The 113,731-nt window shown below is 72.8% G+C and carries 103 protein-coding genes (1 of these 103 cut by a window edge); 65 read left to right on the top strand and 38 right to left on the bottom strand.

Annotated features, from left to right (window positions below; translation table 11 throughout):
* Positions 1-152 precede the first annotated feature (152 nt).
* Positions 153-1,154 (top strand): TerC family protein, encoded by a 1,002-nt coding sequence (locus AB0L74_RS17335; RefSeq protein ID WP_365652100.1) that lies wholly within the window; start codon positions 153-155, stop codon positions 1,152-1,154.
* A 151-nt stretch (positions 1,155-1,305) separates the two neighbouring features.
* Positions 1,306-2,406, top strand: coding sequence for an ionic transporter y4hA (locus AB0L74_RS17330; RefSeq protein ID WP_365652097.1), 1,101 nt, complete (start codon positions 1,306-1,308; stop codon positions 2,404-2,406).
* A 37-nt stretch (positions 2,407-2,443) separates the two neighbouring features.
* Here the strand turns inward: AB0L74_RS17330 and AB0L74_RS17325 are convergent, their stop codons facing one another.
* On the bottom strand, positions 2,444-3,715 hold the full coding sequence (locus AB0L74_RS17325) for an MFS transporter (protein WP_365652194.1): 1,272 nt from the start codon (positions 3,713-3,715) through the stop codon (positions 2,444-2,446).
* A 102-nt stretch (positions 3,716-3,817) separates the two neighbouring features.
* A complete protein-coding gene (locus tag AB0L74_RS17320) occupies positions 3,818-4,864 on the bottom strand; it encodes a S66 peptidase family protein (RefSeq protein WP_365652094.1) in 1,047 nt (348 codons plus the stop codon).
* A 104-nt stretch (positions 4,865-4,968) separates the two neighbouring features.
* On the opposite strand from AB0L74_RS17320, the gene aroQ reads away from it, so the two are divergent.
* The gene (aroQ, locus tag AB0L74_RS17315) at positions 4,969-5,442 is read left to right on the top strand and encodes a type II 3-dehydroquinate dehydratase (RefSeq protein WP_365652091.1); all 474 of its coding nucleotides are present in this window, start codon (positions 4,969-4,971) and stop codon (positions 5,440-5,442) included.
* A gap of 226 nt (positions 5,443-5,668) precedes the next feature.
* Here the strand turns inward: aroQ and AB0L74_RS17310 are convergent, their stop codons facing one another.
* Both AB0L74_RS17310 and AB0L74_RS17305 read right to left on the bottom strand, forming a co-directional pair.
* Positions 5,669-6,325 carry an MBL fold metallo-hydrolase gene (locus tag AB0L74_RS17310; protein ID WP_365652089.1) on the bottom strand — a complete coding sequence of 219 codons (657 nt, stop codon included), beginning with the start codon at positions 6,323-6,325 and terminating at the stop codon, positions 5,669-5,671.
* Positions 6,326-6,372: 47 nt separating this feature from the next.
* Positions 6,373-7,059 carry a maleylpyruvate isomerase family mycothiol-dependent enzyme gene (locus tag AB0L74_RS17305; protein WP_365652086.1) on the bottom strand — a complete coding sequence of 229 codons (687 nt, stop codon included), beginning with the start codon at positions 7,057-7,059 and terminating at the stop codon, positions 6,373-6,375.
* 224 nt (positions 7,060-7,283) lie between these two features.
* Here AB0L74_RS17305 and uvrA point away from each other — a divergent pair, with 224 nt between their 5' ends.
* Entirely contained in the window at positions 7,284-10,343 is a 3,060-nt protein-coding gene (gene uvrA, locus AB0L74_RS17300; protein ID WP_365652083.1) for an excinuclease ABC subunit UvrA, read from the top strand.
* 177 nt (positions 10,344-10,520) lie between these two features.
* Here uvrA and AB0L74_RS17295 read toward each other — a convergent pair whose 3' ends face one another.
* Entirely contained in the window at positions 10,521-11,429 is a 909-nt protein-coding gene (locus AB0L74_RS17295; protein WP_365652081.1) for a carbohydrate kinase, read from the bottom strand.
* Between the two features lie 403 nt (positions 11,430-11,832).
* Between AB0L74_RS17295 and AB0L74_RS17290 the strand changes: the two genes are divergently transcribed.
* The 12 genes from AB0L74_RS17290 to pgi all read left to right on the top strand — a co-directional run bounded on the left by AB0L74_RS17290 (position 11,833) and on the right by pgi (position 27,104).
* Complete coding sequence (locus tag AB0L74_RS17290; protein ID WP_365652078.1) at positions 11,833-12,255, top strand: Rieske (2Fe-2S) protein; 423 nt, start codon at positions 11,833-11,835, stop codon at positions 12,253-12,255.
* 162 nt (positions 12,256-12,417) lie between these two features.
* Positions 12,418-14,541, top strand: a complete 2,124-nt coding sequence (gene uvrC / locus AB0L74_RS17285) for an excinuclease ABC subunit UvrC (protein WP_365652075.1) — start codon at positions 12,418-12,420, stop codon at positions 14,539-14,541.
* The gene (rapZ, locus tag AB0L74_RS17280) at positions 14,538-15,554 is read left to right on the top strand and encodes an RNase adapter RapZ (protein WP_365652072.1); all 1,017 of its coding nucleotides are present in this window, start codon (positions 14,538-14,540) and stop codon (positions 15,552-15,554) included. Before uvrC ends, rapZ begins: the two co-directional genes overlap by 4 nt.
* Positions 15,551-16,627 carry a uridine diphosphate-N-acetylglucosamine-binding protein YvcK gene (gene yvcK, locus AB0L74_RS17275; protein WP_365652070.1) on the top strand — a complete coding sequence of 359 codons (1,077 nt, stop codon included), beginning with the start codon at positions 15,551-15,553 and terminating at the stop codon, positions 16,625-16,627. Before rapZ ends, yvcK begins: the two co-directional genes overlap by 4 nt.
* Complete coding sequence (gene whiA / locus AB0L74_RS17270) at positions 16,618-17,607, top strand: DNA-binding protein WhiA (protein ID WP_365652067.1); 990 nt, start codon at positions 16,618-16,620, stop codon at positions 17,605-17,607. Before yvcK ends, whiA begins: the two co-directional genes overlap by 10 nt.
* Positions 17,608-17,751: 144 nt before the next feature.
* Positions 17,752-20,706 (top strand): M14 family zinc carboxypeptidase, encoded by a 2,955-nt coding sequence (locus tag AB0L74_RS17265; protein ID WP_365652064.1) that lies wholly within the window; start codon positions 17,752-17,754, stop codon positions 20,704-20,706.
* A 223-nt stretch (positions 20,707-20,929) separates the two neighbouring features.
* Entirely contained in the window at positions 20,930-21,937 is a 1,008-nt protein-coding gene (gene gap, locus AB0L74_RS17260) for a type I glyceraldehyde-3-phosphate dehydrogenase (protein WP_365652061.1), read from the top strand.
* Between the two features lie 179 nt (positions 21,938-22,116).
* Positions 22,117-23,328 carry a phosphoglycerate kinase gene (locus AB0L74_RS17255; protein ID WP_365652057.1) on the top strand — a complete coding sequence of 404 codons (1,212 nt, stop codon included), beginning with the start codon at positions 22,117-22,119 and terminating at the stop codon, positions 23,326-23,328.
* Positions 23,329-23,334: 6 nt separating this feature from the next.
* Entirely contained in the window at positions 23,335-24,111 is a 777-nt protein-coding gene (gene tpiA / locus AB0L74_RS17250; RefSeq protein ID WP_365652054.1) for a triose-phosphate isomerase, read from the top strand.
* Between the two features lie 98 nt (positions 24,112-24,209).
* Positions 24,210-24,446 (top strand): preprotein translocase subunit SecG, encoded by a 237-nt coding sequence (gene secG, locus AB0L74_RS17245; RefSeq protein WP_365652051.1) that lies wholly within the window; start codon positions 24,210-24,212, stop codon positions 24,444-24,446.
* A gap of 213 nt (positions 24,447-24,659) precedes the next feature.
* On the top strand, positions 24,660-24,995 hold the full coding sequence (locus AB0L74_RS17240) for an RNA polymerase-binding protein RbpA (protein WP_119105043.1): 336 nt from the start codon (positions 24,660-24,662) through the stop codon (positions 24,993-24,995).
* A gap of 456 nt (positions 24,996-25,451) precedes the next feature.
* Positions 25,452-27,104 carry a glucose-6-phosphate isomerase gene (gene pgi / locus AB0L74_RS17235; protein ID WP_365652048.1) on the top strand — a complete coding sequence of 551 codons (1,653 nt, stop codon included), beginning with the start codon at positions 25,452-25,454 and terminating at the stop codon, positions 27,102-27,104.
* 74 nt (positions 27,105-27,178) lie between these two features.
* Here the strand turns inward: pgi and AB0L74_RS17230 are convergent, their stop codons facing one another.
* Together AB0L74_RS17230 and AB0L74_RS17225 are read right to left on the bottom strand one after the other, a co-directional pair.
* Complete coding sequence (locus tag AB0L74_RS17230) at positions 27,179-28,045, bottom strand: NAD(P)H-binding protein (RefSeq protein ID WP_365652046.1); 867 nt, start codon at positions 28,043-28,045, stop codon at positions 27,179-27,181.
* Entirely contained in the window at positions 28,042-28,470 is a 429-nt protein-coding gene (locus AB0L74_RS17225; RefSeq protein ID WP_365652043.1) for a nuclear transport factor 2 family protein, read from the bottom strand. The genes AB0L74_RS17230 and AB0L74_RS17225 overlap by 4 nt, the downstream gene beginning before the upstream one ends.
* 181 nt (positions 28,471-28,651) lie before the next feature.
* On the opposite strand from AB0L74_RS17225, the gene AB0L74_RS17220 reads away from it, so the two are divergent.
* The gene (locus AB0L74_RS17220) at positions 28,652-29,245 is read left to right on the top strand and encodes a TetR/AcrR family transcriptional regulator (RefSeq protein WP_365652040.1); all 594 of its coding nucleotides are present in this window, start codon (positions 28,652-28,654) and stop codon (positions 29,243-29,245) included.
* 89 nt (positions 29,246-29,334) lie between these two features.
* Here AB0L74_RS17220 and pgl read toward each other — a convergent pair whose 3' ends face one another.
* The 5 genes from pgl to tkt are packed head-to-tail and all read right to left on the bottom strand — an operon-like array spanning position 29,335 to position 35,940.
* Positions 29,335-30,117 (bottom strand): 6-phosphogluconolactonase, encoded by a 783-nt coding sequence (gene pgl, locus AB0L74_RS17215; RefSeq protein ID WP_365652037.1) that lies wholly within the window; start codon positions 30,115-30,117, stop codon positions 29,335-29,337.
* Positions 30,114-31,175, bottom strand: coding sequence for a glucose-6-phosphate dehydrogenase assembly protein OpcA (gene opcA / locus AB0L74_RS17210; protein ID WP_365652034.1), 1,062 nt, complete (start codon positions 31,173-31,175; stop codon positions 30,114-30,116). The genes pgl and opcA overlap by 4 nt, the downstream gene beginning before the upstream one ends.
* Positions 31,172-32,695, bottom strand: a complete 1,524-nt coding sequence (gene zwf / locus AB0L74_RS17205; protein WP_365652031.1) for a glucose-6-phosphate dehydrogenase — start codon at positions 32,693-32,695, stop codon at positions 31,172-31,174. Before zwf ends, opcA begins: the two co-directional genes overlap by 4 nt.
* Before the next feature lie 4 nt (positions 32,696-32,699).
* Complete coding sequence (tal, locus tag AB0L74_RS17200) at positions 32,700-33,818, bottom strand: transaldolase (RefSeq protein WP_365652028.1); 1,119 nt, start codon at positions 33,816-33,818, stop codon at positions 32,700-32,702.
* 34 nt (positions 33,819-33,852) lie between these two features.
* Positions 33,853-35,940 (bottom strand): transketolase, encoded by a 2,088-nt coding sequence (tkt, locus tag AB0L74_RS17195; protein ID WP_365652025.1) that lies wholly within the window; start codon positions 35,938-35,940, stop codon positions 33,853-33,855.
* 903 nt (positions 35,941-36,843) lie between these two features.
* Between tkt and AB0L74_RS17190 the strand changes: the two genes are divergently transcribed.
* The 3 genes from AB0L74_RS17190 to AB0L74_RS17180 all read left to right on the top strand — a co-directional run bounded on the left by AB0L74_RS17190 (position 36,844) and on the right by AB0L74_RS17180 (position 39,468).
* Positions 36,844-37,767 carry a heme o synthase gene (locus AB0L74_RS17190; protein ID WP_365652022.1) on the top strand — a complete coding sequence of 308 codons (924 nt, stop codon included), beginning with the start codon at positions 36,844-36,846 and terminating at the stop codon, positions 37,765-37,767.
* Between the two features lie 134 nt (positions 37,768-37,901).
* Entirely contained in the window at positions 37,902-38,234 is a 333-nt protein-coding gene (locus tag AB0L74_RS17185; protein ID WP_365652019.1) for a hypothetical protein, read from the top strand.
* Between the two features lie 127 nt (positions 38,235-38,361).
* On the top strand, positions 38,362-39,468 hold the full coding sequence (locus AB0L74_RS17180; RefSeq protein WP_365652016.1) for an amidohydrolase family protein: 1,107 nt from the start codon (positions 38,362-38,364) through the stop codon (positions 39,466-39,468).
* Between the two features lie 133 nt (positions 39,469-39,601).
* Here the strand turns inward: AB0L74_RS17180 and AB0L74_RS17175 are convergent, their stop codons facing one another.
* From AB0L74_RS17175 to AB0L74_RS17165, 3 genes are all read right to left on the bottom strand, one after another.
* Entirely contained in the window at positions 39,602-40,630 is a 1,029-nt protein-coding gene (locus AB0L74_RS17175; protein WP_365652013.1) for a COX15/CtaA family protein, read from the bottom strand.
* A 56-nt stretch (positions 40,631-40,686) separates the two neighbouring features.
* Positions 40,687-41,403 (bottom strand): ABC transporter permease, encoded by a 717-nt coding sequence (locus AB0L74_RS17170; RefSeq protein WP_365652192.1) that lies wholly within the window; start codon positions 41,401-41,403, stop codon positions 40,687-40,689.
* Positions 41,404-41,474: 71 nt separating this feature from the next.
* The gene (locus tag AB0L74_RS17165) at positions 41,475-42,398 is read right to left on the bottom strand and encodes an ABC transporter ATP-binding protein (protein WP_365652010.1); all 924 of its coding nucleotides are present in this window, start codon (positions 42,396-42,398) and stop codon (positions 41,475-41,477) included.
* A gap of 382 nt (positions 42,399-42,780) precedes the next feature.
* Here AB0L74_RS17165 and AB0L74_RS17160 point away from each other — a divergent pair, with 382 nt between their 5' ends.
* From AB0L74_RS17160 to dapD, 11 genes are all read left to right on the top strand, one after another.
* Positions 42,781-43,578: an ArsR family transcriptional regulator gene (locus tag AB0L74_RS17160; protein ID WP_365652007.1), complete on the top strand. Its 798-nt coding sequence runs from the start codon at positions 42,781-42,783 to the stop codon at positions 43,576-43,578.
* The gene (sufB, locus tag AB0L74_RS17155) at positions 43,575-44,996 is read left to right on the top strand and encodes a Fe-S cluster assembly protein SufB (protein ID WP_365652004.1); all 1,422 of its coding nucleotides are present in this window, start codon (positions 43,575-43,577) and stop codon (positions 44,994-44,996) included. The genes AB0L74_RS17160 and sufB overlap by 4 nt, the downstream gene beginning before the upstream one ends.
* An 83-nt stretch (positions 44,997-45,079) precedes the next feature.
* A complete protein-coding gene (sufD, locus tag AB0L74_RS17150) occupies positions 45,080-46,270 on the top strand; it encodes a Fe-S cluster assembly protein SufD (RefSeq protein ID WP_365652001.1) in 1,191 nt (396 codons plus the stop codon).
* Complete coding sequence (locus AB0L74_RS17145; RefSeq protein ID WP_365651998.1) at positions 46,267-46,584, top strand: non-heme iron oxygenase ferredoxin subunit; 318 nt, start codon at positions 46,267-46,269, stop codon at positions 46,582-46,584. Before sufD ends, AB0L74_RS17145 begins: the two co-directional genes overlap by 4 nt.
* A gap of 7 nt (positions 46,585-46,591) precedes the next feature.
* A complete protein-coding gene (gene sufC, locus AB0L74_RS17140; protein ID WP_029386121.1) occupies positions 46,592-47,356 on the top strand; it encodes a Fe-S cluster assembly ATPase SufC in 765 nt (254 codons plus the stop codon).
* Positions 47,353-48,609, top strand: a complete 1,257-nt coding sequence (locus AB0L74_RS17135; protein WP_365651994.1) for a cysteine desulfurase — start codon at positions 47,353-47,355, stop codon at positions 48,607-48,609. Before sufC ends, AB0L74_RS17135 begins: the two co-directional genes overlap by 4 nt.
* A 16-nt stretch (positions 48,610-48,625) precedes the next feature.
* On the top strand, positions 48,626-49,093 hold the full coding sequence (gene sufU, locus AB0L74_RS17130) for a Fe-S cluster assembly sulfur transfer protein SufU (RefSeq protein ID WP_164389667.1): 468 nt from the start codon (positions 48,626-48,628) through the stop codon (positions 49,091-49,093).
* On the top strand, positions 49,090-49,422 hold the full coding sequence (locus tag AB0L74_RS17125; RefSeq protein ID WP_031117370.1) for a metal-sulfur cluster assembly factor: 333 nt from the start codon (positions 49,090-49,092) through the stop codon (positions 49,420-49,422). Before sufU ends, AB0L74_RS17125 begins: the two co-directional genes overlap by 4 nt.
* A gap of 96 nt (positions 49,423-49,518) precedes the next feature.
* On the top strand, positions 49,519-49,839 hold the full coding sequence (locus tag AB0L74_RS17120) for a multidrug efflux SMR transporter (protein ID WP_365651991.1): 321 nt from the start codon (positions 49,519-49,521) through the stop codon (positions 49,837-49,839).
* Complete coding sequence (locus tag AB0L74_RS17115; RefSeq protein WP_365651988.1) at positions 49,839-50,384, top strand: TetR family transcriptional regulator; 546 nt, start codon at positions 49,839-49,841, stop codon at positions 50,382-50,384. The genes AB0L74_RS17120 and AB0L74_RS17115 overlap by 1 nt, the downstream gene beginning before the upstream one ends.
* A gap of 86 nt (positions 50,385-50,470) precedes the next feature.
* Complete coding sequence (dapD, locus tag AB0L74_RS17110; protein WP_365651984.1) at positions 50,471-51,460, top strand: 2,3,4,5-tetrahydropyridine-2,6-dicarboxylate N-succinyltransferase; 990 nt, start codon at positions 50,471-50,473, stop codon at positions 51,458-51,460.
* A gap of 102 nt (positions 51,461-51,562) precedes the next feature.
* Here the strand turns inward: dapD and AB0L74_RS17105 are convergent, their stop codons facing one another.
* Positions 51,563-52,720: a hypothetical protein gene (locus AB0L74_RS17105; protein WP_365651981.1), complete on the bottom strand. Its 1,158-nt coding sequence runs from the start codon at positions 52,718-52,720 to the stop codon at positions 51,563-51,565.
* A gap of 524 nt (positions 52,721-53,244) precedes the next feature.
* On the opposite strand from AB0L74_RS17105, the gene AB0L74_RS17100 reads away from it, so the two are divergent.
* A complete protein-coding gene (locus tag AB0L74_RS17100; protein WP_365651978.1) occupies positions 53,245-53,715 on the top strand; it encodes a hypothetical protein in 471 nt (156 codons plus the stop codon).
* Between the two features lie 143 nt (positions 53,716-53,858).
* On the top strand, positions 53,859-54,083 hold the full coding sequence (locus AB0L74_RS17095) for a hypothetical protein (protein ID WP_365651976.1): 225 nt from the start codon (positions 53,859-53,861) through the stop codon (positions 54,081-54,083).
* 32 nt (positions 54,084-54,115) lie between these two features.
* Here the strand turns inward: AB0L74_RS17095 and dapA are convergent, their stop codons facing one another.
* Positions 54,116-55,018, bottom strand: a complete 903-nt coding sequence (dapA, locus tag AB0L74_RS17090; protein WP_365651973.1) for a 4-hydroxy-tetrahydrodipicolinate synthase — start codon at positions 55,016-55,018, stop codon at positions 54,116-54,118.
* Between the two features lie 199 nt (positions 55,019-55,217).
* Here dapA and AB0L74_RS17085 point away from each other — a divergent pair, with 199 nt between their 5' ends.
* The 5 genes from AB0L74_RS17085 to AB0L74_RS17065 all read left to right on the top strand — a co-directional run bounded on the left by AB0L74_RS17085 (position 55,218) and on the right by AB0L74_RS17065 (position 57,799).
* Positions 55,218-55,352 (top strand): hypothetical protein, encoded by a 135-nt coding sequence (locus AB0L74_RS17085; RefSeq protein WP_365651970.1) that lies wholly within the window; start codon positions 55,218-55,220, stop codon positions 55,350-55,352.
* On the top strand, positions 55,349-56,047 hold the full coding sequence (locus AB0L74_RS17080) for a hypothetical protein (protein ID WP_365651968.1): 699 nt from the start codon (positions 55,349-55,351) through the stop codon (positions 56,045-56,047). Before AB0L74_RS17085 ends, AB0L74_RS17080 begins: the two co-directional genes overlap by 4 nt.
* Positions 56,048-56,101: 54 nt before the next feature.
* The gene (locus tag AB0L74_RS17075; protein ID WP_365651965.1) at positions 56,102-56,521 is read left to right on the top strand and encodes a phage holin family protein; all 420 of its coding nucleotides are present in this window, start codon (positions 56,102-56,104) and stop codon (positions 56,519-56,521) included.
* A complete protein-coding gene (locus tag AB0L74_RS17070) occupies positions 56,518-56,970 on the top strand; it encodes a DUF3618 domain-containing protein (protein ID WP_365651962.1) in 453 nt (150 codons plus the stop codon). The genes AB0L74_RS17075 and AB0L74_RS17070 overlap by 4 nt, the downstream gene beginning before the upstream one ends.
* Before the next feature lie 133 nt (positions 56,971-57,103).
* A complete protein-coding gene (locus AB0L74_RS17065) occupies positions 57,104-57,799 on the top strand; it encodes a hypothetical protein (protein WP_365651959.1) in 696 nt (231 codons plus the stop codon).
* Between the two features lie 19 nt (positions 57,800-57,818).
* Here AB0L74_RS17065 and AB0L74_RS17060 read toward each other — a convergent pair whose 3' ends face one another.
* Positions 57,819-59,645, bottom strand: coding sequence for an endonuclease/exonuclease/phosphatase family protein (locus AB0L74_RS17060; RefSeq protein WP_365651956.1), 1,827 nt, complete (start codon positions 59,643-59,645; stop codon positions 57,819-57,821).
* Between the two features lie 380 nt (positions 59,646-60,025).
* Here AB0L74_RS17060 and AB0L74_RS17055 point away from each other — a divergent pair, with 380 nt between their 5' ends.
* The 3 genes from AB0L74_RS17055 to AB0L74_RS17045 all read left to right on the top strand — a co-directional run bounded on the left by AB0L74_RS17055 (position 60,026) and on the right by AB0L74_RS17045 (position 63,822).
* Positions 60,026-61,462, top strand: a complete 1,437-nt coding sequence (locus tag AB0L74_RS17055) for a hypothetical protein (RefSeq protein ID WP_365651952.1) — start codon at positions 60,026-60,028, stop codon at positions 61,460-61,462.
* A gap of 211 nt (positions 61,463-61,673) precedes the next feature.
* Positions 61,674-63,131: an alkaline phosphatase PhoX gene (locus AB0L74_RS17050; RefSeq protein ID WP_365651949.1), complete on the top strand. Its 1,458-nt coding sequence runs from the start codon at positions 61,674-61,676 to the stop codon at positions 63,129-63,131.
* Positions 63,132-63,243: 112 nt separating this feature from the next.
* Positions 63,244-63,822 carry a helix-turn-helix domain-containing protein gene (locus AB0L74_RS17045; protein WP_365651946.1) on the top strand — a complete coding sequence of 193 codons (579 nt, stop codon included), beginning with the start codon at positions 63,244-63,246 and terminating at the stop codon, positions 63,820-63,822.
* Between the two features lie 102 nt (positions 63,823-63,924).
* Here AB0L74_RS17045 and AB0L74_RS17040 read toward each other — a convergent pair whose 3' ends face one another.
* Together AB0L74_RS17040 and AB0L74_RS17035 are read right to left on the bottom strand one after the other, a co-directional pair.
* Positions 63,925-65,109, bottom strand: a complete 1,185-nt coding sequence (locus tag AB0L74_RS17040) for a TerD family protein (RefSeq protein ID WP_365652189.1) — start codon at positions 65,107-65,109, stop codon at positions 63,925-63,927.
* A 125-nt stretch (positions 65,110-65,234) separates the two neighbouring features.
* The gene (locus AB0L74_RS17035) at positions 65,235-66,044 is read right to left on the bottom strand and encodes an NAD(P)-dependent oxidoreductase (RefSeq protein ID WP_365651943.1); all 810 of its coding nucleotides are present in this window, start codon (positions 66,042-66,044) and stop codon (positions 65,235-65,237) included.
* Between the two features lie 237 nt (positions 66,045-66,281).
* Between AB0L74_RS17035 and AB0L74_RS17030 the strand changes: the two genes are divergently transcribed.
* A complete protein-coding gene (locus tag AB0L74_RS17030) occupies positions 66,282-67,223 on the top strand; it encodes a 5-dehydro-4-deoxyglucarate dehydratase (protein WP_365651940.1) in 942 nt (313 codons plus the stop codon).
* A complete protein-coding gene (locus AB0L74_RS17025) occupies positions 67,220-68,383 on the top strand; it encodes a hypothetical protein (RefSeq protein WP_365651937.1) in 1,164 nt (387 codons plus the stop codon). Before AB0L74_RS17030 ends, AB0L74_RS17025 begins: the two co-directional genes overlap by 4 nt.
* A gap of 127 nt (positions 68,384-68,510) precedes the next feature.
* Here the strand turns inward: AB0L74_RS17025 and AB0L74_RS17020 are convergent, their stop codons facing one another.
* On the bottom strand, positions 68,511-69,041 hold the full coding sequence (locus AB0L74_RS17020; protein ID WP_365651934.1) for a winged helix-turn-helix domain-containing protein: 531 nt from the start codon (positions 69,039-69,041) through the stop codon (positions 68,511-68,513).
* 108 nt (positions 69,042-69,149) lie between these two features.
* Between AB0L74_RS17020 and AB0L74_RS17015 the strand changes: the two genes are divergently transcribed.
* The 16 genes from AB0L74_RS17015 to AB0L74_RS16940 all read left to right on the top strand — a co-directional run bounded on the left by AB0L74_RS17015 (position 69,150) and on the right by AB0L74_RS16940 (position 89,427).
* On the top strand, positions 69,150-70,406 hold the full coding sequence (locus AB0L74_RS17015) for an MFS transporter (RefSeq protein ID WP_365651931.1): 1,257 nt from the start codon (positions 69,150-69,152) through the stop codon (positions 70,404-70,406).
* Between the two features lie 918 nt (positions 70,407-71,324).
* Positions 71,325-71,993, top strand: a complete 669-nt coding sequence (locus AB0L74_RS17010; RefSeq protein ID WP_365651928.1) for a GntR family transcriptional regulator — start codon at positions 71,325-71,327, stop codon at positions 71,991-71,993.
* Entirely contained in the window at positions 71,990-72,898 is a 909-nt protein-coding gene (locus AB0L74_RS17005) for a dihydrodipicolinate synthase family protein (protein WP_365651925.1), read from the top strand. Before AB0L74_RS17010 ends, AB0L74_RS17005 begins: the two co-directional genes overlap by 4 nt.
* Entirely contained in the window at positions 72,895-74,637 is a 1,743-nt protein-coding gene (gene araD, locus AB0L74_RS17000) for an L-arabinonate dehydratase (RefSeq protein WP_365651922.1), read from the top strand. Before AB0L74_RS17005 ends, araD begins: the two co-directional genes overlap by 4 nt.
* Positions 74,638-74,773: 136 nt before the next feature.
* Positions 74,774-75,709: a sugar ABC transporter permease gene (locus tag AB0L74_RS16995; RefSeq protein WP_365651919.1), complete on the top strand. Its 936-nt coding sequence runs from the start codon at positions 74,774-74,776 to the stop codon at positions 75,707-75,709.
* Complete coding sequence (locus AB0L74_RS16990) at positions 75,706-76,602, top strand: carbohydrate ABC transporter permease (RefSeq protein ID WP_365651916.1); 897 nt, start codon at positions 75,706-75,708, stop codon at positions 76,600-76,602. Before AB0L74_RS16995 ends, AB0L74_RS16990 begins: the two co-directional genes overlap by 4 nt.
* A complete protein-coding gene (locus AB0L74_RS16985; protein ID WP_365651913.1) occupies positions 76,599-77,906 on the top strand; it encodes a pectate lyase in 1,308 nt (435 codons plus the stop codon). Before AB0L74_RS16990 ends, AB0L74_RS16985 begins: the two co-directional genes overlap by 4 nt.
* Positions 77,903-79,081, top strand: coding sequence for a Gfo/Idh/MocA family oxidoreductase (locus tag AB0L74_RS16980; protein WP_365651910.1), 1,179 nt, complete (start codon positions 77,903-77,905; stop codon positions 79,079-79,081). The genes AB0L74_RS16985 and AB0L74_RS16980 overlap by 4 nt, the downstream gene beginning before the upstream one ends.
* Positions 79,078-79,923 carry a PmoA family protein gene (locus tag AB0L74_RS16975; RefSeq protein ID WP_365651907.1) on the top strand — a complete coding sequence of 282 codons (846 nt, stop codon included), beginning with the start codon at positions 79,078-79,080 and terminating at the stop codon, positions 79,921-79,923. Before AB0L74_RS16980 ends, AB0L74_RS16975 begins: the two co-directional genes overlap by 4 nt.
* On the top strand, positions 79,920-81,428 hold the full coding sequence (locus tag AB0L74_RS16970) for a family 43 glycosylhydrolase (protein ID WP_365651904.1): 1,509 nt from the start codon (positions 79,920-79,922) through the stop codon (positions 81,426-81,428). The genes AB0L74_RS16975 and AB0L74_RS16970 overlap by 4 nt, the downstream gene beginning before the upstream one ends.
* Positions 81,429-81,463: 35 nt before the next feature.
* Positions 81,464-83,491 (top strand): pectinesterase family protein, encoded by a 2,028-nt coding sequence (locus AB0L74_RS16965; protein ID WP_365651901.1) that lies wholly within the window; start codon positions 81,464-81,466, stop codon positions 83,489-83,491.
* Between the two features lie 54 nt (positions 83,492-83,545).
* On the top strand, positions 83,546-84,907 hold the full coding sequence (locus AB0L74_RS16960; protein ID WP_365651897.1) for a sugar ABC transporter substrate-binding protein: 1,362 nt from the start codon (positions 83,546-83,548) through the stop codon (positions 84,905-84,907).
* Between the two features lie 134 nt (positions 84,908-85,041).
* Positions 85,042-85,842: a rhamnogalacturonan acetylesterase gene (locus AB0L74_RS16955; protein ID WP_365651894.1), complete on the top strand. Its 801-nt coding sequence runs from the start codon at positions 85,042-85,044 to the stop codon at positions 85,840-85,842.
* Between the two features lie 28 nt (positions 85,843-85,870).
* On the top strand, positions 85,871-87,196 hold the full coding sequence (locus tag AB0L74_RS16950) for a polysaccharide lyase family 1 protein (RefSeq protein ID WP_365651892.1): 1,326 nt from the start codon (positions 85,871-85,873) through the stop codon (positions 87,194-87,196).
* A 73-nt stretch (positions 87,197-87,269) separates the two neighbouring features.
* Positions 87,270-88,379 carry a pectinesterase family protein gene (locus tag AB0L74_RS16945; RefSeq protein ID WP_365651890.1) on the top strand — a complete coding sequence of 370 codons (1,110 nt, stop codon included), beginning with the start codon at positions 87,270-87,272 and terminating at the stop codon, positions 88,377-88,379.
* Entirely contained in the window at positions 88,366-89,427 is a 1,062-nt protein-coding gene (locus tag AB0L74_RS16940; RefSeq protein WP_365651887.1) for a dienelactone hydrolase family protein, read from the top strand. Before AB0L74_RS16945 ends, AB0L74_RS16940 begins: the two co-directional genes overlap by 14 nt.
* A gap of 34 nt (positions 89,428-89,461) precedes the next feature.
* On the opposite strand, the gene AB0L74_RS16935 is transcribed toward AB0L74_RS16940, so the two are convergent.
* The 5 genes from AB0L74_RS16935 to AB0L74_RS16915 form a co-directional block, all read right to left on the bottom strand.
* Positions 89,462-90,346 carry a hypothetical protein gene (locus AB0L74_RS16935; protein ID WP_365651884.1) on the bottom strand — a complete coding sequence of 295 codons (885 nt, stop codon included), beginning with the start codon at positions 90,344-90,346 and terminating at the stop codon, positions 89,462-89,464.
* A complete protein-coding gene (locus tag AB0L74_RS16930) occupies positions 90,343-90,909 on the bottom strand; it encodes a SigE family RNA polymerase sigma factor (RefSeq protein ID WP_365651881.1) in 567 nt (188 codons plus the stop codon). The genes AB0L74_RS16935 and AB0L74_RS16930 overlap by 4 nt, the downstream gene beginning before the upstream one ends.
* Before the next feature lie 336 nt (positions 90,910-91,245).
* Positions 91,246-92,703 (bottom strand): penicillin-binding transpeptidase domain-containing protein, encoded by a 1,458-nt coding sequence (locus AB0L74_RS16925; RefSeq protein ID WP_365651879.1) that lies wholly within the window; start codon positions 92,701-92,703, stop codon positions 91,246-91,248.
* Positions 92,704-92,874: 171 nt separating this feature from the next.
* Positions 92,875-93,345, bottom strand: coding sequence for a GNAT family N-acetyltransferase (locus AB0L74_RS16920; protein ID WP_365651876.1), 471 nt, complete (start codon positions 93,343-93,345; stop codon positions 92,875-92,877).
* A gap of 3 nt (positions 93,346-93,348) precedes the next feature.
* Positions 93,349-94,122, bottom strand: coding sequence for an IclR family transcriptional regulator (locus AB0L74_RS16915; RefSeq protein WP_029381853.1), 774 nt, complete (start codon positions 94,120-94,122; stop codon positions 93,349-93,351).
* 161 nt (positions 94,123-94,283) lie between these two features.
* Between AB0L74_RS16915 and AB0L74_RS16910 the strand changes: the two genes are divergently transcribed.
* Positions 94,284-95,813, top strand: coding sequence for an aldehyde dehydrogenase (NADP(+)) (locus tag AB0L74_RS16910; protein ID WP_365651872.1), 1,530 nt, complete (start codon positions 94,284-94,286; stop codon positions 95,811-95,813).
* Between the two features lie 216 nt (positions 95,814-96,029).
* Here the strand turns inward: AB0L74_RS16910 and AB0L74_RS16905 are convergent, their stop codons facing one another.
* On the bottom strand, positions 96,030-97,433 hold the full coding sequence (locus tag AB0L74_RS16905; protein ID WP_365651869.1) for an MFS transporter: 1,404 nt from the start codon (positions 97,431-97,433) through the stop codon (positions 96,030-96,032).
* A 49-nt stretch (positions 97,434-97,482) separates the two neighbouring features.
* Between AB0L74_RS16905 and AB0L74_RS16900 the strand changes: the two genes are divergently transcribed.
* From AB0L74_RS16900 to AB0L74_RS16890, 3 genes are all read left to right on the top strand, one after another.
* On the top strand, positions 97,483-98,478 hold the full coding sequence (locus AB0L74_RS16900) for a helix-turn-helix domain-containing protein (RefSeq protein ID WP_365651865.1): 996 nt from the start codon (positions 97,483-97,485) through the stop codon (positions 98,476-98,478).
* Between the two features lie 76 nt (positions 98,479-98,554).
* A complete protein-coding gene (locus tag AB0L74_RS16895; protein ID WP_365651863.1) occupies positions 98,555-99,268 on the top strand; it encodes a DsbA family oxidoreductase in 714 nt (237 codons plus the stop codon).
* A gap of 59 nt (positions 99,269-99,327) precedes the next feature.
* Positions 99,328-100,416 carry an aminotransferase class V-fold PLP-dependent enzyme gene (locus AB0L74_RS16890; protein WP_365651861.1) on the top strand — a complete coding sequence of 363 codons (1,089 nt, stop codon included), beginning with the start codon at positions 99,328-99,330 and terminating at the stop codon, positions 100,414-100,416.
* 104 nt (positions 100,417-100,520) lie between these two features.
* On the opposite strand, the gene thpD is transcribed toward AB0L74_RS16890, so the two are convergent.
* From thpD to AB0L74_RS16865, 5 genes are all read right to left on the bottom strand, one after another.
* Positions 100,521-101,417 (bottom strand): ectoine hydroxylase, encoded by an 897-nt coding sequence (gene thpD / locus AB0L74_RS16885; protein WP_365651858.1) that lies wholly within the window; start codon positions 101,415-101,417, stop codon positions 100,521-100,523.
* A 6-nt stretch (positions 101,418-101,423) separates the two neighbouring features.
* Positions 101,424-101,822 (bottom strand): ectoine synthase, encoded by a 399-nt coding sequence (locus AB0L74_RS16880; protein ID WP_365651855.1) that lies wholly within the window; start codon positions 101,820-101,822, stop codon positions 101,424-101,426.
* 56 nt (positions 101,823-101,878) lie between these two features.
* Positions 101,879-103,150, bottom strand: coding sequence for a diaminobutyrate--2-oxoglutarate transaminase (gene ectB, locus AB0L74_RS16875; RefSeq protein WP_365651852.1), 1,272 nt, complete (start codon positions 103,148-103,150; stop codon positions 101,879-101,881).
* A gap of 94 nt (positions 103,151-103,244) precedes the next feature.
* Positions 103,245-103,760: a diaminobutyrate acetyltransferase gene (ectA, locus tag AB0L74_RS16870; RefSeq protein ID WP_365651849.1), complete on the bottom strand. Its 516-nt coding sequence runs from the start codon at positions 103,758-103,760 to the stop codon at positions 103,245-103,247.
* A gap of 342 nt (positions 103,761-104,102) precedes the next feature.
* Complete coding sequence (locus AB0L74_RS16865; protein WP_365652186.1) at positions 104,103-105,203, bottom strand: aminotransferase class V-fold PLP-dependent enzyme; 1,101 nt, start codon at positions 105,201-105,203, stop codon at positions 104,103-104,105.
* Positions 105,204-105,460: 257 nt separating this feature from the next.
* On the opposite strand from AB0L74_RS16865, the gene AB0L74_RS16860 reads away from it, so the two are divergent.
* Together AB0L74_RS16860 and AB0L74_RS16855 are read left to right on the top strand one after the other, a co-directional pair.
* Entirely contained in the window at positions 105,461-106,552 is a 1,092-nt protein-coding gene (locus tag AB0L74_RS16860) for an amidohydrolase family protein (RefSeq protein ID WP_365651846.1), read from the top strand.
* 185 nt (positions 106,553-106,737) lie between these two features.
* Positions 106,738-107,691: an SCO1860 family LAETG-anchored protein gene (locus AB0L74_RS16855; RefSeq protein ID WP_365651843.1), complete on the top strand. Its 954-nt coding sequence runs from the start codon at positions 106,738-106,740 to the stop codon at positions 107,689-107,691.
* Positions 107,692-107,712: 21 nt separating this feature from the next.
* Here AB0L74_RS16855 and cobC read toward each other — a convergent pair whose 3' ends face one another.
* The 6 genes in view from cobC to cobM are tightly spaced (each overlapping or abutting the next) and all read right to left on the bottom strand, a layout consistent with a single transcriptional unit that may run on beyond the window.
* Complete coding sequence (gene cobC, locus AB0L74_RS16850; RefSeq protein ID WP_365651840.1) at positions 107,713-108,774, bottom strand: Rv2231c family pyridoxal phosphate-dependent protein CobC; 1,062 nt, start codon at positions 108,772-108,774, stop codon at positions 107,713-107,715.
* Positions 108,764-109,684 (bottom strand): sirohydrochlorin chelatase, encoded by a 921-nt coding sequence (locus AB0L74_RS16845; RefSeq protein WP_365651838.1) that lies wholly within the window; start codon positions 109,682-109,684, stop codon positions 108,764-108,766. The genes cobC and AB0L74_RS16845 overlap by 11 nt, the downstream gene beginning before the upstream one ends.
* Positions 109,681-110,271: a precorrin-8X methylmutase gene (locus AB0L74_RS16840; protein WP_365651835.1), complete on the bottom strand. Its 591-nt coding sequence runs from the start codon at positions 110,269-110,271 to the stop codon at positions 109,681-109,683. The genes AB0L74_RS16845 and AB0L74_RS16840 overlap by 4 nt, the downstream gene beginning before the upstream one ends.
* Positions 110,268-111,959, bottom strand: coding sequence for a precorrin-3B C(17)-methyltransferase (gene cobJ, locus AB0L74_RS16835; RefSeq protein ID WP_365651832.1), 1,692 nt, complete (start codon positions 111,957-111,959; stop codon positions 110,268-110,270). Before cobJ ends, AB0L74_RS16840 begins: the two co-directional genes overlap by 4 nt.
* Positions 111,956-113,203 (bottom strand): precorrin-6y C5,15-methyltransferase (decarboxylating) subunit CbiE, encoded by a 1,248-nt coding sequence (cbiE, locus tag AB0L74_RS16830; protein WP_365651830.1) that lies wholly within the window; start codon positions 113,201-113,203, stop codon positions 111,956-111,958. The genes cobJ and cbiE overlap by 4 nt, the downstream gene beginning before the upstream one ends.
* Positions 113,200-113,731, bottom strand: partial view of a precorrin-4 C(11)-methyltransferase gene (gene cobM / locus AB0L74_RS16825; RefSeq protein ID WP_365651827.1) — the 3' portion only. It continues 287 nt past the right edge of the window; 532 of the gene's 819 nt are visible here — the last part of the coding sequence; the start codon falls outside the window, past its right edge; it ends in the stop codon at positions 113,200-113,202. The genes cbiE and cobM overlap by 4 nt, the downstream gene beginning before the upstream one ends.

Below are 113,731 nucleotides of genomic sequence, written 5' to 3'. Positions count from 1 at the left end.
TGCGGCGTACCCGTCAATACGGATCAGGCCAGATCCCGGGGCGTCGGCCGTGGGTTCCGGAGCGCGTGACGCGCGCCGGATGCCCGGGGTGGAAGAGACCTCCGGCAGCGACGACGCTGACATCTGCCGTGTTACGTACTGCCGGAGGCGCAGTGGAAGTTTCCATGACCCTGTGGGTCCTGACCATCGTGGGCCTCGCCGCCCTGATCGCGGTCGATTTCTTCATCGGGCGCAAGCCGCACGATGTATCGATCAAGGAAGCGGGCATCTGGACGGGTGTCTGGATCGCCCTGGCCTGTGTCTTCGGGCTCGGCCTGCTCGTCTTCGGAGGCGGCCAGCCCGCCGGCGAGTTCTTCGCCGGCTTCATCACCGAGAAGTCGCTGAGCGTCGACAACCTCTTCGTCTTCGTCCTGATCATGGCCAAGTTCGCCGTGCCCTCGCAGTACCAGCAGCGGGTACTGCTCGTCGGCGTGCTCATAGCCCTGGTCCTGCGGGCGATCTTCATCGCGGCCGGTGCCGCCATCATCGCCAGCTTCTCCTGGGTCTTCTACCTCTTCGGCGCCTTCCTGATCTGGACCGCCTGGAAGCTGATCCAGGAGGCGCGGGCCGACGAGCAGGACGAGGAGTACGAGGAGAACAAGCTGCTCAAGGCGGCCGAGCGCCGCTTCGGCGTCGCCGACCGCTACCACGGCACCAAGCTGTGGATCCAGCAGAACGGCAAGCGGGTCATGACCCCGATGCTGGTCGTGATGCTCGCGATCGGCACCACGGACGTGCTCTTCGCGCTGGACTCGATCCCCGCGATCTTCGGCCTGACCCAGGACCCGTACATCGTCTTCACGGCCAACGCGTTCGCCCTGATGGGTCTGCGCCAGCTGTACTTCCTCATCGGCGGTCTGCTGAAGAAGCTGGTCCACCTCTCCTACGGCCTGTCGATCATCCTCGGCTTCATCGGCGTCAAGCTGGTCCTGCACGCCCTGCACGAGTCGGGGGTCCACGTGCCGGAGATCAGCATCCCGGTCTCGCTCGGCGTGATCTGCGCGGTCCTGATCGTCACCACCCTCACCAGCCTGAGGGCGACCCGGAAGCAGGCGGCCGCCGAAGCGGAGGGTCCGCGGGGCGACGACGCGGCGAAGGACAGCGTCGGGGCCTGACGGCCGTAGGCATCTGACCCCTGGCACCGGGAGGGGCGAGCGGCGTATCGCCGGCCGCCCCTCCCGGCGCCCGCGCGTCGGCGGCCGGCCACTCCGGGCCCTCCCGGGTGGCCGGAATGCGAAACCCGTCCACCTTTGCGACGATCGCCGCATGACCACTCGGCCCAGGGCGCTCATGGCCCAGTGGACGACCGCCGTGCCCGTCGCCGCGGCCGTCCTGCTGGTCCTCACCTGGGGACGCGACCTGCCCGGCGCCGTCGTCGCGCTGGTGACGCTCGTCCTCGCCGGAGCGGTCCTGGCCGCCGTCCACCACGCCGAGGTGGTGGCGCACCGGGTCGGCGAGCCCTTCGGCTCCCTCGTCCTCGCCGTCGCCGTCACGATCATCGAGGTGGCTCTGATCGTCACCTTGATGGCGGACGGCGGGGACAAGAGTTCCACCCTGGCCCGGGACACCGTCTTCGCGGCCGTGATGATCACATGTAACGGCGTCGTCGGGCTCAGCCTGCTGGTCGCCTCCCTGCGGCACCGCACGGCCGTCTTCAACCCCGAAGGCACCGGTGCCGCCCTCGCGACGGTCGCGACCCTCGCCACCCTCAGCCTGGTACTGCCGACGTTCACCACCAGCAAACCGGGCCCGGAGTTCTCCACGGTGCAGCTCACCTTCGCGGCGCTCTCCTCGCTCATCCTGTACGGCCTGTTCATCGCCACCCTGACCATCCGGCACCGCGACTACTTCCTGCCCGTCACCCGGCAGGGCCGCGCCATCACGGCGGAGGACCACGCCGACGCGCCGTCCACCCGCACCGCCCTGGTCAGTCTCGGACTGCTGGGGCTCGCCCTGATCGGTGTGGTCGGCCTGGCCAAGGGAGTGTCGCCCACCATCGAGGACGTGGTGGACGCCGCTGGGCTGCACCACGCCGTCGTCGGAGTGATCATCGCGCTGCTGGTGCTGCTGCCCGAGACCATCGCCGCGTTGCGCTCCGCGCGCCGCGACCGGGTGCAGACCAGCCTGAACCTCGCGCTCGGGTCCGCGATGGCCAGCATCGGCCTGACCATCCCCGCGGTCGCCCTGGCGACGGTGTGGCTCCCCGGGCCGCTCGTCCTCGGCCTGGGATCCATCCACATGGTGCTGCTCGCCCTGACCGTGGTGGTCGCCTCCCTGACGGTCGTACCGGGCCGCGCCACGCCGTTGCAGGGAGGTGTCCACCTGGTGTTGTTCGCCGCCTACCTGGAACTCGCGATCAATCCCTAGCCGGCCCCGGTGCCCGGCCCCCGGCGGGCGGGCCCGGTCAGCCGGTGGCGGGCCGCTCCGCCACCACCGGCACCGGACGTGTCTCGGGCAGCAGCGCGAAGCACCCGAGGCTCAGCAGGGCGAGCGCGGTCAGATACGCCGCCACCCCCCAGGGCACCCGCCCGCCCTGCTCGGCGAGGGCCGTCGCCGCGATCGGGGTGAGCGCGCCCCCGAGGACACCGCCGAGGTTGTAGCCGACCGCGGCGCCCGTGCAGCGCACCCGGGGCTCGTACAGCTCCGGAAGATAGGCGGCGATCACCGCGAACATGGTGATGAACGCGAGCATCGCGCCCAGGAAACCGAGGAACATCGGCAGCGGCGCGCCGGTCGCCAGCAGCGCGACCATCGGGAACATCCACAGGGCAGCGGCCGTGCACCCGGCCAGGCACAGCGGACGCCGGCCGTACCGGTCCCCGAGCAGCGCCGCCAGCGGGGTGACGGCGCCCTTGACCAGCACCGCGGCCATGATGCAGGTCAGCATGACGCTGCGGCTCGCCCCCAGCCGCTCGGTCGCGTACGCCAGGGACCAGGTGGTCACGGCGTAGAAGATCGCGTAACCGGCGGCGAGCGCCCCGGCCGTCAGCAGGACGAGGCGCCAGTGATCGCGCACCACCTCCGCGAGCGGCACGCGCGCGTGGTCGTCGATCTCCAGGAAGCGAGGGCTCTCGGTGAGCGACGACCGCAGCCACAGCCCGGCCAGGGCCAGCCCGCCCGCCATCCAGAACGGCACCCGCCACCCCCACTGGGCGAACTGCGCGTCGGACAGCGTCGCCGACAGCGCCAGCATCACCCCGTTGGCGAGCAGGAAGCCGGCCGCGGGCCCGATCTGAGGGAAGCTCGCCCACAGCGCGCGCCGCTCGGCGGGAGCGTGCTCCGCGGTCAGCAGCACGGCTCCACCCCACTCCCCGCCGAGCCCGAGTCCCTGGAGGAACCGCAGGAGCATCAGGAGCAGGGGAGCGGCCAGACCGATCGTCCCGTACGTCGGCACGCAGCCGACCGCGACCGTCGAGGCACCGGTCAGCAGCAGCGAGGCGACGAGCACCGGCCGCCGCCCGCGCCGGTCCCCGATGTGCCCGAACAGCACCGACCCCAGCGGCCGGGCCACGAAGCCCACCCCGAACGTCGCGAAGGCGGCCAGCGTCCCCGCCATCGGCGAGAACGTCGGGAAGAACAGCGGCCCCAGCACCAGCGCCGCCGCGGTCCCGTACACGAAGAAGTCGTAGAACTCGATCGCCGTCCCGGCGAGCGACGCGGCGGCGAGCCGCGGCATGGAGGGTGTCCTCACGGCACGTACATCGTTCACGCCGCCACAACTACCCACCGTGATCACCGGTTACGGGGGCGCACGGGGGCGGCCCGAGGGTCACGCGGGTCAGTACGTGACGGTGATGCGCCGGGCGGGACCGTCCACGCGGATGAGGCCCCCGTAGGGGAGGACGAGCTGCGGATCGGTGTGCCCGAAGTCCACGTCGAACACGATCGTTGTGCCGGGAGCGTAGGCGCGCATGGCGGCGAGCACGGCCTCGCGCTGCTCCGCCGCGTAGCGGGCACCCTCCTCGGGGGTGCGGGGACGCTCGAAGGACCACGTCTTGGGCCGGGCCATCAGCAGGGCCGAGAAAGGCTGGAGCAGGCCGCGCTCGCCCATGCTCCGCAAGGTGCGGAAGACCTCGGCGGCGCCCGGCATCTCCTCCGACGTCTCCAGGAACAGCACGCCGCCGTCGAACACCGCCGGGTCTCGCGGGATCTCCCGGTCGGCCATGAGCAGCTGGCCGAGGATCTCCAGGCAGCCGCCCCAGCCGCGGCCCTCCACCACCCGGTCGGCGCCGACCCAGGTCCACCCGGTCCCGGGCCGGGTGGCCGGCTCCTCGTCGAACGTCGCCGGGTCGGCCCAGTCGCGGTCCACATCGCGCCAGCGCGCGGCCGGGCGCAGCTCGTACGGTCCCGAGGTGAACAGCGCCGCCCGCAGGGACTCCTCGGTCTGCGGGTGCAGGGCGCCGGGGCGGCCCAGCTCGCACATCACGGACCCGCCGTGGTAGCCGACGATTCCCATGCGGTGCAGACAGGCCAGCAGATTGGTGTTGTCGCTCCAGCCGAAGAAGGGCTTCGGGTGGGCGCGTATCAGCTCCCGGTCCAGCAGCGGCAGCACCGTGATCTGGTCGTCGCCGCCGATCGAGGCGATCACGGCCTTGACGTCCGGGTCCGCGAAGGCGGCGTGGATGTCCGCCGCCCGCTCCCATGGTGCCGACCCCATCGTCCGGGTGGCCGGGTACTCGACCGGCTCCAGCCCGAAGTCCTTCCGCAGCCGCTCCAGGCCCAGTTCGAACGGGAGCGGGAAGAGACCCGGCAGGCCGGAGGAGGGCGAGATCACCGCGATGCGGTCACCGGGCGAGGGCTTGGGAGGGTACACGGGCGTCATCATGACGGGAGGGTACGGCCGGCCGGCCCGCCGGGGCACCGTGATAAACCGGGTCGAGCAGCGGTCGTCGAACGCGCCGCCCGCCCCTCGAACGGACCGGAGGAACCGTGCCCCGCACCCTGGCCAACGCCCCGATCATGATTCTCAACGGCCCCAACCTGAACCTGCTCGGCCAGCGTCAGCCGGAGATCTACGGGCCCGACACCCTCGCCGACGTCGAGGCGATGTGCGCCAAGGCGGCGGCCGCGCACGGCGGCACGGTGGACTTCCGCCAGTCCAACCACGAGGGGGAGCTGGTCGACTGGATCCACGAGGCGCGGCTGAACCACTGCGGGATCGTGATCAACCCGGCCGCCTACTCGCACACCTCGGTCGCGATCCTGGACGCGCTCAACACCTGTGACGGTCTGCCGGTGGTGGAGGTCCACATCTCCAACATCCACCAGCGGGAGTCGTTCCGGCACCACTCCTACGTCTCGCTGCGCGCCGACGGAGTCATCGCCGGGTGCGGGGTACAGGGCTATGTCTTCGGTGTGGAGCGCGTCGCGGCGCTGGCGGGGGCGGCGCGGGCCGAGGCGTGAGCCGTGGGCCCGGCCCGGCGCCCGCCCGCCGTCGCGGCCCGGGCCGCGACACGAGACGGCCTCCGGGCCGCGACACGAGGCGGCCTCCGGGCCGCACGCCCGCGCGTGCGCGCCTCCGCGAGGCCGGCCGGCGCCCACGCGTGTGCCGCCCGGGGCCGTCCGGGCCCAGGCGTGTCCGCGGCCTCCGGGCGGGCCGCACGCGCGCGTGCGCCGCGTCGGCGTCTGATCACCAGCCGCGCGCGTGCCACTCCGGCAGATGGGGCCGTTCCGCGCCCAGCGTGGTGTCGTTGCCGTGCCCCGGGTAGATCCACGACTCGTCCGGGAGGACGTCGAAGATCTTCGTCTCCACGTCGTGGATCAGGCTGGCGAACGCCTTGGGGTCCTTGTGGGTGTTGCCCACGCCGCCGGGGAAGAGGCAGTCCCCCGTGAAGACGTGGGGATGCCCGTGCGGGTCGTCGTAGACCAGGACGATGGAGCCCGGCGTGTGCCCGACCAGATGGCGCGCGGTCAGCTCCACCTGCCCCACGCGGATGGTGTCGCCGTCGTCGACCAGGACATCGGTCGGCACGGGGATGCCCTCGGCGTCGTGGCGGCCCGCGTACGTGCGGGCACCGGTGGCCGCGACCACCTCGGCGAGCGCCTGCCAGTGGTCGCCGTGACGGTGGGTGGTGACGACCGACGCGATGCCGTCGCCGCCGATCATGCCGAGCAGGGTGCCGGCCTCGTTGGCGGCGTCGATCAGCAGTTGCTCGTCCGTGGCCCGGCAGCGCAGCAGATAGGCGTTGTTGTCCATCGGACCGACCGCGATCTTGGTGATCATCAGGTCCTTGAGCTCGTGCACGTCGGCGGGCCCGCCGGCCCTCACCTCTCCGCTGTACGTCATGCCGGTCAGCCTAGTGCCCCGGCCGGGACCGCCGCCGGGCATCGCGTCTACAGCGGGGGAAGCGCCGGGAGCGGACCGCCCGCCACCGACAGCGCCGACCCGTCGCGGCGTCCGGCCAGCCACCCGAGCAGGTCCGCCTCGCTCCCCGTGACGGTGACCGCGGGCGCGTCCGCCTCCCGGCCCGTGCCCCACACGCGCGTACCGTCGGTCAGGCGGGTGGGCGGCACGTCCGGGTGGCCGGTGAACCGCTCGGCGAGGAAGCCGATCTCCCGCTCCGTGAACTGGGCCGGGAGGTCCTCCAGCTCGTATCCCGCCGCCAGGTCCACGTGGTGCAGCTCCACCTCCACCCACCGCCGGAAGGGCACCCGCCGGGCGGAGTCGGTGACCCCGTTGCGCAGCTCCACCGTGCGGGACCAGTCCCCGGGGGCGGCCCCGGCCGCCTCGAAGCGGGCCGCGCTCTCGCGCAGGTCGGCGAGGTGTGCGTCGAGGGGGCGCGGGGCGTCCCGCTCGATGTCGGCGTCCCGGGCCTCTCCGGAGACGTACATGGGGCGTCCTTCGAGGACGTTCACCAGAGCGTCCGCGTTGCGGGCGAGGTGGGCGAGGACATGGCCGCGCGTCCAGCCCGGCAGCCGTGACGGCTCCGTCACAGCCGAGTCGTCCAGTTCGCCGACCGCGGCGAGCAGCCGTTCGGTAGCGTCACGTACAGACGCCAGGTCACGCGCGTGATCCATCATGGTGCTGACCCTAGACCGCGCCACACGTTCGGGTGAAGGTGGCGGACCATCCCCGTAAATCGAATGCGCGTGCTATATGGTCGGACGTGGCGTCGGGCATGCTGGAGAGCCGGGGTTTGTTGACAACCCGTGAATCCGACCGGCGTTGTCAGTGGCTCCCCCTAGTGTGAGAAAGCACGGGGGCCCCGCCCCTGTCACTTCTCCCAAGAAAGGTGCGGACCGGCGTGGCCGACCGTCTCATCGTCCGTGGCGCGCGCGAGCACAACCTGAAGAACGTCTCGCTCGACCTGCCTCGTGACGCGCTCATCGTCTTCACGGGCCTGTCCGGGTCGGGCAAGTCCTCCCTGGCCTTCGACACGATCTTCGCCGAGGGCCAGCGGCGCTACGTGGAGTCGCTCTCCTCCTACGCCCGGCAGTTCCTGGGCCAGATGGACAAGCCGGACGTCGACTTCATCGAGGGCCTCTCCCCGGCGGTCTCCATCGACCAGAAGTCGACCTCGCGCAACCCGCGCTCCACGGTCGGCACCATCACCGAGGTCTACGACTACCTCCGCCTGCTCTTCGCGCGCATCGGCAAGCCGCACTGTCCCGAGTGCGGCCGCCCGATCTCGCGCCAGTCGCCGCAGGCCATCGTCGACAAGGTCCTGGAACTGCCCGAGGGCAGCCGCTTCCAGGTGCTGTCCCCCCTGGTGCGCGAGCGCAAGGGCGAGTTCGTCGACCTCTTCGCCGACCTCCAGACCAAGGGCTACTCCCGCGCGCGGGTCGACGGCGAGACCGTCCAGCTCTCCAACCCGCCCACCCTGAAGAAGCAGGAGAAGCACACCATCGAGGTGGTCGTCGACCGCCTCACGGTCAAGGACTCCGCCAAGCGCCGCCTCACCGACTCCGTCGAGACCGCTCTCGGCCTGTCGGGCGGCATGGTCGTGCTCGACTTCGTCGACCTCCCCGAGGACGACCCGGAGCGCGAGCGCATGTACTCGGAGCACCTGTACTGCCCGTACGACGACCTCTCCTTCGAGGAGCTGGAGCCCCGCTCGTTCTCCTTCAACTCGCCCTTCGGCGCCTGCCCCGACTGCACGGGCATCGGCACGCGCATGGAGGTCGACCCGGAGCTGATCGTCCCGGACCCGGAGAAGTCCCTGGACGAGGGCGCCATCCACCCCTGGTCGCACGGCCACACCAAGGACTACTTCGGCCGTCTGATCGGCGCGCTCGCCGAGGCTCTCGGCTTCCGGACGGACATCCCCTTCGCGGGCCTGCCGCAGCGCGCCAAGAAGGCCCTGCTCCACGGCCACAAGACGCAGGTGGAGGTCCGCTACCGCAACCGGTACGGCCGCGAGCGCCGCTACACCACGGCCTTCGAGGGCGCGGTGCCGTTCGTCAAGCGCCGGCACAGCGAGGCCGAGTCCGACGCCAGCCGGGAGCGCTTCGAGGGCTACATGCGCGAGGTGCCCTGCCCCACCTGTGAGGGCACCCGCCTCAAGCCCGTCGTCCTCGCGGTCACCATCGAGGGCAGGTCGATCGCCGAGGTCTCCGCGATGTCGATCAGCGACTGCGCGGAGTTCCTGGGCGAGCTGAAGCTCACCGCCCGCGACAAGAAGATCGCCGAGCGCGTGCTGAAGGAGGTCAACGAGCGGCTGCGGTTCCTGGTCGACGTCGGCCTGGACTACCTCTCGCTGAACCGCGCGGCCGGCACGCTCTCCGGCGGCGAGGCCCAGCGCATCCGCCTGGCCACCCAGATCGGCTCCGGCCTCGTCGGCGTCCTGTACGTCCTCGACGAGCCGTCCATCGGCCTGCACCAGCGCGACAACCACCGGCTGATCGAGACCCTGGTCCGGCTGCGCGACATGGGCAACACGCTCATCGTCGTCGAGCACGACGAGGACACCATCAAGACCGCCGACTGGATCGTCGACATCGGCCCCGGTGCCGGCGAGCACGGCGGCAAGGTCGTGCACAGCGGTTCCCTGAAGGAGCTGCTCGCCAACGCCGAGTCGCAGACCGGCCAGTACCTGTCGGGCAGGAAGTCCATTCCGCTGCCCGAGGCCCGGCGCCCGCTCGACCCGTCCCGCCGGCTCACCGTGCACGGCGCCCGCGAGAACAACCTGAAGGACATCGACGTCTCCTTCCCGCTGGGCGTGTTCACCGCGGTCACCGGTGTGTCCGGCTCCGGCAAGTCGACGCTGGTCAACGACATCCTGTACACGCACCTCGCCCGTGAGCTGAACGGCGCGAGGAACGTACCGGGGCGGCACACGCGCGTGGACGGCGACGACCTCGTCGACAAGGTCGTCCACGTCGACCAGTCGCCGATCGGCCGCACCCCGCGGTCGAACCCGGCGACGTACACCGGCGTCTTCGACCACATCCGCAAGCTGTTCGCCGAGACGACCGAGGCCAAGGTCCGGGGCTACATGCCCGGCCGGTTCTCCTTCAACGTCAAGGGCGGCCGCTGCGAGAACTGCGCGGGCGACGGCACGATCAAGATCGAGATGAACTTCCTCCCGGACGTGTACGTGCCGTGCGAGGTCTGCCACGGAGCCCGGTACAACCGGGAGACCCTGGAGGTCCACTACAAGGGCAAGTCCATCGCCGACGTCCTGAACATGCCGATCGAGGAGGCCATGGACTTCTTCGAGGCCGTCCCCGCGATCTCCCGCCACCTCAGGACGCTGAACGACGTCGGTCTCGGCTACGTCCGCCTCGGCCAGTCCGCGACCACGCTGTCCGGCGGCGAGGCGCAGCGCGTGAAGCTCGCCAGCGAGCTCCAGCGCCGCTCCACCGGACGCACGGTCTACGTCCTGGACGAGCCGACCACCGGTCTGCACTTCGAGGACATCAGCAAGCTGCTGAAGGTCCTGTCCGGGCTGGTTGACAAGGGCAACACGGTCATCGTCATCGAGCACAACCTCGACGTGATCAAGACCGCCGACTGGGTCGTCGACATGGGACCCGAGGGCGGCGCCGGCGGTGGCCTGGTGGTCGCCGAGGGCACCCCCGAGCAGGTCGCCGCGGTCCCGGCCAGCCACACCGGCAAGTTCCTGCGGGACATCCTGGGAGCCGACCGGATCAGCGACGCGGAGCCGGTGAAGGCCCCGCGCAAGGCCGCCAGGACGGTGGCCGCCAAGGCCGCCACCGCCAGGAAGACCGCCACCGGGACGGTCGACGGCACCGCCGCCAAGAGGACGGCCGCCAAGAAGTCGGCCACGAAGAAGGCGGCCGCCGAGAAGACGGCCACCGGACGGACCGCCGCGAAGAAGTCCACTCGGGCGGGCAAGGCCTGACAGGCCGGACAGGGCCGGCCGGCCGCGTAAGGACGCGCCGTGTCGCTCGGGCAGAGCCCGAGGGACACGGCGCGTCCGCGTGTCTCAGGCACCCTCGGCGCCGCGAACCGCAGGTCGAGCCGGATCGGTGACGCCATCGCCAGCCGCGCCCGGACCGGCCGGACCGCCGCGGGGCCCTCAGGGCCGCAGCTCGTGCGCGTACGGCGGTTCCGCGCCCGGGCGCGAGCAGGTGACGGCCGCCGCGCGCGCCGCGAAGTCCAGCAGCCCCGCCCAGTCCCGCGGGCCCAGCTCGGCCACGGCCCGCGCGCCGAGCGCGTCCCGCTCCGCCAGCCCGTGCAGCAGCGCCGCGTTCACCGTGTCGCCCGCGCCGATGGTGTCGGCCACCTCGACCCGCTCGCCCGGCACCTCGTACACGCCGCCGTCACGGGTGTAGGCGGTCAGCCCGTCCCCGCCCCGGGTGACGACGACCGCCGCCGGCCCGGCCGCCAGCCACTCCCGCGGCGTGCCGCCGAGCCACTCGGCGTCCTCCGCGGACAGCTTCAGCAGCGTCACCGACGGCAGCCAGCTCTCGAACCGCGCCCGGTAGGCGTCCGGGTCCGGGATCAGCCCCGCCCGGATGTTCGGATCCAGCGCGGTGAACAGGCCCCGCGCCGCCGCGTCGCGCAGCAGCCCCTCGTAGGCGCTCGCCCCCGGCTCCAGCACCAGCGAACAGGTGCCGAAAGAGATCGCCCGGGTGCCGGACGGCAGCGCGGCGGGCGCCGTGAACAGCCGGTCCGCCGTCCCCTCGACGTAGAAGGAGTACGCGGCCGAGCCGTCCGCGCCCACCGTGGCGACGGCGAGCGTCGTCGGCTCGGGCCCGCGCTGCACCGGTGACAGGTCCACGCCGGACGCGCGCAGCCGCTCCAGCAGCGCCTCGCCGAACGCGTCGAGGGAGACCCGGGAGCAGAAGGCGGTGGGGGAGCCGAGGCGTGCCAGCGCCACGGCCGTGTTGTACGGGCCGCCGCCGAGCGCCGGTGTCAGCGCGGCGAGCGCCCCCGTGCCCTGCGGTACCAGGTCGATCAGTGCCTCACCGGCGACGACGATCACGGACGGTCCCTTTCCGGGGCGATGCGCGGAACTGCCGGGCGGGCCGGGCAGCCGCGTGCGGTGCGATGGACGATGGCGTACGGGAGCCGCGGGATCCGGCCCGGCGGACCGGGTGCGGCACCGACGTCACCGGGCGGGAACGTATCCGGTCCGCCGCCCGGACGTAAACGCCGCCATCGGGGCCGCGCCGCGCGCCCGGTCACGGCCGGGGCACGCCCCCGCCCTGTTCCGGCCGTCATCAGGCCCCGGGCCCGCGGCCCGCACCCCCGTCGCGCACCCTGTCCCCCGGCCAGGCCCCGCCGCCCGCGCCGCATCGCCGCCCGCCCCCTTGACCCGCCCCCACCGGCCCCGAACGCCGCCGGTATCGTCGGCGTGCACCGCCGTCCGACCAGTGGAGACCCTGATGCCCGGCCGACCCTCCGCGAGCCGCCGTACCGTCCTGCGAGGAGTCGCCCTCACCCCCGTCGCCGGACTCGGCGCCGCCGCCTGCTCCCCCGGCGGGGACGCGGGGCCCGCCGGGCCCACCGCGCCCGTCGAGCTCGGGGACGAGAAGGAGGTCGCCCGGGGGAGTGCCACGCTGTACCGGGAGCACAACGTGGTCGTCAGCCGGGGCGAGGACGGTTCCCTGAGGGCCTACAGCTCGATCTGCACGCACGCGGGGTGCCCCATCAACAAGCTGAAGGGGACGACCCTGGTCTGCCCCTGCCACGGCAGCGAGTTCGACGCGCGGACCGGCGAGGTGCTCCAGGCCCCGGCCACCGTGCCGCTGGAGAAGCTGTCCGTACGGACGGAGAAAGGCAGGATCGTGGCGGGTCCGGACGCCTGAGCGGGCGCGCCGCCCGCCGCGGGACGGGCACCCGGCTCCGCCGCAGGGCAGGCACCCGGCTGCGCCGGAGGACGGCGGCCGGACGGCCCTGATCCACGAGCCTGGCCGGGCGTCGTCCACAGCGCCGCCGGAGTGTCGGTCCCCGCCAGTAGGGTGTGAGTCATGGCCGACCCCTCCAGCTACCGCCCCAGGCCGGGTGACATCCCGGACTCCCCGGGGGTGTACAGGTTCCGTGACGAGCACCGCCGGGTGATCTACGTCGGAAAGGCGAAGAGCCTGCGCCAGCGCCTGGCGAACTACTTCCAGGACCTGGCGAACCTCCACCCGCGCACCCGGTCCATGGTCACCACGGCCGCGTCCGTGGAGTGGACGGTGGTGTCCACGGAGGTCGAGGCCCTCCAGCTGGAGTACTCCTGGATCAAGGAGTACGACCCCCGGTTCAACGTCAAGTACCGCGACGACAAGAGCTACCCCTACCTCGCGGTGACGATGAACGAGGACTTCCCGCGCGTGCAGGTGATGCGCGGGCACAAGAAGAAGGGCGTGCGCTACTTCGGGCCCTACGCGCACGCGTGGGCGATCCGCGACACGGTCGACCTGCTGCTGCGCGTCTTCCCGGTGCGCACCTGCTCGGCCGGTGTCTTCAAGAACGCCACCCGCACCGGCCGCCCCTGCCTGCTCGGCTACATCGGCAAGTGCTCCGCGCCCTGTGTGGAGCGGGTGAGCGCCGAGGAGCACCGGGAGCTCGCCGAGGAGTTCTGCGACTTCATGACCGGCCGTACCGGGACGTACATCCGGCGCCTGGAGAAGCGGATGACCGAGGCCGCCGAGGAGATGGAGTACGAGCGGGCGGCCCGGCTGCGCGACGACATCGAGGCCCTGAAGAAGGCCATGGAGAAGAACGCGGTCGTGCTCGCCGACGCGACCGACGCGGATCTGATCGCCGTCGCGGAGGACGAGCTGGAGGCGGCCGTCCAGATCTTCCACGTGCGCGGCGGGCGCGTGCGCGGTCAGCGCGGCTGGGTGACCGACAAGGTCGAGGAGATCACCACCGGCGCCCTGGTCGAGCACGCGTTGCAGCAGCTGTACGGGGAGGAGAGCGGCGACGCCGTTCCCAAGGAGGTGCTGGTCCCGGCCCTGCCCGACCCCGTGGAGCCGGTGCAGGAGTGGCTCGCCGGGCGCCGCGGGGCCCAGGTCTCCCTGCGCATCCCGCAGCGCGGCGACAAGAAGGCGCTCATGGAGACCGTGCAGCGCAACGCCCAGCAGTCGCTCGTCCTGCACAAGACCAGGCGCGCCTCCGACCTGACCACGCGCTCGCGCGCCCTGGAGGAGATCGCCGAAGCCCTCTGCCTGGACAGCGCGCCCCTGAGGATCGAGTGCTACGACATCTCGCACCTCCAGGGGGACGACGTGGTGGCGTCCATGGTGGTCTTCGAGGACGGACTGGCCCGCAAGAGCGAGTACCGCCGCTTCCAGATCAAGGGCTTCCGGGGGCAGGACGACGTCCGGTCCATGCACGAGGTGATCACCCGCCGCTTCCGCCGCTACCTCGCCGAGAAGGAGAAGACGGGGGAGTGGACGGACGGGGACCAGCTCGGCGACGGACTCAAGGAGAGGCTCGGCGACCCGCCCGCGGAGGCGCTCGGCAACGGGCCCGCGGCCGCGCTCGGCAACGGCCTCAAGGACGAGGAGGGCCGCCCCAAGCGCTTCGCCTACCCCCCGCAGCTCATCGTCGTCGACGGCGGCCGGCCCCAGGTGGCCGCGGCCCAGCGGGCCCTGGACGAGCTGGGCATCGACGACATCGCCGTCTGCGGTCTGGCCAAGCGGCTGGAGGAGGTCTGGCTGCCCGCCGAGGAGGACCCGGTGGTCCTGCCGCGCACCAGCGAGGGCCTGTACCTCCTCCAGCGCGTCCGCGACGAGGCGCACCGCTTCGCCATCACCTACCAGCGCAGCAAGCGGGCCAAGCGCCTGCGCTCCAGTCCCCTGGACGACGTGCCCGGCCTGGGCGAGACCCGCAAACAGGCGCTGATCAAGCACTTCGGTTCGGTGAAGAAGCTGCGGGCCGCGACGATCGACCAGATCCGCGAGGTACCCGGCATAGGCAGGAAGACCGCCGAGACGGTCGCCGCGGCCCTCGCCCAGGCGGTCCCGGCCGCGCCCGCCGTGAACACGGCGACCGGAGAGATCATGGAAGACGAGGACGGGGCGCCCGAGACGGCGGCGGGTGCTCCGGGGGAACCCGTGACCGCGGGTGCCCCGGACCGACGACGGGGGCAGGACAGATGACCGAGCACGACACCCGGTCCGCAGCGGAGCGGAACCGGGCCCAGCAGCGGACCGGCGAGGAGCCCGCCGAGCGGGCGGCCTCCCCCGACCAGCGCCATGACGACGGAGCACAGGTGAGTACGGGCAAGGAAACAGCCGGGGCCCCCGAGGCGGCCATCCCCGAGCTGGTGATCATCTCCGGCATGTCCGGGGCCGGCCGCTCCACGGCCGCCAAGTGTCTGGAGGACCTGGGCTGGTTCGTCGTCGACAACCTCCCGCCCGCGCTGATCCCCACCATGGTGGAGCTCGGCGCCCGCTCCCAGGGCAACGTGGCCCGGATCGCGGTCGTCGTCGACGTCCGCGGCCGCCGCTTCTTCGACAATCTGCGCGAGTCCCTCGCCGACCTCGACGCCCGCGGCGTCACCCGGCGGATCGTCTTCCTGGAGTCCTCCGACGAGGCCCTGGTGCGCCGCTTCGAGTCGGTGCGCCGCCCGCACCCCCTCCAGGGCGACGGCCGCATCGTCGACGGCATCGCCGCCGAGCGGGAGCTGCTGCGCGAGCTGCGCGGCGACGCCGACCTGGTGATCGACACCTCCGGCCTCAACGTGCACGAGCTGCGCGCCAAGATGGACGCCCAGTTCGCCGGCGAGGAGGAGCCCGAGCTGCGGGCGACGGTGATGTCCTTCGGCTACAAGTACGGCCTGCCCGTCGACGCCGACCTGGTCGTCGACTGCCGCTTCCTGCCCAACCCCCACTGGGTCCCGGAGCTGCGCCCGTACACCGGCCTCAACGAGGAGGTGTCGGGCTATGTCTTCAACCAGCCCGGCGCCAAGGAGTTCCTCGACCGGTACTCGGAGCTGCTCCAGCTCGTTGCCACGGGCTACCGTCGGGAGGGCAAGCGCTATGTGACCATCGCCGTCGGCTGCACCGGCGGCAAGCACCGCTCCGTCGCCATGTCGGAGAAGCTCGCCGGGCGGCTCGCCGCCGAGGGTGTGGAGACGGTGGTCGTGCACCGGGACATGGGACGGGAATGACAGGACGTACTCCGCGGCTGAGCAGGCTGCGCAGGGTGGTGCCCGAGGGGCGCGGGGGACGCGGGAGCCGCCCCGTGGAGTCCCGGGGCGGCCGGCCGCGCCGCCGGGGCACCCAGCCCAAGGTCGTCGCCCTCGGCGGCGGCATGGGCCTGTCCGCCTCGCTCGCCGCGCTGCGCCGGATCACCGGCGACCTCACCGCCGTCGTCACCGTGGCCGACGACGGCGGCTCCAGCGGGCGCCTCCGTGACGAGCTGGGCGTCCTGCCGCCCGGCGACCTGCGCAAGGCGCTGGCCGCGCTGTGCGGCGACGACGACTGGGGCCAGACCTGGGCGCGGGTCATCCAGCACCGCTTCCAGTCCCACGGGGAGATGCACGGCCACGCGGTCGGCAACCTGCTGATCGTCGCCCTGTGGGAGCAGCTCGGCGACCACGTCCAGGCCCTGGACCTGGTGGGCAAGCTGCTCGGCGCGCAGGGCCGCGTGCTGCCCATGTCCGCCGTGCCGCTGGAGCTCCAGGCCCTGGTCAGGGGCCATGACCCGGACCGGCCGGAGGAGGTGGACACCGTACGGGGGCAGGCGACCGTCGCCCTGACCCCGGGCGAGGTGCAGTCCGTGCACCTCGTGCCCCACGACCCGCCCGCCGTCCCCGAGGCGGTCGACGCCGTCCTCGACGCGGACTGGGTCGTCCTCGGCCCCGGCTCCTGGTTCTCCTCCGTCATCCCGCACCTGCTGGTGCCCGAGCTGCTGGACGCGCTCACCCAGACCAAGGCGCGCCGGGTGCTCTCCTTGAACCTCGCCCCGCAGCCCGGAGAAACCGAGGGCTTCTCCCCGCAGCGTCATTTGGAGGTTTTGGGACGACACGCCCCTAAACTCGCCCTGGACGTGGTGCTGGCCGACGAGGCCGCCGTGCCCGACCGCGACCTGCTGACCGACGCCGCCAAGCGCTTCGGCGCCGCGGTGGAGCTGGCGCCGGTGGCCCGGACCGACGGGACCCCGCGGCACGACCCGGAGCTGCTGGCCGCCGCGTACGACCGTATTTTTCGGATGCATGGAAGGATCGGCCCATGGCGATGACGGCAGCGGTGAAGGACGAGATCTCCCGGCTCCCCGTCACCCGGACCTGCTGCAGAAAGGCGGAGGTCTCCGCCGTTCTGCGGTTCGCCGGCGGCCTTCACCTGGTGAGCGGGCGCATCGTGATCGAGGCGGAGCTGGACACCGCGATGGCGGCCCGCCGCCTGAAGCGGGACATCCTGGAGATCTTCGGCCACGGTTCCGAGCTGATCGTGATGGCGCCGGGCGGGCTGCGGCGCGGCTCGCGCTACGTGGTGCGGGTCGTCGCGGGCGGCGACCAGCTGGCCCGCCAGACCGGACTGGTGGATGGCCGGGGCCGCCCCATCCGCGGGCTGCCCCCGCAGGTGGTCTCGGGGGCCACCTGCGACGCCGAGGCGGCCTGGCGGGGCGCGTTCCTGGCGCACGGCTCGCTCACCGAGCCGGGCCGCTCCTCCTCCCTGGAGGTGACCTGCCCCGGTCCGGAGGCCGCGCTCGCCCTGGTCGGCGCCGCCCGCCGGCTGTCGATCGCCGCGAAGGCCCGCGAGGTGCGCGGCGTGGACCGGGTCGTCGTCCGCGACGGCGACGCGATCGGCGCCCTGCTCACCCGGCTCGGTGCCCATGAGTCGGTGCTGGCCTGGGAAGAGCGCCGGATGCGCCGCGAGGTCCGCGCCACGGCCAACCGCCTCGCCAACTTCGACGACGCCAACCTGCGCCGCTCCGCCCGCGCGGCGGTCGCCGCCGGTGCCCGGGTGGCCCGCGCCCTGGAGATCCTCGGCGACGACGTCCCCGAGCACCTCGCCGCCGCCGGGCGGCTGCGGATGGAGCACAAGCAGGCGTCCCTGGAGGAGCTGGGCGCGCTCGCCGACCCGCCGCTGACCAAGGACGCGGTCGCCGGGCGGATCCGCCGCCTGCTGGCCATGGCCGACAAGCGCGCCGCCGACCTCGGCATCCCGGGCACGGACGCCAACCTCAGCGAGGAACTGGCCGACAACCTGACCGGCTGACCCGCGCGGCCCCCGGTGCCGACCGCCATCCGGGTGGTCGGCACCGGCGTTCCCGTGTCGTCGAGGCGCTCTTGACTCGATCATCGACTGTCATGAGCCTGGCAACCTGTTCGCTGCCGTGGCGAACCACCGCTAGGGGGGTTCATGAGACACAGAGCGAAATCGATCCTCGCCGTCGCCGCGCTCCTGATCGGCGGAGCGGGCCTCGCACCCGCCGCCCAGGCCCAGCCCGCGCGCTCCGCGGGTCCGGACGCGGAGGAAGTCAAGGTCTTCCGCGCCGACGTCACCAAGGAGCAGGTACCCCTGCTGCTGGCGGCCGGCCAGGACGGCCACGAGCTCGGTGAGCAGGTCCCCGACAAGGGCACCGCCACCGTCGAGGTGTACCTCACCGACCGGCAGGCGCGAAAGCTCGAACGGCAGGGCGTCGGCCTCACCGAGCACAGTCTGACCGGCCGCGCCGAGGCGCGGGTCGAGGACGCCGCCGAGGGCGTGTTCCGGCCGTACAGCGGCGAGGGCGGCCTGAGCCAGGAGATCCTCCGGACCGCCCGGCAGCACCCCGGCCTCACCAAGGTCGTGTCCATCGGCACGACGATCCGGGGCCAGGACATCCTCGCCCTGAAGCTCACCAAGGGCGCGCGGCGGTCCGCGGACGGCTCCAAGCCCGCCGTGCTGTACCTGTCCAACCAGCACGCGCGCGAGTGGATCACGCCGGAGATGACCCGGCGGCTGATGCACCATTACCTGGACAACTACCGGACCGACCGGCGCGTCAAGAAGATCGTCGACACCACCGAACTGTGGTTCGTGCTGTCCGCCAACCCCGACGGGTACGACTACACCTTCCAGAGCGACGACACCCGGCTGTGGCGCAAGAACCTGCGCGACGTCAACGGCGACGGCGCCATCACCACCGGCGACGGCGTCGACCTCAACCGGAACTTCGCCTACAAGTGGGGCTACGACAACGAGGGCTCGTCCCCCAGCCCCACCAGCCAGACCTACCGCGGCGCGGGGCCGAACTCCGAGCCCGAGACCCGGGCGCTGGACGCCTTCCAGAAGCGGATCGGCTTCCGGTTCGGCATCAACTACCACTCCGCCGCCGAACTCCTCCTCTACGGCGTGGGCTGGCAGGTCGCCACCCGCACCCCCGACGACGTGCTCTACGAGGCCCTCGCCGGCACCCCGGAGAACTCCGCCGTCCCGGGCTACCGCCCGCAGCTCTCCTCCGAGCTGTACACCACCAACGGCGAGGCGGACGGCCACGCGGCCAACGTCAACGGCATGGCGATGTTCACCCCGGAGATGTCGACCTGCCAGTCCGTCTCCGACGCCGATCCGAACGACGAGTGGAACGCGGCCGACTGCCGCTCCATCTTCACCTTCCCGGACGACGAACGACTGATCCAGCGGGAGTTCGAGAAGAACGTCCCCTTCGCGCTCTCCGTCGCCGAGTCCGCCGCCCGCCCCGACCGGCCCGTCTCCGCCGTCGGCCTGGAGGCCGCCGACTTCACCCCCGCGGCCTTCTCCGCCTCGTACGCGCGCGGCGGCGACCAGGAGGTCTCCGTCGTCGCCCGCAAGTCGCTGCGGGACAAGGAACTCCGGTACCGCGTCAACGGCGGCCGTACCCACGACATGGCGCTCAGGCCCTGGAAGGGCGGCGAGCGCTACGGCGGCGAGGACAACCTCCACTTCGACGAGTACCGCGCGAAGGTCCTAGACGGCGAACCGGGCGACAAGGTCGAGGTGTGGTTCACCGGCGAGACGCGGGGCGGCAGGAAGGTCTCCGGCGGGCACTTCACCTACACGGTCGCCCAGCGGCCGCGCGCGGACGTGCTCGTCGTCGCCGAGGAGGGCACGGCCGCCGCGCACGCCGGGACCTACGCCGACGCGCTGAAGGCCAGCGGCCGCCGGGCCGCCGTCTGGGACGTCGCCACCCAGGGCGTGCCCGACGCGCTCGGCGTGCTCGGCCACTTCCACGCCGTCGTCCACCACACCGGCGCGGCGGTGCCCGGCGCCGCCACCCAGCTCCAGCTGCGGGCCTACCTCAACGAGGGCGGCAAGCTGATCGAGGCGGGCGAACAGGCCGGCGGCGGCGTCGACCTCGGCGACGGCACCCTGTCCGACGACTTCAGCCAGTACTACCTGGGCGCCTACACCCGTACGCCGACGCCCGGGGCGAGCGGGTTCACCGGCTCCGGCCGGCTCGACGGCTTCGCCGGCCCGCTGGCCGACGCGCCCGGCAACCCGCTGGACCGGGCCGGTACCTACGGCGTCACCTCGGAGGAACTGCCCGTCGCCACCCACCCGCAGTTCGCCAGCGAGGGCGCGGGACAGTTCGCCGGGACGGTCAGCCCGTACGGGCCGTACGCGGGCGCCCACATGGCCGCCGCCGTCCACACCGACGACGCCTACAAGCGGCTCACCCGCACCCTCGACCTCACCGGCGTGAGCGCGGCCGACGCACCGGCCCTGCGCACCCGGCTGCTGTGGGACACCGAGCCCGGCTACGACCACGTACTGGTCGAGGCCCGCACCGCCGGGGCCGACGACTGGACCACGCTCCCCGAGGCGGGGGGCGCCACCACCACGGCCGTACCGGCGGAGTGCGCGGCCGGGTACTACGTCGGCGAGCACCCCTGGCTGAAGCGGTACCTGACCGTGGGCGACGACGGCTGCGCCGCGCGGGGCACCAGCGGGGCGTGGCACAGCCTCACCGGCTCCTCCGGGGGCTGGCGGCAGGTCGCCTACGACCTGAGCGCGTACGCCGGGCGGCAGGTGGAGGTCTCCCTGAGCTATGTCAGCGACCCCGGCACCGGCGGCCGCGGCGTCCTGGCCGACGAGGCCGCGCTGGTCGTCGGCGGCGGCGCGGCCGAGACGGAGGGCTTCGAGACGTCCCTGGGCGCCTGGCGGGCCGCCGGACCGCCTCCGGGCAGCCCCGCCGTCCTGAAGGACTGGGCGCGCACCGGCACGCTGTTCCGGACCTACGGAGCGGTCACCACGGACGACACGGTGCTGCTGGGATTCGGTCTGGAACATCTGTCCACGGCGGCCGACCGGGCGGCCCTGATGCGCAAGGCCCTCGCGGCACTGGAAGGGTGACCTGCCAGGTCACACCGGGCGTCACGGAACGTAGCCGTCCGACGTGATCATTGTTCCGCTCCGGGCGGTCCGTGCCCTACTGGCGGGTACGGACCGCCGTGCCGTGTATGAGCCGTCTCGATGTCACTCCCGGGGTCCAGGAGAGGTAGGGTCGGAGGTGGTCGGGGACATCCCATACAGCTCGCCGGCATCGAGAGCCGGCTACCAACGAGGAGATCGGTTCGTGACGATCCGCGTAGGCATCAACGGCTTTGGCCGCATCGGTCGTAACTACTTCCGCGCGCTGCTGGAGCAGGGTGCAGACATCGAGATCGTGGCTGTCAACGACCTGGGTGACACCGCGACCACCGCTCACCTGCTGAAGTACGACACCATCCTCGGCCGCCTCAAGCAGGAGGTGTCGCACACCGAGGACACCATCACCGTCGGCGACAAGACCATCAAGGTCCTCTCCGAGCGCAACCCCGCCGACATCCCCTGGGGCGAGCTGGGTGTCGACATCGTCATCGAGTCCACCGGCATCTTCACCAAGAAGGAAGACGCCGAGAAGCACCTCGCCGGCGGCGCCAAGAAGGTCATCATCTCCGCTCCGGCGAAGAACGAAGACGTCACCGTCGTGATGGGCGTCAACCAGGACCAGTACGACCCGGCGAACCACCACGTCATCTCCAACGCCTCCTGCACCACCAACTGCGTGGCGCCGATGGCGAAGGTGCTCGACGAGAACTTCGGCATCGTCAAGGGCCTGATGACGACGGTCCACGCGTACACCAACGACCAGCGCATCCTGGACTTCCCGCACAAGGACCTGCGCCGCGCCCGCGCCGCCGCCGAGAACATCATCCCGACCACCACGGGCGCCGCCAAGGCCACCGCCCTGGTCCTGCCGCAGCTCAAGGGCAAGCTGGACGGCATGGCCATGCGCGTCCCGGTCCCGACCGGCTCGGTCACCGACCTGGTCGTCGAACTCTCCCGCGAGGTCACCAAGGAAGAGGTCAACGCCGCCTTCCAGAAGGCCGCCGAGGGCGAGCTGAAGGGCGTCCTCGAGTACACCGAGGACGCGATCGTCTCCTCCGACATCGTCAACGCCCCGGCGTCCTGCACCTTCGACTCCTCCCTGACCATGGTCCAGGAGGGCAAGAACGTGAAGGTCATCGGCTGGTACGACAACGAGTGGGGCTACTCCAACCGCCTCGTCGACCTGACGGTCTTCGTCGGCAACCAGCTCTGACCGGCAGAGCAGGCAGCTTGAGGTGAGAACCAGGGCCCGGGCGGCGCGTCGCGCGCCGTCCGGGCCCTGACTCACGTACAGATCAGCCCCCTCCTCCGCGTGCCGGGCGACCACTGCGAGATCATGGAGCGGTCGCCGAGCGCACCGAGCGATCACCAGCCCTTCCCAGGAGCCCTTGCATGAAGACGATCGACGAACTCCTCTCCGAAGGCGTCGCGGGCAAGCGGGTCTTCGTCCGCGCCGACCTCAACGTGCCGCTGGACGGCACCACCATCACCGACGACGGCCGCATCCGCGCCGTGCTGCCCACCGTCAAGGCCCTGGCCGGGGCGGGCGCACGCGTCGTCGTCGCCTCCCACCTGGGCCGCCCCAAGGGCGCCCCCGACCCGGCCTTCTCCCTGGCCGCGGCCGCCAAGCGCCTGGGCGAACTCCTCGGCGCCGAGGTCCGTTTCGCCGAGGACACGGTGGGCCCCGCCGCCGAGTCCGCGGTGGCCGCCCTCGCCGACGGCCAGGTCGCCGTCCTGGAGAACCTGCGCTTCAACGCCGGGGAGACCAGCAAGGACGACGCCGAGCGCGCCGCCTTCGCCGACAAGCTCGCCGGCCTCGCGGACGTCTACGTCGGCGACGGCTTCGGCGCGGTGCACCGGGGGCACGCCTCGGTCTTCGACCTGCCGAAGCGCCTTCCGCACTACGCCGGGTACCTCATCGCCACCGAGGTCGGCGTCCTGAAGAAGCTCACCGAGGACGTCGAGCGGCCCTACGTCGTCGCCCTCGGCGGCGCCAAGGTCTCCGACAAGCTCGCCGTCATCGACCGGCTGCTCGGCAAGGCCGACCGGCTGCTCATCGGCGGCGGCATGGCCTACACCTTCCTCAAGGCCAAGGGCTACGAGGTCGGCATCTCCCTCCTGCAAGAGGACCAGATCCCGGCCGTCACCGAGTACATGGAGCGGGCCGAGAAGAACGGCGTCGAACTGGTCCTGCCCGTCGACGTCCTCGTCTCCGCGGAGTTCCCGGACCTGAAGACCAAGGCCCCGGCGAACCCCACCACCGTCGCCGCGGACGCCATCCCGGCCGACCAGGAGGGTCTGGACATCGGTCCCGAGACCCGCAAGCTGTACGCCTCGAAGCTCGCCGACGCGGCCACCGTCTTCTGGAACGGCCCCATGGGCGTCTTCGAGCACCCCGACTATGCCGAGGGCACCAAGGCGGTCGCCCAGGCCCTCGTCGACTCCCAGGGCTTCACCGTGGTCGGCGGCGGCGACTCCGCCGCGGCCGTCCGCACCCTGGGCTTCGACGAGAAGGCATTCGGCCACATCTCGACCGGCGGTGGCGCCTCCCTCGAATACCTCGAGGGCAAGACGCTCCCCGGCCTCGCCGCACTGGAGGACTGACCCTCGATGAGCACCCGTACGCCGCTGATGGCGGGCAACTGGAAGATGAACCTCAACCACCTGGAGGCCATCGCCCACGTCCAGAAGCTCGCCTTCGCCCTGTCGGACAAGGACTACGACGCCGTCGAGGTCGCCGTCCTTCCCCCCTTCACCGACCTGCGCTCCGTGCAGACCCTGGTCGACGGGGACAAGCTGAGGATCAAGTACGGCGCCCAGGACATCTCCGCGCACGACGGCGGTGCCTACACCGGCGAGATCTCCGGCCCGATGCTGGCCAAGCTGAAGTGCGCCTACGTCGCGATCGGCCACTCCGAGCGCCGCCAGTACCACGGGGAGACCGACGAGCTGGTCAACGCCAAGGTGAAGGCGGCCTACAAGCACGGCCTGACCCCGATCCTGTGCGTCGGCGAGGAGCTGGAGGTGCGTGAGGCGGGCAACCACGTCGCGCACACCCTCGCCCAGGTCGAGGGCGGCCTGAAGGAGCTCCCGGCCGAGCAGGCCGAGACCGTCGTCATCGCCTACGAGCCCGTGTGGGCCATCGGCACCGGCAAGGTCTGCGGTGCGGAGGACGCCCAGGAGGTCTGCGCGGCGATCCGCGGCAAGATCGCCGAGCTGTACACCCAGGAGCTGGCCGACAAGGTCCGCATCCAGTACGGCGGCTCGGTCAAGTCCGGCAACGTCGCCGAGATCATGGCGCAGGCCGACATCGACGGCGCCCTGGTCGGCGGTGCCTCGCTGGACGCCGACGAGTTCGTCAAGATCGTGCGCTTCCGCGACCAGTGAGTGGGCGCTAGCGGGGATCCGTCGTACCCTTGCGGGGACATGGTGGCCTGCCACCATGTCCCCGTCGTCCGTCAGAATCCGAGGAAGTTGGTCCAGCCGTGGTTTTGGGGTTCTCGATCGCCCTGATCGTCTTCAGCCTGCTGCTGATGCTGCTGGTGCTGATGCACAAGGGGAAGGGCGGCGGCCTCTCCGACATGTTCGGTGGCGGCATGCAGTCGTCCGTCGGCGGCTCCTCGGTCGCCGAGCGCAACCTCGACCGGATCACCGTGGTGGTCGGTCTGCTGTGGTTCGCGTGCATCATCGTCCTCGCCCTGGTGATGAAGGCGAACAGCTGAACGGCGCCGCACCCGCGGCACATACGTTCCCCACGTAAGGCCCCATGTACGGTACGCGCCCCCGGGCGCGGCCTATCATGGGGCTTGCGTCTGTGGGCGGGGGGCCTGTAACTCCTATCACTGGACGCGCGTTGAGCCTTACGTAGACTGAGGCGCTCGCGGCGAAGCGGAGCCGACTCGCTTCGCGGCACCATCACGCAGGGAGTTACGACCGTGGCAAGTGGCAACGCGATCCGAGGAAGCCGGGTCGGGGCGGGGCCGATGGGCGAGGCCGAGCGCGGCGAGTCCGCGCCGCGCCTGCGCGTCTCCTTCTGGTGCTCCAACGGGCATGAGACGCAGCCGAGCTTCGCCAGCGACGCACAGGTCCCCGAAACCTGGGACTGCCCCCGCTGCGGCTTCCCGGCCGGGCAGGACCGGGACAATCCGCCGGACCCGCCGCGCACCGAGCCCTACAAGACGCACCTGGCGTATGTGCGCGAGCGGCGCAGCGACGCGGACGGCGAGGCGATCCTCGCCGAGGCGCTCGCCAAACTGCGGGGCGAGATCTAGGAGTTGGACTACGGCCGGGTATCCGAAAGGTGCCCGGCCGAGTCGTCTGGCCGGATCCGTCCGGCCGGGTGTCCGTCGCCGGTGGTCCGCTCGACGGGCCCGCCGCGGCGCCGCTGTCGGCCGTGGGCACCACCACGCCGCTCGCGGTCCCACGCTCTCACCTCGACCCGGCGCGGGCTGCGGACCCCCACCGTGCTGTGCGACATCGGCCATGGGGCCCCGCCCCCTGGCGCTCGCGGTGCTCTTGGCGCTTCTGTTGCTCCTGGTGGTCGAAACCCGGGCCCTGCTCGCCGCCGCCTTCTTCACCCTGTCCCGTCGCCGTGCTGACATCCGCGTGAGCGGAACACCGGTGTCGGTGTGACGACAGGCCGGGTCCGCCACTGATCAATTAGGTTGGAACCGGCAGCGGGCAGGTACGCGGCAGCACAGACAGGCAAGGAAGAAGGCGGAGGTTCCATGAACGCAGAGAGCCGTACCAGGCTCAACCAGACCCCCGAATGGACCGCGCTGGCCAAGCACCACGAGGAGCTCGGCGAGGTCGGTCTGCGCGAGCTGTTCGCCGCCGACCCCGGGCGCGGTACCGGCTACACGCTCCGGGTGGGTGATCTGTACATCGACTACTCCAAGCACCTCGTCACCGACGAGACGCTGCGGCTGCTGCGTGAGCTGGCCGCCGCCACCGACGTCTTCGGGCTGCGGGACGCCATGTTCCGCGGCGAGAAGATCAACACCACCGAGCACCGGGCCGTCCTGCACACCGCGCTGCGGGCGCCGCGGGACGCGGTGATCGAGGTCGACGGCGAGAACGTGGTGCCCGCCGTGCACGCCGTGCTGGACAAGATGGCCGACTTCGCCGAGCGGGTCCGCTCCGGCGCCTGGACCGGCCACACCGGCAAGCGCATCAGGAACGTGGTCAACATCGGCATCGGCGGCTCCGACCTCGGCCCGGCGATGGCGTACGAGGTGCTGCGCGCCTACACCGACCGTGATCTGACGGTCCGTTTCGTCTCCAACGTGGACGGGGCCGACCTGCACGAGGCCACCCGGGACCTCGACCCGGCGGAGACGCTGTTCATCGTCGCCTCCAAGACCTTCACCACCATCGAGACGGTCACCAACGCCACCTCCGCCCGCACCTGGCTGCTGGACGCGCTCGGTGACGAGGCGGCCGTCGCCAAGCACTTCGTGGCGCTGTCGACCAACGCGGAGAAGGTCGCCGAGTTCGGTATCGACACGGCCAACATGTTCGAGTTCTGGGACTGGGTCGGCGGCCGGTACTCCTACGACTCGGCGATCGGCCTGTCGCTGATGATCGCGATCGGCCCGGACCGGTTCCGGGAGATGCTCGACGGCTTCCGGCTCGTCGACGAGCACTTCCGCACCGCCCCCGCCGAGTCGAACGCACCGCTGCTGCTGGGCCTGCTGGGCGTCTGGTACGGCAACTTCCTGGGCGCCCAGTCGCACGCGGTGCTGCCCTACTCCCACTACCTGTCCAAGTTCACCGCCTACCTCCAGCAGCTGGACATGGAGTCCAACGGCAAGTACGTCGGCCGGGACGGGCGCGAGGTGGACTGGGAGACCGGGCCCGTCGTGTGGGGCACGCCGGGCACCAACGGGCAGCACGCCTACTACCAGCTGATCCACCAGGGCACCAAGCTCATCCCGGCGGACTTCATCGGCTTCGCCCGCCCGGTGGCCGAGCTGAGCGACGAGCTCACGGCGCAGCACGACCTGCTGATGGCCAACTTCTTCGCCCAGACCCAGGCGCTCGCCTTCGGCAAGACGCCGGACGAGGTGCGCGCGGAGGGCGTGCCGGAGGAGCTGGTGCCGCACAAGACCTTCAAGGGCAACCACCCGACGACCACCATTCTCGCGCGGGAGCTCACCCCTTCGGTCCTCGGGCAGCTCGTCGCGCTGTACGAGCACAAGGTGTTCGTCCAGGGCGCGATCTGGAACATCGACTCCTTCGACCAGTGGGGCGTCGAGCTGGGCAAGGTCCTCGCCAAGCGGGTCGAGCCCGCCCTGACCGAAGGTGCCGAGGTGCCCGGCCTGGACGCCTCCACCCAGGCCCTCGTCCGGACCTACCGGGAGCTGCGCGGCCGGCAGTGACGGCAGTGGGGGCGGGAACGGCCGGGGGAGCGGGCGGACGGCCCGTCCGCCTCCCCGTGCCACGGCGTGTCCCCTCACCGCGGCCTGCCGCTCCCGCCGCCCCGCGCCACGGCCAGCTCCACATGGGTGCGGAAATCGCGCGGCGGACGCCCGGTGAGGCGCTGGACGGTATCGGTGACGCGGTCCTCGGCGCCCTCGGCGATCGCCCGGTCCAGGCCGGCGAGCACAGTGGCGAACTCACGGGGCATGCTCTGCGCCAGGTGGTCGCGGAGCTGTTCGTACGTGATCTTCCGGTGGGTGACGTGCCGTCCGGTCACCTCGGTGAGCACGGCCGCGATGTCGTCGTAGCCCAGTGCCTGCGGGCCGGTGACGACCAGATCGGTGTCCGGGGCCCGGTCGGCCGTCAGGGCGTGCACGGCCACGGCCGCGATGTCGTCGGCGTCGACGAAGGCCACGCGGCCCTCGCCCGTCGCGGTCCGGATCGCGCCGTGCTCGCGGATGCCGCGGGCGTGCATGTGGTCGCCGGTGAAGTTCTGCATGAACCACGACGGCCGCAGCACCGCCCACTCGTCGAACAGGGCGGGCAGCGCCTGGTGCACCCGCCCCACGGCGGGTCCCCCGGCCGGGATCGCCGAGGAGCTCAGCAGGACGGCCCGGCGGACCCCCGCGGCGCGGGCCTGCTCCAGGAACGGCAGCATCACGGCGGCCGGGTCGGCGGCGGTCAGAGGCGGGACGAGGTAGACGCGGTCCGCGCCGCGCAGCGCCTCCTCGTGGGTGGCGGGGTCGTACCAGTCGAAGCGGACGGCCCCGGCGCCGCCGGCCGGGGCGGCGCGGCGGCTCGCGGCCCTGACCAGGTGCCCGCGCGCGGTGAGCCGGGCGGTGACGCGGCTGCCGGTCGTGCCGGTGGTGCCGATGACCAAAGTGGCGGCTGCGGAGCTCATCGGCCGCTCCCGGCGAATTCGGCCGCGCCGTCCTGCGGGAGGGCGAGCGGGTTCCAGTAGTCGCGGTAGCGGGTGATGCGGCCGCCGGAGACCGTCACCACGGCGATGTACGTCATCTCGTAGGGGTCGCCACTGCGCACCAGGCGTCCCACCGCGCGCATCTCGGCCACGATGGTCTCCGGGTCGCCGGTCTCGTGGATCGTCAGCTCGGGGAAGTCGTGCAGGTCGATGTGGTCGGGATAGACGCGCATGTAGCCGGCGACGGCGGCCTTGCCCGCCAGCCGCTTCGGCCACCCCTCGGGCGCGAAGGGGAACTCCAAGACGCCGTCGTCGTGCCAGAGCTCCACCCAGGCGGGGATGTCCTTGTCGAGCAGCAGGCGCAAGCCGTGGCGGTACACGTCGGCCGGCCGGGTGTCCGTGGGCATGGGGATTCCTCCAGCTCACTCCGATAGGATGCGGACCACTGGTCCGCTTCAACCGCAATGCGGATCGCTGGTCCGCTTCTCGTTAATCGGACCGCTGGTCCGCTTGGCCAATGATACGGACCACCGGTCCGCTTGCGCAAGAGGCGGACCCCTGGTCCGCTTATTTGCCGGAGGAGATCCCGTGCCGGAACGCAAGCCGCGCGCTGATGCCCTGCGCAACCGTGAGGCCGTGCTGGCCGCCGCCGACCGCCTCTTCGCCGCCTGCGACCGGCCGGAGGACGTCACCATGGCCGACATCGCGGCGGCCGCCGGCGTCGGCAAGGGCACCCTCTTCCGGGGCTTCGGGGACCGTACCGGCCTGATCCAGGCGCTCTACGCGGCCCGGCTCGACCCGGTCCGCCGGGCGATTACCGACGGCCCCCGCCCGCTGGGCCCCGGCACGCCCCCGGCCGAGCGGGTGCACGCCCTGCTGGACGCCGTCCTGTGCTTCAAACTCGACCACCGCCACCTGTCGCTCGCCCTGGAGGCCACGGGCTCCGACAGCCCGTACCAGGCGGAGCACTACGACTGGTGGCACACCACCCTCCGGGAGGTGCTGGAACAGCTCCCCGGCTTCCCCGACGGCGACTTCGCCGCGCACGCGCTGCTCGCGGCCGTCCGCGCCGACCTCGTCGACCATCTGGCCGGCCGGCGGCGGATGTCCCGCGAGAGCCTCCGGGCCGGTCTGGCCGCCTTCGTCACCCGGGTCCTGGGCGGCCCGGACGCGGCGCCCTGACCGGCGGAACGCCGAGGCGGCCGGAGCCCCCGTGCGGGGACTCCGGCCGCCTCCCGTGGCGCGCCCGCTCCGTCAGCCGGGCGCGGCCGTCACGCCGACGCCGGCGGATACATCGACCGCGGCAGCCGCGAGGCCGCCGCCGCGTCCAGCAGCCACAGCGTGCGGGCGCGGCCCCGCGCCCCCGCCGCCGGCGCCTGGATCTCGCCCGCGCCGGACAGGGCGATGGCCACGGCCTGCGCCTTGTCCTCGCCCGCGGCCAGCAGCCACACCTCGCGCGCCGCGCGGATCGCGGGGAGCGTGAGGGTGACGCGGGTGGGCGGGGGCTTGGGGGCGCCGTGCACGCCGACCACCGTGCGCTCGGTCTCACGGACCGCCGGCAGCTCGGGGAAGAGCGAGGCGACGTGCGTGTCCGGGCCGACGCCCAGCATCAGGACGTCGAAGGTCGGGACCGGCCCGTGGTTCTCCGGGCCGGCCGCCCCGGCCAGCTCCTCGGCGTACGCCTCGGCCGCGGCCTCCACGTCCGAGCCGTACGGACCGTCCGAGGCGGGCATGGCGTGCACCCGCTTCGGGTCCAGCGGCACGGCGTCCAGCAGGGCCTCGCGGGCCTGCGTGACGTTCCGGTCCGGGTCGCCCTCCGGCAGGAACCGCTCGTCGCCCCACCACAGGTCCAGGCGGCTCCAGTCGATCGCGTCCCGGGCGGGTGCCGCGGCCAGCGCGGCCAGCAGGCCGTTGCCGTTGCGTCCGCCGGTCAGCACCACGGACGCCGAGCCCCGGGAGGCCTGCGCGTCCACGATCCTGGTGATCAGCCGGGCCGCCGCGGCCTGCGCCATCAGCTCCTTGTCCCGGTGCACCACCAGCTGGGGAGTGCTCACTTGGCCGCCGCCTTCCTGGCCGGTGCCTTCTTGGCGGCCTTGGCCGTCGCCCGCTGCGCGGGCGCCTTCGCCGCCTCCTCCACGGGCTCCGGCACGGCGAGCGGCTCCTCGCTCGCCACCGGGTCCGGACCCGGGGCGTGCAGCCGCTCCACGCCGTAGCGCAGCGCCGCCGCGTAGGTGTCGTCCGGATCCAGCCGCCGCAGCTCCTCGGCGATCAGCTCGGCCGTCTCCCGGCGCTTGAGCGCCACCGCACGGTCGGGCTGGCCCTGGATGGACAGGTTGGCCAGCGAGCCGTCGGCCCGGTCCAGGACGATCGGGCCGCAGGTGGTCTCCATGCGGACCGCGGTCAGACCCGGCCCGTTGGACAGCGACCGCCGGACGGGGACGCCCAGCCGGTCCGCGAGCCACATCGCCAGCAGCTCGCAGCTCGGGTTGAACTCCTCGCCCTCCACCTCGACGGCCTTCACCTCGCAGGTGACCTGGTCCAGGGCCGCCGCCAGCATCGAGCGCCACGGCGTGATCCGGGTCCAGGCCAGGTCGGTGTCGCCCGGCGTGTAGGCACCGGCCCGGGAGGTCAGCTCCCGGATCGGGTCCTCGGCGGCGTAACTGTCGGTGACGCGGCGCTGGGCCAGCGACCCCAGCGGGTCGTTGGCCGGGTCGAGCGGCGCGTTGACCGGCCACCACACCACCACCGGCGCGTCCGGCAGCAGCAGCGGCAGGACCACCGACTGGGCGTGGTCGACGATCTCGCCGTACAGCCGCAGCACCACCGTCTCGCCGGTGCCCGCGTCCGCGCCCACCCGCACCTCGGCGTCCAGCCGGGACGTCGTACGGTCGCGGGGCGAGCGCGAGACGCGCTTGACGACCACCAGCGTGCGCGAGGGGTGCTCGCGCGAGGCGTCGTTGGCGGCCTTCAGCGCGTCGTAGGCGTTCTCCTCGTCGGTGACGATGACCAGCGTGAGGACCATGCCGACGGCGGGTGTGCCGATGGCCCGGCGGCCTTGCACCAGCGCCTTGTTGATCTTGCTGGCCGTGGTGTCCGTGAGGTCTATCTTCATGGCCGGCGCCAGCTCCGTCCGTCTCGCTGAAGCATCTGGTCCGCCTCGACGGGTCCCCACGTGCCGGCCGGGTACCGGGCGGGCGTGCCGTGGGCGTCCCAGTACTCCTCGATCGGGTCGAGGATCTTCCAGGACAGCTCGACCTCCTCCGTGCGCGGGAAGAGGTTGGCGTCACCGAGCAGCACGTCCAGGATCAGCCGCTCGTACGCCTCCGGGCTGGACTCGGTGAACGACTCGCCGTAGGCGAAGTCCATCGACACGTCCCGGATCTCCATCGACGTGCCCGGCACCTTGGAGCCGAACCGGACCGTGACGCCCTCGTCGGGCTGGACGCGGATGACGATCGCGTTGGAGCCCAGCTCCTCCGTGGCCGTCGTGTCGAAGGGGGAGTGCGGGGCGCGCTGGAAGACGACCGCGATCTCCGTCACCCGGCGGCCCAGCCGCTTGCCGGTGCGCAGGTAGAAGGGGACGCCCGCCCAGCGGCGGTTGTCGATGCCCAGCTTGATCGCGGCGTAGGTGTCGGTCTTCGACTTCGGGTCGATGCCCTCCTCGTCGAGGTAGCCGATGACCTTCGCGCCGCCCTGCCAGCCGGCCGTGTACTGGGCGCGCACGGTGTCGCGGCCCAGGTCCTTCGGCAGCTTCACCGCGCCCAGCACCTTGGTCTTCTCCGCGGCCAGCGCGTCGGCGTCGAAGGAGGCGGGCTCCTCCATCGCGGTGAGCGCGAGCAGCTGGAGCAGGTGGTTCTGGATGACGTCGCGGGCGGCGCCGATGCCGTCGTAGTAGCCGGCCCGGCCGCCGATGCCGATGTCCTCGGCCATCGTGATCTGCACGTGGTCGACGAAGGACCGGTTCCAGATCGGTTCGAACATCTGGTTGGCGAAGCGCAGCGCCAGAATGTTCTGGACGGTCTCCTTGCCCAGGTAGTGGTCGATGCGGAAGACCTGGTCCGGGGCGAAGACCTCGTGGACGATCGCGTTGAGCTCCTCGGCCGACCTCAGGTCGTGGCCGAACGGCTTCTCGATCACCGCGCGCCGCCAGGAGCCGCCGGTCTGGTCGGCCAGACCGTGCTTCTTCAGCTGCTGGATGACCACCGGGAAGGAGCTCGGCGGCACGGAGAGGTAGAAGGCGAAGTTGCCGCCCGTGCCCTGCGCCGCGTCCAGCTCCTGGATGGTGGCGCGCAGCCGCTCGAACGCCTCGTCGTCGTCGAAGGTGCCCTGGACGAAGCGCATCCCCTGGATGAGCTGCTGCCAGACCTCCTCCCGGAACGGCGTGCGCGAATGCTCCTTGACCGCGTCGTGCACGACCTGGGCGAAGTCCTCGTGCTCCCAGTCGCGGCGGGCGAAGCCGACCAGGGAGAAGCCCGGCGGCAGCAGACCCCGGTTGGCGAGGTCGTACACGGCGGGCATGAGCTTCTTCCGTGACAGATCGCCCGTGACCCCGAAAATGACCAGGCCCGACGGCCCCGCGATACGCGGGAGCCGTCGGTCGGCGGGGTCACGCAGCGGGTTGCCGCTTGACAACGTGTCAGCCCTCCGAGGGGGCGAGGCGCTTCAGCTCCGCCTCGGTCGACTTCAGCAGGTCGTTCCAGGACGCCTCGAACTTGTCGACGCCCTCGTCCTCCAGCAGCCGGACCACCTCGTTGTAGGAGATCCCGAGCTTCTCGACCGCGTCGAGGTCGGCGCGGGCCTGCTCGTAGGTGCCGGAGACGGTGTCCCCGGTGATCTCACCGTGGTCCTCGGTGGCCACCAGGGTGGCCTCGGGCATGGTGTTCACCGTGTTGGGCGCGACCAGCTCGGTGACGTACATGGTGTCGTCGTACGCCTTGTCCTTCACGCCCGTGGAGGCCCACAGCGGACGCTGCTTGTTGGCGCCGGCCTTCTCCAGGGCGTTCCAGCGGTCGGAGGAGAAGACCTCCTCGTACGCCTGGTAGGCCAGACGCGCGTTGGCGATGGCGGCCTTGCCGCGCAGCGCCTTGGCCTCGTCGGTGCCCAGCGCGTCGATCCGCTTGTCGATCTCGGTGTCCACGCGGGACACGAAGAAGGACGCCACGGAGTGGATCTGCGACAGGTCCAGGCCGCGCTCCTTGGCCTTCTCCAGGCCGGTCAGGAAGGCGTCCATGACCTTGCGGTAGCGCTCCAGCGAGAAGATCAGCGTGACGTTGACGCTGATGCCCAGGCCGATGACCTCGGCGATCGCCGGGATGCCCGCCTCGGTGGCGGGGATCTTGATGAGCGTGTTGGGCCGGTCCACCAGCCAGGCCAGCTGCTTGGCCTCGGCGACCGTGGCCTTGGTGTTGTGGGCCAGGCGCGGGTCGACCTCGATGGAGACCCGGCCGTCCTTGCCGCCGGTGGCGTCGAAGACCGGGCGCAGGATGTCGGCGGCGTCGCGGACGTCCGCCGTGGTGATCATGCGGATGGCCTCTTCGACGGTGACCTTGCGGGCGGCCAGGTCCGACAGCTGCCGGTCGTAGCCGTGGCCCTCGCTGATCGCCTTCTGGAAGATCGTCGGGTTGGTGGTGACGCCCACGACGTGCTGCTGGTCGATCAGCTCGGCCAGGTTGCCGGACGTGATCCGCTTGCGGGACAGGTCGTCCAGCCAGATCGCGACGCCTTCCTCGGAGAGGCGCTTGAGTGCGTCTGTCATGGAAAATGCATCTCCTACGTGTCGTATACGAGCGTCAGCGCTGGGCTGCGGCGATCGATTCCTTCGCCTTGGCGGCGACGTTCTCGGCGGTGAAGCCGTACTCCTGGAAGAGGACCTTGCCGTCGGCGGAGGCACCGAAGTGCTCCAGGGAAACGATGCGCCCGGCGTCCCCGACGTAACGGTGCCAGGTCAGCCCGATCCCCGCCTCCACGGCGACACGCGCCTTCACGGACGGGGGCAGGACGCTGTCCCGGTACCCCTGGTCCTGCTGCTCGAACCACTCCACGCACGGCATCGACACCACGCGCGTGGGCACGCCGTCGGCCTGGAGCCGCTCGCGGGCCTCCACGGCCACGTGCACCTCGGAACCGGTGGCGATCAGGACGACCTCCGGCTTGCCGCCCTCGGCCTCGAACAGCACGTAGCCGCCGCGGGCCGCGTCCTCGTTGGACTCGTACGTCGGCACGCCCTGGCGGGTGAGGGCCAGACCGTGCGGCTGGCCCTTGCCGAACTCCTTCGTCCAGCGCCTGAGCACCTCGCGCCAGGCGATGGCGGTCTCGTTGGCGTCGGCCGGGCGGACCACGTTCAGACCCGGGATGGCGCGCAGCGAGGCCAGGTGCTCGACCGGCTGGTGGGTGGGGCCGTCCTCGCCCAGGCCGATGGAGTCGTGCGTCCACACGTACGTCACCGGCAGGTGCATCAGCGCCGACAGGCGCACCGCGTTGCGCATGTAGTCGGAGAAGACCAGGAAGGTGCCGCCGTAGATGCGCGTGTTGCCGTGCAGCGCGATGCCGTTCATCTCCGCGGCCATCGCGTGCTCGCGGATGCCGAAGTGGACGGTGCGGCCGTAGGGGTCCGCCTCGGGCAGCGGGTTGCCCGCGGGCAGGAACGACGACGTCTTGTCGATCGTGGTGTTGTTCGAGCCGGCCAGGTCGGCGGAGCCGCCCCACAGCTCGGGGACGACCGCGCCGAGCGCCTGGAGGACCTTGCCGGAGGCGGCACGGGTGGCGACGGACTTGCCCGCCTCGAAGACCGGGATCTTCTCCTCCCAGCCGGTGGGCAGCTCGCCCTTGGCGACGCGGTCGTACTCGGCGGCGCGCTCGGGGTTGTTGTCCCGCCACTGCTGGAAGGACTTCTCCCACACGGCGCGGGCGGCCTCGCCCCGGTCCAGGGCCTTGCGGGTGTGCGCGATGACGTCGTCGGCGACCTCGAAGGTCTTCTCCGGGTCGAAGCCGAGGACCCGCTTGGTGGCCGCGACCTCGTCCTCGCCCAGTGCCGAGCCGTGCGCGGCCTCGGTGTTCTGGGCGTTGGGGGCGGGCCAGGCGATGATGGAGCGCATGGCGATGAAGGACGGCTTGTCCGTGACCTTCTTCGCCTCCTGGATCGCGTCGTAGATCGCGTGCGGGTCCAGGTCGCCGTCCGGCTTGGGCGAGACGCGCTGCACGTGCCAGCCGTAGGCCTCGTACCGCTTGACCGTGTCCTCGGAGACGGCCGTCTCGGTGTCGCCCTCGATCGAGATGTGGTTGTCGTCCCACAGCAGGATCAGGTTGCCCAGCTTCTGGTGGCCGGCGAGGGAGGACGCCTCGGCGGAGATGCCCTCCTGGAGGCAGCCGTCACCGGCGATGCAGTACACGAAGTGGTCGAACGGCGACTCGCCCTGCGGGGCGTCCGGGTCGAACAGGCCCCGCTCGTAGCGGGCGGCCATCGCCATGCCGACGGCGTTGGCGACACCCTGGCCCAGCGGGCCGGTGGTGGTCTCCACGCCCGTGGTGTGGCCGTACTCGGGGTGACCCGGCGTCTTCGAACCGTGGGTGCGGAACGCCTTCAGGTCATCCAGCTCCAGGCCGAAACCGGCCAGGTACAGCTGGGTGTACAGGGTCAGGGACGAGTGGCCGGCGGACAGCACGAAACGGTCCCGCCCGACCCAGTCCGCGTCCGCCGGGTCATGCCGCATCACCTTCTGGAAGAGGGTGTAGGCGGCGGGCGCCAGGCTCATCGCCGTACCGGGATGGCCGTTGCCGACCTTCTGTACGGCATCGGCGGCCAGGACGCGGGCGGTGTCCACGGCCCGCTGGTCCAGCTCGGTCCACTCGAGGTCTGTGGTGGTCGGCTTGGTGCTCACCCTGAGTCAGGGCTCCTCTCCACATGTCGGATGCCGGTGGACGTACGCGTCCCCCGGCTGCCGGCGTTCCGGACGTCGGCCGGCCGGTGTCGAGCCTACCCCCGTAAGAACGTGCGTTTTTCCGGGTGTTTCCAGACTGCCGGGACTCGGAGAACTCCGCCTCCCGACCGGGCTGAACCGTATTCGGCAAGTGAATGCGGAGCTGCTCATATGACCGCTCAATCGAGCCTTGCCGCGCCCGTCGGAAGGGTGCTCGTCCGAGCTTTCCCGCGCCCGTCCGGCGAGCGCGCGGCCCCGTCCTGCCGCGCGGTCCGGTGCGCGCTCCCGCGAGCCCTCCCGCGCTCGTCCGCCGGGCGCCCTCCCGGGCCTTCGCGTGCGCGTCCGCCGCTCGTCCGGTACTCGCCCGGGTATTCCCGCGCCCGTCCGCCGGATGCCCGCCCGAGCTTTCCGGCGCCCGTCCGACCGATGCCCGTCCGGGCTTTCCCACGCCCGTTCGGCGGGTGCCGGCCGATTTTCTTATCGTGCCGGTCCGGTGCGCGCTCGTCCGAGCATTTCCGTGCCCATCCGCCATCTTCCGGAACGAGTAATTCCGACCACCTGCCCGGCAGCGCCCGGGCGGGTGGCCGCCGGTCACGCCGGGCCGCGCCCGGCGGTCACTCCGCCGGCGGAGGGCCCGGCGTGTCCCGGGACGGAGGGGGGGCGCCGGCCCGGGAGCATGCCGCCCAACACGACCCACCCCCGCGAAGACCGGGGTATGGGCAACGTCTACAGTGGCGTGGTACGCGCGAGCCTTCACCGCCGCTTCACTCGGCAAGGCTCGCTGGGATGTCTCTGTCAGGGGTGTGCGTGACGGCCGTCGAATCCCGTCCAGTGGGTGGGGGCTCCTCCCATGCCATTGGGGCAATGGGGGAGCTCGGGGTCAGCCAGAAGCCGAGCCACCGGCCGTTCGGGGCCCGTGTCAAGGCGTTCGTGGCGCTGACCAAGCCGCGGATCATCGAGCTGCTGCTGATCACCACCGTTCCGGTGATGTTCCTCGCCGAGCAGGGCGTGCCGGATCTGAAGCTGGTGCTGCTCACCTGTATCGGCGGTTACCTCTCCGCGGGCGGCGCGAACGCGCTGAACATGTACATCGACCGTGACATCGACGCGCTGATGGAGCGCACCTCGCGGCGCCCGCTGGTCACCGGGATGGTCAGCCCGCGCGAGTGCCTGGCCTTCGGCATCGCCCTCGCGGTCGTCTCGACGCTGCTGTTCGGCCTCACGGTCAACTGGCTGTCGGCCTGGCTCTCGCTCGGCGCGCTCCTGTTCTACGTCGTCGTCTACACGATGATCCTCAAGCGGCGCACCTCGCAGAACATCGTCTGGGGCGGCATCGCGGGCTGCATGCCGGTGCTGATCGGCTGGTCCTCGGTGACGAACTCGATGTCCTGGGCGCCGGTCATCCTCTTCCTGGTGATGTTCTTCTGGACGCCGCCGCACTACTGGCCGCTGTCCATGAAGGTGAAGGACGACTACGCGCGCGTGGGCGTGCCCATGCTCCCGGTCATCGCCTCCAACAAGGTCGTCGCCCGGCAGATCGTCATCTACAGCTGGGTGATGGTCGTGGTGTCGCTGCTGCTCACGCCGCTGGGCTACACCGGCTGGTTCTACACGGCGGTCGCCCTGCTGGCCGGCGGCCTGTGGCTGTGGGAGGCGCACGCGCTGCAGAACCGGGCCAAGGCCGAGGTGACGGGCGGCAAGCTCAAGGAGATGCGCCTGTTCCACTGGTCCATCACCTACGTGTCGGTGCTGTTCCTGGCCATCGCGGTCGACCCCTTCCTCCGCTGACGCACGGGCGCCGACGCGGGCGCGGTGGACGCGCCGACGCGCCGGCTCCCGCGGACGCCGACGGGCGGGGCACGTGGTCAAAGCCACGCGCCCCGCCCGTCGCCGTTCGATCTACCCGTGGGTAGCATCCTGGCATGGCAGACACGCAGCAGGTTGACCCCAAGGCCGAGCGCACCGCGGCCCGGCTCGCCAAGCACATCACCGCGTTCTCCCGGGCCCACGGCGGGGCCGAGGGCCAGGTGGCCTACCTCGGCCAGCGCGGCGCGCGGATCGTGCTCGTCGGCGAGGACGGCGGCTGGGGCGATCTGGTCGCGCCGAGCCACGCGATCGCCGAGAAGGCGGTGGAGAAGGCCGGGATCACCGTCCACGAGACCTTCGACGGCGAGTTCGCGGGCAAGGTGCGCACCGGCCCCTACGAGTGGAGCCGGATGGCCGGCATCCAGGTCGGCGGCCCGGACAACGGCTGACCGCCGCCGCCCCGCCGCACGGGGCGGGGGAGAGCAGCAACACCTGACACCGGGTTCACCCGTTAGGCCCGTAGGGGGCCGTCCGAGGAAGCGGTCCGAGGACACGGTTCCGTCGCGGGGAGTCCGGATGATCGACACGCCGTCCCTCGTGGACCAGTACTGCCACGGCGTACTGGGAACCGAGCTGGGCCTCGGCACCTTCGAGGCCCGGTTGGCGCACACCGAGGGTCCGCCGGCGCCCGGCACCACCCTGTTCGACACCCAGACCGGGTTCGCGGTGCGCCGCTGGTGCCCGCCGCTGCTCGGCCTGGAGCCGCACTGCCCGCCCGCCCGTTATCTGGCCCGGCGCCGCGAGCTCGGTGTCCTGGAGGCGGGCCGCAGGCTGCTGCGCGGCAGCGGCATCACGACGTACCTGGTCGACACCTCACCGCCCGGCGACCTCACCGGCCCCGGCGAGATGGCCTCCGCCGGGGACGCGACGGCCCATGAGATCGTCCGCCTGGAACCGCTGGCCGAGCAGGTCGCCGACACCTCCGGGACGGTCGACTCCTTCCTCGCCAACCTCGCCGAGTCCGTGCACGCGGCCGCCGCGCACGCCGTGGCCTTCGCCTCCGTGGCGGGCGGACGGCACGGACTGGCGCTCGCGCCGGATCCACCGGGGCCGGGGGAGGTGCGCCGGGCCGCCGGGCGCTGGCTGGCCGGGCGGCGGACCGGCGGGGAGCTGAGCGACCCGGTGCTGCTGCGGCACCTGCTGTGGATCGCGGTCGCCTCCGGCCTGCCCCTCCAGCTCCACACGGGCCTCGGCACACCGGGCCCGCGCACCGACCGCACCGACCCGGCCCTGCTGACGGAGTTCGCGCGGGCCACGGCCGGCCTCGGCACCGATCTGGTCCTGCTGCACACCTACCCGTACCAGCGCCACGCCGCCCACCTCGCCGGCGTCTTCCCGCACGTCCACGTCGACGCGGGCGCCGCCCTGGCCCGCACCGGCGCCCGTGCGGCCGCCGTCCTCGCGGAGATCCTGGAACTGGCCCCCTTCGGCAAGATCCTCTTCTCCAGCGGCGCCCGGGCACTGCCGGAGCTGCACGTGGTGGGCGCGCGCCTGTTCCGCGAGGCCCTCGGGCGGGTGCTCGGCACCTGGGTGGCCGAGGGCGCCTGGTCCCCGGGGGACGCGGAGCGGGTGGCGGGGATGATCGCGGCCGGGAACGCCCACCGGGTGTACGGGCTGGGCTGAGACGGCCCGGACCGGCCGGACGCGGACCGGCGCCCAGCTCGCCGTCCGGGACCGGCGCGGCTTCCGACCGCGCCGGGAGCGGCCGGCGTCCGACGACGAGAGCGGCCGGCGCGCCGGGGCGGGCCCGGGCCGCCTACCTGGGCCCCGCCACCGCCACGCCGGCCGCCCCCTGTGCCCGGTCCGCCGGGCCCGGCGCGCCGGCCGTCGGCTCCGGCCGCTCACGCAGCGACAGCAGCACCAGCAGCACCGCGATCCACGTCACCGCCGACCCGAACATGTGCAGGCCGACCAGGACCTCCGGCAGGTCGGTGAAGTACTGGACGTAGCCGATGACGCCCTGGGCGAGCAGCACCAGGAACAGGTCGCGGGTGCGGCTCAGCGGGCCCCGCGGCGCGTCGACCGCCTTCAGCACGAACCACAGCGCGAACGCCAGGGTCACCACGATCCACGCCAGCACGGCGTGCAGCTTGGTGACCGTCTCCCAGTCGACCGGCATCCGCGGGACCTCGCTGGAGTCGCCCGCGTGCGGGCCCGCGCCGGTCACCACCGTGCCGACCAGGATGAGCACCGCCGAGGCGGCGACCAGCACCCACACCAGCTGCCGTACCGACTGGCCGACGAGCGGGCGCGGTGCCGCGTCCCCCTCCCGGGTGCGCTGCCACATCACCGTCGCGACGGCGATGAGCGCCGAGGTCGCCACGAAGTGGGCCGCGACGGTGTACGGGTTGAGGCCGACGAGCACCACGATGCCGCCGAGGACCGCGTTGCTCATCACGATCCAGAACTGCGCCCAGCCCAGCCGGGTCAGGCCGCGCCGGTACGGCTTCTGCGACCGCGCGGCGATGATCGCCCAGCCCACCGCGGCGCACAGCACGTACGTCAGCATGCGGTTGCCGAACTCGATGGCGCCGTGGAAGCCCATCTCGCTGGTGGCGGTGAGGGAGTCGTCGGTGCACTTGGGCCAGGTGGGGCAGCCCAGCCCCGAGCCGGTCAGCCGCACGGCGCCGCCGGTGACCACGATGATCACCGACATGACGAGCGCGGACAGGGCAGCCCGCTGGACGGTCCGGGGGGCGGGGGTCCAGCGCGCGGCGATGAAGGCGAGCGGGTTGCGCACGGCGGCTGCGGCGTCGGCACGGGTCACGTTTGGCACGCGCTCCATGGTAGGCGGGGGCTTGTGCACGCGTTCACGAGGGTCCCCCGCGGGAGGGGGCGGCGCTACTCCCAGCGGAAGAGCTTCCCCGCCGCCGCCAGCCCCGCGACCGACCATACGGCCAGGATCCCCAGGTCGCCCCACGGCATCCCGGCCCCGTGCCGGAGCACGTCCCGCAGCCCGTCGGACAGCGCGGAGATGGGCAGCAGGCCGAGCACGTCCCGCGCCGCGTCCGGGAACGTGTCGAGGGGGACGATCACCCCGCCGCCGACGAGCAGCAGCAGGAAGACCAGGTTGGCGGCGGCCAGCGTCGCCTCGGCCTTGAGGGTGCCCGCCATGAGCAGCCCCAGGCCCGAGAAGGCCGCCGTGCCCAGGAGCAGCAGCAGGACGACGACGAGGGGGTTGCCGTGCGGCGACCAGCCCAGCGCGAAGGCGATCACCGTGAGCAGCGCCACCTGGAGCACCTCGGTGACCAGCACGGACACCGTCTTCGCGGTCATCAGGCCCCAGCGCGGCAGCGGTGAGGCGGCCAGCCGCTTCAGGACCCCGTAGCGGCGCTCGAAGCCGGTCGCGATGGCCTGTCCGGTGAACGCCGTCGACATCACGGCGAGCGCCAGGACGCCGGGGGCCAGGAAGTCGACGGCCTCGCCCTCGCCGGTGTCCACGATGTCGACCGAGCTGAACAGGACGAGCAGCAGGGTGGGGATGACCACCGTCAGCAGCAGCTGCTCGCCGTTGCGCAGCAGCATTCTCGTCTCCAGCGCGGCCTGCGCCGCGATCATGCGGGCGACAGGGGCCGCGCCGGGCCGCGGCGCGTACTTCCCCGTACCCGTCGTACCCGTACCGGTGGCGGTCACGAACGCAGCTCCTTGCCGGTGAGCTCCAGAAACACGTCTTCCAGGGTGTGCCGCTCCACCGAGATGCGGTCCGGCATCACCCCGTGCTGCGCGCACCAGGACGTCACCGTGGCGAGCAGCTGCGGGCCGACCTTGCCGACGACCCGGTACGAGCCCGGGGTCAGCTCGGCGACCGCCGTGTCGGCCGGGAGCGCCTTGAGGAGCGACGCCAGGTCGAGCCCCGGGCGGCCGGTGAAGCGGAGCGTGTTCTCGGCACCGCCGCGGCACAGCTCCTCCGGGGAGCCCTGGGCGATGACCCGGCCGGCGTCGATGATGGCGACGTCGTCGGCGAGCTGCTCCGCCTCGTCCATGAAGTGGGTGGTGAGGATCACGGAGACGCCGTCGGCGCGCAGGTCCCGCACCAGATCCCAGGTGGCGCGGCGGGCCTGCGGGTCGAGGCCGGCGGTCGGCTCGTCCAGGAAGACCAGCTCCGGACGCCCGACGACGGCCATCGCCAGCGCCAGGCGCTGGCGCTGGCCGCCGGACAGGCGGCGGTAGGCGGTCCGGCCGCAGGACCCGAGTCCGAGGCGCTCGACGAGGGCGTCCACGTCCAGCGGGTGGGCGTGCAGCCTCGCGACATGGCGGAGCATCTCCTCGGCGCGGGCGCCGGAGTAGACGCCGCCGGACTGGAGCATCACGCCCACGCGGGGCCGCAGCTCACCGGCGCGCCGGACGGGGTCGAGGCCCAGGACGCGGACCGTGCCGGAATCCGGCTTCCGGTATCCCTCGCAGGTCTCGACCGTGGTCGTCTTGCCCGCCCCGTTGGGACCGAGTACGGCGGTGACACCCGCCCGGGCCACCAGGTCGAGGCCGTCCACCGCGGTCTTCGTGCCGTACCGCTTCACCAGGGCCTGGACCTGGACCACGGGCTCGCTTCGCATGGCCCCGAGTCTAGGTACGCGGGCGCGGGCGCAGGCGGGCGGGTACGGGAAGTCCCCCGCACGGGGACGGCGTACGCCGCGGGGGACGGCGCACGCCGCGGGACGGGCCCGTTCGGAGTCGTCGAGGGGGCCGCCCCCGCGGTGCGTGCCGAGTGCGCGCCGCCCGGGCCGAGCGCGCCGAGCGGAACGGTCCACGGCGAGGCCCGCGCGTGACGTATGGGCCGGTCGGAGGGGGTGCGGGCGGAACTCGCGGACCCCGCCCGTTTGATCGATCGGTGATCGTTTCCGCAGGTCAGATTAGGTATGCCTAAGTGACGCACGGCACCGTCGGGGGATCGGGCGCCGCTTGCCCGGCTCAGACGAATTACGCAACAATGGCGTTGTGAAAAACGTCGGCGAGGCTCGGGAGACCCCCATGGGGGCCCCTCAGGAGGAGTTCGCGACCGGTGAGCGCTCGACGCGCAACCGGGTCGCGCGGTCCATCCTGGACCACGGCCCGTCGACCGTCGCCGAGCTGGCCGAGCGGCTCGGGCTCACCCAGGCGGCCGTGCGCCGGCATCTCGACGCCCTGGTCGCCGACGGCGTCGTCGAGGCCCGCGACCGCCCGGTCTACGGCACGCGGACGCGCGGCCGGCCCGCCAAGGCGTTCGCGCTGACGGACTGCGGCCGGGACGCCTTCGACCAGTCCTACGACCAGCTGGCCGTGGACGCGCTGCGCTGGATCGCCGAGCGTGAGGGCGGGGAGCAGGCGGTCGCCGCCTTCGCCCGGGCCCGGATCGCCGCCCAGGCGGGCGCGTACCGCAGGGCCGTCGCCGAAGCGGCCCCGGAACAGCGGACGGAAGCGCTGGCCAAGGCCCTCAGCGCGGACGGGTACGCTGCAACCGCGCGCAGCGCACCGGTCGGCGAACAGCTCTGCCAGCACCACTGCCCGGTCGCCCACGTCGCCGAACAGTTCCCGCAGCTGTGCGAGGCCGAGACGGAATTTTTCGCCGAGCTGCTCGGTACACATGTGCAGCGGCTGGCGACCATCGCCCACGGCGACGGCGTCTGCACCACCTTCATCCCGAAGGGTGCGAAGACGGCCGGGGCCGCCAAGGCTGCCAGAGCCGCGAAGCCCCCGAAGACCCCGAAGACCACTCACCACGCATCTGCAAGCACGGCCGGGAGGAACCCCGCATGACTCTCCCCACGGAGACTGCCCACCCTGAGCTGGAGGGCCTGGGCACGTACGAATACGGCTGGGCCGACCGGGACGAGGCCGGTGCGTCGGCGCGTCGCGGCCTGGACGAGGACGTCGTCCGGGACATCTCCGCGAAGAAGGACGAGCCGGAGTGGATGACCAAGCTCCGCCTCAAGGGCCTGAGGCTCTTCGAGAAGAAGCCCATGCCGAACTGGGGCTCGGACCTGTCGGGGATCGACTTCGACAACATCAAGTACTTCGTGCGCTCCACGGAGAAGCAGGCGGAGTCCTGGGAGGACCTGCCCGAGGACATCAAGAACACGTACGACAAGCTGGGCATCCCCGAGGCCGAGAAGAAGCGCCTCGTGGCCGGTGTCGCGGCCCAGTACGAGTCCGAGGTCGTCTACCACCAGATCCGCGAGGACCTGGAGGAGCAGGGCGTCATCTTCCTGGACACCGACACGGCCCTGAAGGAGCACCCGGAGCTCTTCAAGGAGTACTTCGGCACCGTCATCCCGGCCGGTGACAACAAGTTCGCCGCGCTGAACACCGCGGTGTGGTCCGGCGGTTCCTTCATCTACGTGCCGAAGGGCGTGCACGTGGAGATCCCGCTCCAGGCCTACTTCCGTATCAACACGGAGAACATGGGCCAGTTCGAGCGGACCCTGATCATCGTCGACGAGGGTGCCTACGTGCACTACGTCGAGGGATGCACGGCCCCGATCTACAAGTCGGACTCGCTCCACAGCGCGGTCGTCGAGATCATCGTCAAGAAGAACGCCCGCTGCCGTTACACGACCATCCAGAACTGGTCGAACAACGTCTACAACCTGGTCACCAAGCGCGCCGTGGCGTACGAGGGCGCGACCATGGAGTGGATCGACGGCAACATCGGCTCCAAGGTGACGATGAAGTACCCGGCCGTCTACCTGATGGGCGAGCACGCCAAGGGCGAGACCCTGTCCATCGCCTTCGCCGGCGCGGGCCAGCACCAGGACGCGGGCGCCAAGATGGTCCACATGGCGCCGAACACCTCGTCCAACATCGTCTCCAAGTCCGTGGCGCGCGGCGGCGGCCGCACCTCCTACCGCGGTCTGATCGAGATCGGCGAGGGCGCCCCGGGCTCCAAGTCGAACGTGCTCTGCGACGCCCTGCTGGTGGACACGATCTCCCGCTCCGACACGTACCCCTACGTGGACGTCCGCGAGGACGACGTGTCGATGGGCCACGAGGCGACCGTCTCCAAGGTCTCCGAGGACCAGCTCTTCTACCTGATGAGCCGCGGTCTGAGCGAGGACGAGGCCATGGCGATGATCGTGCGCGGCTTCGTCGAGCCGATCGCCAAGGAGCTGCCGATGGAGTACGCGCTGGAGCTCAACCGGCTGATCGAGCTGCAGATGGAGGGCGCGGTCGGCTAACCACCGGCCAGGGGCGGCCCAGGCGCCGCCCCGCCGTCCCCGTCAAGCCCCTTACGTAACGGAAAGCGAGCACTACGACAGCCATGGCTGAGGCTCAGAACATCCCGGTCGGTTCGACGACCGCCGGTGCCATCGCGGTCGCCGCCGAGGCGGACTCGACCGTCGCCACGCGCATGAGCGCGCCCCCGTCCTTCGACGTGGCGGACTTCCCGGTCCCGCACGGCCGCGAGGAGGAGTGGCGGTTCACCCCGCTGGAGCGCCTGCGCGGCCTGCACGACGGCACCGCCGTCGCCACCGGCGACGGCGTGAAGGTCGCCGTCGAGGCCCCCGAGGGCGTCACCGTCGAGACCGTCGGCCGCGACGACGCCCGGCTCGGCAGGGCCGGCACCCCGGTGGACCGCGTCGCCGCCCAGGCGTACTCCGCCTTCGAGCGGGCCTCGGTCGTGACCGTGCCGAAGGAGACCGTCCTCACCGAGCCGATCCGCATCGCCGTGCACGGCGAGGGCGGGGTCGCCTACGGCCACCAGGTCATCGAGCTCGGCGCCTTCGCCGAGGCCGTCGTGGTCATCGACCACACCGGTGACGCGGTGCTCGCCGCCAACGTCGACTACCTCCTCGGCGACGGCGCCAAGCTGACCGTCGTCTCGGTCCAGGACTGGGACGACCAGGCCGTGCACGCCGGCCAGCACAACGCGCTCATCGGCCGGGACGCGTCCTTCAAGTCCATCATCGTCACCTTCGGCGGCGACCTGGTCCGGCTGCACCCGCGCGTGAACTACGCCGGTCCCGGCGGCGAGGCCGAGATGTTCGGCCTGTACTTCACCGAGAAGGGCCAGCACCAGGAGCACCGGCTCTTCGTCGACCACAACGTTCCGCACTGCACGTCGAACGTGGTCTACAAGGGCGCGCTCCAGGGCGACGACGCGCACGCGGTGTGGATCGGCGACGTCCTCATCGAGGCCGCGGCCGAGGGCACGGACACCTACGAGATGAACCGCAACCTGGTCCTGACGGACGGCGCGCGGGTCGACTCGGTGCCCAACCTGGAGATCGAGACCGGCGAGATCGTCGGCGCCGGCCACGCCTCCGCCACCGGCCGCTTCGACGACGAGCAGCTGTTCTACCTGATGGCCCGCGGCATCCCGGAGCACGAGGCCCGCCGTCTGGTGGTCCGCGGCTTCTTCGCCGAGCTGGTCCAGCAGATCGGCATCCCGGACATCGAAGAGCGCCTGATCGCCAAGATCGAGCAGGAGCTGGAGGCGTCGGTCGCATGACCTTCGTACGCGCCTGCGGGCTGAGCGAGCTGGAGGAGGACACCCCGAAGCGGGTGGAACTCGACGGCACGCCCGTGTCCCTCGTGCAGACCGAGGGAGAGGTGTTCGCGATCCACGACATCTGCTCGCACGCGAACGTCTCGCTCTCGGAGGGCGAGGTCGACGACTGCCACATCGAGTGCTGGCTGCACGGCTCGCGCTTCGACCTGCGCTCCGGCAAGCCCGACAGTCTTCCGGCGACGCGTCCCGTCCCCGTATACCCCGTAAAGATCGAAGGGGACGACGTGCTCGTCTCCCTCACCCAGGAGTCCTGAGGCACCCATGGCAACGCTTGAAATCCGAGACCTGCACGTCACCGTCGAGGCCGACAACGCCACGAAGGAGATCCTCAAGGGCGTCGACCTCACCGTGAAGCAGGGCGAGACGCACGCCATCATGGGCCCCAACGGCTCGGGCAAGTCGACCCTCGCCTACTCCCTCGCCGGTCACCCCAAGTACACGATCACCGGCGGCACCGTCACCCTCGACGGCGAGGACGTCATCGAGATGTCCGTCGACGAGCGGGCCCGCGCCGGCCTGTTCCTCGCCATGCAGTACCCGGTCGAGGTCCCCGGCGTCTCCGTCTCCAACTTCCTGCGCACCTCCGCCACCGCCATCCGCGGCGAGGCCCCCAAGCTGCGCACCTGGGTGAAGGAGGTCAAGGAGGCCATGGAGCGCCTCAACATGGACCCCGCCTTCGCCGAGCGCAACGTCAACGAGGGCTTCTCCGGCGGTGAGAAGAAGCGCCACGAGATCCTCCAGCTCGAACTGCTCAAGCCGAAGGTCGCGATCCTCGACGAGACCGACTCCGGCCTGGACGTCGACGCGCTGCGCGTGGTGTCCGAAGGCGTCAACCGCGTGCGCGAGACCGGCGAGGTCGGCACCCTGCTGATCACGCACTACACGCGCATCCTGCGGTACATCAAGCCCGACCACGTCCACGTGTTCGCGAACGGCCGCATCGTCGAGTCCGGCGGTCCCGAGCTCGCCGACAAGCTGGAGAACGAGGGCTACGAGGCGTACGTGAAGGGTGGCGCATCCGCGTGACACAGCTGCCGGGCCTCCTCGACACCGAGGCGATCCGCAAGGACTTCCCGATCCTGGACCGTGTGCTCCACGACGGGAAGAAGCTCGTCTACCTCGACAACGCCGCGACCTCGCAGACCCCGCGCCAGGTCATCGACGTCCTCGACGAGTACTACGAGCAGCACAACGCCAACGTCCACCGTGGCGTGCACGTCCTCGCCGAGGAGGCCACGGCGCTGTACGAGGGCGCGCGTGACAAGGTCGCGGAGTTCATCAACGCACCCTCGCGCAACGAGGTGATCTTCACCAAGAACGCCTCGGAGTCCCTCAACCTCGTGGCCAACATGCTGGGCTGGGCCGACGAGCCCTACCGGGTGGACCACGAGACCGAGATCGTCATCACGGAGATGGAGCACCACTCCAACATCGTGCCGTGGCAGCTGCTCGCGCAGCGCACGGGCGCGAAGCTGAAGTGGTTCGGCCTGACCGACGACGGCCGCCTGGACCTGTCCAACATCGACGAGGTCATCACCGAGAAGACCAAGGTCGTCTCGTTCGTGCTGGTCTCCAACATCCTGGGCACGCTCAACCCGGTCGAGGCGATCATCCGCCGCGCCCAGGAGGTCGGCGCCCTGGTCTGCGTCGACGCCTCCCAGGCCGCGCCGCACATGCCGCTGGACGTGCAGGCCCTCCAGGCCGACTTCGTCGCCTTCACCGGACACAAGATGTGCGGCCCGACCGGCATCGGCGTGCTCTGGGGCCGCCAGGAGCTGCTGGAGGACCTGCCCCCGTTCCTCGGCGGCGGCGAGATGATCGAGACCGTGTCGATGCACTCGTCGACGTACGCTCCCGCCCCGCACAAGTTCGAGGCGGGCACCCCGCCGATCGCGCAGGCGGTCGGTCTGGGCGCGGCGATCGACTACCTCAACTCGATCGGCATGGACAAGATCCTCGCCCACGAGCACGCGCTCACCGAGTACGCGGTCAAGCGGCTGGCGGACGTCCCCGGCCTGCGCATCATCGGCCCGACCACGGCCGAGGACCGGGGCGCCGCGATCTCCTTCACCCTCGGTGACATCCACCCGCACGACGTGGGCCAGGTCCTCGACGAGCAGGGCATCGCCGTCCGCGTCGGCCACCACTGCGCGCGCCCGGTCTGCCTGCGCTACGGAATTCCCGCGACCACGCGAGCGTCGTTCTATCTGTACTCCACGCCGGCCGAGATCGATGCTCTGGTCGACGGCCTGGAGCACGTACGGAACTTCTTCGGCTGAGGGGCGTGCTGAAAAGGTGAAGCTGGATTCCATGTACCAGGACGTCATCCTGGACCACTACAAGAACCCCCACGGGCGTGGTCTGCGGGACGGCGACGCCGAGGTGCACCACGTGAACCCCACGTGCGGCGACGAGATCACGCTGCGCGTGAAGTACGACGGCACGACCATCACAGACGTCAGCTACGAGGGCCAGGGCTGCTCCATCAGCCAGGCGTCGGCCTCCGTGCTGAACGAACTCCTCGTCGGCAAGGACCTCGCCGACGCGCAGAAGATCCAGGAGACCTTCCTGGAACTGATGCAGTCCAAGGGCCGGATCGAGCCCGACGACGCCATGGAGGACATCCTGGAGGACGCGGTCGCGTTCGCCGGGGTGTCCAAGTACCCGGCCCGGGTCAAGTGCGCCCTGCTGAGCTGGATGGCCTGGAAGGACGCGACGGCCCAGGCGCTGGACGGCGCCGACGCCGAAAGGAAGACGGCATGAGCGAGACCGTGGAGATGAAGCCGGCCTCGGAGGAGGAGCTCCGCGAGGCCCTGATGGACGTCGTCGACCCCGAGCTGGGCATCGACGTCGTCAACCTGGGCCTGATCTACGGCATCCACATCGACGACGCCAACATCGCGACCGTCGACATGACCCTGACCTCGGCGGCCTGCCCGCTGACCGACGTCATCGAGGACCAGGCCAAGTCCGCCACGGACGGCCTCGTCAACGAGCTGCGCATCAACTGGGTCTGGATGCCGCCGTGGGGCCCCGACAAGATCACGGACGACGGACGCGAGCAGCTGCGGGCGCTCGGGTTCAACGTCTGAGACACCCCGGGACCGAGCGGTCCCACCGGAACGGCGGCACCCACGGGTGCCGCCGTTCCGCTGTGGGGGCCCGGCCCGTTGTGTACGCTCGTACACATGGGATACCTGCTGCTGGCCGGAGCCATCGCCGCCGAGGTCGCCGGGACCACCGCCATGAAGTACAGCGAGGGCTTCAGCAGGCTGTGGCCGTCGCTGCTGACCCTCCTCGGGTATCTGATCTCCTTCGGCCTGCTCGCGCAGACGCTGAAGACCCTCTCCATCGGCACCGCCTACGCCATCTGGTCCGGCGTCGGCACCGCCGCCATCGCCACTATCGGCATCGTCTTCCTCGGTGAGGGGATGACCCTCGCCAAGGCCGTCGGCATCGCGCTGATCATCGTCGGCGTGGTGGTGCTGAACCTGGGAGGAGCGCACTGATGCCCCGCCGCCACGACCCCGGACGGCGGCAGCGGATCATCGACGCGGCGATCCGGGTGGTGGGGGAGAAGGGCATCGCCGGGCTCAGCCACCGCTCCGTGGCGGACGAGGCCGATGTGCCGCTCGGCTCCACGACGTACCACTTCGCTTCCCTCGACGATCTGCTGGTGGCGGCGCTGCGCCAGGCCGAGGAGGGGTTCGCGACGGTGGTCGCCGCACACCCCGCCCTCGCGGACCCCCGGGCCGACCTGGCGGCGGAGCTGGCCCGCGTCCTCGGTGAGTGGCTGGGCGGCGACCGCGGCGGCGCCGAGCTGGAGTACGAGCTCTACCTCGCCGCCCTGCGGCGTCCCGCCCTGCGCCCGGTCGCCGCCGAGTGGGCCGAGGGCGTCGCCGAGCGGCTGGCCCGCCGCACCGACCCGGTCACGGCGCGGGCCCTGATCGCCCTGATGGACGGCATCTGCCTGGAGGTGCTGCTGACCGGCGCTCCTTACGACGAGGCGTACGCGCGCGAGGCGCTGTCGCGGGTCGTTTCCCCAGGTCGTTGACGTCGGCGGGGCGTGTACCGCCCGGCACGCGAGACGGCCGCGGGGCGGGTTGGCCTCCTCGGCCCCCGGCCGGTTAGGTTGCCCTCATGACCGACACGACTGCTCCCCGTACCACCGGCGCCGTGGCCGCCGGCCTCGCCACGATCGCCTCCGACGGCACCGTCCTCGACACCTGGTTCCCCGCCCCCGAGCTGGTCGACGAGCCCGGCCCGTCCGGCACCGAGCGGCTCTCCGCCGAGCAGGCCGCCCAGCTGCTCGGCGGCGGCGCGACCGCGGCGATCGGCCCGGACACCCGCCGCGGCGTCGAGGTCGTCGCGGTCCGCACGGTCATCGCCTCCCTGGACGACAAGCCGGTCGACGCGCACGACGTCTACCTGCGCCTGCACCTGCTCTCCCACCGCCTGGTCAAGCCGCACGGCCAGAACCTGGACGGCATCTTCGCCCACCTCGCCAACGTGGCCTGGACCTCGCTGGGCCCGGTCGCCGTCGACGAGGTGGAGAAGGTGCGCCTCAACGCCCGTGCCGAGGGGCTGCACCTCCAGGTGACCTCCATCGACAAGTTCCCGCGCATGACCGACTACGTCGCCCCCAAGGGCGTGCGGATCGCCGACGCCGACCGGGTCCGCCTCGGCGCGTACCTCGGCGAGGGCACCACCGTCATGCACGAGGGCTTCGTCAACTTCAACGCGGGCACGCTCGGCACCTCCATGGTCGAGGGCCGTATCTCCGCGGGCGTCGTCGTCGGCGACGGCTCGGACATCGGCGGCGGCGCCTCCACCATGGGCACCCTGTCCGGCGGCGGCAACGTGATCATCTCCATCGGCGAGCGCTGCCTGGTCGGCGCCGAGGCGGGCGTCGGTATCGCGCTGGGTGACGAGTGCGTGGTCGAGGCCGGCCTGTACGTCACCGCCGGCACCCGCGTGACGATGCCCGACGGACAGATCGTCAAGGCCCGCGAGCTGTCCGGCGCCTCCCACATCCTCTTCCGCCGCAACTCGGTCACGGGCGCGGTCGAGGCCCGCCCGAACAACGCGGTGTGGGGCGGGCTGAACGAGGTTCTGCACAGCCACAACTGATCACCGGCGGCCATGGCCTCCGTGCCGAGGGCGTGAAGAACGGCCCCTGACCCGGGTAGTGGGTCAGGGGCCGTTCGCTTGCCCGGATTCCGGTGCGCCGTTTCAGTTTCGGGGCGGTTCCCCGGTCGGGTCGTGATGAGGGTTCTCCGCCGCGCGTGCGGAGGGAAGTTGCGGTGGATCGAGATCTCCGGTGTTCAGTGCGATGGATGAAGGGAAATCATCGGCGATATCGGGGACGTTCTGCACGATGGCGATGAGATTTCCGATGGCGGAGCCCAGATGTTCACTTCTCCAGCGCAGGACCCCCTGAATTCTCATGAGGGCCGTTGTGAGCTCACCGTCAGCGGCCCGTTCCGAGTTCTCGATCAGGAGTTGCAGGTCTCCCTGGATCAGCTCGTCCCTTGGCAGCTCCCGGATCTGTGCCTCTCTGGTGGCGAGGGCGCGGGCTACGTACGCCAATTGGTCGAGCCCCTCGTACTCGCCGGTGCGGACCGCGTCTCGCCCCCAGACGACGTAACCGATCATCCAAGCGTGAAGTGAGAGCAGCCAGTACCTGGCCTGCCGGCGGGCCTCCTGCTGCTTATCGTTGAGGAATTGAACGCCCAGGTGGCGGACGGCGGTCACACCGGCTGCCAGACCGAAGGTGGCGCCACCGTACTGCACCGCGTCCGTAAGGGACTGGTTGAATCCCAGGTAGCTCGTGGCCCACGTGGCCACACCCGCTGCCAGGGAGTTGACCCCATCCTGGAGGAGTCGATAACGACCCATCCGGACGTCGTCAGGTATGCCGTGCAGAATCTCGTTCGCCATCTCGATCCGCAGGGCTTCTTCATCATCCGAAGGTCCCCGCGAGTCGATCAGGAGGCCGTAGGTTGCGACGGAGAATCGCTTGCCGAACAGGACGGCGCGATCTGACGTCGGTTCCACGCCGGCCAGTTCGAAGACTTCGTTGCTTTTTTCCGTCTGTGCGGCGCGCTGCCCCCAGTCCGCCATGCGCTTGAAGAACGTGGTGTTCATCCCGTTGCGCCACTCGGGAAAGCGGACGCCGTAAGTGACGTGCTCCCGGGTCAGGCGCGTCGTTGCCCTGATCACCCCGCGACTGCGTTCGCCGGGGATCGGCGTGTGGTCCAGCTCATCGCATAACAGCTTGGCGGCCTGCGCGATGTTGGGAGGGGTTGGATCGTCCCGCTTGTGACCCGGGTAAAGGGCCTCGACGACGGCCTTGTAGCGGATGTCGGCCAAGAGCGCGCGCCGATGCACGACTCTCTTCAGAGCCCGGAAGCCGCGGTATGCATGTGACCCAGATCGCCCTGCGTCCCCCATGATAGCCATGAGTCGTCAGGGTAGTGGTCTACGTCACATATCCGCCACCTAGGGCCAACGGTGCGACCGCCTCCGGCCGCAGAGGGCTTCCCTGCTCTGTCCGCTGCGCGCGGCAGCCGGCGCCGGCTGTTGGCGGTCCGGTCGCTTCGGCTACCGTGCGCTGTATGTCCTCCGGACTGGATACGCCCCAAGGCGCGGCCGAACTGGCCGAGTCGCTTCTGGCTCCGCTCCGCAACCGCTGACTGCACACCCGGGCCGTGGCGGCTCGCGCGCGAAGCCGCTCCGGCCGTGTCCGAGGAAGACCGTGATCTGCTCGTCGCCGCCGCGTGGTTGCACGACATCGGGTACGAGCCGGGGCTCCGCTGCGTTCCCGTGCCGGCCGTCGGCTGGCTGCCGAACGCTGGCTGTTGTCCGCCCATCCGGTCCCCAGCCAGGCACGGGGGGAATGGACGGAGCGCGGTGTGGCCCTGCTGCCCTTGGGGACGCTGTTCTCCGCCGTACGGATTCCAGGCCGCCTGGTGCAGGCGGTCATCGCCAGTGCCGACGCCGAGGAGATCGACGACTTCCTCGACGAGTTCCTCGATGGCGGCCCCGTCATCTGCGATCCGCGCGGCCCCCGGTACTACGCACTCGTACCCGCGAGCGTACCGACGACCTGGCGGCAGGCCGCGGACGACTGGCGTCGGTCGGCGGACGTCGAATGCCTTGGTCGGGGGAGCTACCTAGGAGTGCCCCGGGCCCACGCGACGGATTTCCGTCCGCAGACGCTGGAAAGCTACTGGTCGGTGGCCATGGCGTCCCCCGGCCTGCTCTGCCCGCCGCTCACCGTGGCCCGGCTGATCGCCGTCGGAGTGCACCACCTGTCCGGTGGGGAGGAAGCCTGGCCGAGGGACGCGCCGCTGAGCACGTGCACCCGTCAGTGTCCGGTCTGAGCCCCTTGGCGAGGGCCGCGCCCCGCGGGCGGGTGTGTCCCCCGGCGTACATATGATCGGCGTGACCTCGCGGTGGTCTTGGCGGATGAACGGGTGGACGCAGAGTCCGATCAGACGCCGAACCGATGAAACGAGGGCCTGGTATGACGAACGAGCGGGTGAGGACCGTGGGGCGCTGGCTGACCGGGGCGGGCGCCGTGGCCGCGGTGTGCTGGCTCCCGGCGGGGACCGCGCACGCCGACGAGACCAACACGGCGTCGCACAACGGTCCCCGGGTGGCGTTGATCAACATCGGCCAGGTCGACGACCCCATGGAGGACGTGCTGGAGCACACGCTCCTCTTCGGTGACGGCTACGCCTGGAACTGAGCCGGTTCCGGGGCCGTCGGGAGCTCGAAGACTCAGGAACCCAGAAGCTCCTCGTATGCCGCCAGCAGGCCGTCGGCCGCATCCCGGCCGGCGGGGCGCAGGGGCGGACGGACCGGGCCCGCGGGCAGGCCCAGCGCGGTGAGCAGTGCCTTCGCCGTGACCGTGCCGGGCAGGCCCGCCGCCATCATCCGCTCGATCAGCGGCGTCGCCCGCTGCTGGAGCCGGGCCGCCCCTGCCGTGTCGCCCGCGTCGAACGCGTCGAGGACGCGCCGGAGCCTGGCCGGGGCGGCGTTGGCGACCGTGCTGACGTAGCCCGCGGCGCCGATCGCGTACAGGGCGAGGTTGTGCTCGTCGCAGCCCGCGTAGTACGCGAGCTTTGTGCGCGACAGGACCTTCTGGATGCCGAGCAGGTCGTGGGAGCAGTCCTTGACCGCCACGATCCGCGGGTGCTCGGCGAGGCGGAGGACCGTGCCGGGCTCGATGCGGGTGCCGGTGCGGGCCGGGATGTCGTAGAGCATCAGAGGCAGGCCGGAGGCGTCCGCGACCTGCCGGAAATGAGCCTCCAGCGCGTCCTGCGGGGGCCTGCTGTAGTAGGGCGCCACCACCAGCAGTCCGTCCGCGCCGGCCTTCTCGGCCGCCCGGGCCAGTTCCACCGTGTGCCGGGTGTCGGCGGTGCCGACGCCCGCCACGATCGCGGCCCGGTCGCCGACCGCCTCCCGCACCGCCCTGACCAGGGTGGCCTTCTCGGCGTCGGTCGTGGTGGGCGACTCGCCCGTGGTCCCGGAGAGCACCAGGCCGTCGCAGCCGCGGGCCACCAGGTGGTCGGCGAGACGCGCCGCGCCGCCGGGATCGAGGGCGCCGTCCTCGGTGAAGGGGGTGATCATGGCGCAGAGCGTGCGGCCGAAGGGCGGGAGCAGGGAGCGGTCCGTCGTCATGGCAGCAGTCTCGGCGGGCGGAAGCTGTAGCTCTACTTAAATCTTCTACGAGGTATTCGTAAGAAATACTTCAGGTGCTGAGGGTGGGGCCGTGGCCGGTTCCGCCGGGGCGGGGCGGGGGCCTATGGGCAAGGCGGCCGTCTTCGGGCACCATGGCGGGGACGGTCACCGGCACCACGTCAGGGTCATGGGAGGCGTCATGAAGCTCGGCAAGGCACTCGCCACGGGGATCGCGGAGGAGCGGCCCGAGGCCCACGAGGAGGAGCTCCGGCTTCCCGAGGAGGCCCGGGAGCCCGCCCCGGCCGCGCGCGAAGAGGTGCCGGCCGCCCGATGAGGCTGCGGCTTCCGGAGGAACGCCCTGCGGAGCCGCCGACCGGATACAAGATCGCCCACGCGGTGCTCTCCCAGGACGGCACCCGGGCCGCCTTCACCGGGGTGTCCCTGGGCGGCGCCCTGCCGTACGGAGTCCGCGCCGACGCGTCCTGCGTCTACGGCCTGCGGCACCGGCCGCCCCAGCGCCACTGCGACTGCGGCTTCCACTGCGTGCACGACCGGGCCGCGGCCGAGGCGCTGCTGTGCACGGCCGAGCACCGCGCGGCCGTCCTGCTGGAGGTCACGGTCCTGGGCGCCTACATCCGCTTCGAACGCGGCTTCCGCTACGCCCGCCAGCGGGTGCGGACGGCGACCGTCGGGCCCTGCGCGTGCGGCACGGCCGCCGTGGCGCTGGCCGACGCGGGCTGGGGCCGGCCCGGCTGGCGCGCCCTCGCCCCCGCCTGCGCGGGCTGCCTGCGCGGCCGGTACGCCCTCTCGCTCGCCGCCTTCGCCCGGCTGGCCGGGGACGGGCTGCGGGTGGTCGCCGGGGGCGGGGCGGCGGGGCGGCGTCCGCCGGGGGAGGCGCCGGCGGACGCGGAATTCGGCGTGCCCGAACTGGTCGCCGAGGCGGCGCTGTTGCAGGCCCGCCTCGACTGGTTCCAGACCCAGCTGGCCCGGCTCGGCGCCCGGGGAGCAGGAGGCGCGGGGCAGGGGTAGCGGGGGCCGGCGCGGGGTACCCGGGTGTCCCGAACCGAGAGGAGGCGGAACACCGTGACCGGGACCACAGCAACCAGGCCCGTGCGCGACGAGCACCACTCCGTGGGCGACCTCGTGGGTCAGGCCACCGAACAGCTCTCCCGGCTCGTACGCCAGGAAGTGGCTCTCGCCAAGGAGGAACTGGCCGAGAAGGGGCGGCGCGCCGGACGCGGCGGCGGGCTGCTCGGCGCCGCGGGCGCCGTCGCCTACGTGGGTCTGTTCGCCCTGGCCGGCACGGCCACCGCCGCACTCTCGCTGGCGTTGCCCGTCTGGGCCGCGGCGCTCATCGTGACGGCGGTGCTGTTCGCGGCCGCGGGCCTGCTGGCCGTGGCCGGCCGCGCCCAGCTCCGCCGGGCCGCACCCCCCACACCCGAGGCGACCCTCGGCAGCGTCAGGGCCGACGTGGAGGAGATCAGGGAAAGGGCGCATCGATGACGGATCCCACGGAGCGGACCGCACCGGCCACCCCGGCGAGCGGGGACGCCGGGACCGGGCCGGCCGGGCGGCCGGCCGGCGGGGCCAAGGGCCCCGACGAACTGCGGCGGCAGATCGAACAGACCCGCCACGAACTCGGCGACACCGTCGAGGAACTCGCGGGCAAGGCCGATGTGAAGGGCCGCGCCAAGGCGCGGGCGGCCGACCTGAGGGACCGGGCCGGTGCGATGACCGTGCAACTGCGCAGCAGCGCCGCCCAGGCCGGGCACACCGTGCAGGAACGGGCGAACCGGGCGGGGCACGCCGTGGAGCACGGGGTGCCGGGACCCGTCCGCGGCCTGGTCCGGGCCGGACGCCGGCACCCGGCTCCGGTCCTGCTCGCGGGCGCGGCGGCGGGCGCCGCCGTCGCGGCGGGCGTGCTGCTGAGGCGGCACAACGGACACCGCTGAGACCGGCACCGCTGAGACCGGCACCGGGGGAGGGGCCCGCCTCGCGCCCCTCTCTTGACCTCGAGTCAGGTGGAGGTTGAAGGGTGGGCGGTGCGTGCAACACCACCTTCGCTCACCCACCCCGGAGGCCGGCATGACCCGCCGTACCGCAGCACACCCCGATCCGACCCGCACGGACGTGGCGGCGCCCCTCTTCAGCACCTGGCGCGTAGGCACCCCCGAGCGGCAGCGGCGGACCGTCGAGGCGATCGCCCGCGCCTGGGAGCGCCGCCCCTGGCCCGCCGACGCCCTGCGGGCCTACCACGTCTACACCGGGCACGACGGGGCGACGCTGATGCACCACTCGCAGTGGGCGAGCGAGCAGGCGTACGAGACGTTCGCCAAGACCCACCGGCAGGAGCGCGTCGACGAGATCGACACCGCGGTGCCGGACACCGAGCGGCTGGGGCTCCGCCGCTACCGCTACCACCGCAGCCACGAGCGCGCCGCAGGCGACGACCGCGTCCCCGGCCTGATCGTGACGGTGCGGATCGGCTTCGAGCCGGCGGCCGCCAAGCGGCGCGCGGACTGGATCGGCCTGGTGGCCAAGGCGCTCGCCGACGAGCCCGGGCAGCACGGCGGTCTGATCGCCGCCCACTTCCACCTCGGCACCGACGACTGCCATGTGCTCAACTACGCCGAGTGGGAGAGTGCCCGGGCCTACGACGAGGCCCTGGCGGCACCGGCCGGTCCGTCGGCGCGGCTGTGGGAGCGGGTGCGGACGTACCCGGGCGTGACCGGTTTCACCGGCAGCCGGTACGACCACGCCCTCGGCCTCGTGCCCTCCTGAACCCGCCCCTCCGGACGCGTCAGGGACGGAACCGCAGCACCTGCGGGTCGTGATCGCTGATCTGGTCGTGGAACTCGGCGTTGAGGTGCACGCTGTCGTACTCCAGCCCGTCGCCGCGCCGGATCGACGGGCTGACCAGGATCTGGTCCAGGGCCTGGCTGTTGCCCTGGTAGACGTACGAGTAGCGCTCGCTCCCCGGCAGCGACCTGACCGCCGACCACAGCTCGCCGTCGCCCTCCAGGACGCGCGTGGTCGTGGAGAACTCGAAGTCGTTGATGTCGCCGAGCACCACCACGTCCGCGTTCTTCTGGACGTCGAGGATCTGCCGGACGAAGGCGTTCACGGCCTTCGCCTGGAGGTGGCGCTGGGTCTCCGAGCTCCGCGCCGGCGGCTGGTACTGGGAGGTCAGACCCTGGTCGCCGCCCTTGGAGTTGAAGTGGTTGGCGACCACGACCACCGTCCGGCCGCGGAAGGCGAACTCGCCGGCCAGCGGCTTCCGGCTGTTGGCCCAGGCGGGGTCCGCCGGGTCGACCCGGCCGGGGGAGACGGTCAGGGCCGCCTTGCCGCGCACCTTCGTCACCCCGGTCGCGGTGGTCGCGTCGCCGCCGGGACGGTCGGTGAAGGAGACCCGCCCGGGGTTGAACAGGAACACCTGGCGGATGTTGCCGCCCGGCTCGCCTCCGTCGGCCTTGTCGGCCGGGTCGACGGAGCGCCAGTCGTAGCGGGGACCGCCCGCCGCGACGATCGCGTCGATGAGCCGGCCCACCGTCTCGTCGGCGGCCACCGTGCCGTCGTCGGTGGCGCCGTTGTTGTCCTGGATCTCCTCCAGGGACACGATGTCGGGCGAGGCGAGGTGGCGCACGATCGCGTCGGCGTGTGCCGCGAAGGTGTCGTCGGACGGGTCGAGGTTCTCGACGTTGTACGTCGCCACCGCCAGCTCACCGCCCCGCTGCGCCCGCGTCGTCTCGCGCTGAAGGCCCCCGCTCTCCAGGGTGCCGAGCTCGCGGGCGACCAGGGTGTAGCCGCCGTACTGGTTGTAGTCCAGCGGGCCGGCGGTGGGGCCGGCCAGCGTGTCGCCCACGTTCGCCTTCGGGAAGTCCGCGACCCGGCCGAGGGACTGGATCTGGAGCCGGCCGGTGTTCTGCGCCGCGTACGAGCCGTAGACGGTGCCGCCCCGCCGGTTGCGGTGCTCGTCCGGCTTCACCGTCACCCACAGCTCGGTGTACGGGTCGGTGGCGCCGACCACGCGGACGTCGGCGACCTCGACGTTCATGCCCTCCAGGGACTCGTAGAGGTCCAGGGCGTACCGATCGGGGCGCAGGGGGAGCCCGTTGACCGAGCCGTTCGCGGCGCTGTCGCCGTCGGGCGCGTACCGGCCGGGCACCGCGGCGGCGTCGACGGTCACGGCGGCCGGGACCGGGTGGCCGCCCGAGACGACGGTCACCTTGGGGCGGGTGATCTCGGTCAGCGACTGGTTCCCGGAGGAGGTGCCGCCGGGGACGTACTCCGTCACCGTGCCGGAGACGGTGACCGCGTCGCCGACGGCGACCTTCGGGGCGGAGGAGGTGAAGACGAACACGCCCTCGCTGGTGGCCGGGTCGGCGTCCGGGGACGGGTCCTGCATCCAGAAGCCCTTGGCGGAACCGTAGGCGCGCACGCCGGTGACGATTCCGGTCACGTCCGTGACCTGCTGTCCGGCGTACGGGGATATACGGGTGGTGCCCTGGATGTCGTGGACGCGCACCGACTGGGCGTGCGCGGGCGCGCTCAGGACGACGGTGGACGCCGCGGAACACACGGCGGCGACGGTGAGCGCGGCCAGCCGCGCGGACGACGTGGTCGGCAAGGGATCCCTCCGGGGACGTGACGGAGCGCCGGGACGAGGTGGAGCGGAGGTGGAACGGTGAGGGGCCGGGGAGGCGGGCGGTCGCGCGCGCCTCGCACCGCGTACGCGGCGGACGGGCGGCGTGCTCGCACACGTGTCCCTGGCTTCTACGCGCGTCAATCTCCTGCCTGGCCGCGCCCGTTGTCAAGGTTTCGGCCATGTACGGCGGCCGACGGGGAGATGAACCGGGCGGCATGGTGCCAAACCCGTCTAGGCTGAGCGGTCGAGCCGTGTCGCCCGGTGGGCGTGCGGTGTTCCAGGTGGTCGCAGGACCTCCCAGGCGGCCGTACGGCCCTCGACACGGACGTACGGCCTTCGAGGCGCGCTAGGAGAAACAGCCGATGTCAGACAGCTCCCCCCTGCCGCCGGTGCGGTTGCACGCCGAAGCGGAGCTGGCCCGCGACGCGCTGTCCACGCCGTTGCTCTCCCGGGCTGCCCGGCTGGCCCGCTGGGCCGGGCCGGACACCCGGGTGGACGCCGGGGGCGGGCTCGTGGACGAGCAGCTGCCGGCGGCGGCCGAGGTGCTCGGACTGAGCGGGGACGACGCCGCGGCGTACGCGAGCGAGGCGTGGCGGGTCGCCGTGGACACCGGGTTGGTGGAGATCACCGACGAGGGGAAGGGCACCGTCGCCGCGGGCGCGGACCTCGCGGTGCTCACCGGCGGCTCGCCCCACGACGTGCTCCAGGTCTGGCTCGGCGCCCTGGAGGCGGTCCTCGCCGACGCGAGCGTGCCCGACCTCGGCGGGGTCGTCGACGCGATGGCCGAGGGCGGCGAGGTGGACCTGTCGTCCCTGGACTTCGATCCGGAGGCGGAGGCGGAGTTCCTCGACGGGGTGCTCGGCAACCTGTACCTCCTGACCGTCAGCGAGGACGGCCCCGGCGAGGGCCCCGTGCCGCTGCCCGCGCTGGCCGCCTCCGTGCTCGTGCCCGGCGACATGGCCGAGCCCAGCAACGACGTGCTGGAGCAGGTCTCCGACGCGATGGTGCGGCTGGACGACCAGTTCCGGCTGCTGGAGCCGATCGGCCTGGTGGAGTACCGGCCGGTCGACGAGGCGCTGCTGACCGAGTCCGGGGACGCGGCCGACGACGCCGCGGCGCCCGGCGACGACATGGACGTGACCCGGTACGGCCTGGTGCGGCTGACTCCGCTCGGCCTGTACGGGCTGCGGACGCGGCTGCTGGAGGCCGGTTTCGACGTGCCCGCGGTCGGGGAGCTCGCCGACAAGGGCGCCGACGCGCTGCTCGACGGGACGGCCGGGTTCGGGCCGGCGGCGGCGCAGGCCGAGACCGAGCAGTGGCTCGCCCGCCGGGAACCCCTCGCCGCCGCGCGCGAGTTGCTGGCGGCGGCGCGCGGCTCGGACCCCGGGGCGCCGCTGCGGCGGCTGCGCTGCCAGCAGGCGCTGTCCCTCGTCGGCGCCGACGCGGAGCCCGCCCTGCGGGAGGTCCTCGACGACGCCGAGCTGGGCGGGCTGGCCCGGGTGTGGCTCACCGAGCACGGCGCCCGGGACGTGCCCGCGCCGTCGGAGGCGATGGTCTTCTGGCTCACCATCGACACGGTCGCCGCCCAGCTCGCCGCCGAGGGCAACTCCGAGGAACTGCGGGGCCTGGTGGAAGGGCTGGCCCGGCAGCACAGCGGCTTCTTCAGCACGGCCTGGCGGGTCGGCCACCCGGCCACCGCGGACGTACTGGAGGCGATGGGGCGGCTGCACCCCGACAAGAAGATCGCCAAGGAGGCCCGGAAGGCCGCCTTCAAGGCGCGTTCCCAGCACGGGGGATGACGCGGCGCGGCGCCTCCGGCCTCCCCGCCCGCCCGGGGCGCGGAGCGTGCGGGGAAGCCGGGGGAGCCGGCGGGCGGTCCCGCGCGGATTCACGCAAGCGGGCCCGGTGCCGTCCCGTGGTGTTCAACCGCCGTTCAGGAGCGGGCGGAACGGTGACGCGGAAGCCAGGTCCGCCGCCCTCCACGGCCCGCCCACCGTCACAGGAGACACCATGTCGCTCACCCGCAGGGACTTCGCCAGACGATCCGCGGCCACCGGTGCCGGCATCGCGCTGGCGGGCAGCGTCGGCGCCCTCGCCTCCGCCCCCAACGCGCTGGCGTCCACGGAGACCTACCGCGTGGGGCAGGACACGGCGGACGCGGCGGACCGGCACGGCGGCGCCGGGTACGGGCCGCTGGTCCCCGACCCGGACGGCATCCTGGCCCTGCCCGCCGGCTTCACGTACCGGATCCTCACGCACGCCGGCCGGACGACGCTGGAGTCCGGCGAGCCCACCCCCTCCCACCACGACGGCACCGCCGCCTTCGACGGCCCCCGCGGCACCACCCTCCTCGTCAACAACCACGAACTGGGCGGCCCCCGCTCCCGCTGGGACCACCCCGTGCCGCTCGCCGAGGGCCTGGTCTACGACCCGGCGGCCGCCGGCGGCTGCACGGTCGTCGAGGTCCGCCCCGGCGGCCGGGTCGCCGAATGGGTGGGCATCGCCGGCACCTCCACCAACTGCGCGGGCGGCAGCACCCCGTGGGGGACCTGGCTGACCTGTGAGGAGACCGAGGACAAGGCCGGCTCCAACGGCATGACCAAGGACCACGGCTACGTCTTCGAGGTCGACCCCGCCGACCGCCGCGCCAACCGCGACCCGAAGCCGGTCAAGGCCCTGGGCCGCTACGCCCACGAGGCCGTCGTCGTCGACCCCGGGCGCGGCCACCTCTACCTCACCGAGGACGCCTCGAACCCCAACGGCCTGCTGTACCGCTGGACCCCGCCGGAGGGCTTCCGGCACGGGCGGGGCCGGCTGCGGGGCCTGTCCGACGACGCGGGGCGGCTCCAGGCGTTCAAGTGCTTCGACTCCGGCGGCCGGTTCGTCGACGACCTCTCCCACGCCACGCGGACCGGCACCGTCTACGGCGTCGACTGGATCGACGTCCCCGACCGCGACGCGCGGACGACGTCCGTCCGCAAGCAGTTCACCGGCGGGCAGGTCACCCGGGCCCGCAAGCTGGAGGGCATGTGGTGGGGTGACGGCGGCGCCTACGTCGTCTCCTCCTTCGCCCGCGCCGAGAGCCCCGGGGCCGCGCACGACGGCCAGGTCTGGTTCTACGACCCCAGGCGCCGCACCCTGACCCTGAAGGTCCTGTTCGGCGTCGACCCGGACCCCTCCCGGGACGGCGCCCTCGACGGCCCCGACAACATCACCGTCTCGCCCTACGGCGGCCTGGTCGTCGCCGAGGACGGCGACGGCGCCCAGCACCTGTTCGGCGCCACCGACCGCGGCCGCACCTACCCCATCGCCCGCAACGAGCTGAACATCGGCACCGAGGAGGAGCCCGAGTACAGCGAGTTCGCCGGCGTCACCTTCTCACCGGACGGCAAGACCCTGTTCGCCGGCATCCAGAAGCCCGGCATCCTGCTCGCCATCACGGGCCCCTGGAAGCGGCAGCGGCGGTAAGCCCCCGTCCGCCGCTCGCCCGGGGTGCCGGGGAGAACCGCCGTACGCCGCCGGGGTCCGGCCGCCCGATACGATGAACGCGCAGCGGCCCCGGTCGGCGAGGAGTGGCGGGATGACGCGGGTCAGGCCCATGCGGGCGGACGCCCGGCGCAATCACGAACGATTGCTGAAGGCGGCCGCCGAGGCCTTCGCCGAGCACGGGGAGAGCGCGTCGCTGGACGAGATCGCCAAGCGGGCGGGGGTCGGCTCGGGCACGCTGTACCGGCACTTCCCGACCCGCCGGGCGCTGCTGGAGGCCGCGTACCTGGACCGGATCGAGGCGATCGCGGCGCGGGCCGCCGTGCTCGCGGGCGAACTGCCGCCCGGCGAGGCGCTGCTGGAGTGGCTGAACGAACTCGCGGCCGGGATGATCCGGGTGCGCGGGCTGAAGGCGCTGCTGGGTTCGGCCGTCACGGACGGCGGTTCCCCGGTTCCCACCGTCTGCGGTGACGCGGTGAGGGCGGCGGCGGCCCGGCTCGTCGCGGCGGCCCAGGAGGAGGGGACCCTGCGGCGGGACGTCGAGCCGGTCGAGGTGCTGCGGCTGGCCCACGGCGTCGCGACGGCGTCGGAACTGGCGGACGGGGAGGGCAGGGCCATCCGCCGGTATCTGTCGCTGCTGACGGAGGGGCTGCGGGCGGGGGCCGGCGGCTGACGGCCGGGCGCTGACGGCGGGCACCCGGCGCGGACGCGGAGTGCCGGGGCGGCCGGACGCCGGGCGCCCCCTGGAGCGGGGGCGCCACCGGGTCGCGCGCCGCTACAGGGCCTGGGCCGCCGGCTTCACCATGCCGCGCACGGTGCGGGACTTCACGAAGTCGCCCATCGCCGTCATCTCCCACTCCCCGGAGAACTGGCGGATCAGCTTGGCCATCATCACGCCGGTCTGCGGCTCGGCGTTGGTGAGGTCGAAGCGGACCAGTTCCTCGCCGGTCGCGGCGTCGAGGAGGCGGCAGTACGCCTTGGCGACCTGCGTGAACTTCTGGCCGGAGAAGGAGTTGACCGTGAAGACCAGACCGGTGACGTCCTGCGGCAGCCGGCCCAGGTCGACGGAGATCACCTCGTCGTCGCCGCCGCCCTCGCCCGTGAGGTTGTCGCCGGAGTGCCGGATCGCGCCGTTCACGATCTGGAGCTTGCCGAAGTAGCAGCTGTCGATGTGGTTGCGCTGCGGGCCGTAGGCGATGACCGACGCGTCCAGGTCGATGTCCTTGCCGCGGTAGGCCGGTTCCCAGCCCAGGCCCATCTTGACCTGCGAGAGCAGGGGGCGGCCGCCCTTGACGAGGGAGACGGTCTGGTTCTTCTGGAGGCTGACGCGGCCCTTGTCCAGGTTGATCTTCCCGGTGCCGGGGGCGGGCGCGGGGGAGGCGGCCGGGGCGGGCGGCGCCTGCGGGGCGACCTGCCGCGGGGGCGCCGCAGGCTGGGCCGGGGCGGCCGGCTGGGCGGGGGCGGCCGGTTCCTCGACCGTCACGCCGAAGTCGGTGGCGATGCCGGCGAGGCCGTTGGCGTATCCCTGGCCGACCGCGCGCGCCTTCCACTGGCCGTTGCGCAGATAGATCTCGACGACCACCAGGGCCGTCTCGCCGCCGAGGCGCGGCGGCGTGAACGTGGCCAGGACGGAGTGGTCGTCCGCGTTGCGGAGGGTGGCCGTCGGCTCGATGCCCTGGAAGGTCTGCCCGGGGGCGTCGGGGCTGGCCGTGACGACGATCTTCTCGATGCCCGGCGGGAGGGCGGCGGTGTCGATCGTGATGGCGTCCGGGGCGGTGCCGCCGCCGGAGCGGTAGGTCACGCCCGGGCCGGCGGGCTGGTTGTAGAAGATGAAGTCGTCGTCGGAGCGCACCTTGCCGTCGGCGGTGAGCAGCAGGCCCGATACGTCGAGCCGCACCGGGGCGGCGACGTCCACCGTCACACGGGCGGTGGGGAGGGGGATGTTCGAGCCGGGGGTCATAGCTGTCATGCCATGAGTAACGAATGAGTCCGTTTTACCGTTCCCTTACCGGACTCGTTCGGCCGGGCCGCCGTCCCGCGGCGGATGACCGGGCGGGGCGGGCGGCCGGGCGGGACGGGCCCCGCTCAGTACGGCCAGATCGGCGGGTCGGTCACGAAGTGGCCGCCCAGGCAGGCGTGCGCGGGGTCGTCCGGGTCGAGCTCGCCCTGTTCGGCGACGAGCTTCCCGGCGTACGGCTCGGAGTCGTCCTGCGGCTCGTAGCCGAGGGCCCGCGCGGTGGACAGGTCCCACCACAGCCGGGTGTTGGCGGAGGAGCCGTAGACCACGGTGTGGCCGACGTTCTCGGCGGTCAGGGCGGCGTGGAAGAGGCGGGCGCCGTCGGCGGGGCTCATCCAGACGGAGAGCATGCGCACGCTGGTCGGCTCGGGGAAGCAGGAGCCGATGCGCACCGAGACGGTCTCCAGGCCGTGCTTGTCCCAGTAGAGCTGGGCGAGGTCCTCGCCGAAGGACTTCGACAGGCCGTAGAAGGTGTCGGGGCGGCGCGGGGTGTCGACGGGGATGAGGGGGTCGTCGCCCTGGGGGCGGGGGGTGCAGCCGACGGCGTGGTTGGAGGAGGCGAAGACGACGCGGCGCACCCCTTCCTCGCGGGCGGCCTCGTAGACGTTGTAGGTCCCCTCGATGTTCGCCTTGAGGATCTTCTCGAACGGGGCTTCCAGGGAGATGCCCGCCAGGTGGATGATCGCGTCGACGCCCCGGACCGCCTCGCGCACGGCGTCCCGGTCGGCGAGGTCCGCGATGATGGCGTCGGGCTCGCCCTCGACGGGGCGCACGTCGAACAGGCGCAGCGTGTAGCCGTAGGCGGGGAGCAGGCCCCGCATCAGGGTGCCGAGGCCACCGGCGGCGCCGGTGAGCAGAACGGTGCGGGGAGCGGGCATCCTCGGTTCTCCTTGCATCGGCGGCCGTACACATGGACGTACGGCGTTCATATTCGTGGGCACGCTAAGGAGTGGGGGTGCGCTGCGTCAAGGGGTGGACGGGAGGGGGAAGTTGGCTGCCGTGTCGCGGTGTCGGTGCGCTTGACCGGCCCGCCGTGGGCCCTTAGCGTGGCGGCGTTCAGAAATATGGACGTAGATCATACATATAGAAAACGTAGCGATGGATTGGGAGAGCCCGTGACGTCAGCCCCTCTCGCCGCCCGGCTCACCGTCCCCACGGGGCCGCTGTTCTTCCCCGTCACGGCGTACGGCCCCGGCGGCGCCGTCGACCTCGACGTCTACCGCACCCATGTGCGCCGCGGCGTCGAGGCCGGGGCCGCGGCCGTCTTCGCCTGCTGCGGCACCGGCGAGTTCCACGCGCTGGCGCCCGAGGAGTTCGAGGCGTGCGTCCGGGCGGCCGTCGAGGCCGCGCAGGGCCGGGTCCCGGTCGTCGCGGGCGCCGGATACGGCACCGCCCTCGCGGTGCGCTATGCGCGCCTGGCCGAGTCGGCCGGGGCGGACGGGCTCCTGGCCATGCCGCCGTACCTCGTGGCGGCCGGGCAGGAAGGGCTGCTGCGGCACTACCGGGAGGTGGCCGCCGCGACCCCGCTGCCGGTCATCGTCTACCAGCGGGACAACGCGGTGTTCACCCCCGGGACCGTGGCCGCGCTGGCCCGCACGGACGGGATCATCGGCCTGAAGGACGGTCTCGGCGACCTCGGTCTGATGCAGCGGATCGTCAGCGCCGTCCGCGGCGAGGCCCCCGGCGACTTCCTGTACTTCAACGGGCTGCCGACCGCCGAGCAGACCCAGCTCGCCTACCGCTCCCTCGGCGTCACGCTCTACTCCTCCGCCGTGTTCTGCTTCGCCCCCGAGATCGCCCTCGCCTTCCACCGGGCGCTGGACACCGGCGACGGCGCCACCGTGCGCCGCCTGCTGGACGGCTTCTACGGGCCCTTCTGCGACCTGCGCGCCCAGGGGCCCGGCTACGCCGTCTCCCTGGTCAAGGCCGGGGTGCGGTTGCGCGGGCTGGACGTGGGGGAGGTGCGCCCGCCGCTGCACGAACCCGCCGCGGACCACGTCGAACAGCTCGCCCAGGTGATCAAGCACGGGTACGCCCTGCTGGAGGAGGACCGGTGAAGGCCTCGGCGTTCGTCTACCCCTGGGACGTCAACGGCGACCCGGAGGCCCCCGCGCGGCTCGCCTCCCTCGGCGTGGAGCAGGCCACCCTCGCGGCGGCCTACCACTCCACGCGCGCGCTGACCCCCCGCCACCCCCGGCACCGGATCGTCACCGCCGAGTACGCCGCCGTGCTCTACCCCCCCGGCGACCGCTGGGAGGGACGTGCCCTGCGGCCGTACGAGGCGGGCGCCTGGGCCCCGGGAGACGCCTACGGCGAGGCGGCCGCCGCGCTCGCCGGCGCCGGACTGGAGGTCCACACCTGGGTCGTGCTCGCGCACAGCTCCCGCCTGGGCGCCGAGCACCCGGACACCTCCGTCGTCAACGCCTACGGCGACCGCTACCCGTGGGCGCCGTGCATCGCGCAGCCCGCCACGCGCGCGTACCTCGTCGACCTGGCCGCCGAGGCGGCGGTGCGGCCCGGAGCGCGCGGTACGGAACTGGAGTCCCTCGGCTGGTACGGACTGGCCCATCTGCACGCCCACGACAAGACCGGCGGCGTCGGCCTCGGCGACGCCGGGCAGTACCTGATGTCGCTGTGCTTCTGCCCGGCCTGCCGGGAGGGCTACGGCGGACAGGGCCTGGACGCCGGTGAGCTCGCGGCGGCCGTACGCGCCGCGCTGGAGCCGGTGTGGCGGGGAGCGCCGTCGGACGGGGGCTGGGCCGGAGTGGAGAAGCTGCTCGGCGAGGACCGGGCGAACGCCACGCGCGCGTGGCGGGACGGTACCGCCCGCACCCTCCAGGAGGCGGCTGTCGCCGCCGTGCGCGCCGCCGCGCCCGAGGGCTTCCAGGTGCTGCTGCACGCCGACCCGGTGTCGTACCACTGCGGCGCCAACGCCGGCGTCGACCCCGCGCACATCCTGTCCGTCGCGGACGGGGTCGTGGTGCCCTGCACGGGAGGCTCCGGCCTGCTGGAGCCGTTCGCGCGCCAGGGCCGGGCGGACGCCGTCCTCGCCGCCAACCTCACCGTCGTCTCCGGCATGGGCGGCAGCCCCGGCACGCTCGCGGCCGACCTGGCCGAGGCCCGGCGGCTCGGCGCCGGAGAGCTGCGGCTGTACCACGCCGGGCTGGCGTCGGACGGGGACCTGGCGGCGGTACGGGACGCGCTCGCCCGGCGCTGAACCGGCAGCGCGACGCCCCATCCGCGGCGGTAGCTGCTGATCCCTCTGCCCAGGAGCTCGGCGATCGTGCTGGTCTTGTCCGGGAATCGGGCGATTCCCGGACAAGACCAGTAAACGATGGTGCTCGCTACGGTTCCCGGTCGGCACCGGCATGTGGCGCCTCTTGCAGAGGGAAGGCCATCAGGCTCATGCCCACGGGGATCGTTCCGGGCGCGCGTGGCGGGCGCGCGGCGTCGTGGAGTTCGGCCGCGACATCAGCGAGCCGCCCCCTGGCCGCTTCCCACGCCTCCGGCGCCACCCACAGTTCCGCGTCGACCGTCACGCCTCCGCCGTCTGGACTCCGGCGCGCGGCACGCTCCTGAAGGGTGTGTGCCAGGGTCGCCGCCAGCATCCGGGCCCCATCGCGGCGGTCGGACAGCGGGGAGCCGTGGACGGTCCGGTAGCGGCGCTCCCGGCCCCCGCGGCGGATGCGTTCCTCGGCCAGTTCCACCAGACCGACGGCATCCAGGCGCCGCAGGTGCCGGCTGGCCAGGGCATGCGAGATGTCCAGCTCACGAGCGAGTTCGGCAGCGGACATCGGGCCGGTCCACATGAGCGTGAGCATCCGCAGCCGTACGGGATGGGCGAGCGCCCTCAGGACGGGGTCTACGTCGGTCACGCCAGCCAGTAAAGCGCATGCCGTCACCACGGCACCCCTACCCCCAACCAATCTGTTGGGGGTAATGTGCCGAACCCCATGAAGCGACATCATCAAGGGGGGCCGGGCATGAGCGTGGGTCTGTTCACGGTGCTGCGGGACCGCAACGCCCGCATCTACCTGACGGGAATGATCGTCTCCGGCTTCGGGGACTCGGCCATGCTTCTCGCCTCCGGGGTCTGGGTGAAAGAGCTCACCGGTTCGGACGGTCTGGCCGCCCTGGTGGGTTTCTGCGCCTGGGCACCGGCCCTCGCGGGACCGTTCCTCGGCAATATGGCGGACCGGATACGCCGCCGCACGCTCCTGATCGCCACGAGCCTGGTGCTGGCCGCTGTCATGACGGCACCCGTCGCCGTGCGCTCTCCGGAGGATGTCTGGCTGCTCTTCGCCGTGCTGACCATGGTGGGCACGGGAACCGTGCTCATGGACGCCGCTGAGACCGCGTTGATCGCCTCCGCCATACCGGGCGAGATACGCGGGGACTTCAACGGCCTGTCCCGGGCCGCGATCGAGAGCACCAGCCTGCTCGGCCCCCTGATCGGCGCGGGCCTGTTCACTGTGCTGGGCGGCCCGGCCGTCGCCCTGCTGAACGCGCTGTCCTTCCTGCTGGGCGCGGCCGCCTTCAGCATGATCCGCGTGCGCGAAGCCGCGCCCGCACACCGGCCACGGCGGTACTGGACCGCCGAGACCGCGGAAGGCATCCGCTACCTGTGGCGGCACACGACGCTGCGCGCCCTGGTCGTCGCAGGCGGTTGCGCCATGACGGCATCAAGCCTCAGCGGCGCGGCGACCTACGCGCTCCTCGACATCGGGCTGCGGCAGCCCGCGGCATTCGCCGGCGTTCTCAGCTCGGTCCAAGGGCTCGGGTCGGTCATCGGTGGTCTGGCGGCCGGGGCGCTCTTGCGCCGCGTCCCGGCCCGCGTCCTGTCAGCGCTCGGGCTCACACTCTTCGCCCTCGGGGCACTGGCCCGGATCACCGGCTTCCTCCCCGTGGTGGTGGCCGGCAGCCTGCTCATCGGCCTGGGCCTGCCCTGGCCGCTCATCAGCGCCCTGACCACGGTCCAGAAGGAGACACCGGACGAACTGCTCGGCCGGGTGGCGGCCACCGCGAACACACTGGTGTTCGCACCGACCGGACTCGCCCTCCTCGCGGGCACAGCCCTGGTGGCCACCCTGGACTACAGGGTTCAGCTCCTCGCCGCCGGTGTGCTCGGTCTGACGACGGCTGTGCTGCTCGCGGTCACCGGCCGCCCCCGCGCCGTCCCGCCCGCCGAGCCGGACGCGGATCACCGGCCGCGCGAAGCCGGCGGCGCGAAGAAGGGATGAACGATGCGGGACGGCCCAAGGGCCGAGGAGATCCACACGCTCCTCTCCTCCCCGCGGGTGATGGCTCTCCGGCAGTACACGCCCGCCGACCGGCGGGCATCGCCGGGGACGACCGCGATCGTTCGAGGTCTCCACTCCGGGGCTGACCTGGCGCCCCACGGAGCAGCACTTCGGCACCAGGGCGAAAAACCGCCTGTGGCCCATGCCGGCCGGGTCGCCGTATCCGACTCCGTCGGCGGCACCACTTCGCGGGTGGCCGACCTGGGGGCGTGATCGTCGCGCCAGAGCCGCGAGGCCGCGGCTTGGCGAGGCTCGTGTGTCCGCGGCCTTGGTCCAGGCTGGGCGCAGGCGGGTGATGGGCCCGCCGGAACGGGCCCGCGGGAGCGGAAGACACCGAACGAGAACACGGGCCGGACCCGGCGCCCCAGGACGGGGCGGCGGGGCGCCGCGCGGGCCGGGGGAGCCGGGCCCGGGGCCTTCCCGGCGTTGCTACGGCACACTCCCGGCACCGCGCCCGCCGGGTCCGGCCGGGCCGGTGTGCCACGCCCAACTGCCGCGCTGCGAAACCGGCGCCGACGCGCGTCGCGAACGCGAACGGCCGCACGCCGCGGGTGGGGAGGCTGGGCGCACCGCCCGCCAGGCCAGCGCTCACCGCGCCGGAACGGGGGTCTCGGCCAGAGTCAACCTCAACTTCCTCTGCCGGAAGCATTGACGAAACACAGAGCCGCTCCTACCTTCAACGCGTCGTACTTCGTACGTCATATATGAGACGCGATACGCGAGATCCGATACACGAGATCCCATCCGGTTCCCGGGATCCGGCACGACGAGCACGAGTTCCGCACGAGTCCCCGGCAAGAGTTCCCACCCGAGTCCCGACACGCGGTCCGTTCGAGACACGAGACCCGAGAGGCGCGCATGACCTCTGTCCCCACGCCGATCCCCTCCCGCACGCAGTACGTGCTGGAGGAGATCAAACGCCGCATCCTCACCGGGCGTTTGACGCCGGGTCAGGCCCTGGTCGAGACCGAGCTCGCCGCACAGTTCGGGGTGTCCAAGACCCCGGTGCGCGAGGCGCTCAAGACCCTGGCCGGCACCGGTCTGGTCATGATGAGCCAGTACAAGGGCGTCACGGTGCGCATGGTGGACGCGGACATGGCGCGCGAGGTCTACGACGTGCGGCTGCTGCTGGAGCCCGAGGCGCTCAAGCGCGCCGTGCGGCGCGGGGCCTCCCTGGACGCCGCCCGCCAGGCGCTGGCCCGGGCCGACGAGGCCGATGACACCGCCGAACGGTCGCTCGCCAACCGCGAGTTCCACCGCGCCCTGTACCTGCCGTGCGGCAACCCGCTGCTCGGCCGGATGCTCGACGAGGTCCGCGACCAGGCGGCACTCGTCTCCGCCGTCGCCTGGGCCGCCGATCCCTCCTGGGAGCGGGAGGCGGACGAGCATCGGGAGATCCTGCGGCTCGCCCTCGCCGGTGACGCGGACGGCGCCGCCGGCGCCCTGCGCGCGCACATCGCGTCGTTCGTCGAGCGGGCCTTCCCCGAGACGGGGACCGCGGCCCAGGAAGAGGACGGTCAGGCATGACAACGACGTTCGAGAGCCAGCGGACGGCGCTGGCCGACGTGGTGGCGATCCCGGTGACCCCGTTCGCCGGGGACGGCTCCGTCGACTCCGCCACCCACCGGGCCCTGCTGCGCCGTCTCCTCGACGCGGGCATCACCACCCTCACCCCCAACGGCAACACCGGCGAGTTCTACGCCCTCACCCCCGCCGAGCGCCGCCTGGTCACCGAGCTGACCGTCGAGGAGGCGGGCGGCCGGGCGGCGATCCTGGTCGGCGTCGGCCACGATGTGCCGACCGCGATCGCCTCCGCCCGGCACGCCCGCGAGCTGGGCGCCCAGATGGTGATGGTCCACCAGCCCGCCCACCCGTACGTCTCCCAGGCCGGCTGGGTCGACTACCACCGCGCCATCGCCGAGGCCGTCCCCGAGCTGGGCGTCGTGCCCTACGTCCGCAACGCGGCGCTCACCGGCGCCCGCCTGGCCGAACTCGCCGACGCCTGCCCCAACGTCATCGGCGTGAAGTACGCCGTCCCGGACGCCGCCAGGTTCGCCGCCTTCGCCCGCGACGCCGGACTGGACCGCTTCGTGTGGGTGGCGGGGCTGGCCGAGCCGTACGCGCCCTCGTACTTCTCCGCGGGCGCCACCGGCTTCACCTCCGGGCTGGTGAACGTCGCCCCGGCCGTCTCGCTGAACATGCTCTCGGCGCTGCGCTCGGGCGACTACCCGGCCGCCATGAAGGTCTGGGAGCAGATCCGCCGCTTCGAGGAGCTGCGCGCCGCGAACGGCAACGCCAACAACGTCACCGTCGTCAAGGAGGCCCTCGCCTCGCTCGGGCTGTGCCGCCGGGAGGTCCGCCCTCCGAGCAGGCCGCTGCCCGAGAGCGAGCGCGCGGAGGTCGCCGCCATCGTCGCCGGGTGGTCCATATGACCGACAGCACGACCGACAACAAGCGCCCCGAGCAGCTCAGAAGCCACCAGTGGTACGGCACGGACGGCCTGCGCTCGTTCAGCCACCGGGCCCGCACCCGCCAGCTCGGCTACCTGCCCGAGGAGCACCTGGGCAAGCCGGTCATCGCGATCCTCAACACGTGGTCCGACATCAACCCCTGCCACGTCCACCTGCGCGACCGCGCCCAGGCGGTCAAGCGCGGCGTGTGGCAGGCGGGCGGCTTCCCGCTGGAGTTCCCGGTCTCCACCCTCAGCGAGACCTTCCAGAAGCCGACCCCGATGCTCTACCGCAACATGCTCGCGATGGAGACCGAGGAACTGCTGCGGTCCTACCCGGTCGACGGGGCCGTCCTGATGGGCGGCTGCGACAAGTCCACGCCCGCCCTCCTCATGGGCGCCGCCTCCGTCGACCTGCCCGCCGTCTTCGTCCCCGCCGGGCCCATGCTGCCGGGACACTGGCGGGGGGAGACCCTCGGCTCCGGCACCGACATGTGGAAGTACTGGGATGACAAGCGGGCCGGACTCATCGGCGACTGCGAGATGCAGGAGCTGGAGAGCGGCCTGGCCCGCTCGCCCGGCCACTGCATGACGATGGGGACCGCCTCCACCCTGACCGCCGCCGCCGAGGCGCTCGGCGTGACCGTCCCCGGCGCCTCCAGCATCCCGGCCGTCGACTCCGGTCACGACCGGATGGCCGCGCGGGCCGGGATGACCGCCGTCGACCTGGTCCACCGGGACCGCAGGCTGTCCCACCTGCTGACCCGGGACGCCTTCGAGGACGCGGTCACCACCGTGCTCGGCCTCGGCGGCTCCACCAACGCCGTGATCCACCTGATCGCCATGGCCGGCCGCGCGGGCGTCACCCTGACCCTCGACGACTTCGACCGCCTCGCCCGCCGGGTCCCGGTGCTGGCCAACGTCCGGCCGGGCGGACAGAAGTACCTCATGGAGGACTTCCACTTCGCCGGCGGCCTGCCCGGGTTCCTCTCCCGCATCCCCGACCTGCTCCACCTGGACCGGCCCACGGTCTGCCACGACACGATGCGCGAGCAGCTGGCGGGCGCCCTCGTCCACGACGACGACGTCATCCGGACCCGGGACAACCCGGTCGCCCAGGAGGGCGGGGTCGCCGTCCTGCGCGGCAACCTGTGCCCGGACGGCGCCGTCATCAAGCACATCGCCGCCGAGCCGCACCTGCTCAAGCACACCGGACCGGCCGTCGTCTTCGACGACTACAAGACGATGCAGCGCACCATCAACGACCCGTCCCTGAACATCACCGCGGACAGCGTGCTGGTGCTGCGCAACGCCGGACCCAAGGGCGGCCCGGGCATGCCCGAGTACGGGATGCTGCCCCTGCCGGACCACCTCCTCAAACAGGGGGTGCGGGACATGGTGCGGATCTCCGACGCCCGGATGAGCGGCACCAGCTACGGCGCCTGCGTACTGCACGTGGCACCGGAGTCGTACGTCGGCGGGCCGCTGGCGCTCGTCCGCAGCGGTGACCTGATCACCCTCGACGTCGAGGCGCGCACCCTGCACCTCCACGTGGACGACGCGGAACTGGACCGGCGCCGCGCCGCCTGGACGCCGCCGCCCGTGCCGTACGAGCGCGGCTACGGCGCCCTCTACCTCGACCAGATCACCCAGGCCGACACCGGCTGCGACTTCGAGTTCCTCGCCCGGCCGGGCACCGTCCAGGACCCCTACGCGGGCTGATCCCGCCCCCACGTTCCGGCCGCCGCCCGGCGGCCGGACTGCCGCACCCCTGATAGAAAGCGCTTCCCCCCTGGTGAACACCCGGAGGAACCGCGCACCGCACGCACCGCACGACGCACGAGAACGGAGAACAGTCATGGCCCAAGCCGCAGCCGTGGCGAAACCGCCCGCGCCACCGAGGCGGCGCCGTGCCTCCGCCACACCGCGCAGGCTGCCCTATCTGCTGATCGCCCCGGCAGCCCTGCTGATGCTGGGCTTCATCGCCTACCCGGTCATCAGCGTCTTCTACTACAGCTTGCAGGATTACAACCCCACCAAGCCCTGGCGGAACGGGTACGCGGGCTTCGAGAACTTCGTCCGCATCTTCACCGAGGACCCCCAGTTCTGGGACACCCTCGTCTTCAGCGCCAAGTGGGTCTTCGTCGAAGTCGGCCTGCAACTGCTGTTCGGGCTGGCGCTGGCCCTCATCGTCAACCAGACCTTCGTGGGCCGGGCCATAGGCCGCGCCCTGGTCTTCTCCCCGTGGGCGGTCTCGGGCGTCCTCACCTCCGCGATCTGGGTGCTGCTCTACAACTCCCAGACCGGCATCAGCCGCTACCTCGCGGACCTGGGCATCGGCTCCTACGGCACCAGCTGGCTGTCGGACACCTCCACCGTCTTCTCGGCGGCGGTCGTCGCCGACCTGTGGCGCGGCGTCCCCTTCTTCGCCATCCTCATCCTCGCCGACCTCCAGTCCGTCTCCAAGGACCTGTACGAGGCCGCCGAGGTCGACGGGGCCAGCCGCTTCAAGCAGTTCTGGCACATCACGCTGCCCCATCTGAAGGACGCCATCATCCTGTCCACGCTGCTGCGCGCGGTGTGGGAGTTCAACAACGTCGACCTGCTCTACACCCTCACCGGCGGCGGACCCGCGGGCGAGACGACGACGCTGCCCCTGTACATCGCCAACACCAGCATCGACGCCCATGACTTCGGCTACGCGTCGGCCCTGACCACGGTCGCGTTCGTGATCCTGCTCTTCTGCTCGATCGTCTACCTGCGGCTGAGCAAGTTCGGAGGCGAGAACAAGTGATCACCAAGGAGGCCACCGAGGTGGCACCCGCTCCCGTCGCGGCCGCCCCCGAACCGCCGCGGCCGGCCAAGCGGCACCGCGCCTGGGACGAGGTTCCGCGCTGGCAGATCTACCTGCCGCTCGGCATCTACCTGATCTTCACGCTCATCCCCTTCTACTGGATCCTGCTGTTCGCCCTGCGCCCGGCCGGTTCCACCTCGCTCGTGCCCTGGCCGATGACGTTCGAGCACTTCGAGAAGGTGTGGACCGAGCGCAGCTTCGGCACCTACTTCGGCAACAGCGTCCTGGTCGGCCTGGCGACCCTGGTGATGACCACGGTCGTCGCGCTGGCCGGCGGCTACGCCCTGGCCCGGTTCGACTTCAAGATCAAGCGGGCGTTCATGCTGGGCCTGCTGTGCTCCCAGTTCGTGCCGGGCGCCCTGCTGCTGGTCCCGCTGTTCGAGATCTTCGCCGAGCTCCAGATGATCAACTCGCTGGGCAGCGTCATCATCGCCGAGACGGTCTTCCAGCTCCCGCTGTCGATGATCCTGATCAGCAACTTCATCAAGAACGTGCCGTACTCGCTGGAGGAGGCGGCCTGGGTCGACGGCTGCGACCGGTTCCGGTCGTTCCGGATCATCGTGCTGCCGCTGCTGCGGCCCGGCCTGATCGCCGTCGGCTCCTTCGCCTTCGTCCACTCCTGGAACCACTTCCTGTTCGCCCTGATGTTCCTCAACAACCAGGACAAGCAGACCATCCCGGTGGGCCTCAACACCCTGATGAGCGCGGACAGCGTCGACCTGGGCGCCCTGGCGGCCGGCGGCATCATCGCCGCGGTCCCCGTGGTGATCGTGTTCGCGTTCATCCAGAAGTGGCTGATCACCGGCTTCAGCGCGGGGGCGGTGAAGGGATGAGGCTCCGGCACTGCGCCGCGGCCCTCGGCCTGCTGGGCCTGCTGTGCGTCCCCGCCCACGCCGGGGACGCCCGTGACAGCGGCCGCGACATCGGCCGCGACACCCTGGCCCCCTACGACGGCTGGGCGGCGGCCGAGGGCGGCACCACCGGTGGCGCCGCGGCCGACGCCGCCCATGTCTTCACGGTGCGGGACCGGGCGGGGCTGGTCCGCGCCCTGGACGGCGGCAGCGACACCCCGAAGATCATCAAGATCGCCGGGACGATCGACGCCAACACCGACGACTCCGGCCGCCGCCTGGACTGCGCCGACTACACCACCGGCGGCTACAGCCTGAAGGAGTACCTGGCCGCCTACGACCCCCGAACCTGGGGCGCGGCCAAGCCGTCCGGTCCGCAGGAGGAGGCCCGCCGGGCCTCCGCCGCCCGCCAGGCGGAGCGGGTGGTGCTGCCGGTCGGCTCCAACACCACGATCGTGGGCCTCGGCGACGACGCCGTCCTCAAGGGCGCCGCCCTCCAGGTCAAGGACGCCGACAACGTCATCGTCCGCAACCTCGAACTGCGCGACGCCTACGACTGCTTCCCCGTCTGGCAGCCCAACACCGGCGGCCTCGGCGACTGGAAGGCCGCCTACGACACCCTCTGGCTCAACAACGCCACCCACGTCTGGATCGACCACGTCACCGCCTCCGACAAGGGGCACCCGGACGAGAAGGAGCCGGTGTACTTCGCCCGCAACTACCTGCGCCACGACGGCCTGCTGGACATCACCAACGGCTCCGACCTCGTCACCGTCTCCTGGAGCCGGTTCGCCGACCACGACAAGGCCATGCTCATCGGCAACGGCGACACGGTCGCGGGCGACCGCGGCAAGCTCCGGGTCACCCTGCACCACAACGAGTTCGAGTCCGTCGTCCAGCGCGCCCCGCGCGTCCGCTTCGGCCAGGTGCACCTCTACAACAACCGGTACGTCGTCCCCGAGGACGCCCACGACTACCGCTACTCCATCGGCGTCTCCACCGAGTCGCGCATCCACGCGGAGAACAACGCCTTCACCACCCCCGCCCACGTCGAGGCCGCCGACCTGGTCAAGAGCTGGAACGGCACCGCCCTGCACGCGTCGGGCACCCTCTTCAACGGCTACCCGGTCGACCTGCTGACCATCTACAACGCCTACAACTCGGGCAGCGAACGCGACCTGAGCGCCGACGTCGGCTGGAGCCCCGCCCTGCACGGACCGATCGACAGCGCGGCGGCGGCCGACCGGGCGGTGGCGCGCGGCGCGGGCGCGGGGAGGATGCGATGACCGGCCCGAAGACCGGCCCGACGAGCGTACCCGTGCCCGTCGTCCTGGCGGGCGCCCGCGGCCACGGCCGCTGGCACGTCGCCAACATCCGCCGGCTCCAGGCCGAGGGCCTGGTACGGCTGGCCGGCGTCTGCGAGATCACACCGCTGACCGAGGAGGAGTTCGGCGGCGAGCTCCCCGAGCAGTCCGCCGACCTCGGCGCCCTGCTCGACTCCACCGGCGCCCGGATCGCCGTGATCTGCACACCGATCCCGACCCACGCCGACCTCGCGCTCACCGCCGCCGCGCGGGGGGTCCACCTGCTGCTGGAGAAGCCCCCCGCGCCGTCGTACGCGGAGTTCGGCCGCATGGCCGACGGGATGGCCGAGGCGGGCGTCGCCTGCCAGATCGGCTTCCAGTCGCTGGGCTCGCACGCCGTGCCGGCCATCCGGGAGCTGATCGCCGACGGCGCGATCGGCGAGCTCACCGGCATCGGCGGGGCGGGCGCCTGGGCGCGGGAGGAGTCCTACTTCCGGCGCGCGCCCTGGGCGGGCAGGCGCCGGCTGAACGGCGCCGACGTGATCGACGGGGCGCTGACCAACCCCCTCGCGCACGCCGTCGCCACCGCCCTCGCCCTCGGCGGCACCACCGCCGCCGACGACGTCACCGGCATCGAGACCGAACTGCTGCACGCCAACGACATCGAGGCCGACGACACCTCCTGCGTGCGGATCACCACCGCACGCGGCCACCGGGTCACCGTCGCCGCGACGCTGTGCGCCGAACGGCCGGACGACCCGTACGTGGTGGTGCACGGCAGCCGCGGCCGGATCACCTTCTGGTACAAGCAGGACCGGGTGCTGCTCCAGCGCGCCGGCCACGGCCCCGAGGAGTACGTGCACGGCCGCACCGACCTGCTGGAGAACCTCGTCGCCCATCTCACCACCGGCGCCGCCCTGCTCGTCCCCCCGGCGGCGACCGGCGCCTTCATGCGGGTGGTGGAGGAGATCCGGCGGGCCCCCGACCCGGCGCCGCTGCCGGACACCGCCTGGCGCCGCGTCCCCGGGGAGGACCGCCGCGTCGTCCCCGGCGTCGACGCCCTGGTGGCCGCCGCCGCCGACACCCTCGCCCTCTACTCCGAGCTGGGCGCCCCCTGGGCGCGCCCGGCCGCCCCGAAGGAGGTGAGCACCCGATGACCGGCAACGACCACCTCGTCCTGCGCGTGGCGGGCCGCCCGGTCGGCCGGTACGTCACCCGGCCCGCCCTGCCCGCCCGGCTCTCCCCGCGCCCCTACCTGCACCCGGTCACCACCCTGGCCGGCACCGCGGTCACCGAGCTCAGCCCGGCCGACCACCTGCACCACCTCGGCGTCGGTGTCGCCGTTCCCGACGTCGAGGGGCACAACTTCTGGGGCGGGCGCACCTTCGTCCGCGACCGGGGGCCGACCGAGCTGGACAACCACGGCAGCCAGCGGCACACCGCCTTCCAGCTCAGCGACCCGGACGGCTTCGTGGAGGAGCTGCGCTGGGTGGCCGACGGGCGCGAGCTGCTGCGTGAGCGCCGCACGGTCGCCGCCGGCGCCCTCACCGACACCGCCTGGGCGCTGGACTTCACCTTCTCCCTCACCAACACCACCCCCGGCCCCCTCACCATCGGCAGCCCCGCCACCAACGGACGCCCCGGCGCGGCCTACGGCGGCTTCTTCTGGCGGGCCCGCAAGGAGTCCGCCGCGCCGGACGTCTTCACCGCCGACGCCGAGGGCGAGGAGCGGGTCCACGGCCGGTGCGCCGACTGGCTCGCCCTGACCGGCGAGAACTGGTCGCTGGTCTTCGCCGGGGCCACCGACCGCACCCGGCGGGACCCCTGGTTCGTCCGCACCACCGAATACCCCGGCGTCGGCTCGTCCCTGGCGCACGGCGAACGGCTCGCGATCGCCCCCGGCGACACCGCGGTCCGCCGGATCGTCACCGTCGTCGCCGCCGGCCGCCTGGACCGGGACGGCGCCTCCACCCTCATACGCAAGGCGGTGAGCCCATGAGCGCCGACACCTACCGCAACCCCGTGCTGAACGCCGACTGGTCCGACCCGGACGTGGTCCGCGTCGGCGACGACTTCTATCTGACCGCCTCCAGCTTCGGCCGCGCCCCCGGCCTGCCGCTGCTGCACTCCCGCGACCTGGTCAACTGGACCCTCGTCGGCCACGCGCTGGAACGCCTGGAGCCGGCCGAGCAGTTCGCGGCGCCCCGTCACGACTGCGGGGTGTGGGCCCCCTCCCTGCGCCACCACGACGACCGCTTCTGGATCTTCTGGGGCGACCCCGACCAGGGCGTCTTCCAGATCAACGCCCCCGGCATCCGGGGCCCGTGGACCCGGCCCCACCTGCTGAAGCCGGGCAAGGGCCTGATCGACCCCTGCCCGCTGTGGGACGACGAGACCGGCGAGGCGTATCTCGTGCACGCCTGGGCCAAATCCCGCTCCGGCGTCAAGAACCGCCTGACCGGCCACCGCATGCACCCCGACGGCACCTCGCTCCTCGACGAGGGGAAGGTGATCGTCGACGCCGACCGCATCCCCGGCTGGTTCACGCTGGAGGGGCCCAAGCTCTACCGGCACGACGGCTGGTTCTGGATCCTCGCCCCCGCCGGGAGCGTGGAGACCGGCTGGCAGGGCGCCTTCCGCTCGCGCGGCTTCTTCGGGCCGTACGAGGAGAAGGTCGTCCTGGAGCAGAAGGACACCGACGTCAACGGGCCGCACCAGGGCGGCTGGGTGCGCACCCCCTCCGGCGAGGACTGGTTCCTGCACTTCCAGCAGCGCGGCGCCTACGGCCGGGTGGTCCACCTCCAGCCGATGCGCTGGGACGACGACGGATGGCCGGTCCTCGGGAACGACGGCGCGCCCGTCGCCGAACACCGGCGGCCGGCCCTCCCGCCGCAGCCGCCCGCCGCGCCCGCCACCGACGACGACTTCCCCGGCGGGCGGTACGGCCGCCAGTGGCAGTGGACCGCCAACCCCCGGGACGGCTGGGCCACCCAGCACTCCGGGGACGGGCTCAAGCTCGCCTGTGTCCGCTCCGCCGACGCGCACGACCTGCGCAAGCTCCCCAGCGTCCTCACCCAGCGGCTGCCCGGCATGCCCTGCGCGGTGGAGGTGGAGCTGCGGCTGGAGAGCGAGGAGCCCGGCGCCCGCGCCGGACTCGCCGTGCTCGGGGACGCCTACCGCTGGATCGGGCTCCAGCGCGGCGCGGACGGGGCGGTCCACCTCGTGCACCGGTTCGCCGAGGCGGTCGCCGACCGGGAGCGGGACGCCGCCCACGCGTGCCCCGCGCCCGAGGGCCGGGCCCGGCTGCGCGTCGAGATCGGGGCGGGGGCACGCTGCCGGTTCTCGTACGACGCCGGCGACGGCTTCCGCGAGGCGGGACAGGTCTTCGCCGCCACCCCCTGGCGGTGGGTCGGCGCCCTGCTGGGCCTGTTCGCGCTCGCGCCCGACGGCGAGGGACACGCCGGCACGGCCACCTTCACGCAGTTCCGCGTCCACGCCCTGTGACGCCCCCTCTCATCCGCGAGCCCGTTGGAGCCGCCATGACGCACCCGACCAGCAAGCGCCCGCCCGGAGCGGGAAGAACCCTGGCAGCCGTCCTCGGCCTGGTCACCGCCCTGGCCCTCGGAACGGCCGGACAGGCCCAGGCCGCTCCGGCCGCCGCGGCCGCCGCGGAGACCGGCCGGTCCGCCGGAGCCGCCGAGGCCGGGCGGGGAGACCCGGGCGGCCGGTGGTCCGACGTGCCGCACGGGTTCGCCTCGCTCGCCGGGGGCACCACCGGCGGCGCGGGCGGCAAGGTCGTCACCGTCACCGACCAGGCCGGGCTGGCGAAGTACGCCGCGGCCGAGGAGCCGTACATCATCCGGGTGAAGGGCTCCATCGCGGTGGAGCCGTTCGGCGCGGACATCGCGGTCGCCTCGGACAAGACGATCATCGGCGCGGGCGACACCGGCGAGATCGTCCACGGCGAGCTGCACCTCGCCCCCGGGACGCACAACGTGATCATCCGGAACCTGACGATCCGCGACTCGGCGGTCGAGGGCAACTGGGACTGCAAGGACACCGACTTCGACGGCATCCAGATGGACACCGTCCACCATGTGTGGGTCGACCACAACCGCTTCTCGAACATCTGCGACGGGCAGCTCGACATCCGCAAGGACAGCGAGTACGTGACCGTCTCCTACAACCGCTTCGAGAACAACAACAAGACCTTCGGCATCGGCTGGACGAGCAACGTCAGGACGCAGATCACCGTCGACCACAACTGGTTCGCCGGCACCAAGCAGCGCAACCCGTCCGTGGACAACGCCGCCTACGCGCACCTGTACAACAACTACCTCACGGCCCAGGCGGACCCGGGTGACCCGGTGTGGACGTACGGGAACTGGTCGCGCGGCAAGACGAAGATGGTCATCGAGAACAGCTACTACAGGGACGTCCAGCACCCCTACCAGGCGGACGCGACCGCCGAGCTGGTGGAACGCGGGTCGATCCTGAGGAACACCACCGGCCGGCACGACGAGTGGGGCGAGGCGTTCGACCCGCACGCCTTCTACGCCTACCGGCCCGACCCGGCGGCGGCCGTCCCCGCGCTGGTCAAGCGTTTCTCCGGGCCGCAGAAGCGGGTCGGCGACGCGGTGACGCTGCGCGTTCCCGCCGACTACCCCACCGTCCAGGCGGCCGTGGACGCCGTGCCCGCCGGCAACGACGGCCGGGTGACCGTCGCCGTGGCCCCGGGCACGTACCGCGAGAAGGTGTACGTCCCGGCGACCAAGCCGAACATTTCCCTGCAAGGGACTGGACAGAAGCGGTCCGAAACCGTCATCGTCCATGACACGCCCGCCGCGTACGGCGGCTCCAGCGGGAGCGCCACCGTGCGGATCGCCGCGAGTGACTTCACCGCGCGCAACCTCACCTTCGCCAACGACTTCGACGAGGCCGCGCACGAGCTCAACGGCGAGCAGGCGCTGGCGGTGAAGACGACCGGCGACCGGATCGTCTTTCAGGACACCGCCTTCCTGGGCAACCAGGACACCCTGATGACGGACAGCCCCGCGCCGGCCACCGTCAGCCGGGTCTACCTCCGTGACTGCTACCTCGAAGGAGACGTCGACTTCCTCTACGGACGGGCCACCACCGTCGTCGAGCGCGGCGTCATCAAGGCGCTGAGCCGGGGCTCGGCCACCAACAACGGCTACATCACCGCCCCCTCGACCTGGAAGGGCAACCCGTACGGCTTCCTGATCACCCGGTCGCGGATCGTGAGCGACGCACCCGCCGGGACCTTCCACCTCGGGCGCCCCTGGCACCCGGGCGGCGACCCGGACGCGGTCGGCCAGGTACTGATCCGGGACACCTGGCTGCCGGCCGCGGTCAAGGCCGCGCCGTGGACCGACATGAGCGGCTTCTCGTGGAAGGACGCCCGCTTCGCCGAGTACCGCAACAGCGGGCCGGGCGCGGCCGTCACCGCGGACCGGCCGCAGCTCGGTGCCGAGGAGGCGCGCGAGTACACCGTCGCCGCGTACCTGAAGGGCACGGACGGCTGGGCGCCGCACGCCCGCCACTGACCCCCCCGCAGCACCGCACATCTGACGTTGGATCCAGAAGAAGAGAGCCGACCAATGAAGATCAGCATTCGCACCAGCAGCACAGGCAGGCGCCGGATCCCGGCCGCCGTCGCCCTGGGGGCCGTGCTCGCGCTGACCGCCACCGCGTGCGGTGACGACGGCAGCGGGGCGGGCGGCGACAAGGGCGCCGAGGGCAGCGGCACCGGCAAGATCGTCTTCTGGGACAACAACGGCGGTGTCCGCACCGACATCTGGAAGGAGATCATCGCCGACTTCGAGAAGGCGAACCCGGACATCGACGTCGAGTACGTCGGCATCGCCTCCACCGAGTACCAGTCCAAGGTGGACACCGCCATCCAGGGCGGCGGCCTGCCGGACGTCGGCGGCGTCGGCGCCGCGATGCTCGCCGGGTTCGCCGCGCAGGACGCGCTGGAGCCGCTGGACTACCGGGTCACCGGGTCGTCCCTGAACGGCAAGCTCAACGAGGACATGCTGGAGTCGATGAAGGCCGCCGGCGGCGGCGACGGCAAGCTGTACTCGGTGCCGACCTCCGCCAACAACGGCGTGCTCTACTACCGCACCGACCTGTTCGAGAAGGCCGGGCTGGACGCGCCGACGACCTGGGACGCCTTCTTCGAGGCCGCGCGCAAGCTCACCGACAAGGGCAAGAACCAGTTCGGCTACACCATCCGCGGCGGCGCCGGCTCCATCGCCCAGGCCCTGGACGCGATGTACGGGCAGTCCGGCATCACCTCGTTCTGGGACTCCAGCGGCGAGAAGACCACGCTCAACGACCCGAGGAACGTCGAGGCGCTGGAGAAGTACGCCGGCCTCTACAAGACGGTCACCCCGGCCGCCGACCTGAACAACGACTTCACCAAGATGGTCGCGCAGTGGGACTCCGGCACCATCGGCATGCTGAACCACAACCTCGGGTCGTACCAGGACCACGTGAACGCGTTCGGCACCGACAAGTTCCGGGGCATCCCGCAGCCGACCGGGCCCGGCGGCAAGCGGGTCCAGGTCTCCAACCCGGTCGACGGCCTCGGCCTGTTCAAGAGCTCCAAGAACAAGGACGCCGCCTGGAAGTTCATCGAGTTCGCCCTCAGCCACGAGGAGAACTCGAAGTTCAACGAGTCGGCGGGGCAGGTGCCGGCCAACACCGAGGCCGCCAAGGACGCGTGGATCTCCAAGGCCGAGCCGACCAAGCTGGCGGCCGACGCGCTGTCGGACGGGTCCACCACCATCGTCCAGCTGCCGTACTACCTGCCGGACTGGAACACCATCTCCAAGGCCGAGAACGAGCCGAACTTCCAGAAGGTGCTGCTCGGGAAGATGAGCGCGAAGAAGTTCCTGGACCAGATGGCCGAGCAGCTCAACGAGGCGCAGGCCGAGTGGAAGCAGCAGCGGGGCTGAGTACCCGCCGGGTCTCGCCGGGGACGGCCCGCGGTGCCGCGGCCCGCGGGCCGTCCCCGGCCGGCCGCGCCCGTGCGGCGCGGCCGGCAGCGCGCCCCCGAGGGGTCGTCCGTCCGCTTCCCGAAAGGCACACCGTGTCCCTCACCCGCAGGCAGGTCGCCTCCGCGGCCCTGGCCACCGCCCCGCTCGCCCTCGCGGCCGCCGGCACCGCCCGGGCCGCCGCCCCCCGCCCCCGCACCCTGTACATCGCCGGGGACTCCACCGCCGCCCAGAAGTACGCCGACGCCGCGCCCGAGACCGGGTGGGGCATGGCGCTGCCGTTCTTCCTCCACCGGGACCGGCCCGTCGCCAACCACGCGGTCAACGGGCGCAGTTCCAAGAGCTTCGCCGACGAGGGCAGGCTCGACGCGGTCCTCGCCGCGATCCGGCCCGGGGACTTCCTGCTCGTCCAGTTCGGGCACAACGACCAGAAGAGCCAGGACCCCGCCCGGTACACCGAGCCCTGGACCACGTACCGGGAGTACCTGCGCCGGTACGTCGACGGGGCCCGGGCCCGCGGGGCGCGGCCCGTGCTCGCCACGTCCGTCGAGCGGCGCCGGTTCGACGCGCAGGGCAGGGCCCTGCCGAGCCACGGCGAGTACCCGGCGGCGATGCGGGCGCTGGCCGCCGAGGAGGGCGTGGCCCTGCTGGACCTCCAGGCGCGGTCGCTGGAGCTGTGGCAGCGGCTCGGCGCGGAGGAGACCAAGACGTACTTCAACTGGACGCCCACCGAGCAGGACAACACGCACTTCAACCCGCCGGGCGCGATCGAGGTGGCCCGGCTGGTGGCGCGGGAGCTGGTGCGCACGCGGGTGCTGGCGCCCCGGGACGTGCGCCGGCTGGACGAGGAGATCCCCGCGTCCTGGATCGACTGGCCGCCGCAGCCCGCCGCGTGACCCCGACCCGAAGAAGGAGAGCCGTATCGTGACCGTTCGCACATGGCATGGGCATGCCATGAAGAGAGCCGCCGTGCTGGCCGGCTGCACCGCCCTCGTGCTGTCCCTGGCCGACACCACCGCCCAGGCCCGGGACGACGCCCGCGACCCCGCCCGGCAGACCCTGCCGGCGAAGGACGGCTGGGCCTCCCACGGCACCGGCACCACCGGTGGGGCCGCCGCCGACGCCGAGCACGTGTACACCGTCACCACCTGGGCCCAGTTCAAGGCCGCCCTCGCCGCCGGCGGCAGCGCGCCGAAGATCATCAAGGTGAAGGGCACCATCGACGCGGTCGCCGACGGATGCGACGCCTTCGCCGTGCCCGGCTACGACTTCGACGCCTACCTGGAGAAGTACGCCCCCGAGAAGTGGGGCCTGGACACCGACCTGAGCGGCGAGCCCGCCGACAGCCCCGAGGGCCTGCGCCGCGCCTCCGCCGCCCGCCAGGACCAGGCCGTCAAGGCGAGCATCCCCGCCAACACCACCCTCATCGGCATCGGCCGCAACGCCGGCTTCAAGGGCGCCAGCCTCCAGATCAAGGGCGTCGACAACGTCATCGTCCGCAACCTCACCTTCGAGAGCCCCGTGGACTGCTTCCCCCAGTGGGACCCCACGGACGGCAGCAAGGGCAACTGGAACTCCGAGTACGACAGCGCCGTGGTGTACGGCTCCACCCACGTCTGGCTGGACCACAACACCTTCACCGACGGCGAGCACCCCGACAGCGCGGCACCGGCGTACTTCGGCATGCTCTACCAGCAGCACGACGGCCAGCTGGACATCGTGCGCGGCGCCGACCACGTCACCGTCTCCTGGAACGTCTTCGCCGACCACGACAAGACGATCCTGATCGGCAACAGCGACAGCGAGTCCACCGCCGCAGGCGACCGGGGACACCTGAAGGTCACCTTCCACCACAACCTGTTCAAGAACCTCGTCGAGCGCGCCCCCCGCATCCGCTTCGGCCAGGTCGACGCGTACAACAACCACTTCGTGGCCGGCGAGTCCTACTCCTACAGCTTCGGCATCGGCAAGGAGTCCCAGCTCGTCGCCGAGCACAACGCCTTCACGCTGCCCGCCGGGATCAGCCCCGCGAAGATCCTCAAGAAGTGGAGCGAGGCGCCGGTCACCGCCGCGCACAACCGGGTCAACGGGCGCCCCGTCGACCTGATCGCCGTGCACAACGCGGAGATCCCCGGGGAGACCCTGCGGTCCGGCGCGGGCTGGACGCCCACCCTGCGCACCCAGGTCCACCCGGCCCGGGCGGTCCCCGCGATCGTCGGCCACCACGCGGGCGCCGGCCGCCTGCGCTGACGTCAAGACTCCGCCGGGCCGGGACGTCCGCACCGCCCCGGCCCGGCGGACCGCACCCCCAAGGAGCACGCGCATGCACCGACCCTCCCTCTCCCGCAGAGCCCTCCTGCTGACGGCCGCCGGGGCGGGCGCCGCGCTCGGCCTCGCGGCCGGCCCCGCCACGGCCGGCCCGCGCCCCTTCGGGCGGTACGGCTCCCCGGCCGCCCGCCTGACCCCCGGCACGCTGTACGTCGACCCGCACGGCCGCGGCGACTTCACCTCCGTCCAGGCCGCCGTGACCGCCGCGTCCGGCAGCGGCCGGATCCTGGTCCTGGCCCCAGGCACCTACCGGGAGACGGTCGCCGTCGACGCCACCCGCACGGACGCCACCTGGATCGGCGCCGGCGCGGACCCCCGCGACGTGGTGATCGTGTACGACAACGCGGCCGGCACCCCCAAGCCCGGCGGCGGCACCTACGGCACCAGCGGCTCCGCCACCGTCACCGTGCAGGCCGACGGCTTCACCGCCCACCGGATCACCTTCGCCAACGACTGGCTGCGCGCCGACCACCCCGGCGTGAGCGGCACCCAGGCCGTCGCGCTCAAGGCGCAGGGCGACCGCTCGGCCTTCCACCACTGCCGCTTCCTCGGCCACCAGGACACCCTGTACGCCGACACCCGGCACCTGAGCCACTTCGCCCGCCAGTACTTCGCCCACTGCCACATCGAGGGCGACGTCGACTTCGTCTTCGGCCGGGCCACCGCGGTGTTCGAGCACTGCCACTTCCGCACCCTGAACCGCACCGACCTGTCCGGCGCCCCCTACGGCTTCGTCTTCGCCCCCTCCACCGCGGGCGCGGGCCCGCGCGGCTTCCTGGTGACGAAGAGCCGGATCACCAGCGAGGCCCCGGACGGCTTCTACAAGCTGGCCCGCCCCTGGGTGCCCAGCTCCGACCTCACCGCCCACCCCATGCTCATCGTCCGCGACACCCGCCTCGGCCCCGGCATCGACGCGGTCGCGCCCTACGCCAACATGCGGGACGCCCACCCCTGGCAGAGCATGCGCTTCTCGGAGTACCGCAACACCGGCCCCGGCGCCGTGGTCACCGTCCCCGAGAACCGGCCCCAGCTCACCCGCGCCCAGGCGGCGTCGCACACCCGCGCGGTCTACCTGGGCGACTGGCGGCCGGATGCTCGCCGGTGACCTCCCCGGCTTCCACCAGGCACTCAAGGACGAGCTGCGCTTCCCGCTCGCCTGGGCCACCTCGCCGATCCGCGACTTCGACACCTGGCGCCGCACCGCCCGCGCCCGGGTCGAGGAACTGCTCCTCGTCGACCGGCAGGACGACACCCCGTACGCCCCGGAGTTCACCGAACGCTCCGAGGCGAACGGTTACACCCGGGAGCGGGTGACCGTCTCCCTCACCCGCTACGCACGCGTCCCCGGTGCCCTGCTCACCCCGCACGGCACCGGCCCCTTCCCCGCCGTCCTCCTCCTGCACGACCACGGCTCCCGCTTCGACATCGGCAAGGAGAAACTGGTCCGGCCCTGGTACGACGACGCCCGGCTCGCCTCGGCCCGCCAGTGGGCCGGCCGCTGCTACGGCGGACGCTTCGTCGGCGACGAGCTGGCCCGGCGCGGCTATGCCGTGCTCTGCCTGGACGCCCTCGGCTGGGGCGACCGTGGCCCCCTCGCCTACGAACGCCAGCAGGCCCTGGCGAGCAACCTCTACCACCTCGGCAGCTCGCTCGCCGGTCTGCTGGCCCGCGAGGACGTCCGGGCCGCCGCCTTCCTCGCCGGTCTGGACCGGGTGGACGCCGGGCGCGTCGCGGCCCTCGGATTCTCCCTGGGCGGCTACCGCGCCTGGCAGACCGCCGCGCTCGGCGACGCCGTCACGGCCGCGGCGAGCGTGTGCTGGATGACCGGCCTGAAGGAGCTGATGGTGCCCGGCGGCAACACGCTGCGCGGCCAGTCGGCCTTCCACATGCTGCACCCCGGGCTCGCCCGCCACCTGGACCTCCCCGACGTGGCGAGCATCGCCGCGCCCAGGCCGATGCTGTTCCTCCACGGCGAGCGGGACCCGCTGTTCACACCCGACGGCGTCCGGGCCGCGCACGCCAGGATGCGCGCCGTGTGGGAGTCCCGCCACGCCGGGGAGCGGCTGCGCACGCGGATGTGGCCGGGCGTCGGCCATGTCTTCACCCGCCCCATGCAGGAGGAGGTCTTCGCCTGGCTGGACCGCGTCCTGTGACGCGGCCGCGGGGAACCCCGTGGGTGACGTGTTCTCAGGTCCCGTCCCCGTCGGCCGGGGCCGCGGCACCGCGGGCGGCGAAGTCGCCTTCCACCGCGAGCCGCCGCGCCCCGGCCGCGGTGGTGGCGGTCGCGGTGTAGCGGTCGCCCGTGGCGTCCCGGCCGCCGCGCTCGTGGTCGTACTGCCCGGCGAACATCCACTCGCCCGCCGGGACCGTGCGGCCCGGCTTCAGCGCCCAGGTGTAGACGAGGAAGCCGTCGCGTTCGCCGACCGTGAGGGTGAAGTCGTCCTCGGGCAGCGACCGCCAGGCGCCGGTGGCGGAGACGCCGCCCGTCTGCCGGATCTCCAGCCGCACGGTGAGCGCGGTCAGCCGTACCCCGGTCCTGAGGGTGATGTTGCTCTGCGCCCAGAACTCATGGCTGTGCGGGTCCACCGATCCGTCCGACCACAGGGGGCCGTCCGCGACGCCGCCGGGGGAGGGCGGGCGCCGCCCGGGCGGCGCGCTCGGCCCGGTGGCCTCCGGCGCCGTGCCGGAGGCCGGACCGGCCGGCGGCACGGGCGTGCGGCCGGTGGCCTCCTGGGACGGCCCGGACGACGGCGTCGGTGTCGGAGTCGGCGTGGGCACCGGCGTCGGGGTGGGCGAGACGGCGACCGTGCGCTGCGGGGGAGCGCCCTTGCCCAGCGCGGAGGCGACCGCGTAGCCGGCGACCGCCAGGACGCCCGCCACCGCGGCCGTCGCCCCGGCCACCCGGGCCCAGCCGGCCGCCCGGGGGCGTGCCGCCCGGTGAGCCGGAGGCGCCGCGCCCGCCATGCCGCGCTCGACCCGGGCCCGGATGCGCGCGCGGTCGGGCTCGCGCGCCGCGGCGGCCTCGCGCAGCCGGGCACGCAGATCCTCGTGCACGTCCCGCCGCACGGTCATCGGTTCCTTCCTCCGGCCTCACCGGTGCGGACCATGGCCACGCGCACCCGCTGCGGAACGTGGCGCGTGCCCAGCAGCCGCTGGAGTTCCGCCATTGCCTTGGACGTCTGGCTCTTCACCGTACCCACCGACACGCCCAGGGCGAGCGCGGTGTCCCGCTCGGAGAGGTCGAAGGCGTGCCGCAGCACCACGCAGGCCCGTTTGCGGAACGGCAGCCGGCGCAGCGCCTCCTGCACGTCGACGACGCCGGGCACGTCCGGGTTCTCGGTCCGTTCCTCGCGCTGGGACCAGAACAGGGCGACCCGGCGGCGCTCGCGCACCGCGCTGCGCACGCGGGTGCGGGCCAGGTTGGCGACCACGCCCCGGGCGTAGGCCGCCGGGTGGTCGGCGGCGCGGACCCGGTCCCAGCGGTGCCACAGCGCCAGCAGCGCGTCCGCCGCCAGGTCGTCGGCGGCGTCCGGTTCACCCGTCAGCAGATGGGCGAGCCGGGACAGTTCGGCGTAGTGGCGCTCGAAGAAGGCGCGGAACTCCGCGGAAGCGGCGTCGTCGACGACTGTCCCCACGAGCGGTCACTCCTCGCAGCGGCTTCCCCGGCGTCGAACAGCCGTGCGCCGGGACGAGATCCGGAACTGTAGCAGCGTTCACCGCGTGTTTGTACGGTGTTTCGAACGCCGTATGGCAGACCGAACCCGAAGGCGGCCCGACTCCGTACCACGGAAAGGATCTGCGACCGGTTCACCGGGGCGGGGGAGAGGCCGGAGGGGAGAGCGCCGGGCCGCGCCCGCCCGGCGCGAGGGGACGGGAGAGTACCGGGGCCGCGCCCGCCCGGCGCCAGGGGATGAAAGAGGGGGCGCCCTGCGCGGGCGCCCCCTGGGGCAGACGGGAGTGGACGACGGGCCTCAGTTCTTCAGCGCCGCCTCCATCATCGCCTTGGCCACCGGCGCCGCCAGCCCGTTGCCGCTGACCTCCGAGCGGGCCGCGTCGGACTGCTCGACCAGGACCGCCACGGCGACCTCCTCGCCGGAGGAGTCCGAGGTGGCGTAGGAGGTGAACCAGGCGTACGGCGTCTTGCTGTTGTTCTCGCCGTGCTGCGCCGTGCCCGTCTTGCCGCCCACGGTCGCGCCCGCGATCCGCGCGTTGGAGCCGGTGCCCTTCTCGACCACCGTCCGCATGGCCGACTCCAGTTGCCCGGCGGTGGCGGAGCTGACGACCTCCTTGGTGCCGGGGTCGTCGTCGTAGTTCTCCAGCACGTCGCCGCCGCTGTCGGTGATCTGCGAGACCATGTGCGGGGCGACCAGCTTGCCGCCGTTGGCGATCGCGGCGGACACCATGGCCATCTGGAGCGGCGTCGCCGTCACGTCGAACTGGCCGATGCCCGTCAGAGCGGTCTCGGAGTCGTTCATGTCCGAGGGGTAGACGCTGGTGTACGCGCGCACGGGCACGTCCTGCGCCTCGTCGTTGAACCCGAACTTCTCGGCCATCGCCTTGACCTTGTCCTGGCCCAGCGCCACCGCCATCCTGGCGAAGACGTTGTTGCAGGAGTACTGGAGCGCGGTGCGGATCGTGGCGTTCTCGCAGGGGGCGTTGGGGTTTTCGTTGGTCAGGTCCCGCACCGTGCCCGGCAGCCGGTAGGGGTCCGGGCTGTCGGTGGGCTGGTCGACCGAGCTGTACAGCCCGTCCTCCAGCGCCGCCGCCGCGACGACCAGCTTGAACGTCGAGCCCGGCGGCAGCGGCTGGCGCAGCGCCCGGTTGGTGAGCGGCTTGTCCGGGTCGGCGTTGAGCCGCTTCCACGCCTGCCCGGCGGTGTTGGCGTCGGTCAGCGCCGACGGGTCGTACGACGGCGTGGAGACCACCGCGAGGATCCGGCCGGTCTTCGGGTCGATCGCGAGGGCCGCGCCCTTCTTGTCCCCGAGCGCCTCGTACCCGGCCTTCTGCACCTCCGGGTCGATCGTCGTGACCACGCCGCCCGGGTCGGCCCGCTTGTTGGTGACCGTGTCCAGCACGGTCTTCAGCCGGCTGTCGGTGCCGTTGAGCAGGTCCTGGTAGATGCCCTCCAGCTGCGTCGGGGCGTACGCCTGCGAGGCGTAGCCCGTCACCGCCGCGTACAGCTCGCCGTCCTCGTACGTCCGCTTGTACGCGAGGTCGCCGCCCTTCGTCCGCGCCGAGCCGGTGACCGCCTCGCCGGCCACGACGATGTTCCCGAGCGGCTCCGCGTACGTCTCGATCGCGTTGCGCCGGTTGTCCTTGTCGTCCGCGAGCGCCTGGCCTTGGTAGAACTGCACCCAGGTCGCCCTGACCAGCAGAGCGAGCACCAGGAGCAGCGTGAAGACCGATGCGCGCCTGATCGTCTTGTTCATCCCGCCCAGAAGACGAACGGACGGGAGCGAATCGTTCCCTTCCGGACCGATTTCTCATCGTCCGTTCATGAAGAACGGGTGCGGCCCGACGGGCGGGGCGCGACCGCCGGGGCGGACCGGACGGGCACCGGCCCGCCCCGGCGGCCGCGCCCGGGACGGCGCGGGGGCGGCTCAGCCCTCCAGCGTCAGCACGACCTCGTCGATCTCCGCACCGCGCGCCTGCGCGAACCCGCGGGCCCGGGCGGTGAGGCGGAACCCGCACTTCTCCAGCACACGCCGGGAGGCGGCGTTGTCCGCCGCCGCGCGCGCGTACAGCGGGCGTTCGGGCACCTCCGCCAGCACGCGGCGCAGCGCCGCCGTCGCCACGCCGCGGCCCCAGTACGCCCGGTCCACCCAGTACGTCACCTCGCGCTCGCCGGGCTCCCCGTACACCGCCGCGCTGCCCACCACGTCGCCGTCGGCGAGGATGGTCCGCACGAGGCGCGCGGAGGACCGCAGCCGGGCCCACTGGGCGTCGAAGGCGTGCCGGTCGGCCGGGTCCTCGGGGGTGAAGGCCGCCATCCGCAGGGACTCCGGGTCGTTCAGCTGCCGGTAGAACACCGGCAGGTCGCTGTCGTGGACCTCGCGCAGCGCCACCCGCATGGCTCAGAGCCTCCGGGTCGCCAGCGTCAGCCGGTCCCGCGCGTCGAACAGCGCGTCCTTCACCATCTGCTCGTGCGCCGGCGTCAGCCGCGCCACTGGCACCGAGCAGCTGATCGCGTCCCGCGCGGGGGTGCGGTAGGGGATCGCCACGCCGAAGCAGCGCAGCCCGAGGGTGTTCTCCTCGCGGTCCACGGCGAAGCCCTGCTCCCGCACCTGGTGCAGCTCCTCGATGAGCTTCTCCCGGTCGGTGATCGTGTTCTCGGTCAGCGCCGGGAGCGTCTCGGGGAGCATCTTGCGGACCTGCTCGTCGGAACAGGTCGCGAGGATCGCCTTGCCGAGGGAGGTGGAGTGCGCGGGCAGCCGGCGGCCGACCCGGGTGAAGGGGCGCAGGTAGTGCTGGGACTGGCGGGTGGCGAGGTAGACGACGTTGGTGCCGTCGAGGCGGGCGAGGTGGATGGTCTCCGTGGTGTCGTCCGAGAGGCGGTCCAGCGTCGGGCGCGCCGCGGCGACCACCTCGTCGCCGTCGATGTAGGAGGTGCCGACCAGCAGCGCCCGCACCCCGATGCCGTACCGGGTGCCCGTCGCGTCCGTCTCGACCCAGCCGAGGTCCACGAGGGTGCGCAGCAGCATGTACAGGCTCGACTTGGGGTACCCGACCGCCTCCTGGACCGCAGCGAGGGAGTGCATGCCGGGACGCCCGGCGAAGTACTCGAGCAGTTCCACGGTCCGCACCGCGGACTTGACCTGTGCTCCGCCGCCTGTCTCGCCTGCCGACATCGCCGTTGACCCCTTCGTTCGACGGGAAGCTGGAGATATAGTCTCCGACAGCCATTCATCATCAGAGACAGCGTTCAGTATATCGAACGCCCCTGGTGGACGACGTACATCCTGCGGCATGGCAAGCGATTCGCCTGCGGCATCAGTAGGGAGGGCCCACGGTGGCAGCAGCACCAGTCTGGAGTGTCGACCCGCGTACCGGGAAGCAGCGTGAACAGGTTGCGGTGGAGGCCACAGCCCAGGAGGTGGACGCCGCCGTCCGGGCCGCGCACGACGCGCGCGGCGCCCTCGCCGACCGCGGCGTCCGCGCGGCGTTCCTGCGCACCGCCGCCGAGGAGCTGGCGGCGGCCAAGGACGGACTCGTCGAGACCGCCGACGCCGAGACGGCGCTCGGCCCCGTCCGGCTCGCCGGCGAACTCGCCCGCACCTGCTACCAGTTGCGGTCCTTCGCGGACATCGTCGACGAGGGCGCCTTCCTCGACGTCGTCATCAACCACCCCGACGACACGGCGACCCCGCCCGTCCCGGACCTGCGCCGCTACAAGGTGCCCCTCGGCGTCGTGGCCGTCTACTCGGCGTCCAACTTCCCCTTCGCCTTCTCCGTCCCCGGCGGCGACACCGCGAGCGCCCTCGCCGCGGGCTGCCCGGTCGTGGTCAAGTCCCACCCCGACCACCCGGCCCTGTCCGAGCGGGTCGCCGCGGTGCTGCGCCGCGCCGCGGCCCGGCACGGCATCCCCGAGGCCGTCGTGGGGCTGGTGCACGGCTTCGAGGCGGGCATCGAGCTGATCAAGCACCCGCTGATCGCCGCGGCCGGGTTCACCGGGTCGGTCCGCGGGGGCCGCGCACTCTTCGACGCGGCGGCCGCCCGCCCGGTCCCGATCCCCTTCCACGGCGAGCTCGGCTCGCTGAACCCGGTCCTCGTGACCGAGGCCGCCGCGGCGGAGCGCGCCGAGGAGATCGGCTCGGGGCTGGCCGGCTCGATGACGCTCGGCGTCGGCCAGTTCTGCGTGAAGCCGGGCCTGGTCTTCGCCCCCTCCGGCGACGCGGGTGACCGCCTGCTGAAGTCCCTGACCGACACCGTCGGCGGCACCGAGGCCGGGGTCCTGCTCGACCACCGCATGCGCGACAACTTCGTCGCCGGGGTCGCCGAGCGCGCCCAGCTCCCCGACGTGGAGGCCCCGGTGACGCCGGGCGCGGGCGACGAGCACACCGTCAGCCCCGGCTTCCTGACCGTCCCGGCGAGCCGGCTGGCCGAGGAGGGCGCGCACGACCTGCTGCTGGAGGAGTGCTTCGGCCCGGTCACCGTGGTGGCCCGCTACGAGGACGAGGCGGAGGTCCGCTCCGTCCTCACCCGCCTGCCCGGCAACCTCACCGCGACCGTGCACCTGTCCGAGCGGGAGGCCGCCGGGGAGGGCCGGGGCACCGAGATCCTCGCCGAGCTCACCCCGCTCGCCGGGCGCGTCCTCGTCAACGCCTGGCCGACCGGCGTCGCCGTGGCGCCCGCGCAGCACCACGGCGGCCCCTACCCGGCGACGACCTCCACGTCGACGTCGGTGGGCGGCACCGCCATCGAGCGGTGGCTGAGGCCGGTGGCCTACCAGAACACGCCGGAGGCGCTGCTGCCGCCGGAGCTGCGGGACGACAACCCGCTCGGCCTGCCGCGCCGGTTCAACGGGCGCCTGGAGCGGTAACCCCCGGGGGTGCGCCTGCGGGGCGCGCCCGGGTGCCCCCGCGGGGTGCGCCCGGGCGCCTTCGCCGGGGCGCGCGCGGCCCCCCACGGCGGACGCCGCGGCACCCGCGGTCACGGGGCCGCCCTCGCCGCGCCGCGCCCAGGGGAGGAGGAGCACGGACCCCGCCGGGCTCCCGGGCCTCCCGCGGGGGCGGAGCGGGCGTACGGCCGTCCCCGCTCAGGGCGAGCCGCTCGGACGGCCCCCGAGACGCAGGCTCAGCAGACCCGTCACCGCCAGCAGTGCCGCGCTGACGCCGAGGCTCGCCCGCATTCCGCCGGTGAAGGAGCCGGACACCAGCGTCCCGAACACGGCGACGCCGAGCCCTCCGGCGACCTGCCGCGCCGCGTTGAGCACACCCGCCGCCAGCCCCGCCCGCTCGGCCGGCACCGCGTCCATCATGACGGCGGTCAGCGGCGGGACCGTCAGGGCGCAGCCCAGCGCCATCGGTACGAGCAGCGCGGCCACCACGGGCGGCGGGGTGTCCTCGCCGACGCCGAGCAGGAGCAGCAGCCCGAGCGCCGCCAGCCCCTGGCCCGCCAGCATCGGCAGCCTGGCCCCGTGGCGGGCGGCCAGCTTGCCCGACACCACGTTCGTCACCGCGATCAGCCCCGTCATGGGCAGGAACATCAGCCCCGCGTACAGCGCCGAGCGGCCCTGCGCCTGCTGGAAGAAGAGCGAGAAGACGAACACCACACCGTAGAACGCCACGCTGCACGATGCCCCCGCCGCGACCGCCGCCGCGACGTTCCGGTCGCGGAAGAGGCCGAGCGGGACGACCGGGTGCGGCTGCCGCGCCTCGATCCGGACGAACGCCGTCGCCGCCACGACGGCCATCCCCAGCGCCACCAGCCCCCGCACGCCGCCCTCGATCACCGCGAAGGTGAGCGCGGTGAGGGCGAGGACCGCCGTCACCTGCCCCGGCAAATCCAGCGGCGCCGGACGGCGCCGCGACTTCGGGGCCCGGACGAGCAGCAGCAGGGCCGCCGCGCCGAGCGGCAGGTTGATGAAGAAGATGCCCCGCCAGCCCCATGCGGTGGTCAGCGCACCGCCCGCCACCGGGCCGAGTGCCACCGCCACCGACCCGCCCGCCGCCCACGCGGCCACCGCCCGGGCCCGGCGGGCGGGTTCCGGGTACGCCTGCCGCACCAGCGCCAGCGAGGCGGGCAGCACGACGGCCGCCGCCACGCCCTGCGCCACGCGCGCACCGATCAGCGAGCCCAGGTCCGGGGCCAGCCCGCACGCGGCCGACGCGAGCGTGAAGACCGTGATGCCGATCCCGTACGCCCGGCTCGCCCCGGCCCGGTCGGCGAAGGCGCCGGTGGACAGCATCAGCGCGGCGAACGCCAGGGTGTAGGCGTCCACGACCCACTGGAGGCCGGTCATCCCGCCGCCGAGCGTGCCCCCGACGGCGGGCAGGGCCACGGTGACCACGGACGCGTCGAGGGTGATCAGCGCGAAGCCGAGGAGGGCGGCGGCCAGGGTCAGCGCGGGGGAGGGCCTCCGGTCCCCCAACCCCTCGTCGTATCCGCTGGGTCGAGAGGCGGCGATGCGGGCTCCCCTGACCGGGTGATGCGTACTCATGTCTCCATGCTGAAGATCACGAACGGCCTACAGTAGTGGCCTGAATGCCATGCAACCGGAGGTTCTGGCCATGCCGCAGCGTCGGACACCCCACCGCGTCGCCGTCGTCGCGCCCGCCCGGGTGTCGATGTTCAACCTCGCCATCCCGGAACTGCTCTTCGACCGGGCCCGCGTCGACGGCGCCCCCGGCTACGAGGTGACCATCTGCACCCCCGACCCCGGCCCGATCACCACCACCGGCGGCCTGGACCTGTACGTCGGCCGGGGCCTGGACGCCGTGGACACCGCCGACACCGTGCTGGTGGCCGGCACCGGCGACCGGTACGTCCCCGACCCGCGCGCCGTCACCGCCGTGCGCGCCGCGGCCGGCGCCGGCAAGCGCGTCGCCGCCATCTGCAGCGGCGCCTTCGTGCTCGCCGAGGCGGGCCTGCTCGACGGGCGCAGCGCCACCACGTACTGGGAACTGGCCGCCGAGCTGCGCGACCGCTACCCGGCCCTCGACCTCAAAGGCGACGTGCTGTACGTGCAGGACGGCCGCGTCCTCACCTCCTCCGGCTACGCCGCCGGCATCGACATGTGCCTGCACATCATCCGCAGCGACTACGGCGCCGCCGTCGCCAACCGGGTCGCCCGCCTCGCCCTGGTCGCCCCCGTCCGCCCCGGGGGCCAGACCCAGTTCACCCAGACCCCGCTGCCGCCCGAGCGCGGCACCGCCTGCGCCGACACCCGCGGCTGGGCCATGCGCAACCTGGACAAGCCGCTCACCCTCACCGACCTGGCCCGGCACGCGGGCGTGTCCGTGCGCACGCTCACCCGCCGCTTCCACGCCGAGAGCGGGGTCAGCCCTCTGCAATGGCTGCTGCACCAGCGCATCGAGCGCGCCAAGGAACTCCTGGAGACCACCACCCTGCCCATGGACCAGGTCGCCCGGGCCTGCGGCCTCGGCACCGCCGACTCCCTGCGCGCCCACCTCGTCCGCCGCACCGGCCTCACCCCGAGCGCCTACCGCGCCCAGTTCACCCGCCTGGCCCGGGCCGGGGAATGAGACCAGGCCCTAGGAGGTTCACGTACCGGGCGGAGGCCGGCTCCGCCACCCGTGCGACCTGGAGAAGACCGAGACCATGCGCGTCGAAATCTGGAGCGACATCGCCTGTCCGTGGTGCTACGTGGGCAAGGCCCGCTTCGAGAGGGCGCTGGCGGCCTTCCCGCACCGGGACGAGGTCGAGGTGGTCCACCGCTCGTTCGAACTCGACCCGGGCCGCGCCAAGGACGACGTCCAGCCGGTCCTCGCCATGCTCGCCGCCAAGTACGGCATGAGCGAGGCGCAGGCGCAGGCCGGTGAGGACGACCTCGGTGCCCAGGCCGCCGCCGAGGGACTGCCGTACCTGACCCGGGGCCGGGACCACGGCAGCACCTTCGACATGCACCGCCTGCTGCACTTCGCCAGGGAGCGGGGACGGCAGGAGGCGCTGCTGGACCTGCTGTACCGGGCCAACTTCGCCGAGGAGCGCTCGGTCTTCGGTGACGACGAGCGGCTGGTCGCGCTGGCCGTCGCCGCCGGACTGGACGCCGACGGCGCCCGCGCGGTGCTCGCCGACCCCGCGGCGTACGCCGACGAGGTGCGCGCCGACGAGCGGGAGGCCGCGCAGCTCGGTGCCCGGGGCGTGCCGTTCTTCGTCCTCGACCGTGCCTACGGCGTCTCCGGCGCCCAGCCCGCCGAGGTCTTCGCCCGGGCGCTCACCCAGGCATGGGGCGAGCGGACGCCCGTGCGGTTGGTCGCGGGCGACGGCGGCGACGCGTGCGGGCCGGACGGGTGCGCGGCGCCCCAGCGGTGAAACCGCAGGTCAGTCGCCTTCCATAAGCACCGCTTGGGGGAAGCGCGCGGAAAACGGCGATGGACGGGGAGGTCCCGGGCCAGCAGAGTGGTCCCATGGACTCCTTCGACAGCCTCGTCCGCGCCGAGTTCGCCCCGCAGACCACCTACCTGAACACCGCCACCACCGCTCTGCTGCCCGCCCGGACCGTGGTCGCGATGCGTGACGCGGTGGCCCGCGCCGCGGCGGGGAAGCCGTCCGACATGTTCGCCGACGTGGAGGCGAGCCGGCAGAGCTTCGCCCGGCTCGCCGGGGTGCCCGCCTCCCGGGTGGCGGTCGGGTCCTCCGTCGCCGTCTACAGCGGTCTGGTGGCGGCCTCGCTGCCCGAGGGCGCCGAAGTCCTCACCGCCGACGGTGACTTCAGCTCCCTGGTGAACCCCTTCCACGTCCGCGGCGACCTGAAGGTGCGCAGCGTGCCGCTGGAGCGGATCGCCGAGTCGGTCGGCCCCCAGACCGCGCTCGTCGCGGTCAGCTCCGTGCAGTCCGCCGACGGGCGGATCGCCGGCCTGGCGGCGCTGCGCGAGGCCGCCCGCGCCCACGGCGCCCGCACCCTCGTCGACGTCTCCCAGTCCGTGGGCTGGCTGCCGCTGGCCGCGGACGACTTCGACTACGTCGTCACCATCGCCTTCAAGTGGGTGCTCTGCCCGCGCGGCGTCGCCTTCCTGGTCGTTCCGGAGGACCTGGGCGGGCTGCCGCCGCTGTTCGCCGGCTGGGCGGCGGGCGAACAGCCCTGGGCCAGCACCTACGGCCCGGTGGCGGAGCTCGCCCGCTCCGCCCGCCGCTACGACGAGAGTCCCTCGCCCTTCGCCTACGCCGGTGCCCGGCACTCGCTCGCGCTGATCGAGGAGCTCGGCGTGGACGCCGTGCACGCCCACGACGTCGCCCTCGCCGACCGCTTCCGCCGGGGCCTTGCCGCCCTGGGCCACGAGCCGGTGCCCGCGCCCGGCTCCGCCATCGTGTCCGTGCCCGGACTCGGCCACCGGCAGGGGGAGCTGAGCCGGGCGGGCATCGAGGTCTCCGACCGGGCCGGCAACCTGCGGGCCGCGTTCCATATGTACAACACGGCGGCCGACGCGGACCGGCTGCTGGACGCGCTCTGCGCCGGCTGACGCCGCCGGCACACGGAACCGGGCCGGGGCCCGCCGTCCCGCACGGACGGGTCCCGGCCCGGCGGCCGCGCGGCGTCACCGGTCACCTCACCGGCGCGGACCGGTCACCTCACCGGGGTGAAGTCCCGCGCCCCGATGAACTCCGGCCGCCGCACCGGCGCCGCGAACGGTTCCACCGCGGTGTTCTCCACGCTGTTGAACACGATGAAGACGTTGCTGCGCGGGAACGGCGTGATGTTGTCCCCGGAGCCGTGCATGCAGTTGCAGTCGAACCAGGTCGCCGACCCGGCCCTGCCGGTGAACAGCCTGATGCCGTACGCGGAGGCCATCTCGGTCAGCGCCTCGTCCGAGGGCGTGCCCGCGTCCTGCATCTGCAGCGACTTCTTGTAGTTGTCCTTCGGCGTGGCCCCCGCGCAGCCGAGGAACGTCTTGTGCGACCCCGGCATGATCATGAGCCCGCCGTTGGTGTCGTGGTTCTCGGTCAGCGCGATCGAGACCGACACCGTGCGCATCCGGGGCAGGCCGTCCTCGGCGTGCCAGGTCTCGAAGTCCGAGTGCCAGTAGAACCCGCTGGCGCCGAAGCCCGGCTTGACGTTGATCCGCGACTGGTGGACGTACACGTCGGAGCCGAGGATCTGCCGGGCCCGGCCGACGACCCGCTCGTCGCGCACCAGGTTCGCGAACACCTCGCTGATCTTGTGGACCTCGAAGACGGAGCGGATCTCCTTCGACTTCGGCTCGACGATCGCGCGCTCGTCGGCGCGGATCTCCGGGTCCGTGACCAGCCGGTCCAGCTCCCGCCGGTAGACGGCCACCTCGTCGTCGGTGATGAGCTGGTCGACGGCGAGGAAGCCGTCGCGCTCATAGGACAGCAGGTCGGCCGGCGCGATCGGGCCGGGCGTGTCCGGGGCGCCCCAGACGACCGGGTCCTGCCGGGGGACGGACACCTCCGCGGTGCCGCGGCTGGGGTAGAGGTCGGTGACGGTCGCGGTCGTGGTCACGGTGACTCACACCTCCTCGGTGAGCAGCGGGTAGACGCCGTTCTCGTCGTGGTCCTCCCGTCCGGTCACGGGCGGGTTGAAGACGCAGATGCAGCGGAAGTCCTCCTTGACCCGCAGCGTGTGCCTCTCGTGCCCGTCCAGGAGGTACATGGTCCCGGGCGTGATGGTGTACGTCCGCCCGGTCTCCTGGTCGGTCAGTTCGGCCTCGCCCTCCACACAGACGACGGCCTCGATGTGGTTCGCGTACCACATCGACGTCTCCGTGCCCGCGTAGAGGATCGTCTCGTGCAGGGAGAAGCCGACCTTCTCCTTGGCCAGGATGATGCGCTTGCTCTCCCATGTCCCGGACGCGGCCTTCACGTGCCGGTCGGTGCCTTCGATCTCCTGGAACGAACGGACAATCACGGTGCTGCGATGCCTCCTAGATGGGGGTCGGGTGGGTGGGGGTGCCGCGGGCGGGGTCAGACGGTCTCGCGGACCGCCCGGGCGAGGGTCTCCAGCCCCTCGTCCAGCTCCTCCGGCGTGATGGTGAGGGCCGGGAGCAGCTTGACGACCTCGCTCTCGGGGCCGGACGTCTCGACCAGCAGGCCGAGCTCGAAGGCGCGCCGGGCGACGCGGCCGGCCCGCCCCTTGTCGTGGAACTCCAGGCCCCAGACCAGGCCGCGGCCCCGGTACTCCTTGACGTCGGCGAGGTTCTCCTCGGTGATGGCGATCAGGCCCCGCTCGACCTGCTCGCCGCGCGCCCGGGTCTGCTTCTCCATCGCCGCGCCGTCGGCCCAGTAGGTGCCGAGCGCCGCGGTGGCGGTGACGAACGCGGGGTTGTTGCCGCGGAAGGTGCCGTTGTGCTCGCCCGGCTCCCACACGTCCAGCTCGGGCTTGAACAGGCACAGCGACATGGGCAGTCCGTAGCCGCTGATCGACTTGGAGACGGTGACGATGTCCGGCGTGATGCCGGCCTCCTCGAAGGAGAAGAAGGCGCCGGTACGGCCGCAGCCCATCTGGATGTCGTCGACGATCAGCAGCATGTCCCGCCGCCGGCACAGCTCGGCGAGGGAGCGCAGCCACTCGGCGCGGGCGACGTTGATGCCGCCCTCGCCCTGCACGGTCTCGACGATCACGGCGGCCGGGTGGTTGAGGCCCGAGCCCTGGTCCTGAAGGAGCCGCTCGAACCACAGGAAGTCGGGGACCTTGCCGTCCAGGTAGTTGTCGAACGGCATCGGCGTGCCGTGCACCAGCGGGATGCCCGCGCCGGCCCGCTTGAAGGCGTTGCCGGTCACGGCGAGCGAGCCCAGCGACATCCCGTGGAAGGCGTTGGTGAACGACACGATCGACTCGCGTCCCTTCACCTTCCGCGCCAGCTTCAGCGCGGACTCCACCGCGTTGGTGCCGGTCGGTCCCGGGAACATGACCTTGTACGGCAGGTCGCGCGGGCGCAGGATCAGGTTCTGGAAGGACTCCAGGAAGGCGCGTTTGGCGGTGGTCGACATGTCGAGCCCGTGCGTGACGCCGTCCCGCTCCAGATAGTCGATCAGCGCCCGTTTGAGGACCGGGTTGTTGTGGCCGTAGTTGAGTGAGCCGGCCCCGGCGAAGAAGTCCAGGTACGCGTGGCCGTCCTCGTCGTACATGCGGCTGCCCTGCGCACGGTCGAAGACGGTGGGCCAGCCGCGGCAGTAGCTGCGCACCTCGGACTCCACGGTCTCGAAGACACTCAGGTCGGGCTGGGTGATGGTCACGGCGGATCGCTCCTCGTCGGGTGAGGGTCGGTGGGAGGTCGGTGGCCGGGGCCGGCGGGGGCCCGTGCGGTGCGGGGTACGGGTGCCGGGGGGTTCAGAGGCCGGAGGCGGACAGGGGGCCGATGCGGTAGAGGACCTCGGGGTCGTGCGGGCCGTCGGGGAACAGGGCCGTGCCGAACAGCTCCGTACGCTCCAGCCGGGCGCCGTGGCGCTCGGCGAACGAGGTGAACAGCCGCTCGGAGGCGGTGTTGCCCGGCGTGATGGTGGTCTCCACGGCAGACAGGCCGCGCTCCGCCACGGCCCGCGCGACCAGCCCGTCCAGCAGTGCGGCGGCGAGCCCGCGCCCGCGGTGGGCGGCGTCCACCGCCACCTGCCACACGAGCAGGGTGTCGGGGCGCTCCGGCCGCACATAGCCGGTGACGAAGCCGACCGCCTGCCCGCGCTCGTCGCGGGCGACGGCCGACGTGGCGGCGAAGTCCCGGCACCACAGCAGATAGCTGTACGACGAGTTCAGGTCGAGGACCTTCGAATCCCTGGCTATCCGCCACAGCGCGGCTCCGTCCGTCACTGTCGGAGAGTCGATGTGCAGGTCTGCTTGCGCGGCAGTCATGCAAATTGAACTTACCCAGCGGAATTCGAAATTGCATCGCCGGATGGGGTTACGCGCAGGCGTGTTCCGTGTTATCGCGCGGGTGCGTGTGTCTACGCGACCGGCCGCAGTTATGTGGTGGTCTGTCCGGAAAATACGGGGCAAAATGGGCGTGATGTGTAATACGTCACACCCATGTCGCCGGTCCGGGACCCGCCCGCGCCCTACCGGCCGGCGTTCACAGAATCCACGCGTTTAGCTTCGGAGGAAGCGGGCAGAAGAAGGCGGGAAGCCACTCGAAAAGAATTGCGGAATTGTGCCTCGGATAAATTCGGAAAGAGTTATTAATTCGGCGGGCAGAGGCTACTTCCAGGCGCCCTCGACGGCCTGCCGGGCGGATTCCAGGTCCACCTCCAGCCCCTGCTCGGCCAGCGCCGAGCCCAGCGCCGCCAGGCTGCCCTGCACCGCCCCGGGCGTGGCGTTCGGCCCGTAGTGGTTCACCCGGATCATCTCCTTGGCCAGCGCGCCCCCGCCGGCCGCCAGCGGCAGCGTGGGGTCGGACCGCAGGGCCCGCGCCACCAGCTCGGAGGCGAGCACCCCCGACGGCGCCCGCAGCGTGGTGGCGACCGGCGCCGCGTCCCGGGCCTCGCGCACGTACGGCTCCAGCCCGCCGCCGAGCGCGAGCGCTCCGGCCCGGGTGGCCGCCGCCGCCGACGCGTGCCGCGCCATCACCGACTCCAGCCCCTCCGCCTCGATCCGCTCGACGCACGCCTCCAGCGCCAGCATCTCCAGCTGCGCCGGCGCGTGCAGCAGCGCCGTGCGCCCGCCGTCGATCCAGCGCTCCTTCCAGTCCAGCAGGGAGAGGTACGAACGGCGCGGCGCCCGCGGGTTGGCCGCCATCCGGGCCCACGCCCGCTCGCTCACCGAGACCGCCGACACCCCGGCGGGGCCGCCCATCGCCTTCTGCGCCCCGATCACGCACAGGTCCACGCCCCACGCGTCCGGCAGCACCGGCTCGGCCCCGACCGAGGCGACCGCGTCCAGGTAGAACAGCGCGCCGTGCTCCCGCACCACCTCGCCGATCTCCGCGACGGGGTTGGTGTTGCCGGTCGCCGCCTCCGCGTGCACCAGCGAGACGAAGTCGGTCTCCGGGTGCTCGGCGAGGGCCTGGCGGATCCGGTCGGCCGTGACCGCCGTGTGGTAGGGGACGGCGAGGTCGTACACGGTCGCGCCGCAGTCCCGCAGCCAGTCGCCGAAGGTCTGGCCGTACGGCCCGGTGATCACGTTCAGCGCGGTGGTGCCCGGGCCCGCCGTCGCGCGGATCGCGCCCTCCAGCGGCAGCAGCGCCTCCCCCTGCATGATCACGACGTCCTGCTCGGTGCCGAGCAGCCGGGCCACCCGGTCCTCGATCGAGGCGAAGTGGTCGGCGCTCAGGGGGGCGAGGTCCAGGAAGGGATGGGTCACGGCGGTGCTCTCTTCGCTCACGTCAAGGGGGGTACGGAAACGGACGGAGTCGAGACTAGCCGCAGCCCCCGGCCCGCCCGCGGCCGGAGACCGGCTCGTGCGCGGGGGCCCGCCGGCCGGCGCGGAACGCGGTGCCGGCGGCCCCGGCCGGGAGGACCGCCGCGGGGCCGGCCGTGCGGCGGCGGGGCGCGGGCGGGAGCGCGGCCGCGGGACCGGCCCTTGAGGGACCCTCCGGGCCACCGTCTAAGGTGCGGGTCATGAGCGATCGCGCGGTGCTGCACGTGAGGGGACGGGTGCTCGTCGGGCCGGAGGACGTCCGCGACGAGCTGTGGGTGGTCGGCGGACGCGTCACCTACGATCGTCCCGTCCGGGTCGGCGACGTCCGCACCGTCGAGGGATGGGCGCTGCCCGGCCTGGTCGACGCCCACTGCCACGTCGGCCTCGACCAGCACGGCGCGGTGGAGCGGGAGGTCGCCGAGAAGCAGGCGCTGACCGACCGCGACGCGGGCACCCTGCTGATCCGCGACGCGGGCTCGCCCTCGGACACCCGCTGGGCCGACGACCGCGAGGACCTGCCGAAGATCATCCGGGCGGGGCGGCACATCGCCCGCACCCGCCGCTACATCCGTAACTACGCCTGGGAGATCGAGCCCGGGGACCTGGTGGCGTACGTCGCCCGGGAGGCCCGGCGCGGCGACGGCTGGGTGAAGCTGGTCGGCGACTGGATCGACCGCGACCTCGGCGACCTGTCGGCCTGCTGGCCCCGCGAGGCGGTCGAGGCGGCGATCGCCGAGGCCCACCGCCTGGGCGCCCGCGTCACCGCGCACTGCTTCGCCGAGGACTCCCTGCGCGATCTGGTCGAGGCCGGCATCGACTGCGTCGAGCACGCCACCGGCCTGACCGGCGACACCATCCCGCTCTTCGCCGAGCGGGGCGTCGCCATCGTCCCGACGCTGGTCAACATCGCCACCTTCCCGCGGCTCGCGGCCGGCGGCGAGGCCAAGTTCCCGCGCTGGTCGGCCCATATGCGCCGGCTCCACGAACGCCGCTACGACACCGTGCGCGACGCCTACGACGCCGGGATCCCGGTGTACGTCGGCACCGACGCGGGCGGCTCCCTCCCGCACGGCCTGGCGGCGGCCGAGGTCGCGGAACTGGTCACCGCGGGCATCCCCCCGCTGCGGGCCCTGGCGGCGACGACCTGGGCCGCCCGGGAGTGGCTGGGCCGCCCCGGCCTGGAGGAGGGCGCGCCGGCGGACCTGGTGGTGTACGAGCGGGACCCGCGCGCGGACGTGCGCGTGCTCGCCGCTCCGCGCCGGGTGGTGCTGAACGGGCGGGTCGTCGGATAGCCGACGCGAGTGACACCGGGGAACGCCCGTGCCGCTTGATTCGAACACGTTCGCCGAAACGCCACGATGGAGTGAAGTACTCCTGGATCGCTGACGGCCGGCGGCGGGCGGAGACATTCTTGCCGGGTCCCGAGCACCTGATCGCACGCGTGTCTCCGCGTGTCCTCTCTGGGGGTTCCACCACCTTGAACGGCAACACCTTCCCGATGCCCGCACGCCGCCTCGTCACCGTCACGGCGGCCATGGCCCTGGCCGCCGGACCCGCGGTCCTGGCCGGCGCCGGGCCCGCCCACGCGACCGGCGGCGAGGGGCGGGCGAGTGCCGCCGTCCTGCGCACCGCGCTGGACGTGTCCCTGCTCGACCGGACCGTGCGGGTTCCCCTCGCGGTCTCCCTCAACGAGGTCCGGGCCCCGCACAGCGCCCGCGAGACCGCGCTGACCGCGCGCCTGGACGGCGTCGACGGCGGGAAGCCCTTCAGCGTCCTGCGCGCCGAGGCGGCGGACGCGACGGCGACGGTGACCCCGGCGAAGGCCGAGGCCCGCACCGACCTCGTCCAGGCCAGGGTCCATGTGCCCGGCCTGCCGCTGCTCTCCCTCATCGAGGTGGAGAAGGTCACCTCCCGGGCGACCTGCGAGGCCGGGAAGGCACCGGCCGCCTCCGCCACCCTGCCGGGCACGGTGACCGTCCTCGGCAGGAAGGTCACGCTCACGGCGGGCGGGACGACGCGGGTGCGGGTGCCGGGTGTGGGCGAGGTGGGACTCGACCTGTCCCAGCGCCGCACGACCTCCCGTACGGCCGCCGCGACCGCCCTGGAGCTCACGGTGTCGGTCGATCCGCTGAAGCTGAACGTGGCCGAGGCCCGGGGCACGGTCACCCTGGCGGCGGCCGACTGCACGACCCCGGCCGCGCCGGAGGCCTCCGAGGCCCCGGCGGCCTCCGAGACCCCGGCCGGGCAGCGGCCCGCGCCGGCCGGGGAGACCACCGCCGACGTCAGGCCCCAGGGCGGCGCCCCCGCCGGGCCCGGGCTGGCCGAGACGGGCGGCGACTCGGCGACCCCGTACATCGCGGGCGGCGCCCTCGCCCTGGTCGTGGCGGGCGGCGGGGCCCTGGCCCTGGCCCGCCGCCGCAGGCGCGGCTGACGGCGCCGCCGCCCGGCGGTCTCACCCCAGCGCCGCCCGCAGCGCGGCGAGGAACCCGTCCGTCGTCGTCCGGTCCCGCACCGCCAGCCGCAGCCACTGCGGTCCGAGCCCGGGGAAGGTGTCGCCGCGCCGGACCGCGTAGCCGAGGCCGCGCAGCCGGTGCCGTACGGCGGCGGCCTCCGGCAGCCGGACCAGGACGAAGGGGCCCTCGGCGGGCTCGGCCACCCGCAGCCCCCGGTCCGCCAGTTCCCGGAGCCCGGCGACGAGGTGGGCCCGGTCGGCGGCGACGCGGTGGGCCGCGTGGGCCGCCTCCGCCAGCGCGCGCGGCCCCACGCACGCCTCGGCCGCCGCGAGGGCGGGCGTGGACACCGGCCACAGCGGCTGGGCCCGTTGCAGTTCCGCGACGGTCTCCGGCGCCGCCAGTACGTACCCGATCCGCAGCCCGGCCAGCCCCCACGTCTTGGTCAGGCTGCGCAGCACCACCAGTCCGGGGACGTCGGTCCGCCCGGCGAGGGCCTCGCGCTCGCCGGGCACCGCGTCCATGAACGCCTCGTCCACCACGAGGGTCCGCCCGGGACGGGCGAGCGCGGTGAGCGCGGCGGCCGGGTGCAGCACCGACGTGGGGTTGGTCGGGTTGCCGATCACGACCAGATCGGCGTCCTCGGGCACGGCCGCCGGGTCCAGCCGGAAGCCGTCCGCGGGGCGCAGCAGCACCCGGTCCACCGTGTGGCCCGCGTCCCGCAGTGCCGCCTCCGGCTCGGTGAACTGCGGGTGCACCACGACCGGACGGGACACCTTCAGCGCCCGCGCCAGCAGGACGAACGCCTCCGCCGCCCCGGCCGTCAGCAGCACCCGCTCCGCCGGCAGCCCGTGCCGTGCCGCCACCGCCGCCCGCGCGGCCCGCCCGTCCGGGTAGGCCGCGAGAGAGCCGAGCGAGGCGGCGAGGCGGTCGCGCAGCCAGTCCGGCGGTGTGTCCGCGCGGACGTTGACCGCGAGGTCCACCAGCGCCCCGCCCCCGTCGCGCACCTCGGCGTCCCCGTGGTGCCGCAGATCCGGGCCCTCGTCCTCCGCGTCAGTGCGCATGGGAGTGCGCGTGCCCGTGGCCGTGGTGGTGCCCGTGGTGATCATGGCCGTCGTCGTCGGGGTGGAAGTGCGGCTGCTGGGGGAGCCCCACCTTGTCCTCGAAGCCCGGCAGCGCGACGCGGTACACGCAGCTGTCGCAGTTCATCCGCAGATCGCCCTCGACGGCCTCCTCGTACCGCTCCCACACCAGGTCCAGCAGTTCCGGCTCGGGACCGATGACGTCCGCCGACCGCACCTCGGTCTCGGGGTGGGCGGCCGCCCACTCCTCGGTCTGCCGCCGCACCCGGTCCGGCAGGATGCCCGTGAAGAGGAAGTACGGCAGGACGACGATCCGCCCGGCGCCCAGCTTCGCGCACCGGTCCAGGCCGCTCGGCACGTCCGGCGCCGCCAGCGACACGAACGCCGTCTCCACCCCGGCGTACCCGCGGCCCTCCCACAGCAGCCGCGCCGCCTTGAAGACCTCCGCGTTCGCGTCCGGGTCCGTCGAGCCGCGCCCGACCAGCAGCACGGTCACGTCGGAGCGGTCCCCGTCCGCGCCCAGCGCCTCCTCCAGCCGCCGCTCCAGCACGTTCAGCAGCTCCGGGTGCGGGCCCAGCGGACGGCCGTACGTGTACGAGATCCCGGGGTGGCGTTCCTTCTCGCGGGCCAGCGCCGCCGGGATGTCGCCCTTGGCGTGCCCGGCGGACACCAGCATCAGCGGCACGGCGGCGAACCGGCGCACGCCCCGCTCCACCAGTTCGGCGACCGCCTCGCCCAGCGGCGGCGGGGACAGTTCGATGAAGCCGCCCGCGACGGGCAGCTCCGGGTGGCGGCGCCCCAGCTCCCGCACGAAGTCGCGGAACGCCTCGGCTCCGGCCTCGTCCCGGGTGCCATGGCCGGCGATGAGCAGGGCGGGCGGCGGGGTGGTCACGATGTCTCCTCGGAGTACGGGGTGGGGTGGTACAGCAGGGCGTTGAGCGCGGCGGCGGCGACCGCCGAGCCGCCCTTCTCGGACACGTTGCTCACGGCGGGCAGCCCGCTCTCGCGCAACGCGGCCTTGGACTCGGCCGCCCCGACGAAACCGACGGGCAGGCCGATGACGAGCGCCGGAGAGGCGTCCAGCGTGAGCAGTTCCTCCAGGGCGGTCGGCGCGCAGCCGATCACCCACAGCGCGCCCGGCCCGACCTGCTCGTACGCCAGCCGCATGGCGTGTGCGGAACGGGTCAGCCCGGGACCGGAGACGGCGTCCTTCAGCCGGCACACGGTCTCCCGGCGCGTGATCCCGGCGGCGACCATCTCCACGTCCACGACGACGGGCGCCCCTGCGTGCAGCGCGGCGTGCGCCTTCACCAGGTCGCCCTCGTCCATGACGAGGTCGGAGGCGTACTCCAGGTCGGCGGCGGAGTGGATGACCCGCTCCACCACCGCCCGGGTCAGCGGCGGGAAGTGCGAGGTGTCCAGGCGGGCGCGCAGCCGGCGGAAGGACTCCTGCTCGATCGGATGGACCACACGGTTCACTGGGCGCCCTCCCGCGCTGTCTGCCAGCGGTAGCCGCGCGGCGTCACCATGCGGCCCGCGACCAGGCGGGTCGCGGTGTTGCCCACCGTCACGACCGTCATCATGTCGACCGTCGCCGGGTCGAGCGCGGCGAGCGTCGTCACCCGGCTGGACTCGTCGGGCCGGGAGGCGTTGCGGACGACACCGACCGGTGTCCCCGGCTCCCGGTGCCCGGCGAGGACCGCGAGCGCCTTGGGCAGCTGCCAGTCGCGGCCCCGGCTGCGCGGGTTGTAGAACGTCACGACGAGATCGGCCTCGGCCGCCGCCCGCACCCGCCGCTCGATGACCTCCCACGGGGTGTGCAGGTCGGACAGGCTGATCGACACGTGGTCGTGGCCCAGCGGCGCCCCCAGGACCGCCCCGGCCGCGAGCGCCGCGGTGACCCCCGGCACGCCGACCACGTCGATGTCGTCGGACGCCTCGGCGAGCGCGGGGGAGGCCATGGCGTACACCCCGGCGTCACCGCTGCCGATCAGCGCCACGGCGTGCCCCTTGCGGGCCTCGGCCACGGCCGTCCGCGCCCGTTCCTCCTCGGCGCCGAGCCCGGACTCCAGGATCCGGGTGCCGGGCCGCAGCAGGTCGCGGATCTGGTCGACGTACTGGTCCAGCCCGACCAGCACCGAGGCCCGCCGCAGCTCCGCCTCGGCGCGCGGGGTGAGCAGGTCCCGGGCGCCCGGCCCGAGCCCGACCACCGCGAGCCGCCCGCGGGCCGGCCGCCGTACCACGGCACAGGTCGCCATGGCGGGCCGCGCCGCCGACTTCCGCTTCGGCACCAGCAGTTCGCCGCCGCGCGCCAGCGCCGCCGCCTCCGCCACCGACGGTGTGCCCACCGCGGCGAGCGGCGCGTCGGACGGGTTGGGGACCTCGACCCCGGCCAGCACCTCGGCGGCGTACGTCACCACCGGCACGCCCAGCCGGGCCGCGGCCCCGACGATGCCGGGCTCCTCGGCCTTGGCGTCCACGGTGGCCAGCTCCGCGACACTGCGCACGGACAGCCCCGCCTCCCGCAGCGCCTCCTCGACCAGCCCCAGCACCTCCTCGACGGGGGCGCCCTTCGAGGCGCCGACGCCGACGACCAGGGACGGCGGGCGCAGCAGCACCTCACGCTCGGCGGGCCCGGCGAGACGGTCCGTCACCCGGATCGTGTACGGCCCGTGCTCCGCGACCGGCAGCGGCGGCAGCGGCCAGCTCACCTCGGCCCGCAGCGCCACCGGTTCGCCGTCGAGCAGGGCGCGCGACACCCCGGCGACATCGCCCTCCACCGGCAGGCCGAGGGTGTCCAGCCCGGCGATGCCGGCCGCGTCCGTCGCCGTCGTCACCACGGGCTCGGCGCCCAGCACCGCGCCGACCTCGCGGGCGAGGCCGTTGGCGCCGCCGCCGTGCCCGCCGACCAGCGACACGGCGAACCGCCCGGCCTCGTCGACACAGACCACGCCCGGGTCGGTCGCCTTGCCGCCCAGCAGCGGCGCGACCAGCCGGACGACCGCCCCCGTCGCCAGGAAGCACACCAGTTGCTCGCACTCGGCGAACGCCCGCCGTACGGCGTCCTTCACCGGGCCGTCGTACACGCGGGTGCGGTCCGGCCACGCCGCGGCCAGCCGGTCCCGCGCCGCCGCCCCCGCCGCGGTGGCGGAAATGAGGCCGATCACTGGGCAACTCCTTCGAAACAGGCGGGGCGCCGCACGCCCCACAGCAGGAAAACGGGGTTGGCCGCCGCGAGCCGGGTCACGTCCCCCGGCAGCGGCGCGAGCCGGGACGACTGCAACAGCACCCCGTCGCAGGAGAACCCGGCGCTCGTCAGGGCCTCCCGCGCGGCCGGCACCCGGTCGAGCGCGGCCATGGCGACGACGACCGTGCGCCGGGCGCGCCGCGCGCAGGCGGTGACGATCGCGGGCAGGTCACGCCCCCCGCCGCCGACGAACACGGCGTCGGGGTCGTCGGCGAGCCCGGCCAGCGCCTGCGGTGCCGCCCCGCGCACCACCCGCACGTCCACCCCGTGCGCGGCGGCGTTGGCGCGGATCCGCTCCACCCCGTCCGCCGCCTTCTCCACGGCGACGGCCGCCGCGCCCAGCCGGGCGCACTCCACGGCCACCGAGCCGGAGCCCGCGCCGACGTCCCACACGAGGTCGCCGAGGCGGGGACCCAGCCGGGCCAGGGCCAGCGCCCGCACCTCGAACTTGGTGATCATCGAGTCGCGGTGCGCGAAGTCCGCCTCGTCCAGCGCCCAGCCGGCGGGCCGGGCGGGCGCACCGGCCACCGTGCGCACCGCGCCCAGCGCCCGCGCGGGGTCCAGGCACAGCACCACGCTCACCGCCGCACCCCAGTCCCGGGCCGCCGCCTCGGCGGGCGTCACCCGCTCCACCCGCTCCCGCGCCGGATCGCCCAGCGCGGACGCGACGACCAGGATCCGCCCGGTGTCCCGCAGCGCCGCGCCCAGTTCGGCCGGACCGGCCCCCGGCCCGGTCAGCACCGCCACCTTGGGGTGCGCCCGGCACACGTTCACCGCCGTGCGCGGCTCGCGCCCGTGCGCGCTGACCACCACCGCGTCGTCCCACGGCAGCCCGGCCCGCGCGAACGCGGCGGCCACCGACGACACCCCGGCCCGCACGTCCAGCCGCTCCGTCCCGAACCGCTCGGCGAGCGCCCGCACGATCCCGAAGAACCCGGGGTCGCCCGAGGCCAGCACGACCACGGGCCGGTCCTCCGCGTCCTTTTCGAGATACGCGTCGATCGCGTCCAGCGCGGGTGCCAGCGGCCCGAGCACGATCCGCCCGGCGCCCTCCGGGAGCCGTACGGCGTCCAGGTGCCGCCGCCCGCCGACGACCAGCCCGGCACCGGCCACGACCTCCTCCGGCACGGGCGCCCCGGTCCCCGTCCCGATGACCGTGATCACGTCTGGGCACCCCGCGCGCGCAGCGCCCTGCGGGCCTCCGGGTCGGCCTTGCGGTACCCGTGGAAGTGCCCCGGGTGGTACAGGTGCGAGCGGGTGCCGTGCGCGTCGAGGGCCGGACCGACCAGGAACAGCGTGTGCTTCCAGAGCTTGTGCTCCTTGACGGTCTCCTCCAGCGTGCCGATCGTGCACCTCACGACCAGCTCCTCGGGCCAGGTCGCCTGGTACGCCACCACCACCGGCGTCGTCGTCGGATAGCCGCCCTCCAGCAGCTCCCGCACCAGCTGCCCGCTGCGCGCCGCCGACAGGAAGACCGCCATGGTCGTGCCGTGCTTGGCGAACTCGCGGACCTCCTCCCCGGGCGGCATCGGCGTCTTGCCGCCGCCCAGCCGGGTCAGCACCACCGACTGCGCGACCTCGGGGATCGTCAGCTCCCGCTGGGCCAGCGCGGCCACCGCCGAGAACGACGACACGCCCGGCACCACCTCGGTGGCGATGCCGATCTCGTGGCACCGGTCCAGCTGCTCCTGG

Source organism: Streptomyces sp. NPDC052020, from assembly GCF_040680575.1.
Classification (GTDB): Bacteria; Actinomycetota; Actinomycetes; order Streptomycetales; family Streptomycetaceae; genus Streptomyces.
This window is presented reverse-complemented; position numbering and strand designations above follow the sequence as displayed.

Excerpts from the sequence above, each read along its gene's own strand:
- AB0L74_RS17330 (WP_365652097.1), top strand. The coding sequence starts at position 1,306 with ATGACCACTCGGCCCAGGGCGCTCATGGCCCAGTGGACGACCGCCGTG.
- AB0L74_RS17325 (WP_365652194.1), bottom strand. The coding sequence starts at position 3,715 with ATGCCGCGGCTCGCCGCCGCGTCGCTCGCCGGGACGGCGATCGAGTTC.
- AB0L74_RS17320 (WP_365652094.1), bottom strand. The coding sequence starts at position 4,864 with ATGATGACGCCCGTGTACCCTCCCAAGCCCTCGCCCGGTGACCGCATC.
- AB0L74_RS17310 (WP_365652089.1), bottom strand. The coding sequence starts at position 6,325 with ATGACGTACAGCGGAGAGGTGAGGGCCGGCGGGCCCGCCGACGTGCAC.
- AB0L74_RS17305 (WP_365652086.1), bottom strand. The coding sequence starts at position 7,059 with ATGATGGATCACGCGCGTGACCTGGCGTCTGTACGTGACGCTACCGAA.
- AB0L74_RS17290 (WP_365652078.1), top strand. The coding sequence starts at position 11,833 with ATGCCCGGCCGACCCTCCGCGAGCCGCCGTACCGTCCTGCGAGGAGTC.
- uvrC (WP_365652075.1), top strand. The coding sequence starts at position 12,418 with ATGGCCGACCCCTCCAGCTACCGCCCCAGGCCGGGTGACATCCCGGAC.
- rapZ (WP_365652072.1), top strand. The coding sequence starts at position 14,538 with ATGACCGAGCACGACACCCGGTCCGCAGCGGAGCGGAACCGGGCCCAG.
- yvcK (WP_365652070.1), top strand. The coding sequence starts at position 15,551 with ATGACAGGACGTACTCCGCGGCTGAGCAGGCTGCGCAGGGTGGTGCCC.
- whiA (WP_365652067.1), top strand. The coding sequence starts at position 16,618 with ATGGCGATGACGGCAGCGGTGAAGGACGAGATCTCCCGGCTCCCCGTC.
- AB0L74_RS17265 (WP_365652064.1), top strand. The coding sequence starts at position 17,752 with ATGAGACACAGAGCGAAATCGATCCTCGCCGTCGCCGCGCTCCTGATC.
- AB0L74_RS17255 (WP_365652057.1), top strand. The coding sequence starts at position 22,117 with ATGAAGACGATCGACGAACTCCTCTCCGAAGGCGTCGCGGGCAAGCGG.
- tpiA (WP_365652054.1), top strand. The coding sequence starts at position 23,335 with ATGAGCACCCGTACGCCGCTGATGGCGGGCAACTGGAAGATGAACCTC.
- pgi (WP_365652048.1), top strand. The coding sequence starts at position 25,452 with ATGAACGCAGAGAGCCGTACCAGGCTCAACCAGACCCCCGAATGGACC.
- AB0L74_RS17230 (WP_365652046.1), bottom strand. The coding sequence starts at position 28,045 with ATGAGCTCCGCAGCCGCCACTTTGGTCATCGGCACCACCGGCACGACC.
- AB0L74_RS17225 (WP_365652043.1), bottom strand. The coding sequence starts at position 28,470 with ATGCCCACGGACACCCGGCCGGCCGACGTGTACCGCCACGGCTTGCGC.
- opcA (WP_365652034.1), bottom strand. The coding sequence starts at position 31,175 with ATGAAGATAGACCTCACGGACACCACGGCCAGCAAGATCAACAAGGCG.
- tal (WP_365652028.1), bottom strand. The coding sequence starts at position 33,818 with ATGACAGACGCACTCAAGCGCCTCTCCGAGGAAGGCGTCGCGATCTGG.
- AB0L74_RS17190 (WP_365652022.1), top strand. The coding sequence starts at position 36,844 with ATGGGGGAGCTCGGGGTCAGCCAGAAGCCGAGCCACCGGCCGTTCGGG.
- AB0L74_RS17185 (WP_365652019.1), top strand. The coding sequence starts at position 37,902 with ATGGCAGACACGCAGCAGGTTGACCCCAAGGCCGAGCGCACCGCGGCC.
- AB0L74_RS17180 (WP_365652016.1), top strand. The coding sequence starts at position 38,362 with ATGATCGACACGCCGTCCCTCGTGGACCAGTACTGCCACGGCGTACTG.
- AB0L74_RS17175 (WP_365652013.1), bottom strand. The coding sequence starts at position 40,630 with ATGGAGCGCGTGCCAAACGTGACCCGTGCCGACGCCGCAGCCGCCGTG.
- AB0L74_RS17170 (WP_365652192.1), bottom strand. The coding sequence starts at position 41,403 with ATGATCGCGGCGCAGGCCGCGCTGGAGACGAGAATGCTGCTGCGCAAC.
- AB0L74_RS17165 (WP_365652010.1), bottom strand. The coding sequence starts at position 42,398 with ATGCGAAGCGAGCCCGTGGTCCAGGTCCAGGCCCTGGTGAAGCGGTAC.
- sufB (WP_365652004.1), top strand. The coding sequence starts at position 43,575 with ATGACTCTCCCCACGGAGACTGCCCACCCTGAGCTGGAGGGCCTGGGC.
- sufD (WP_365652001.1), top strand. The coding sequence starts at position 45,080 with ATGGCTGAGGCTCAGAACATCCCGGTCGGTTCGACGACCGCCGGTGCC.
- AB0L74_RS17145 (WP_365651998.1), top strand. The coding sequence starts at position 46,267 with ATGACCTTCGTACGCGCCTGCGGGCTGAGCGAGCTGGAGGAGGACACC.
- sufC (WP_029386121.1), top strand. The coding sequence starts at position 46,592 with ATGGCAACGCTTGAAATCCGAGACCTGCACGTCACCGTCGAGGCCGAC.
- AB0L74_RS17125 (WP_031117370.1), top strand. The coding sequence starts at position 49,090 with ATGAGCGAGACCGTGGAGATGAAGCCGGCCTCGGAGGAGGAGCTCCGC.
- AB0L74_RS17120 (WP_365651991.1), top strand. The coding sequence starts at position 49,519 with ATGGGATACCTGCTGCTGGCCGGAGCCATCGCCGCCGAGGTCGCCGGG.
- AB0L74_RS17115 (WP_365651988.1), top strand. The coding sequence starts at position 49,839 with ATGCCCCGCCGCCACGACCCCGGACGGCGGCAGCGGATCATCGACGCG.
- dapD (WP_365651984.1), top strand. The coding sequence starts at position 50,471 with ATGACCGACACGACTGCTCCCCGTACCACCGGCGCCGTGGCCGCCGGC.
- AB0L74_RS17095 (WP_365651976.1), top strand. The coding sequence starts at position 53,859 with ATGACGAACGAGCGGGTGAGGACCGTGGGGCGCTGGCTGACCGGGGCG.
- dapA (WP_365651973.1), bottom strand. The coding sequence starts at position 55,018 with ATGACGACGGACCGCTCCCTGCTCCCGCCCTTCGGCCGCACGCTCTGC.
- AB0L74_RS17085 (WP_365651970.1), top strand. The coding sequence starts at position 55,218 with ATGAAGCTCGGCAAGGCACTCGCCACGGGGATCGCGGAGGAGCGGCCC.
- AB0L74_RS17080 (WP_365651968.1), top strand. The coding sequence starts at position 55,349 with ATGAGGCTGCGGCTTCCGGAGGAACGCCCTGCGGAGCCGCCGACCGGA.
- AB0L74_RS17070 (WP_365651962.1), top strand. The coding sequence starts at position 56,518 with ATGACGGATCCCACGGAGCGGACCGCACCGGCCACCCCGGCGAGCGGG.
- AB0L74_RS17065 (WP_365651959.1), top strand. The coding sequence starts at position 57,104 with ATGACCCGCCGTACCGCAGCACACCCCGATCCGACCCGCACGGACGTG.
- AB0L74_RS17055 (WP_365651952.1), top strand. The coding sequence starts at position 60,026 with ATGTCAGACAGCTCCCCCCTGCCGCCGGTGCGGTTGCACGCCGAAGCG.
- AB0L74_RS17050 (WP_365651949.1), top strand. The coding sequence starts at position 61,674 with ATGTCGCTCACCCGCAGGGACTTCGCCAGACGATCCGCGGCCACCGGT.
- AB0L74_RS17045 (WP_365651946.1), top strand. The coding sequence starts at position 63,244 with ATGACGCGGGTCAGGCCCATGCGGGCGGACGCCCGGCGCAATCACGAA.
- AB0L74_RS17040 (WP_365652189.1), bottom strand. The coding sequence starts at position 65,109 with ATGACCCCCGGCTCGAACATCCCCCTCCCCACCGCCCGTGTGACGGTG.
- AB0L74_RS17035 (WP_365651943.1), bottom strand. The coding sequence starts at position 66,044 with ATGCCCGCTCCCCGCACCGTTCTGCTCACCGGCGCCGCCGGTGGCCTC.
- AB0L74_RS17015 (WP_365651931.1), top strand. The coding sequence starts at position 69,150 with ATGAGCGTGGGTCTGTTCACGGTGCTGCGGGACCGCAACGCCCGCATC.
- AB0L74_RS17010 (WP_365651928.1), top strand. The coding sequence starts at position 71,325 with ATGACCTCTGTCCCCACGCCGATCCCCTCCCGCACGCAGTACGTGCTG.
- AB0L74_RS17005 (WP_365651925.1), top strand. The coding sequence starts at position 71,990 with ATGACAACGACGTTCGAGAGCCAGCGGACGGCGCTGGCCGACGTGGTG.
- araD (WP_365651922.1), top strand. The coding sequence starts at position 72,895 with ATGACCGACAGCACGACCGACAACAAGCGCCCCGAGCAGCTCAGAAGC.
- AB0L74_RS16995 (WP_365651919.1), top strand. The coding sequence starts at position 74,774 with ATGGCCCAAGCCGCAGCCGTGGCGAAACCGCCCGCGCCACCGAGGCGG.
- AB0L74_RS16985 (WP_365651913.1), top strand. The coding sequence starts at position 76,599 with ATGAGGCTCCGGCACTGCGCCGCGGCCCTCGGCCTGCTGGGCCTGCTG.
- AB0L74_RS16980 (WP_365651910.1), top strand. The coding sequence starts at position 77,903 with ATGACCGGCCCGAAGACCGGCCCGACGAGCGTACCCGTGCCCGTCGTC.
- AB0L74_RS16975 (WP_365651907.1), top strand. The coding sequence starts at position 79,078 with ATGACCGGCAACGACCACCTCGTCCTGCGCGTGGCGGGCCGCCCGGTC.
- AB0L74_RS16970 (WP_365651904.1), top strand. The coding sequence starts at position 79,920 with ATGAGCGCCGACACCTACCGCAACCCCGTGCTGAACGCCGACTGGTCC.
- AB0L74_RS16965 (WP_365651901.1), top strand. The coding sequence starts at position 81,464 with ATGACGCACCCGACCAGCAAGCGCCCGCCCGGAGCGGGAAGAACCCTG.
- AB0L74_RS16960 (WP_365651897.1), top strand. The coding sequence starts at position 83,546 with ATGAAGATCAGCATTCGCACCAGCAGCACAGGCAGGCGCCGGATCCCG.
- AB0L74_RS16945 (WP_365651890.1), top strand. The coding sequence starts at position 87,270 with ATGCACCGACCCTCCCTCTCCCGCAGAGCCCTCCTGCTGACGGCCGCC.
- AB0L74_RS16940 (WP_365651887.1), top strand. The coding sequence starts at position 88,366 with ATGCTCGCCGGTGACCTCCCCGGCTTCCACCAGGCACTCAAGGACGAG.
- AB0L74_RS16935 (WP_365651884.1), bottom strand. The coding sequence starts at position 90,346 with ATGACCGTGCGGCGGGACGTGCACGAGGATCTGCGTGCCCGGCTGCGC.
- AB0L74_RS16925 (WP_365651879.1), bottom strand. The coding sequence starts at position 92,703 with ATGAACAAGACGATCAGGCGCGCATCGGTCTTCACGCTGCTCCTGGTG.
- AB0L74_RS16920 (WP_365651876.1), bottom strand. The coding sequence starts at position 93,345 with ATGCGGGTGGCGCTGCGCGAGGTCCACGACAGCGACCTGCCGGTGTTC.
- AB0L74_RS16915 (WP_029381853.1), bottom strand. The coding sequence starts at position 94,122 with ATGTCGGCAGGCGAGACAGGCGGCGGAGCACAGGTCAAGTCCGCGGTG.
- AB0L74_RS16905 (WP_365651869.1), bottom strand. The coding sequence starts at position 97,433 with ATGAGTACGCATCACCCGGTCAGGGGAGCCCGCATCGCCGCCTCTCGA.
- AB0L74_RS16900 (WP_365651865.1), top strand. The coding sequence starts at position 97,483 with ATGCAACCGGAGGTTCTGGCCATGCCGCAGCGTCGGACACCCCACCGC.
- AB0L74_RS16895 (WP_365651863.1), top strand. The coding sequence starts at position 98,555 with ATGCGCGTCGAAATCTGGAGCGACATCGCCTGTCCGTGGTGCTACGTG.
- AB0L74_RS16890 (WP_365651861.1), top strand. The coding sequence starts at position 99,328 with ATGGACGGGGAGGTCCCGGGCCAGCAGAGTGGTCCCATGGACTCCTTC.
- ectA (WP_365651849.1), bottom strand. The coding sequence starts at position 103,760 with ATGACTGCCGCGCAAGCAGACCTGCACATCGACTCTCCGACAGTGACG.
- AB0L74_RS16860 (WP_365651846.1), top strand. The coding sequence starts at position 105,461 with ATGAGCGATCGCGCGGTGCTGCACGTGAGGGGACGGGTGCTCGTCGGG.
- cobC (WP_365651840.1), bottom strand. The coding sequence starts at position 108,774 with ATGCGCACTGACGCGGAGGACGAGGGCCCGGATCTGCGGCACCACGGG.